The following is a 101,022-nucleotide window of genomic DNA, read 5'->3' as shown; positions in this document are numbered from 1 at the left end:
TAACTGATCGGCATTAACCATAAGGTCTCTTTTTTTGTTAGGCAACTTAAAGTGATGGCCACTCATTTAGAAGCAAATCTTTGCTCGTGTTTCATTCCTTAAAAAAACTGTGGTTATTTAGCAAAACTATGCACTTTTGCGTGTTGAAAACATGACTTTGTGTAATTAAATATGTAATATTACATAGTGACTTTCACTTTGAATCTTTGATTAATAATTAACTTGGTTGAATTCTCATGGCACATAATGACAGCGCAGTTTCAGTAAACACTTCCGAAGAAAATGTTATGCAATCAGGCTCTGTGGTAGAGCAGTTGGCGCAAGCCCAAAAAGAAATTAACGAACTTAAAATGCAGTTGATGTGGATGGAACGCAACTACGAGTGATTATCTAGTTATTAAACTCGGGCTTAAATAGTCCGAGTTTTTTGTTTGTTTGAAATGAAATTGTGAAAGTATACACTTTTACTTTCATTTTTAGGCAGTCTTTACGGGTAAAGCTTCTTTCACTGAGTTTAAATTTATGTGCTAGTGTAGTTAAATAACGTTAGCAATATTTTAGGTACAGGGAAGGGAAGAAAAATGGCTTATCGGTTCAAATTTTTTGCTCAACCAGTAATCACTAATATAAGAACCCTTTGTGAAGCAGCACTTGTAGAATTCACTATCGGTTTGATTTGTGCGGTATTTGCTTACGCAAGTTATGGTATTTTCGTCCATCTTTTCGTCGCATGCATTGTTATCTCCCTCGCGTGCTTCTGCTTGAGCATCTACAACCTTTACTGTCTTTATTCTCACCCTTAAAGTGTTTTAAAAAATTCTGAGCTTCTCTACTAAGCTTTTGATTCTAGATAAACGTAACTACGGGTGCATGCCTAGCGTGTAAAGTTAACCTTGTACTACTTTAAATAGATAATTTTCCACGCAGAAGGCGTTGATAAGTTCACTAGCCAAACCTAGATATGCAGCAAATAGAAAGGGGTATAAAGTACACTGATAAAAGAGGGTAAACACATGATGTGTTTACCCTTTTTAAATGCTTAAAGCACGGCTTTGAGATTTAACTCGTGACGATGCTGGTTATTTAAGTGCTTATGCTTTTAGCTGGTTACCGATAGGTAACTGACGAATACGCTTACCACACGCAGCAAAAATGGCATTACAGAGCGCTGGTGCGTATACCGGCGTTGCTGGTTCACCTACACCGGCTGGCGGCGCATCGCTTTCAATTACTTCAACTTCTACCTCTAGCGGTGAATCGCTCATACGCGGTACACGGTAGTTGTGGAAGTTACTTTGCTGTACACGACCTTTATCAAAGGTAATACCGTCACTGATGGCGGTGGTAATACCGTATACTGAGCCGCCTTGCGTTTGGTTTTTCACCGTGTCTGTATTAACCACAGTACCTGCATCAATGGCTACCCATGATTTAATCACGCTAAGATCGCCAGCGTCAGACACTTCAACTTCAACCACAGTAGCAACGTAAGTTAAGAAGCTACGGTGCGCAGCAATACCCAGTCCGCGGCCTTTTGGCATCTCTCGACCCCAACCAGCCATGTCAGATACTTTCTCAATTACATTGCGAAGACGACCTGTATCCAAAGGATAAACCGACTTATCACCCCAATAGTTTTGATATTCGGCTTTTTGATCCGTCACATCAATAATTCTATCAGGACCAATTACTTCCAATAGGTAATCTTTAGCGTCTTTACCTGCTTTGTGGGCTGCTTCATTAATAAACGACTGTACAGCAAACGCGTGGAAGATGTTCGATACTGAACGCATCCATCCAATACGGGCTTTGGCTGGTGCTTCACCGCGCTCTAGCTTCATATTAGGTGTAAGAATTGGATTGTCTGTAAAGCCCAAATCTAACTCAAAGCTAAAGGGGGCGTTCGCGCCTTCTTGGAACGTAGAGGCAATAGGTGAAAACGCGGTTCTGTGAAGATAAGCATCAATTTTACCGTTTTCATCAAGTGCAGCCTCAACATGTTGAGCAGAAACTGCGTGATAGAAACCGTGCTGAATATCATCTTCACGTGTCCATTGAACGCGAATTGGCTTACCGGTTTTCATTGATAGATATGCCGCTTCCGCTGAAAAGTCAGGCTTAGACTTACGCCCGAAAGCACCACCCAACATGGTAACGTGAACATTGATTTTCTCTTTGTCCATGCCAACCATAGCGCCCACGGTTTCCATATCAGCCTGCGGATTTTGTGTTGCTGCCCATACGTCAACGCGATCTTTATAGTACATGGCAGTAGCACAAGGTGGCTCCATTGGGGCTTGTGCTAAATGCGGCACGTAATAGTCAGCAACCAGCTTGTCGCTGGCTTTTTCTAAAACGCTCAACGCATCGCCTTTTTCTCTAACAAGCGCTTGAGGTGCATTTACTGTGTTAAGCAACTGCTCTTTAAAGTTTGCTGAGTTATAGTCGCCATTTGCGCCATCATCCCAGGTGACGTCTAATGCTTTGCGGCCTTGCCATGCTGCCCATGTGTTGTTAGCTATAATGGCTAGCCCACCTTTTGGCTGGAACTGGGGCGCACCTTTTGGCGCTGGAATTTCAATTACATCAACAACGCCATTAACCGCTTTTGCTTTATCTGCATTAAAGCTTTTCACCTTACCGCCCACTACGGGAGGGCGTTCGATTATTGCAACAAGTGCTTTTGGCTCGCGCACGTCGGCGGCGAAGGTTGCTTTACCGGTAACGATATCTTGAAGGTCGATATGCGCCATACCGGTATTGATGTAACGCCATTCTTTCCTTTCTTTAAGCTTAAGCTTATCTGCTTCTGGCGGCGTAATGGTTAATGCATCGTCTATTAAGTCTTTATACGCAAGCGTTTTACCTGAAGTGTGTGTTACCACATGCTGCTCGGCAACACAGGTACTTGGCTCTACACCCAAACGCTTAGCTGCTGCATGTTGCATCATATAACGCACGCTTGCACCCATTTCTCGAAGACGCTGCATATTGAAGCGGATACTACGCGAGCCATCGGTGTTTTGGTCACCGTATTTGGGATCGCCTTTGCCTTGAATAACAATGACTTTGTCCCACGCCGCTTCCATTTCGTCAGCTACAATTTGCGCAATGGCGGTTCGGATCTGTTGACCCATTTCGCTGCGGTGACACGTTACTTCAACCATGCCGTCAGGGCGAAGTGCAATGAACAAGTTTGCGCGTTTTGCGTTTTCCGCCGGCTTTGCTAATACGCCAGCCATGGCGCGAGGTGCACCACCCATAAAATAGGTACCAAGAACCAGCGCACCCGCCGCGGCTGTCGATTTTAAGAAACTGCGGCGATTCATATCAAAATAGGTATTCTCACTCATGCTTCTTCTCCCGCTTGGGTTGGGTCAAAGTAGCTCACGCCAGCGTTACTGCTTATTGATTTCGACGCAGACTTAATGGCCTTGTGAATGCGAGGGTAGGTGCCGCATCGACAGATGTTGCCCGACATATTCTGAACAATTTCTTCGTCGCTTGGTGTTGGGTTGGTTGATAACAGACTGGCAGCTTGCATGATTTGCCCACATTGGCAGAAACCACATTGTGGTACTTTGTGTTCTACCCACGCTTTTTGGACAGGATGATCGCCATTTTCGCTTAGCCCTTCAATAGTGGTAATTTTTCTGCCTTGAACGGCTGACACAGGCAATACGCAAGAGCGTTGTGCCATGCCATCAATGTGAACAGTACAAGCGCCACATTGCGCCATACCACAGCCAAACTTAGGTCCTGTAAGATTTAATTCGTCACGAAGGTACCACAACACTGGTGTTGATGGGTCACCAGAAAATTCGTGTTTGTTACCATTAACGGTAAACGTGATCATGGTCTTGTCTCCATAGGTAAGCGAAAGATATGACTTGGACCAGATTGTTTAAACCTGGCCTACCCAAGCAGCGCAATGCGGGGTCAACGCATTACACAAAATCATATCGTTACGGTTACATTGCCTGATGATACGAACTATCTAAGATGCTGAGCATGCTCAGATAATTGCCACTATTATTATTAAAGGCTTCGCAATTTATACTTTAGATTACGTTAACACGCATTGTATGATTACGCATTTACATAAGTTTAAATGTAAAGTGGTTGCGACAAAATGAGATAGGAGCGCCAACAGCTTCGCTGTTAAGGAATGTGAAGTTTGACCTTGTCTAGCAGGGGCACATGCCCGCTTGTAAAAAAAGAGAAACTAGCGAAGCTTTCTCATTAAAAGAAATCGGTCTAGTTTGTGCGCACTCAACGTCATCGCCTTTTGGCTAAATTTGAGCCAACCCCTTGCTCGTGGCCAGTCATAACTCAACAGGACTAAGCCAGATACAACCAAAAGTATAGAGCCTGGGAGTAAAGTTAAAACAATTCCGCCAACAAACAAGATTGCTCCTAGCGTGAGCCTTAATATACGCATGCGTCTTAACTCGATAAAAATAGAAAATGTACGCTTAGTCTCACTCAAAAGTCTTTCTTTGCCAATGAAAAAAATGTAAATGTTTGTGCTGTACCTTTCGATATAGATGTGTGCAATAAATACGCTGATATTGTCAAATTATTAATGGATTGAATGCCAATGGGAAACCATTAGCCTTATTGCATAAGCGGCGATCTGCCTACTGACTATACGTCAGTGGACATCGCGAAAGATGCAAAAGACGTGTTGCGTCATTTTGCTATGCACTTGCAAATGAAAGCGGAAAACGTGGTTAACGCAGAGGGCGCTGATGAAAGCTAGAAAGCCTTTAGCGAACTTTTACTTAGTCGAACTGTGAGCTTGTTTACCATGCAAAACACCCCAGATTTTTGGGGCCAATAATAGTCCGGCTTTTTATAACACCTCAAGTCCACAAGGTTAATGAAGCTGCGTAACGTCCGGCAGGGGAAACCGCTCTGCCGGGCATTTCAATCTTTGTCTTGGTACACCGGCATCCATAAAAACCTGACCGTCTGGTGTAAAGCCAATGGACTTATGATATGAAACGCTTTCAAGGTTGCATATCACTTTAATGTTAGGAACGTTATTTCGCTTGGCGACGGTTATTAAAGCTTCAAACAAAGCACGATAAACAGGGAGTGTCCGGTGGCAGCGCTTTACGGCAATTCGACCTAGTTCACCTCGTTGGGTTAATCGCCCGGTAGCAATGGGTTCGTTTTCATCGTTAATAATAAGCACATGACATGCAGAGTGGTCGTGCTCGTCGAACTCGCTCGCTTCAGGCACGCGCCACTCTAAAACAAAAACATGTTCCCTCAGTGCTTTAAGTCGATGTTTATCCTTTTCCCAATCGACGTTTTGTATAGTAAACGCCATACTTACCTGTTAACCCTCGAACCATTCCCAGTAACCATTATTGATAAGTGTAGTTAAGGTTTCTAAAAATGTAAAAGAGGGGGCATCTTGGCAACACGTTGCGTTCAAAATGCTGCCTGATGCCAACACTTCAAACCATTCTTGGTCACGTTTAGAAAAAGCAAATTGACTGCCGTTGACGTAAAGCGCTCGAGGAAGCCCGCGTTTGCCATCACATATTAATGGTCTAACCCCAGGTGCAGGGACAAAGCTTATACCAGCGGCAAACTCATTTGAGATTTGCTCTAAGCTAACCTCATCCTCAAGAGGATACTCGGGTATACCTTGCTCGCTCATTGCTTCAAGTAGCGCGAAGGTAAAATCCTCCCCGTTTATGGCGTCTATTAACTGTTGTTTTAACGCTGCAACATCACTTGAACTAACTAACGCGGGATTAGCCTGACCGGCTCTGGCAGGATCTGTAAAGCGGTAATTGCCTGGGCCTTTATCCAGCATCATTGCTAAGCTTTCAGCCAATTGAAGATTATCGGGGGCGCGATAACCTACTGAATAGGTCAGGCTGTCTTCAATAGTTTGTCCGTCATGAGGCCAACCCGGCGGGACGTAAACTACATCACCAGGTTCAACAATAACGTCTATTACAGGGTCAAAACCCTCTATTTGCCGTAGTTTCGGGTGCGGGAAGATTTCTTTGTAATTTGCAGGCTTACCCACTCGCCAGCGTCTTTTTCCCTTACCCTGAACAAGAAATACATCGTATTGGTCGATATGAGCGCCAACGCCAGCACCGTTTGTGGCAAAACTTACCATCAGGTCATCCAATCTCCAGTTAGGTACAAAAGAGAATGGTTCCAAGATGGGCGCCACGTCTGGCACATATTTATCTACACCCTGAACGAGCAAGGTCCAGTTGCCTTGGCACGCGTTATCAAAATCGTTAATTGGCCCTTGTTCAACATGCCAGCTCCCCTGCACGTGGCTAATAATCCTCGCGTCAACCTCGGGCTCCTGCGCTAGGCCTGCTAGATCATTTTCATCTATTGGGTCGGTGAAGTCTAAAAAGAACTGCTTTATTACAACCGGTTTTTGTTGCCAGTAGTGCTTCAAGAATGTTTCTGCGGTAAAGCCGTTACCGGATTGTGCATCAATAAAATACGTATTGTCGTTATTGCCCATAGCATCTCTTTTTTGTAAGCCAGTTTTATGGTTTTTTTGCTGACCCAAGTGATAAAAAATAGCAGTTTAGCGCGCGTAAGTATTAGTAAATAGGAGCCAATACAGCACGTGAAACAAGTCAGTATTAAAAGCCACTCTGGGTCAAAAGGTAATGGTATCGTAAAAGCGGCATTATCATTTATTGGTAACCTGATTGCTACCTTAGTGCAGTAAAAGCTAACAATGATTTATGTTTGAGATAAGCGTGTAATCCGGTGAGTGATAAATAATATCGTTAACGGTTTAAATTTGCTGCTGCCGCTTTATGCGAATCTAGGTAAAGTGTTTTCGTTGAACCTTGCACGCATTTAGCATATGTACGCGTTTAGACACGTCGATTTGGTATGAATTAGTGTCTTATAAAAACGTAGTGCCTTGATGCAGTGACTTGCAGGGACGGATTCATCGGTTTGCTTATTATCACTAGGCAACGCTTTGATGTTTTGTTGCCAAAAGGTGGCATTACTATGGGTAATTGGGATATCGGATTTACCAGCTGGCGCGACAAACACTCGGTGTGTGTTTTCACATATCGCGATAGTACTCGGCGCAGTAAATTGCTCTAACATTGCCGCTTTATTAACAGTAGTACCCCAGATATCAAACCCTGCGGGTGAACGATTAGATGAGCCCGAAATCAGAGCGCCTGTCGCAATGCCAACGCGAAGTTGACAAGGCATTGATACGAGAAGGCTATTGCGACTTACAAGGTCACGAGCCTTTACAGCAAACTCTACAGCGTTTGTTGCGCAAAGATGAAGGGCTTCGTCAGCCACTTCATTCTTGGTTAGAAATCCCACAACAATGTACTGGTCGCCGTTGGTTTTTAACGGTGTTAGCTGCGAAGATGTTGCAATTTCATCGAAATGAGCGAAAAGCGCTTCCACGACGCTAGCACACATCATGTCCCCGTATTTTTCTGTCAAACGCTGAAAATTCGAAAGATCACAAAAAATGACAACCGCACTAGACACCTTTTGCTTAATGCTGATACTCCCTGGGTCATTGCTGTTTAATGACTCAATAGATGCAGTTGACAAAGTGCTTTTGGTGCCAAAATTAGGGATGCACTGATTATCAAGTTCGAAAAATTTCGTATCTTTCGTATTGTATAAATCCATCTATCCGCTCCCGTTTTATCTGCACTGAATAGTCAGTAGAGATAGGTATAAAAAAACGCGGTACTAATGACCGCGTTTTTTAGTGTAGTGGAAAGCGTAGTGGCTTATAACTGATCTACAAGCCTGATTGCATCACCAATGTATGTAGCAGGCGTTAATGCCTTAAGCTCTGCTTTGGCCGCTTCTGGCATATCTAGGTTATCAATAAACTCAGCAATAACGTCAGCATTTACTTTTTTACCACGGGTCAGCTCTTTTAGCTTCTCGTATGGCTTTTCAATACCGTAACGACGCATAACAGTTTGAATAGGCTCTGCAAGCAGTTCCCAATTGTTGTTTAGCTCGTTAAGTAAGCTTTGCTCATTAACTTCTAACTTACTGATACCTTTCAAAGTAGCCTGATACGCAATAACTGCATAACCTACACCTACGCCAAGGTTACGTAGTACGGTTGAGTCGGTAAGGTCACGCTGCCAGCGAGAGATAGGAAGCTTAGCTGCTAAATGGTCAAAAATAGCGTTCGCCAGACCTAAGTTGCCTTCTGAGTTTTCGAAATCGATAGGATTAACTTTGTGTGGCATGGTAGAAGAGCCGATTTCGCCAGCTACCGTTTTTTGCTTGAAGTGACCCAGTGCAATGTAACCCCAAACGTCACGGTCGAAATCGATAAGAATGGTGTTAAAGCGCGCAATGGCATCAAACATTTCTGCAATATAGTCATGCGGCTCTATTTGCGTAGTGAACGGGTTCCACGTAAGACCAAGTGAGGTAACAAACTTCTCTGAAACGTCGTGCCAATCTACATTTTTATACGCTGACAAGTGTGCGTTGTAGTTGCCCACAGCCCCGTTAATCTTACCAAGTAACTCAACACCTGCGATTTGGCTACGCTGACGCTTCAATCGAATAGCTACGTTTGCCATCTCTTTACCCATAGTAGTAGGCGAGGCAGGCTGACCGTGAGTACGAGCCATCATAGGTACGTTCTGGTAGCGCTTAGCAAGCTCTACTAGCGCTTCAATTAATTTGTCACAGTAAGGAAGAATAACGGTCTCGCGGGCTTCGCGAAGCATTAAACCGTGTGAAAGGTTGTTGATGTCTTCAGACGTACACGCAAAGTGGATAAACTCATTTACCGCTGAAAGCTCACTATTGTCGGCAACCTTCTCTTTAAGAAAGTATTCAACCGCTTTCACATCGTGGTTTGTTGTGCGCTCGATTTCTTTAATGCGCATGGCATCTTCAACACTAAATTCAGCGACTATTTTGTCTAGTAGTGCATTTGACGTGTCTGTAAAAGCAGGAACTTCTTCAATTTGTGGGTTAGTAGACAGCATTTGTAACCAACGTACTTCTACTTCTACACGGTATTTTAATAAGCCGTACTCACTGAAAATACTGCGTAATTCTACGCTTTTGCCAGCATATCGACCATCGACAGGGGAAATTGCAGTTAACTGACTCAGTTCCACCTTAAGCTCCTCACTAGTTTATTAATCGTAGTGCTTTAACAGCACTGTTAAGAATGTGTTTGCGTTTAAATAAAATGTTTCTTCGTTTTCCACCCATCTGACGCCACATTACTGCAGCCCTAACACCTGCAAGCAAAAGCGCGCGCACTTTATGTTGAGTAGCCGGTTGGCTTAAATAATCTGGGTTACCAGCTACCTGAATACGCGGTGCTAGCGGACTGATGATATCGCTGTAAATGCTCGCTAAGGAGGAGACTATTTGTGGGTTTTGGAAATCGATGTGAGCAAGCTGGCGCTGAACATGGGAAATACGTTCGCCCAGTTCCTGCATTGCTTTAGGCTTTCTCGCTAGCTTTCTTTCAAGGCCTAGAATACTAGCAATATAGCGGGTTAATTCCGTATCTTTTGTTGCTTGTTTGTCAGATAACTGTGCTGCGAGTGTGGTGTAACCGGTTTTTAAGTTAGCGAGCTGACCGAAGACCTGTTGAGGTGTTTCTGGGTCAGTAACCAGTATGCTCGATAAGCTGGCCTCTATAGCCTCGTTATCGGCTGAACCTCGTCTGGCAAGCTGCTGAACCAGCGCAGCAGCTTGACATACACCAGCAAGCGCTAGGTTATTTTCTACGTCGGTATCTAACATCAGCGAATATAACTCTCAATAATACCGCCGCCAAGGCAAACTTCGTCACTATAGAACACCGCTGACTGCCCCGGCGTTACCGCCTTCTGCGGCTCATCAAACATCACTTCAATGGTGTCGTCTTGAGCTGGCGTTATTGTACATGGGATATCGGCCTGACGATAACGGGTTTTAACTACCGCGCGCATAGGCTCTGTAATTGTTTTTCTATCCACCCAGTGTAGCTGCTTTGCTACCAATCCTTTAGAGTAAAGGCGAGGGTGGTCGGCACCTTGGCCCACAATAAGCACGTTGCGAGCAACATCTTTATCTACCACATACCAAGGGTCGTCACCGTATTTGGCCAAACCACCAATGTGTAAGCCTTTACGTTGACCTAACGTGTGATACATCAAGCCTTCGTGTTGGCCAATTTCTTCGCCTTCTGCTGTTTCAATAACGCCAGGCTGAGCTGGAAGGTAACGAGCCAAGAAGTCTTTAAATTTGCGTTCACCAATAAAGCAAATCCCGGTTGAGTCTTTCTTATCGTGAGTGATAAGACCTTGCTCCTCGGCGATTTTGCGAACTAATGGCTTTTCGATGTCACCTACAGGAAAGAGCGTTTTTGCAACGTGCTCTTCGCCTAATGTGTAAAGAAAGTAGCTCTGGTCTTTGTTGTTATCAAGGCCGCGTAGCATTTGCCATTTACCGTCTACTTCTCGGCGACGAACATAGTGACCGGTAGCAATGTAGTCTGCGCCTAGATCTTCTGCTGCAAATTCAAGAAACGCTTTAAACTTAATTTCTTTGTTGCACATAATATCTGGGTTTGGCGTACGGCCCGCTTTGTATTCCTCTAAGAAATACTCAAACACGTTATCCCAGTATTCAGCTGCAAAGTTAATGGTGTGTAGTTCAATGCCAAGTTTGTCAGCAACCGCTTGTGCATCTTTTAAATCTTCTGCAGCGGCACAGTATTCATCATTATCATCTTCTTCCCAGTTTTTCATGAAAAGACCTTCAACCTGATAACCCTGCTGTTGGAGTAGGTAGGCTGAAACAGATGAATCGACACCGCCGGACATACCGACGATCACTTTTTTGCTGGCGTTAGATTCAATATCACTCACTATGGATTGCACACTCATTTGATTAATAAAAAAGAAACCGTATTTGTTAAATCAGTCACCAATTAACATGTTGATAAATATGCTTAGGCGCTTACTCACTTAGTGGGCTATACCACTAATCAGCCACTTACAAATCGGCCCGTTTTCGAGGTCGCGGATTTTATCAGATTCCGACAGCTAATTCACATTTAATCCTTATCTGAATAAGTAATTAAATATGTGCCAAGCGGCCGTTGCCCTTTGTTGTAAAAAATTGTCTATATGCAAAGATGAACAGCAACCTTTAACAACGCTAAAAATCCGTAACGTTTCGGTGCCTCTTTTAGTGCGGTCAAGGAAGGTGATTTCAAGTATTAGAAATTGAATTGCCTTTAAAAGTAAACGTAGCTGCCATTATCAATACCATCAATGGTCCAATTACCTACGCGATATCTGATGAGCCTAAGGGTGGGGTAGCCGACGTGCGCCGTCATACGTCGCACTTGTCTGTTTTTACCTTCGGTAATGGTAATTTCTACCCAGCTTGTAGGGATTGATTGCCTAAAGCGTACGGGCGGATTTCGCGGCCACACGCTAGGTGCTTCCATGGCCTTTACTTTAGCGGGGCGAGTCAGTCCATCTTTTAATTCTACACCGTCACGCAGCGCCTGCATCGCTTTTTCGTCCATAATACCTTCAACTTGTACCCAATAGGTTTTGCTGGTTTTAGCTTTTGGGTTAGCAAGTTTATGCTGAAGTTTTCCGTCATTGGTGAGTACGAGAAGACCTTCCGAATCTCTGTCTAGTCGTCCTGCGGCATACACACCGGGAACATCAATGTAGTCCTTAAGGGTTTCTCTACCGTCTGCATCAGTAAATTGAGATAAGACTTGAAAGGGCTTATTAAAAAGCACCACTTTAGCGTTTGAAGACATATTACTTCCGCTTGTATAAATTCAAAATTTCGGTGAGGGATTTTACGACAAATGACGATGCTTCGCATGGGAAAATCAACCGCAAATAGTGGTTTGCTCAATGAAGTTTGTCGATAAATTCGGTGATCTTATGAGTTAAGACAATGGTATGACTTGTAACTCAAACTTTCGACCCTATACTAATGGTCGCTTCCATATTTATAAGAGAGCGCATCTGCATAATTATTAGACAGTTTTAGCAGTGATAAGCGGGCTTGCTTATACATCGTATCTCGAAATTGCGTACGACTAAGTCGTCGAGTGCAAAGCCATGAGATGCATATTGCTAACATAGGGAATTGAATAATATGTAGGGAAGAAAACAGCAAGTGACCTAGTGCTTAATAAAAGCAAAAGGTGGAAAACATCAAATACGTTTCGCAATGACTGTGGGCGTGACATGAACATGTTGCGGGTTGTTGCGACCTAATGGACTAAAAACGACAATACTCTGTCGAAAAAATTGAGGTATATAATGACCAAGTCTAAGATCATCTATACGAAGACTGATGAAGCGCCAATGTTGGCGACATATTCACTTCTTCCAATTATCCAGAAGTTTGCTGCAGCTGCAGATATCGATGTAGAGCTAAGCGATATCTCACTTGCTGCGCGTGTATTGGCAAATTTCCCAGAGTATCTTTCTGAAGAGCAAAGAGTGCCAGACGCATTAGCAGAACTGGGTGAGATGACCCAAGACCCGAATGCTAACATCATCAAGCTTCCAAACATCAGTGCCTCAATTCCACAGCTTCGTGCAACTATCAAAGAATTAAACGCTAAAGGTTTTAACGTACCTGCGTTCCCTGATTCACCGAAAACAGCTGAAGACGAAGAAATTCGCGAGCGTTACGGTAAAGTATTAGGTAGTGCGGTAAACCCTGTGTTACGTGAAGGTAACTCGGACCGTCGTGCACCAACAGCGGTGAAGAACTATGCCCGCAAGCACCCGCATTCAATGGGGGAGTGGTCTCAAGCTTCTCGTTCACACGTTGCACATATGCGCGGTGGCGACTTCTACTCTGGCGAGAAGTCAGTAATAGTAGAGAAAGACGGCTACGTGAGCATTGAGTTCACAGGCAAAGATGGTAGTAAGAAAACCCTTAAGCCTCGTGTAGACCTGCTTGCTGGCGAAGTCATCGACGGCATGTTCATGAGCAAAAAAGCGCTGTGTGAGTTCTTCGAAGAGCAAATTGAAGATGCGAAAAACACAGGCATTCTTTTCTCACTACACGTAAAAGCGACCATGATGAAGGTGTCTCACCCAATCGTGTTCGGTCACTGTGTAAAGGTGTTCTACAAAGATCTATTTAACAAATGGGGTGACCTGTTTGAAGAGCTAGGTGTTAATCCTAACAATGGTCTTGGTAGTGTTTACGACAAAATTGCGAGCTTACCTGAAAGCCAGCGCTCAGAAATTCAAAAAGACATCAATGCATGTTATGCCGACCGCCCACCAATGGCGATGGTAAACTCTGACAAAGGTATCTCGAACCTTCACGTACCAAGTGACGTAATTGTTGATGCATCTATGCCAGCTATGATCCGTAACTCAGGTCAAATGTGGGGACCAGATGGAAAGGCGCACGACACCAAAGCAGTTATCCCTGAAAGTACGTATGCAACTATTTACCAGGAAGTTATCAACTTCTGTAAAACGCATGGTGCATTCGACCCGACAACGATGGGTACGGTACCTAACGTTGGCTTAATGGCACAAAAAGCAGAAGAGTACGGTTCACATGACAAAACGTTTGAGCTAGAAGCAGACGGTACAGTGTCGATTGTTGACCAAGATGGCAATGTTCTTATCTCTCACGATGTTGAAGAAGGTGATATCTGGCGTATGTGTCAGGTGAAAGATGCACCTATTCAAGATTGGGTTAAGCTAGCGGTAACGCGTTCACGTCAATCTGGAATGCCTGCAGTATTCTGGCTAGATGACGAACGTGCTCACGATGCACAACTGATCAAAAAAGTTGAAAAGTACCTTCAGGATCACGACACCAATGGTCTAGACATTCAAATTATGTCTCCTGTACGCGCTATTCGTTACAGCATGGAACGTGCGATTCGCGGTCTAGATACCATCTCAGTAACCGGTAACGTACTTCGTGACTACTTAACTGACTTGTTCCCAATCCTAGAGCTTGGCACCAGTGCGAAAATGCTATCTATCGTGCCACTGATGGCTGGCGGTGGCCTTTACGAGACTGGTGCAGGCGGCAGTGCACCTAAGCACGTTCAACAGTTTGTTGAAGAAGGCCACTTGCGTTGGGATTCATTGGGTGAATTCCTAGCTCTAGCAGTATCGCTAGAAGATGTTGCAATTAAGCACAGCAACACCAAAGCAAAAGTTATTGCTACAGCGCTAGATAAAGCAACGGAAAAGCTGCTTAACAATGGTAAGTCTCCACTTCGTAAAGCAGGCCAGCTGGATAACCGTGGTAGCCATGTTTACCTAGGTCTATACTGGGCTGAAGAAGTAGCGAACCAGACGGAAGATGCTGACCTAGCAGCACAATTTAAGCCAGTGTATGAAGAGCTATCTGCAAAAATCGATGACATCTTGGCTGAGATTGATGCGACTCAAGGTAGCGCGCAAGACATTGGCGGTTACTACTACCCTGACGAAGACAAGCTTTTCGCAACCATGTCTCCAAGTAAGACATTAAAAGCTATCCTTGGTGCATAGTGATTTGCGTACATGCGTTAGGCTTTGAGGTCTAGCGCACAGAATAGTATTCTCAAATCTGACAAGCTATTCAAAACAACGTTTAAAAGCCCTCTCTTCAAACGAGAGGGCTTTTTTATGTAGAACCACTATACCTGCGCTAACACGCCGCGATTACGAACATTTTAAACCTAGCAGAGTAGGCAATGATCTATGCGGACTAAGATAAAGTGTGTCAATCACCAGTATTGTGTAGGGAGGTATACTTTATATTTTGGAAAGAAGTGTACTAACGGAAAATGAAAATACGGGAGCAAAGCTTGTTGGTTAGGCGCTCTGTACCAACACGTTACGTTACGATAACGTAATGCTTTTTTTTGGGGGGTAAAATTAGAGCACAACCAACCACACAGACGCTTTACTGCACCTATATTTTTTGAATGGCAAAAAAAACCAAAAGCCTGACTCAGGGCCAGGCTTTATAAATTCTTTTCTTAACGCTCAGGTTCTTCTTTGAAGCCAATGTTCTCAGCATGCAGGCCTTTAGGGCCTTGCTGTACTTCGAAGGTAACTTCTTGACCTGCTTTTAGCGAACGATAGCCTTCCATTTGAATCGTAGAGTAATGCGCGAAAATATCTTCACCACCGTCCTCAGGTACGATAAATCCAAAACCCTTTGCGTTGTTAAACCATTTAACTTTGCCAACCGCCATACTTCGACTTCCTCTTAATCCTTGAACTCACGAGTATATGCCCCCATTATAGATCCGGAGACACTGGGGAAAGAGTATTGACTACAGTTCCTTTAAAGTCCTGCTTTAAAGTGCTAAACGTGTAATACTCAAAACCACCATACAAAATGTAGATTTTTTAACCATATTATGTCAAGGGCAAATGTGAATAAATTTATACAAAAGTTTGTACACATATGCCGGTAAACCACTATTATTAAGTTATGAGTAAAGACAACGCTATTAGTATCGAAAAGGAAAAACAGAAAGACGCGCAGCGACAGAAGCCGCAGCCGCCTCCCATGTATAAAGTGTTGTTGAACAATGACGACTATACACCGATGGATTTTGTCATTGAGGTACTCATGCAGTTTTTCAATATGGACGCTGAGAAAGCCAACCAACTTATGCTGACCGTTCATTATCAGGGAAAAGCCGTGTGTGGCATTTTCACTGCTGAGATAGCAGAGACAAAAGTGATGCAGGTAAATCAGTACGCACGCAAACATCAGCATCCGTTGATGTGCACGATGGAGCAGGCATAAGGTTTTTTGTAGAGGGCGAGCAATATGTTAAATAAAGAATTAGAACAAACGTTGAATGAAGCGTTTGTATTTGCCAGAGAGCACCGTCACGAGTTTATGACGGTTGAGCACTTGTTGTTGGCATTGCTTGATAACTCAGCTGCTCGTGATGCGCTTAAAGCGTGTGGTGCCGATATCGAGGCGATTAAGAGTGAACTGCTATCGTTCGTTAAAGATACGACGCCACTTATTCTGGATGACCAATTAAACGAACGGGAAACTCAGCCCACGCTCGGTTTTCAGCGCGTGCTTCAGCGGGCGGTTTTTCATGTGCAATCGTCGGGTAAAGACGAAGTTACGGGCGCCAATGTGCTCGTCGCTATCTTCAGTGAGCAAGAGTCGCAGGCGGTTTACATTCTTAAGAAAGCAGACGTAACGCGCTTAGACGTTGTGAACTTTATCAGTCATGGTGTTAGTAAAGCAGATGATGACGAGCCTGTTAACCCTGAAGCATCGGAAGAATCTGAAGCAGGTGAAGAGGGTGGTTCTGCGTTAAGTAAATACGCTACCGACCTTAACCGCCACGCAAAAGACGGCAAAATTGACCCGCTTATTGGGCGCGATTCTGAAGTAGAGCGTACGATCCAAATTTTATGTCGTCGTCGTAAAAATAACCCATTACTAGTGGGTGAAGCGGGCGTAGGTAAAACTGCTATAGCAGAGGGTTTAGCTTACCGAATAGTAAACGAAGACGTGCCTGATGTTATTGCTGAAAGCACGGTATATTCACTTGATTTAGGTGGCCTTCTTGCTGGTACTAAATATCGCGGTGACTTCGAGAAGCGTTTAAAAGCAATCTTGAAAGAGCTAGGCAAAGATAAAAACGCTATTTTGTTTATTGATGAAATCCATACCATTATAGGCGCGGGTGCTGCATCAGGCGGTGTGATGGATGCTTCCAACTTACTTAAGCCTAAGCTGTCAAGCGGTGAACTACGTTGCATTGGCTCAACCACATATCAAGAATACCAAGGTATTTTTGAGAAAGATCGCGCGCTGGCACGTCGTTTCCAAAAAGTTGACGTAACTGAACCTAGCGTGAGCGATACCACAAAGATATTGCTTGGCCTTAAGAGCCGCTACGAAGAGCACCATAACGTGCGCTTTACTCAAAAAGCGATTCAAGCTGCGGCAGAATTGTCAGCGAAATACATCAATGAACGTCACCTTCCAGATAAGGCCATTGATGTAATGGACGAGGCGGGAGCAAGTCAGCGTTTGTTGCCACCTTCCAAGCGTAAAAAGACTATTGGTGTGGGTGACATTGAGCAAATAATTGCGAAAATGGCGCGAATCCCAGAGAAGTCTGTCTCAGCCTCTGATAAAGAAGTACTTAAAAACCTTGGTCGCAACCTTAAGATGGTCGTATTTGGACAGGATAAGGCTATAGAGACGCTTAATGACGCTATATTGCTGTCACGTTCTGGGCTTGGCAATGAAGCAAAACCAATTGGTAGTTTCTTATTCGCCGGTCCAACTGGTGTTGGTAAAACAGAAGTAACTCAACAGCTGGCTAAAATCATGGGTGTTGAGCTTGTACGTTTTGATATGTCTGAGTACATGGAACGTCATGCTGTGAGCCGCCTTATTGGCGCGCCTCCTGGTTACGTTGGCTTCGACCAGGGTGGTCTGTTAACAGATGCGGTGATTAAAAATCCGTATTCGGTAGTCTTGTTAGATGAAATTGAGAAAGCGCATAGCGACATCTACAATATTCTTCTTCAAGTGATGGACCACGGTACGCTGACTGATAACAACGGCCGCAAAGTTGACTTCAGAAACGTGGTGTTGGTGATGACCACTAATGCTGGTGTTCAGGAAACAGTGCGCAAGTCCATTGGTTTTAAGCAACAAGATCACAGTCACGATGCGATGTCTGAAATCAATAAGGTGTTTACACCTGAATTCAGAAACCGCCTAGACGGTATAATTTGGTTCAATCACCTTGACCCTGAAATTATTCTACAAGTGGTCGATAAGTTCATCATTGAGCTTCAGGCACAGCTTGACGTGAAGGGTGTGTCGCTTGAGGTTACCAGTGCAGCTCGCGCTTATATGGCCGAGAAAGGCTATGACAAAGCAATGGGAGCACGTCCTATGGCACGCGTTATTAAAGATGATCTTAAGAAAGAGTTGGCGAACGAGTTATTGTTTGGCGAACTGTCTAAGGGCGGAAACGTTAAAGTGGATTGCGTCGACGACAAACTTACCTTTGAGTACTCAGGTGTAGGAGCGACGTCTGAAGAAGCAGAGCCAAGCTGATAAAGCAAAGCATTTAATACGAAAAAGCCCGATCTTAATCGGGCTTTTTTTATGCGTTACCGCTTAAATGGCTCATTATCTTGCGCGATAAACGATACGACCTTTGGTCAAATCGTAAGGAGTCATCTCAACGGTGACCTTATCGCCAGTAAGAATACGGATATAGTTCTTGCGCATTTTACCAGAGATGTGTGCAGTCACCACGTGACCGTTTTCTAGTTCAACGCGGAACATAGTGTTAGGTAGCGTGTCCAACACAGTACCTTCCATTTCAATACAATCTTCTTTTGCCATGTAAAGCAGTTACCTCAGTAATTCAAAATTTTTGCCGCGCAGACCTTACCCAATCTTGGGTTCAGTGTAAAGCAATTAAGTGGGCATTTTACTATTTTTGGTAAATAGATGCCATTCATTGTCACTAAAATGCTCAAATGGCAAAAATTTATGCTTGTAAGACATTTTTTGGCAGCCCTCTACGTAATAGCCTAAATATACGTATTGAAGCCCTAAATGCTTTGCTTGCTCAATTTGCATGAGTATCATCCAAGTACCTAGCGACACTGAACTATAGTCGGGGTCAAAAAATGTATACAGAGCAGAGAGTGCCCCCATATCCTCGTTGGCATCGACCACATCCGTTACGGCTACTGCGATCAACCTGTCACCGTCGTATGCCTCAAGGTAGTGGGTTGGCATCCAATCACATCGTACAAAGTTATCGAATTGTGTTTTTGATGGCGGGTACATACTGCCGTCAGCATGTCGTTCTGTGATGTAGCGCTCGTATAACGGGTAGTAGGAGTCTTTGGTTTTATCCACCAACTCAACGCGAAACCCATTATTTTTTTTAAGCAGCCTTTTTTGACTGCGAGAAGGCGTAAAAGCATCAACCGGGATCCGTACCGATTTACAAGCCTTACAATCTGAACAGTGTGGACGGTAAATTTGTTCACCGCTTCGTCGAAACCCCACTTGAATAAGTTGCGAGTATCGCCACGCCTGAAAATCATTATTTTCGGCGTATACTAATAATTGCTCTTGCTCATCGGGCAAATAGCTACATGAAAATGATTGGGTTATACCAAACTTCACGGAGTAATCACTCTTGGCTTCCAACGATTAAGGTAGTCTTCTGACAGCCTACCGTCTTCAGTTAAAGTGTGGTTGTTGTTTTCAAGTTTTTCAATAAAGTTTTCACGTGGTAACGTATTCGCACCAAGAGATGCCAAATGATCGGTAGGAAGCTGGCAATCAATAAAGGCCATATCGTGAGACTTCATGTGCTCAACCAAAGCCATCATAGCAAGTTTTGACGTATTACTTTCCCAGTGAAACATCGATTCACCGCAATATACCTTGCCAATTCCAACGCCATATAGTCCACCCACCAATGTTTCGCCGTCCCATACTTCCACTGAGTGCGCTAACCCCAAACCGTTAAGCTGCCGATAGGCTGCAATCATGTCATCAGTTATCCATGTTTCGCTGTTTAATTCCCCTGTATTGTGATTTTTGCGAGGGGTTGATGAACAAGCTTCAATGACACGGTCAAACGCATGATTTAACGTTACTGTGTACTTTCGTTTTCGAGCAAGCTTCTTAAGGCTTTTCGATGCGACAAAATTGTCGAGTTCAATAATGGCTCTGGGGTCGGGTGACCACCACAACAGCGGCTCGTCATCACTAAACCAAGGAAATATGCCCTGAGAGTAAGCTGAAAATAAACGGGCAGGGCTAAGGTCGCCGCCGAATGCTAATAGGCCGTTAGGATCGTCTAGGGCGGTGTCTACAGAAGGGAAGGGGGCGCCCTCTTCAATATAATGTAACGCTATCATAAATAGGCCGGAAAAAAGCCCTGCAAAGATGCAGGGCTTAGGAGGACAGTATTAGCCTTGTTCAGGCATAGTACCGTCTAAGTATTTTTCAGCGTCTAATGCAGCCATACAGCCTGTGCCTGCAGAAGTAATAGCTTGACGATAAATGTGATCGCTCACGTCACCGGCAGCAAATACACCTTCAACGCTAGTTTGCGTTGCGTTTCCGTTAGTGCCACTATTCACCACGATATAGCCGTCTTTCATTTCTAGCTGGCCATCAAAGATATCAGTGTTTGGCTTGTGACCGATAGCAACGAATAGACCCATAACATCAAGCTCTTCTGTCGCTTCGCTGTTCGTATCTTTAATACGGACTTTGGTTACACCCATTTCGTCACCGAGCACTTCATCTAGCGTACGGTTTAAGTGTAATACCACGTTACCGTTTTCTGCTTTATCACGAAGGCGTTGCTCAAGAATTTTTTCACTTCTAAAGCTATCTCTTCTGTGAATAACATGCACTTCTGAAGCGATGTTTGAAAGATAAAGCGCTTCTTCAACGGCTGTATTACCGCCGCCTATCACCGCTACTTTCTGGTTGCGGTAGAAGAAACCGTCACAGGTCGCACAGGCAGAAACACCTTTACCCATAAAGGCTTGCTCAGACTCAAGACCTAAGTATTTAGCAGACGCGCCTGTGGCAATGATTAGTGCGTCACACGTATAAGTGCCGCTGTCGCCATAAAGCGTGAAGGGACGCTTTGAAAAATCAGTTTTGTTGATATGGTCGAAAATGATTTCGGTATCGAACTTCTCTGCATGCTTTTGCATACGAACCATTAGATCTGGGCCAGTTAGGCCTTCAGGATCGCCCGGCCAGTTTTCTACTTCTGTTGTGGTAGTAAGCTGTCCGCCTTGTTGAATACCAGTTAACAGTACAGGTTTAAGGTTTGCACGTGCAGCGTAAACCGCTGCTGAATAACCTGCTGGGCCTGAACCCAAGATAAGTAGACGGACGTGTCTGCTTTCTGCCATTTTCCTCTCCAAATAATTCACCCGCCGTGGGTTACTTATAAAATTCTCTTAGAAGGCTAGGTAGGGGCGAAAATTCGTAAATCAAGCACAACACCTAGTTACTTTTATTATAGTAGTTTGCCAGTGCAGCATCTGAAGGTGTGTCATTAACTCGTTTAATTAAAATAACAACAAAGCCATTCTGCACATTGTTTGGGCTTAAGCGCTATATGATGCCTTTAAGAGAGAAAAATGTCACTTAAAGATAAGTTCAATTTATACCATTTAATTATTAAGCTCGTTTTAACTTTGTAGTACCTTTACGAGCAAGAATGAGTTAAGCAGTTTGTGCCCTAATAGCTGCATCGAAACGCAGAACAAATAGCTACAGATAATATTCGGCTTGCAATTAAAGCGCGCCAAGACTGCAATGAAACTTAATGATCCATTGAGCGGTCTTATTTGATAAAATTGAGTAGCAGTGGTTAGGATGAATAGCACTGCCAATATGCGTGAAAAAAGCGCAATAAAATTGTAATGCCAAAAAAGCCGTTTACAATTTAGAAGTACGTACCTAAAAAAGAAGAGGTGAGCCATGTCTCAATCAGTAATGACAATGTTGAAAAACGGTCAGCAGTACATGAAGACATGGCCTGTCAGAAAAGAGCTCTACGCCTTTTTTCCAGAGTGCCGGGTTGTCGCTGCGACCAAATTTGCGATTAAAACAATGCCGCCTGTCGCGATGGTGTCGTGCGCACTTTTGTATCAAAACCTTGGCACAGATTATCTCCCTCAAACTATTACCATAGGCGCTTTTTTCTTAAGCCTGCCTATGCAGGGCTTGTTATGGCTAGGGCATCGCTCAGACCAATACCTTCCGCCACAACTTAAAAGCTGGTACCAAGAAATCCATTCAAAAATGCGTACGCAAGGCGTTAGTGTGAGTAAAGCAAAGTCTAAACCTAAGTACAAAGAACTCGCGCAGCTTCTTAAAACGGCGTTTAACGACTTAGACAATGCTTTTACCAAGCATTGGTTTAACTAACAAAAGGCCAAGTTTCACCAAGTCGAGCGTTAGACAGGGTAAATGAGGAGTTATTTGGTGAACTGCAAAGCGCTTACGATGCTTTAAGTAGGCTTTGACACTTCCTGCACCTGTATTGAGCTCCTTTTAAAATTTTATTGTGCCTTCGCGTGCTCAACGCATATGTATCGCAATTACATTCATATAGAAAGGTTTTGGCTACCTGCTTTACATCGAATTGATGCGTAGCTGATGGCGAGCGCTTAAAAACACCCAGCATAATCGATCGCCATTCCTTCCCGTGGGGTTGGACCCTACCAAACAAAGTCCATACCAGTAAATGACTGACCTCATGCGGGATCACGTCCTCAAGAAACGCATCGACATTATCTTTGAAAAGAAGAGGGTGAAAGTTAACGCGGTTTTGTTGCAAAAATGCAGTGCCTGCATTTTTACCTGAGCGTCTAAAAGTGATGGTTGGGCGGTCAAAACTACGTTTAAAATATTGCTCAGCCTGCTCATAGCAACAAAAAACAGCGTCGGATATAACGCGACGCTGTTCATTAGTTAGGTCATTTGAAGCGATCTTGCTGCCTCACTATACGTATGATTATGCTTTCTTGTTTTTAATGCATATTACTCAACATCACAAGGTAAACACAAAACATAAGTACCTTTAGGGTCGTTAAGCTTATTGATCAGACTAAACTCTTGGAGCACACGTTTGAATTCGTTAACTAATGCAGAGTCGGCGTTAGCAAACTGCCACTTTCCTACAAACGTCATAGCCTGGCCGAAAAACTCTTTCCAGAAAATTTCTTGTGCACTTAAGGTACGTTGAACATAGAAAGTGTCGTATTTTTCAAGCTCTGCAAATTCTGCCGCGGCAGTAACAGCGTCTTCGAGGGTGCCCAATTGATCAACAAGGCCCAATTCAATTGCGTCTTCACCTATCCAAACGCGACCTTGCGCAACGCTATCAACGTCTTCAACAGACATGTCACGTGCACTAGATACGAGCGACAAGAAATTGCCGTAAGTGTTTTCCACATTGCGCTGTAAAATTTGGCCAAATTCAGGTGCAAGAGGGCGAACAGCTGAGAACCCGGCAAGCTCTGTTGAACCCACCCCGTCGCTATGGATACCAAGGTAGTCGAGTGAGTTTTCGTATGTCATGAACATGCCGAACACGCCAATAGAACCTGTAATAGTGCTTGGGCTGGCAATAATTTTGTCGGTACTTGCTGCAATCCAGTAGCCACCAGACGCCGCGTAAGTACTCATAGAGGCAATAACCGGCTTGCCGGCTTGTTGGAGCTGCAATACTTCTTGACGAATCACTTCAGAAGCAAATGCACTGCCTCCCGGTGAATCAATTTGAAGAACAACAGCTTTTACGTTGTCATCTAAGCGTGCTTTTCTGAGTAAGCGTGCAGTGCTATCTCCACCAATGGTGCCCGCTTTTTGATTGCCATTTAAAATAGTCCCTTTTGCAACAACAATGGCTATCTTATCCATGTCTGATTCGATAACAGGCATGGGTGGGTTCACTACTTTGAGATAAGTGTTGAATGTAGTGAGGTTTACGCCGTGTTCGTTATCACCTTCACCCACTAATTCGGTTAATTCAACTCTCACTTCCTCGCGAGTTTTTAAAGCATCTACCCAGTTGTTTTCAAGGGCATACTGAGCAAAGTCACCACCAGCAGCTTCAAACTTAGCTAATAGACCTTCCAAGGTTTCATCGAAGTTAGACTCGTCAATACCGCGAGCTGACGCAACGTCAGACTTGTATTGCGCCCAGTAGCCGTCTAACCATTGCTTTTCCGCTTCTTTTGCTTCATCAGACATGTCGTTGCGCATGATAGGCTCAACGGCAGATTTATAAGTCCCTACGCGGAATATGTGCGTGGTAACTTTGAGTTTCTCAAGCATGTCTTTAAAGTACATGCCGTAACGTCCGTAACCTTCGAACATCAAGCCACCCATGGGATTTAGATAGATATTGTCAGCATGAGCGGCTAGATAATATTGATCTTGTGAGAAATAATCGCCAATTGCGTAAACGGGTTTTCCTGATTCTTTGAATGTGTCGATAGCGTTGGCCACATTACGCAATTTATCTAAACCGCCGCCTGTTAACCCGTGTAGATCCAGAACAAGGGCTTTTATACGTCGATCTTTTTTGGCATTCTCTAGCACTTTAACTACGTCGCGAACAAGCACTTCTGGGTTTTCGGGCTCGCTACCTAGTGATTCCTGCAAAAATTGCTCAAAAGGATCAATGCTTTCTTTTTCAATAACGAGTTTGCCGTTCAAAGTAAGGAAAAGCGCGCTGTCCTTATTGACCGTTAGCGGGTCGTCATCCTGACCAGCAATGGCGATAATCAATCCAACAAAAATAACAATGAATATCAAATTAAAGAAAAGTTTGCGGGTGAAGTTAAGCACCGTCCACAAGCCAATAAACAAGGATTTAGTCCAATTTCCTTTGGCTGCCATTTTAATCACTACCTTTTTTTGAATTAACTAACCAGAGCAAGATAGATCAGGCATACCTTACTCACGTACTGCATTCTATTATGTTACCTAAATCGAGTAAGATCGCGAACTTAATTGTAATTTTTTGTGAGTGTCTTTGTTTTCGACGACTTACCATGACTTTTATTCTGCGTTCTTTTTTTCGTCTTGTTCCAGCCACTTTTGAATGAGGGAGGCAATACGTTTGTGATTATCCTCGCTCATCGTCATAAGAAATTTTCCATTCTTTGCTTTATAGCCGGTTTTTCCATGACCCTTTTTCATTAGTCGTAAAAACGGTGAGGGCTTATTTTCGCGCGATGAAATTTTTTTCATAAAGTGCCGTTCTTATTTCTTAATCACACAAAGTAGGCAAAACAATGACACACATTTACCAACAAATCGTAGCCCGACTGCAAGTGGCAGATGGCATTCCTTTACTTTTATTGCGCGTGTATTTAGCACCAGTGATGATACAGGCTGGCTGGAATAAAGCATCCAGTTTCGACAGTATTGTAGATTGGTTTGGTAACGATGATTATGGGCTTGGTTTACCAATGCCTTTGGTAATGGCGTTCTTAGCTACAGCTGCAGAACTCGTGGGCGGTGTTCTATTGTTATTGGGTGCATTGACGCGCTTGGTGAGTATTCCGTTAATGGTAACCATGATAGTCGCCATGGTGAGTGTTCACGCTAAGAATGGGTGGCTTGCTATTGCTGATGCGTCTTCATGGCTAGCCGACGGTACAATCTTAACGAATGAAAACATAATGGCTGCGCCAGAAAAGCTGGCGGCGGCTAAATCATTGTTACAAGAGCATGGCCATTATGACTGGCTTACTTCCAGCGGTAACTTTGTGGTACTTAACAACGGCATCGAATTCGCTGCTACCTATTTTATTATGCTTTTAGTTTTGTTTATCTATGGTGGTGGACGCTTCTTTAGTGTCGATTACTATGTGAATAAAGCCATGGGTTCTAAAAGTAACTAGGAACGCTCCATTTGCTGTACAAAAGGCCGGAATTTTCTGGTCTTTTTCGTTTATGAACCGTAGGATCTAGCATTCAGTTTAGGTAAATCATTGTTGTTGGCACGCTTATCTTGATTATGAAAATCGAAGCGTGATAACAGCAACGCGAAAAAAAAAGTAGGGACGTAAATGGACGCATTAACATTGTTACTCAACAGAAGTTCTCAGCCTCGATTGGAAGCGCCAGCACCTAGTGGTGATGCCTTAGAAAATATTATGCAGGCTGCACTACGTGCCCCAGACCATGCTTGTCTTACTCCGTGGCGTTTTATTGTGTGCACAGGAAAAGGGCTGGATAAGCTAGGTGCACTCTATGAGCAATCCGCTATTGAAAATGAAAAGTCGCAGAAAGAAATTGAACGTGCCGTGCAGCTTCCTCACCGCGCACCTATGGTTATCGTAGCCATCGCAAAGTATGTGGAACATGAAAAGGTACCGCGTGTTGAGCAGATAGCGTCAGCAAGCTGTGGCGTAATGGCGATGCAAATGGCAGCAGTAGCACAAGGGTTTAACGGCATGTGGCGCACCGGTGGTTACGCACACTGTGAAACGGTAAGAAACGGATTAGGTTTAAGTGAAGAAGACGAGCTGGTAGGTTTCTTATATTTAGGAACACCAGCGTTTGAGCCTGCACCTAAACCGCAAAGAAATAGTAACGACTACTTTGAATTCTGGCAGTAGTTGATACCTATTCGAATAAACTGCCGCATTAGATAGCTAGCGGCGGGTAACAAGGGTCTTATTTTTATAAGTAAGCTAAAATAAGACCCTAACATTTAACCTAGAAAGATAGGTCTACATTATAACCAGCGAACTTCCTGATATTAATAACGCGATCGCCATCTAGCATCCAGTATTGCCCTTTGATACCTTGCAATACACCAGTAAATGACGGTGTCTTATCTAAGTTTAAAGATTTTATCTTTACCGGATAATCTTCAACAGGGTAATGAATATCATGGATAGGCGTAGTCACTTCTGATACTGCTTGAAGCCCTTTTTCTTGCTTCAGCGCTTCTAACTCACTTTCAATTTTACCCATTAATTCGGTTTTGACCTGTTCTAAATCAACCTCGTCAGGTTTGCCCTTTAACATTGTTCGCCAATTGGTTTTATCTGCAATGTGATCCTTGCATAACGTTTCAACCAAACCACTGGTAAGCCTGTCAGGAACTCGCAGCATTACGGTAGCTTGCGTAGCCCCTTGATCCATCCATCGCGTAGACACGCCTTCAGTGACTTGACGAGTGATGCCCACTTTTACCGTACCTGTGTTAGCCAAATAAACAAAATGCTCGCTAAAACAATGTTCTTCGCCCCACTGAGGCTCTCTGCACGTCCCCTCGTGGTAATGGCACTTTTCTGGCTTAATGATGCAGCTATCGCATTGCGCCAGAGATATCAAACACGGGTAGCAGTATCCCTGGTTGAAGCTTTTTTTGGTTTTGCGGTTGCAGTGAACACAGTTGATTTCACCAGAATAGGTTACCGTTAGTTCCTTGCCGATAAGAGAATTGATATCTACCAACTCATCACCAATTGGAAGCGAGTAGTGCACGGTATTGTTTTCATCAGCGGTGGTACGCATTTTTTTTAGCATACCCGAATATGTTGTTGTCACTTGTTGAAACCTTTTTCTTAAATACTTTATTTGTAACGCTGTTAATCGCTTAATTCGCCACGCAAGTTTTGCGTTAATAGATGGCTTATTTCCTCAAAAGGAAGCCCTTTACTCAATAAGTAGTGCAGTTTCGCGAGGGCAGCCTCGGGCGTCATATCGCTACCCGATAAAACTCCTACTTCTTGCAAACCATGGCCAGTGGCATATCCACCCATGTTTACGCGACCGCGCATACACTGGGTACAGTTCAAAACAGGAATTTCCCTGGCTTTTGCGTATTTTAACTGTGCAATAAGCTCAGGGTTCTGAGGTGCATTGCCCACACCATAGCTCAGTAAAATCAGTGCATTCACCGGCTGCTGTAGCGTGTTTTTAATGACCTCTGGCGCAATACCTGGATACAAACTAACCATGCCGATCGGTTGGGCTTTGACTTTCGATACCGTTAAGGTGTTATTTGGTCTCTTCGCTAATTCACCGGCCTTCAGACGAATGTTAATGCCAGCTTCTAACAGTGGAGGAAAGTTAGGGGAGTCAAAGGCACTGAACCCATCTGCATCTACTTTACGGCTGCGGTTGCCACGAAGTAGTCTGTTGTTGAAGAACAGTCCAACTTCGGCAATGGGAAAGTTCGCGGCAACGTATAACGCGTTTAGAAGGTTGACTTGACCATCTGAGCGAAGCTCTGCCAGTGGAATTTGAGAACCGGTTACAATGACAGGTTTTGACAAATCCTCAAGCATGAAACTCAACGCCGAGGCGGTGTATGCCATGGTGTCTGTACCGTGCAAAATAATGAAGCCATCGTACTTGTCGTAGTTGTCGGCGATATCATCGGCAATACGCTGCCAGTCAGACGGATCCATGTCTGATGAATCGATAAGATTATCGTATTCATGCAGGGTAAAAAGGGGCATTTCAGAGCGGTGAAACTCCGGCATCTTTTTCAGTGTGTCTGACAAGAAGCCTGCAGCGGGTACGTAGCCTTGCTTAGACGGCTTCATACCAATAGTTCCACCTGTATAGGCAATATATATATGTTTGCGCATGAAATGACCTTACCCTTAATTTGGGAATACTTTTCAAAAGGGAATAGCGTAATTGACGGGCATTCTAACAATACCCACGGGTTTGTCACCCTGAAATACGAAGGCACAAAAAAGCGGTGAAGATCACCGCTTTTATTCTGTATCAACTTTTTATCAGCGCTAGGCTGAGCCTTTTGCTTAAGTTCGGTACTACTTGACTTCTTTACCCGCTGCTTGTTGGTCTGCATGGTAGCTAGAGCGCACCATAGGGCCGCATGCTGCATGCGTGAAACCAATTTCTTTTGCATAGTCACCTAGGGCGTCGAATTCCTTAGGGTGTACGTAGCGCTTAACCGGGTAGTGGTGACGGCTTGGCTGAAGGTATTGACCCAGCGTAAGCATGTCCACATTGTGAGCGCGTAGGTCATCAAGTACGCCTTGAATTTCTTCGTTCTCTTCGCCCATGCCCATCATCAGACCAGATTTGGTCATCACGTCAGGGTGTTGCGCTTTAAACTTCTTGAGCAAATCCAACGACCATTGGTAATTCGCGCCAGGGCGACATTCACGGTATAAACGCGGGATCGTCTCTAAGTTGTGGTTGAACACATCAGGCACGCCGTTTTTGAAAATCTCAAGTGCACGATCCATACGTCCACGAAAATCGGGTACTAATACTTCGATTGTCGTTGTTGGACTGTGTTCGCGAATGGCGTTAATACAATCTACGAAATGCTGAGCGCCACCGTCGCGAAGGTCATCGCGGTCAACAGAAGTAATAACCACATAGCGCAAATTCATTTCTGCAATGGTTTTAGCCAGCTTCTCAGGCTCTTCTGCATTAGGAGGAAGGGGTTTACCGTGGGCTACGTCACAGAAAGGACAACGACGGGTACAAATATCACCAAGAATCATAAAGGTGGCTGTACCGTGGTTGAAACACTCGGCAAGGTTAGGACAGCTTGCTTCTTCACAAACAGAGTGAAGGTTGTTTTTGCGAAGTGTCTGTTTGATGTGATCAATTTTCTCGGTAGTACGAGGAAGCTTGATTTTAATCCACTCCGGCTTGCGCAGCATTTCTTCCTTTTCAGTAGGAATAATAGTGACGGGAATGTGTTTTACTTTTTCATCATCACGGAGTTTTACCCCCGCTTGAGGTCGTGCATTACTCATCAAAACCTTCTTTGTATGTTGGCTGTGCAATGGAAAGCGCTTCTAGCAACAAATGCGTTAATTCATTACCAGCGGTTTCAAGCGTAGTCGGACCATTGAGGCGCGCGGTATCGATCATTTCCATACCTGCATAACCGCAAGGATTAATGCGCTGAAACGGTGATAGATCCATATTAACATTTAAAGCTAAGCCATGAAACGAGCAGCCATTACGTATTCTTAAACCTAATGAACAAACTTTCTTCTCATCGACGTATACGCCAGGCGCATCGGGCTTTGGATACGCGGTTACGCCGTATTTTCCAAGTAGTCCGACCACCGCTTCTTCCATAGCAGTGACTAAATGGCGAACACCTAGCTTTCTGCGCTTAATGTTTAGCATCAGATAAATAACTTGTTGGCCTGGACCGTGATAGGTTACTTGGCCGCCTCGGTCAACCTGAACAACAGGAATATCACCAGGCATAAGTATGTGTTCAGCTTTGCCTGCTTGTCCTTGCGTAAAGACAGCATCGTGTTCAACAAGCCAAATTTCATCTTGGGTGTTTTGGTCGCGCTCATCGGTAAAGCGCTTCATTGCCTCGAAGATAGGCTCATACGGCTGACGCCCTAACTGACGCACTATAACGCCGGTCGCGTCAGACGTTATCGACTGCTCATTCACTTAAAGTACAACCCTAACCAGCTCTAATTTGGCAAGTTCAGTGTAAATGGTTTCCATGTGCTCTTTACTGGTTACACGCACACTGATAGAAACCGAGTGGTAAGTACCTTTACTACTTGGTTTTACGTTAGGCGAGTAATCGCCTGGCGCATGTTGCTGAAGGCAGCTCACTACCTGTTGAGGTAGGTCTTCATGAGCAACGCCCATGACTTTAAACGTTTGGTTTGTTGGAAAATCTAGTAATTCGTCGAAACGGGTATCCATGCGATATCCTTGGTACTTAAAATATCATATAAAAAAACGGCCAGATTGTAACAAATCTGGCCGCTTCACAACTAGCTTTTTAACGTATTCAGTAAAGGTGTTTACTCGTCGTCAAATCCTAGCTGAAGCATAATGTAGTCTTTCATGCGATTAAAGAAGCTGCCCTCTTTGACTTCTTGAAGGGTAACTAGGGGATAGCTTGCCACATCTTCACCGTCTAGCTGTAGATAAAGTTTTCCAACAACCTGACCTTTTGCAAGTGGTGCTTCAAGCTTGTCATCAAGTTCGAAGTTAGCTTCTAAATTAGCCGCCTGACCGCGTGGAATAGTAATGGGGGTAGATTGATTAATTCCAAGGTCTACTGTCTCTCTATCACCCATATAGATGCGGTGAGCAACGAAACTATGACCAGCTTGGTATGGCGTAAGTGTCTCGTAAAAACGGAAGCCATACTTAAGTAGCTTTTTGTTTTCAACTTTACGTGCACGTTCGCTATCAGTACCCATAACTACAGAGATGAGACGCATGCCGCCTTGCTCTGCAGAGGTGATTAGGCTGTAGCCCGCATCTGACGTGTGGCCAGTTTTAATGCCATCAACGTTTAAGCTTTTGTCCCACAACAGGCTATTGCGGTTGTATTGCTTGATGCCGTTGTAGGTGAATTCCTTCTCGCTATATATCTTGTACATTTCTGGTGTTTCTGCGATAAGCGCGCGAGACAGAATCGCCATGTCACGAGGGGTAGTATAGTGGTCAGGGTCGTGAAGACCGTGAGCGTTTACCCAGTGTGAGCTTGTCATGCCCAGTGATGCTGAATGAGCATTCATCATGCTGGCGAACGCAGATTCCGAACCTGCTACGTGTTCTGCCATAGCAACACAGGCGTCGTTACCTGACTGCACAACAATGCCACGTAGTAAGTCACGTACTGAAACTTGTGTACCTACTTCAATAAACATTTTTGACGAGTCAGGGAATTTTTTCGCCCATGCATTCTCAGAAATGGTGACTTCATCGTCAAGACTAATGTTGCCTGCTTGAAGTTCTTTACCAATAACATAAATAGTCATTATTTTCGTTAAGCTCGCAGGAGCAAGCTGCATGTCCGCATTTTTAGATGCAATGACATGACCCGTTTCAAAGTCGGTTAGAAGAAAACCTTCTGCGGCAACTGAAGGAGCAGGCGGAGTGACTACGGCAGCATTTGCTGTGTGTAGTAATGTGCCTATCACCAAAAAGGCAAATGAAAGTAATGACGGTTTAGCGCGTTGAATTATTCTGAGCATGGTTCTAATTTCTTTGACCGTTTTATCCGTGTGAGTTAAAGCTTACCCTATTGTTGCGATGACCGCGAAACGATGACCGCAAAATATGGCTACCCAATTTTAGCTTTTGTCCAGTTCGTAACCGAATTCTGTTGTTTCACCTACATATTAGCTGAGGTGACGAGAGATCTTAACGAAAGGCTGCTTATAAGACTAGGTTTTATCAAAAAAGTTTACGCGATTGTAGGTATTAGGCGAAGAAACCGTGATATTGCCTGCTGAATGACACAATGCTGCCACAATGTCGTTGTTTTTATGAGCGTGCGACAACCCAACCAACTACATGGTCTGCGTAATCGCGTAAGCGTTGGGATAGCCATTTTGCTTTAATTGTTCAAGAACCTCCGCGACGACAGCTTCATCGTGGATAGGGCCAAGCTGTAGTTTATAAATGTTATCTGCTACTGGCAGGTGAGCGGGAATTTGATATAACGCCGATAGCACGTTAGAGATAGATTTTGCCTTCTCGGCGTTTGAAAGCGCAGCAACTTGAATATAGATCGCATCACTTACCGCGTTGCTACTTTTCTCACTGCTGCTTGAGTTGGTATCCGCGGTGTTCGAAGAGGGGGCTAATGGCGGGGTGGGTGAAGTTGCTGCCAAGGCCGGTGCGGGTACTACCGCAATACCCAAGTATTCATCGTAAGTAACAGTTGGACTGTTTCCCACCGTTACATTGTTTTGTTCGTCAAAGTGGATAACTTCAAGTTTGACTCGCGCTGTGCCTTTGCTGTGGTAGCCTAGTTTTACTGCGGCTGCATACGACAAATCGATAATTCTATCATCGTGAAAAGGGCCTCGGTCGTTAACGCGGACGATCGCTTGTTTGTTATTTTCCAAGTTAGTAACACGCACGTAAGAGGGCAGTGGCAATGTTTTGTGAGCCGCGCTCATGGCAAACATATTGTAAGTTTCGCCATTTGAGGTTAAGTGACCGTGAAACTTCTGGCCATACCAACTGGCATAGCCGACCTCTTCATAGCCTTTACCACTATCCATTGGCGTGTAGTGCTTGCCCAATACCTTGTAAGGCCTGCTGTTAAACATGCGGTAGGCTTCGTATTTTGGTACAGCATCAAGTGTTTCTGGTTTCTTGGCAACGTGCTTAGGCGCTGAGTCTTGTTTTTGGGTATAGCGACCAGATTGTGTAGGTGCACTTTGGCATCCCACTAATGCCAAAACTATAAAAACGGCTGAGCTATAGCGAAAGAAATGTCCGTTTGCCAGATTCTGGTTAACAAGACCCGCACTAACTAACCCCGCTTTTACAAAATCAAGTACCGAAAAAAGGCGCTGCAACATACAAGTTATCTAGACATTAAACGTTTCTGAGTGGCAATGGCCATAAGAATGCCAAAACCTGCCATTAAAGTCACCATAGATGTTCCTCCAAAGCTCACTAGAGGAAGGGGAACACCCACCACGGGAAGTAATCCGGACACCATGCCCATGTTTACAAACACATAAACAAAAAAGGTAAGCGTAATACTTCCGCCAAGCAATTTTGCATAGGCGTCTTGTGCTCGGCTAGAAATTATAAGGCCGCGCATAATTATAAAAATGTATATTGCCATTAAACACATTACACCGGTAAGACCAAACTCTTCGCTGAATACTGAAAAGATAAAGTCGGTATGACGTTCGGGTAAAAACTCGAGTTGTGATTGCGTGCCTTGCAGCCAGCCTTTGCCGTCTACACCACCCGAACCAATGGCAATTTTAGATTGGATTATGTGGTAGCCAGACCCTAGCGGGTCGCTTTCCGGGTTCAAAAAAGTAAGAACCCGCTGTTTTTGATAATCCTTCATTAAAAAGAACCACATAACAGGTGCAAACGCGCCAACTAACCCGCCTACAACAGAAATAAGCCGCCAGCTCATACCTGCTAGGAATATGGCAAAAATACCTGAACTGGCGATGAGTAACGAGGTCCCTAGATCGGGCTGCTTTGCAATGAGAATGGTGGGCACGACCACCAAACCAAACCCAACGATAATGTGGGTGGTGCGTGGGGGCATAGTGAATTTACTGATATACCATGCAACCATCATAGGCACGGCAAGCTTCATCAATTCAGAGGGCTGAAAACGGATAAAGCCCAGATCTAGCCAGCGCTGTGCGCCTTTGCCCATATCACCAAATAATAATACGGCAATTAGCATTAGCAGGCCTGCACCATAGGCATAGGTTGAGAAAAACCTAAACACGCCCAAAGGGGCTTGGGCTAACCCAAACATAACGATAAAGCTAAATCCCAGCCTGATAAACTGGCGCTCCATTTGCTCCATATCCTGACCTGACGCCGAGTACAGAGTAAATAGCCCAACACAACTTAACACGACTAGCCCGACTAACAGCCAGCCATCGATATGAATGCGCTGAAGAAAAATTATTTTATTAGGGTTTATGGTGGTTCTCTTCACTAGTTCGTCCCTAATTCATTATCACTGTTTGCCGAGTTAGCTTTGGCAGTTTCAAAAACACGGTCTCTGAAATAGAAATCCATGATTTGACGGGCGACGGGTGCTGCGTTCTTACTACCACCGCCTACGTTTTCAAGGACCACGGTTACCGAAATCTCTGGATCATTGAACGGTGCAAAGCCAACATACATGGCATTGTCTCGAAGACGCTCATCAATTTTAGTAGCGTCATATTTTTCATTCTGACCTACGGTAAATAACTGTGCTGTTCCTGTCTTACCCGCAGAGTCGTAAGGAGTATCTGCAAATGCATGACGCGCGCCGCCTTCTTCGCCACTCACAACATCGCGCATGGCGTTTAACACCACATCCAAATTGTTACGGTTCTTAATTTCTATAGGCCGCAGCGACTTAAGTGGGATAAGGTCGACAGAACTATCTGTGTTCATATAACCGCGAATGATTTGTGGAATATAGCGTTCCCCAGCATTGATCAACGTGTTAACCGATGTATTTAACTGTACCGGCGTGGTGGTCCAATAGCTCTGTCCTATACCAACGGGGATGGTGTCGCCGATATACCAGGGTTGATTAAAGCGAGCGCGTTTCCAGCCTCGGCTAGGCATGTTGGCATCTGACTCTTCATAAAGATCGATACCCGTGAAATCTCCGAATCCGAATTCGTACATAGATTCACTGATTTTATCGATACCTAATTTATACGCTAGCTCGTAATAATAAGTATCGCACGACACTTCTATTGCTTTAGCCACATCTACTTTACCGTGGCCCCATCTACGCCAATCGCGCCACACGTGCGACACATTTGGCAATTGATAGCGTCCAGTGTCATTAACCGTATAGTCTTTAGTGATTACTCCTTCTTCTAGCCCCACAAAACCTAAGTGGGGTTTAATGGTTGAAGCGGGAGGGTATTGTCCTTGGGTTGCTCGGTTAATTAACGGGCGGTCTGGCGAATTCAGTAGCGCAGAGTAATTCTTGCTGCTGATACCATGTACAAATAAATTGGGGTCGTAACTAGGGTTAGAGTAAAGTGCCAGTACGCCACCGGTTTTAACATCAGTAACAACTACAGCGCCGCGCATGCCCTCTATTATTCGCTGAGCCTCTAACTGAAGCTCTAAATCTAAGTTAAGTACGATGTCTTTGCCCGGTGTTGGTGGCTCAACACTGAGTACACGAATAATTCGACCTTGGTTGTTTACTTCGACCTGCTGGTAACCCACTTTTCCATGAAGCAGCTCTTCGTGATATTTCTCTATGCCTAGCTTACCGATATCGTGGGTTGCGGCGTAATTATCTTCTTGGCCTGCTTCAACAAGTTTTTGTAAGTCTCGCTTGTTAATGCGTGCAACATAACCCAGTGCATGGGTAAGCGTTTCTTTATAAGGGTAATGACGAGCTAAGCGGGCTTCAATTTGAACACCTGGAAACTTGTGTTTGCTGGCAGAAAATAGCGCGACTTCTTCTTCGCTTAACTGGGTGCGAAGCGCAACGGGTTTGAATCGTCGGGTACCTTTAAGCGCTGATTGGAAGCGCTCAAGTTCGTCATTGGTTATACCCATTAGTTCTGTTAAATCGGCCAGGGTTTGGTCGATATCGTCCACTTGCTCTGGAATAACTTCCAAACTGAAAACAGGGCGGTTTTCGGCTAAAAGCACGCCGTTGCGGTCATAGATAAGACCACGGTTTGGCGCTATCGGCAGAACTTTAATGCGATTACCGTTAGAACGGGTTTGATAATCTTCAAACTGGGTAACCTGCAAAGAATAAAGGTTATTAAGTACAATGCCCAACATGGCAACAACAATAATAAAAGCAATGGTCGCACGGCGTGCAAACAAGTTCGCTTCTGCAGAATGATCGCGAATAGCTTGTCGTTTTCTTGGCATTGATTTCCTTTGCATTAGTCTGGCGACGCCTTATTCACGGTGATATGGGTGGTTTTGCGTCACCGACCACGCGCGGTATAAGCTTTCTGTAAGAATGATCCTAACAAGTGGATGGGGTAGAGTTAAGGCTGATAAGGACCACTTTTGTTCCGACGCAGCAATACATTCTGGTGCTAGCCCTTCTGGACCACCAATAAGCAGACTTACGTCCCGTCCGTCCATTTTCCAATTGTCGAGCTGTTTTGCTAAAGTGGGTGTGTCCCAGGGTTTGCCCGTTACTTCTAACGTAACAATGCGGTTTCCTTTGGGAATAGCGGCTAGCATTTGCTCGCCTTCTTTTTCCAAGATGCGCTTAATATCCGCGTTTTTGCCTCGCTTTCCGGCGGGTATTTCAGTGAATGACACTGGCATGTCGCTAGGAAATCGACGAATAAATTCATCCACACCGGTATTTACCCAGTTTGGCATCTTTGTTCCAACCGCGACGATTTGTATACGCACTTCTTTTACCCTTACCGCAGGAATTAGTATTTCACTTATACAATAAAGGCCATACACATTTGAGTATGGCCTTTATTGACCGTGTTACTGCATGTTTATAGCAAGCGTTTACGCCACTACGACCACAGTTTCTCTAGCTGGTAGAAATCACGGGTTTCATCTTGCATAACGTGCAAAATAACATCACCAAAATCAACCAGAACCCATTCGCCGGTTTCCTTACCTTCCACACTTCCCGGTGCGTGGCCCGCTTTCTTCGCTTCTACCATGACATTTTCTGCAATAGATGAAACGTGGCGCTTTGAGTTACCTGAACAAATGATCATGGTATCTGTAATACTTGATTTGCCGCGAACGTCTAGTTCAATAACATCACGGCCTTTCATATCGTCAATTTTGTCTTTAACAAACTGTTTGAGCTGTTGACTCTCCAAGAGTTTTCCTCACTTACTTAACTTTTATATAACTGATGTTCGTTTATGTAATCTAAAACGTTTTCTTCTAACCACAAGTTAGATAGGTTAGCATTTGAACTGTTTGGCGTACCCGCTTTTTCAGGCGTAGCAGCACTTGCTAGTACGTCACGAATTTCAGTAGATGAAACACTAAAAAGCGGTGTGTTGGTTAACACTACATGGCCTGCAGGCTTTGCGTGAATAACATTTTTATCGTTAGCCACATGACAATCTAACCAAGCTTGTATTGCGGGAGGAGGCAAAAATTTCTCATCGTCTCTGCGCATAACCACTAAGTGACAATAATCGAGCAGGTGTTCCCACTCGTACCATTTGTCCAGATTATACAGTGAATCTGCGCCAATGAAAAAACAGATTGTGTCATCGCTTTTCTCTTTAAGTGCACGCAGGGTTTTAACTGTATAAGAGGGTGACGGAAGCGTCAGTTCAATTAACTCTGGAATAAGTCTGTCATTGTTTTGGGCGCAAAGTTCAATCATTTTTACCCGGTGGCTTTCTGATACACCTACTGACTTATGCGGAGCTAATTTACAAGGCATGAGATGAACGTGGTCTACTCCAATTTCATCTGCCGCTTTTAGTGCCGCACCAATATGGCCTTTATGCGGAGGATTAAACGTACCACCAAGAATGGCTTTCACCGTTGGATTTGCTCGAGAAGCGCCGGAAAGACTCACTTAGAATTGCCCACTATGCTTGCAACAGCGGAATGTCGCGAAGGTCCATACCCATAAACATCATGCACAAGTGACACATTTCAACATAAGGGCGGGCAATCACATTTTGCTTGAATGCATGATCTGCCTGAGTCAGCGCATTTTGGATGTCTTCTAGCTGGGCGACGCTCAGACGATTCAAGGCACTTTGATAAAAACCTTGTCTATTACGCCAAATACCAAACTTTTGCCACTGAATGGGGGCACCGTTTTGCTGCGCTAGTTTTAGTTTCCATAACTGCTCCCACTCTCGAATCAGCGCCCAAATAATGATGTTAGGCTCCAGACCCTCGCTCTCTAATCGGTATAGCATTTTTATGCAGCGGGTACTGTCGCCGCTAAGCATAACGTCAACCAGTTGAAACACGTTGAAACGCGACTGATCGACCATCGCCTTTTCAATTTGTTCGTCTGAAATAGACTGATGGGGATAGAGCAGGGCGAGCTTGTCTATTTCTTGCTTAGCAGCAAGCATGTTGCCTTCGCAGAAATCAGCAATCATTTTAGCACCAGACGCTGATACGGAGAGTTGGTGGGCATTCAACTGTTGGTTTAGCCATGCATTTAGCTGCTTGCCCTCTAGCGGGTAGCACAATACCGACGCGCCCAAATCATCAAGCACTTTAAACCATTTGCCGCGCTGCACGTCTTTGCCAATTTTGGGGCCGTGAACCAGCAACAAAATGTCGGGGTTTAATGACGCCGCGACTTCTTGAAGCATTTTACTGCCTTCAGTGCCCGGCTTTCCCGAAGGTAGCTCTAATTCAATAAACTGCTGGCTTGAGAAAAGCGACATGCTTTGTGTGGCTTCAATCAACTGATTCCAGTTAAAGCCTGTTTCAGCAACAAGAACGGTTCTTTCTTCAAAACCATTCGCTTTTGCTTTAGCGCGAATTTGCTCAATGACATCAAACTTCTGCTGGGGCTCATCTCCAAACACCAGATAGCACGGGCGAAGTGCCTTGGTGATATCTTGGCTAAATTGGTTTGGATAAATCTGCATGAAAAATTCTGATGTTTACTGACTAACGGAAGTCGATGCATTTGGTGCAGCGGCTGCCTGACTGGAAAGGCGTCTGATCATGATATCAGCGGCTTCATCGCGCATTTCACTTAGCATCAATTCAAGTTCGCGAGACTTTGCCAACACTTGGTCAGGGTCGTCTTGATAGTCACGTACTACTTCAAATTGCACCATTACCGCTTCCTTACCAGGAAACTGCACGCGGTAACGCACAACATATATCAGTTCATATTCAGCAACTTGACCCGAAGGGTAAACCGACAGCAGCTGACGTTCTAATTTTTCTGGAAGCAAATAGATGTTTACGTTTTGGTTAGAGCGCGATGTTTTATCTACGCTAACACTGGATAAACCGTAAACGTTTAAGCGTTTATCAAGCGCACGCGCCAAGGGCGCGTGTGCTCGGGCACTTTCAATAGCAACGGTGTTTATGTCGTCAGGTAAGCTAGGGCTACTTCGCAAATGAAAGCCACAGCCAGTAACCAATACGGTTCCCAACACAGCGACTGCGAATTGTAAGTGCTTTTTCATCAGTATCTGACCTAGTTAGCTACAATGTTTACAAGCTTGCCAGGCACAACAATCACTTTTCGAATGGTTTTACCTTCGATGAATTGCTGAACGTTAGGCTGTTCTTTCGCAGATGCTTCAATGCTCTCTTTGCTAGCATCAGCAGCAATTGTCATCTTAGCGCGCACCTTACCGTTAACCTGAACAATGATAAGCTTTTCGTCTTCAACCAATGCGGCTTTATCAGCCTGTGGCCATGGTGCTAAATCGATATCTTCGCTGTGACCCAACACTTTCCATAGCTCGTGAGCGATGTGCGGCGTAATAGGGTTTAGAAGCAACAAGATAGATTCACAAGCTTCGCGCATAATCGCGATGTCCTGCGCGTTTTCTTGTGGCGCTTTTTGAAGGTGGTTTAACAATTCCATCACTGCTGCAACCGCAGTGTTAAAGGTTTGACGACGGCCTAAGTCATCAGACACCTTCTCAATGGTCTTATGTACTTCACGGCGAAGTGCCTGTTGGTCTTTCGACAGTGCCTTAACATCAATCGCTTCTGGAGTGCCTTTTTCAACGTGTTCGGTCACTAATTTCCAGATACGACGTAAGAAACGGTTTGCACCTTCAACACCAGAGTCTACCCACTCAAGGGTTTGCTCCGGTGGCGCAGCAAACATGGTAAATAAACGCACCGTATCGGCACCGTATTGGTCAATAACTTCCTGCGGGTCGATACCGTTATTCTTCGACTTAGACATTTTCGTCATACCGCCGTGAATAACTTCTTCACCATCAGCGGTTAGCCATGCTTTAACAATACGGCCTTTATCGTCCTTTTCAGTGCTTACTTCGGTAGGCGAGAACCAGGTTTTCTTACCCGACGCGTCTTCACGATAGTAAGAGTCGGCTAATACCATGCCTTGACACAACAAACGCTTGAACGGCTCATCAGAGTTTACCAAGCCTTCATCGCGCAGTAATTTGTGGAAGAAACGCGAGTAAAGTAAGTGCAAGATAGCGTGCTCAATACCACCAATGTACTGATCTACTGGTAACCAGTAGTTAGCTGATGTTGGATCAAGCATGGCGTCGTTGTTAGTAGCACAGGCATAGCGCGCGTAGTACCACGATGACTCCATAAAGGTGTCGAAGGTATCCGTTTCACGTAACGCGGCTTCGCCATTGTATGTGGTTTTTGCCCACTCAGGGTCAGCTTTAATTGGCGAGGTAACGCCATTCATTTCTACGTCTTCAGGCAAAACAACCGGTAGTTGGTCAGCAGGAACCGGAACAGATTCACCGTTTTCCAAATTTAGCATTGGAATAGGTGCGCCCCAGTAGCGCTGACGGCTTACGCCCCAGTCACGAAGACGGTAATTTACTTTGCGCTTTCCACAGCCTTTGCTTTCAAGTTCATCAGCAATTCCATTGAATGCGGCATCGAACTCAAGACCGTCGAACTTACCTGAATTGATCAAGCTGCCTTTTTCAGTAAATGCAGAGGCGGTAAGGTCGCACTTATCTTCATCACCTGCGTTAGGCGCAATAACTTGTTGAATAGGTAGGTTGTATTTTGTCGCAAATTCCCAATCGCGCTGGTCGTGGCCAGGAACGGCCATTACCGCGCCTGAACCGTAGTCCATCAACACGAAGTTAGCGACCCAAATTGGAAGCTTTTCACCGGTTAGTGGATGAACAACCTCAAAACCCGTGGCGAAACCTTTCTTCTCCATGGTTGCTAATTCAGCTTCAGCAACTTTGGTGTTTTTACATTCGTCGATAAAGGCCGCTAAATCTGGGTTCGATTTTGCTGCGAATTCGGCAAGAGGGTGCTGCGCAGCCACTGCAACGTAAGTAACGCCGTAGAAGGTATCTGGGCGCGTGGTATATACCGTCAAATCGGTAATGTCGTTAACCGCTGACGCTAAATCGAAGGTAATTTCAACACCTTCAGAGCGGCCAATCCAGTTTGCCTGCATTGCGCGTACTTGGTCTGGCCATTCTTCAAGCTGTTCTAAGTCTTGTAAAAGTTCTTCGGCGTAGTCAGTAATTTTAATAAACCACTGAGGGATCTCTTTTTGCTCAACCAGCGCACCAGAGCGCCATCCGCGACCGTCGATTACCTGCTCGTTTGCCAAAACAGTTTGGTCTACAGGGTCCCAGTTCACAGTAGAGTTTTTCTTGTAAACAAGGCCTTTTTCGTAAAGACGCGTGAAGAACCACTGTTCCCAGCGATAATAATCTGATTTACATGTGGTTACTTCGCGATCCCAGTCGTAACCGAAACCCAACGAGCGAAGTTGGCTTTTCATGTAATCAATATTTGAGTATGTCCATTTCGCAGGTGCAGTGTTGTTGTTAATTGCTGCATTTTCAGCCGGAAGACCAAAAGCATCCCAACCCATAGGCTGCAATACATTTTTACCCTGCATGCGCTGGAAACGGCTGATCACGTCACCAATGGTGTAGTTACGCACGTGGCCCATGTGAAGTCGGCCACTAGGATATGGGAACATAGACAGGCAGTAGAATTTTTCTTTTTCTACATCGTCATTTGCTTTAAACGATTGGTTTTCTTCCCAGTATTGCTGAACGCGTTGTTCAATGTCTTTCGGATTGTACTGATTATCGGCCATGAAACTTAGGCTTCCGCATTAAAAGTTAAAACGTTTATGGGGCGGCATAAGGCGAGTTTGTAGCAACGCCAACTAACCGCACGTGGGATCTACCCACTTAACATACATATAGCCCAATAGAATAACCCAGCGCTAAGCCATGCCTCAATAGCTTAACACTGAACTTGGCGATATTTATTGCTGCTTGCTTGAAAAGTGAGCATTAATGACGCAGTTTACGCCGATTGAACACAAGAACTCGCCCCATTTGCTCATCTTACTTTCTCTTGGCGCTATCTTATCTTGTCGATAAACAGGCCCCGGTGTCACATCTAATTATTGTCACTAAACGCGGTTAGCGCATTTAGTTGTTGCGCCTGCACTTTGTCTACTACTCGAACTAAATTGGCGGCGTCTTCGTTAGATGCTTTTTGGCCATTAAAATGAATATTGCCTGAGGCGTGGTAGGTAAGGGTGACTTTAGTTTTCGGTATGCGGCCGTCTTGTTTGTTTGCATCCGATGATGTGCTCGAATCTATTGTGCTGAACACCCATGTCAATGCACCCGTGACACCCATTTCCTGAAGCGGGCCTAAGCCACCTGTCATCACCACTTTTTTGTTCGGTTCAACATAGCTTACCTGCATATGCGCTGCACTCGCCGTGTCTGTCGTTTCACAGAAACAGCCACCAGCCTGCTCATCTATGCGCAAAGCACCTTTCCACCATGTGTGGTCTTTCGGCCACCACATATCCACATGTTGAATAAAATGAGAGTACACGACTTCAACTGGCGCATAGCTTTCACTCTCATTGGTGATAGAAAACCCTGAGTTATCTGCGTAGTTAACGTCAGCCATACTTATTGAAGGAAATGCCGCACTCAGAACGGTTGCAAGGAAAGAAGTGGTGAGCAGAAGGGATGAGCGAGTTTTCAATTTTTTTGTCATTGTTATTACCCTGTCTTTATTCATTGGTTATTGCGCGCGAAACCTGGTCTCGTCGCCAAAACGAATTTCGGTTTTTGTGTTTTCTAAGGTAATTGAAAGCAGCTTGCGTTGCTACCTACTTTAATGCCTTACTGTTACAGGATTCTTCAGAGCTTTGTCTTGACCAGATTGTCCTTACGACTCTGACCTTGGCGGGCTTCTCTTAACGCAGTGATTTTAATGCTCTGATCCAAATTATGTGGCAGAAATAAATGCAGCGGTTAAATTGAAGTAAGTTCTTTCGTACTTAACGCCGTTTCGGCTTTAATTAAACGCTACACCCTATGTCGCAAGGTATCCGTTCTAATGAAGGCCACAAAAAGCTCGTAGTCCTTGCCAATTCCTTTCTAAAATCATGAAGGTGGTTGTTTGTTGTGCAATTAGCGATGCAAAGCTGCCTTATTCAAGATAAGCGTTTGACACTAATGTTAATTAGGGTTTCACTTAAGTAAAGAAACAAAGATAGACCAGACATGTCTGTAGACAGTAAATTATATGCGTTAGATGTAGACGCGCTTTCACCTACCATAAATCGCCGAGCGATAAACAGTGCCTTAAAAGATGATGAAGCGCTAAATGCGACCTTCATTGGGCAAGAGCGTGCGCGTGAAGCACTTACTTTTGGGTTAGGTATTAACACCAAAGGCTACAATCTTTACGTGATGGGTGAGCCTGCTACGGGGCGCTTCACTCTAGTGAAGGATTACATTGAACGCCAAGTTGCACAGCTACCAGCGCCTGATGATTGTTGTTATATCAACAATTTTGACGAAGAGCGCGAGCCTGTTGCGCTAAAATTTCCTCCCGGTGGTGGAAAAGCATTCCACAAGGACATGGCTGCGCTTATTGACGATGTCTTAGACTCACTGCCCATTGCCTTTGATAACCCGGGATATCAGCGCCGTCGCGCGTCAATTTCCAGAGAGTTCGAGCAAAAGTACGATGCAGCTATCGATGCGGTAGAGCGTTACGCACAAGCGAATGATGTTGCGCTGTACGAAGAGGGTGGCTCTATTACGTTTTCACCTATCGTTAACGGCAAGCCAATAAGTGACACAGAGTTTGCGTCATTAACTGACGCACAACGGGAAGGTTTTTATACTCTTATTGACGAACTAGAAAACAGATTGAGTGAGAGCCTGTTAAGCCTGCCTACGTGGAAACGCGAAAACTCTGAGCGTCTGCGTGAGCTTGACAAAAAGACCGCAGAGCAGGGGATAAAACCGCTGCTAAAAGTGCTTGAGCACAAATACGCGTCTGAGCTAGGGGTAATGAAATACCTCAAACAGCTTAAAACTGCATTGGTCAACGCCATCTTAGTCATTCACAGTGAAGAGCAGAAAGAAGAGAAGAGTGATGACTTTGATAAGAAGATATTTTTAGAAGAGCAATTTCTTCCTAACGTTTTGGTGTCGAATAAACTCGATGACGCTGCCCCTGTTATTTATGAGCCGAACCCTACTTATCAAAATTTGTTTGGCAAAATAGAGTACACCAACATTCACGGCAGCGTGTTTACCAACTATCGCATGATTCAGCCTGGTGCGCTCCATCGTGCAAATGGCGGTTATTTGTTGTTGGATGTCGACCAACTTATTGAACAGCCTTTCGTGTGGGATACCCTTAAGCTTGCCATCAAGTCACAGCGCTTGCGCATGGACTTACCCCAGCAAGATGTGGGTATGGTGAACAACATTACGCTCAATCCACAGCCCATCGACTTAAATGTGAAAATCGTTCTGTTAGGCTCGCGCGATTTATACTACACGCTGCAAGATTACGATGACGAGTTTGATGAACTGTTTAGAGTGTTAGTGGATTTTGATTTGGAAATTCCCGTCACCAGACAGGCGCTTTTTGATTTCGTGGGCAAAGTACGTGCGCACCTTGTTCAGTTAGGACTTAAAGGCATTACCGCTAACGCGATGTGCAGGCTAGTTGAATACTCGTTAAGAATGGCTGAACACAAAGAAAAGCTATCTGCGCACTTCGCTGAAGTTATCGAGCTAGTTAATGAAGCCTATTATTTCTGTCAGAAATCTAATGCCGACACGCTAGAACTTGATCATTTAAAAACAGCATTAAGTGCCAAGAAACGTCGCACCGGCCGCGTCAGTCAAACACTATTAAACGATATTAAAGAAGGGCACGTGCTTATTGCCACTGAAGGAAAAGCGGTAGGCAAAGTAAACGGGTTAACGGTATTGGATATTGGTGACACTGCATTTGGTACGCCTGCACGCATTACGTCTACTGTATTTGCTGGCGCAAGTGGTGTAGTTGATATTGAGCGTGAGGTAGAGCTTGGACAGCCTATTCACTCAAAAGGCGTTATGTTGCTTAATGGGTATTTAGGTAATAAATACGCTCAGCATTTCCCGCTAACGCTTTCTGCAAACATCGCATTGGAACAGTCTTACGGTCATATAGACGGCGATAGTGCATCCCTTGGTGAACTGGTTGCGCTTATCTCTGCGTTGACTGAAATTCCTTGCTTGCAGACCTTGGCCATTACGGGGTCCATAAACCAGTACGGTGAAGTGCAGGCCGTTGGCGGAGTTAACGAAAAAATAGAAGGCTTTTTCGACTTGTGTCAACACCGCGGCCTTACCGGTACGCAGGGCGTGATTATTCCTAAATCGAATGCGATTAATTTGGTATTAGACGCCACCGTTATCGACGCAGTGAAAAAAGGGCTGTTCCATATTTACACTGTAGAGACCGTTGATGATGCGCTATCTATTTTGATGGAACAGGAAGCGGGTAAAATAAGTAGTAAAGGTCGTTACCCTAAAAATTCAATTAATTACCATGCCGTAAACCGTCTATACAATATTGCGCTCATTGTTAATGGTAGCGATGGCGAATAGCTGAGCGAGCTTTATTTTAAACGCTCTATTGTGTTTTGACATAAAATGACCCCCAATAATTGGAATGTCCAACTAATGGGGGTCACTTCAGAAAAGCGTTTTTTTGATTAAAGCATTAATGTACTTAATCACTACTTAGGCGGCATGCGCAGCCCGCCGTCTAAGCGGATTGTTTCACCATTTAGGTAGCTATTGTTCGCCATATGGATAACCAGATTAGCAAATTCTTCTGGTAGCCCAAGGCGCTTAGGAAATTGAACGTTAGCAGAAAGGGCGTCTTGCACCTTTTCTGGCATAGCAAGCAGCATGGGCGTGCCCATTACACCGGGCGCTACGGTATTAACACGAATGCCTAGCGGCGCTAAATCTCGTGCCATTGGTAGAGTAAGACCAATAATGCCACCTTTACTCGCGGCATAAGCGGTTTGCCCTATTTGACCCTCATAGCCAGCAACTGAAGCAGTGTTCACGATAAGACCGCGTTCGCCTTCCTCGTTAATTGGCGATTGTTTTGCCATCGTTGCTGCAACTAAGCGAGAAACATTAAAGCTTCCTACTAAGTTGATGTCGATAGTTTTCTGAAAATCGCCAAGCGGGGCAGGGTTACCTTCTTTATCAAGTAAACGTTTGGCGGGAGCGATGCCTGCACAGTTAACCACTAAAGAAATGGCCCCAAACCTCTCGGTTGTCGCGTCTATAGCCGCTTGAACAGAAGCTTCATCGCGCACATCGACTTTGGTGAAAAGTGTATTGTTGTTGCCTAACTCTGCTACGCGCTGTACGCCAAGCTCTTCATTTAAGTCGAAAAGGCTGACGTTAGCGCCTGCATCTCGAAGTGCGATGGCAGTGGCGTGACCAAGTCCAGAACAACCGCCAGTGACAATGGCAGTAAGATTATTTAGCGTCATATTTTTCCCTTAAAACCCGAGTTTTCACTATTATTAACGTGATGTTAACGAGAAGTAAGAAGAAAAACTATGGTGCCGAGGGGGATCGGCACCTTTTATTCAGTTATTTATTAGCTATTTTGGCAACTGAATTTTACAGTCTTCGCTTTGGCGGTAGATAATTAGTGTGTGACCGATTACCTGTAGCTTAACTGAGTTGGTTTCTCGAACAATGGCGTCCATGATAAGCGCTTTTTCTTCGCGATCATCAGTTGGCACCTTAACTTTAATTAATTCATGGTGACCAAGCGCGTTGTCAATTTCCGCAACCACACCTTCTGTCAGGCCGTTCCCACCTAGCTGCACAACAGGTTTTAACGGGTGTGCTAGGCCTTTTAGGAATTGTTTCTGTTTATTTGAAAGTTTCATCTAGTAATATTTCTTACAATTAATCTGTTAGTTTATGCTTGAAATAACGTATTCTAACGCCATCTTCTCTACAATCCTAATGACATTGTATTGGAATGACAAAAAAGAAACACTCCGCCAGCAGTAAACGCTGGCTACAAGAACACGTTAACGACCATTATGTGCAAAAAGCAAATAAGGAAGGTTGGCGCTCGCGAGCTATCTATAAACTGGAAGAAATTCAGAAAAAAGATAAGCTTATTAAACCAGGAATGACACTTGTAGACCTTGGTGCTGCACCGGGGGGCTGGTCACAGCTAGCCGCACAGCTCGTTGGCGACAATGGTCAAGTTATCGCGTGCGATATTTTGCCCATGGACCCAATTGTGGGCGTAGACTTTTTACAAGGTGATTTTCGAGAGGACGCTGTTCTCGACGCACTATTGAACAGAATCGGTGGGAACACCGTAGATATTGTGTTGTCTGATATGGCACCGAACCTTGCAGGTAACGCGTCGGTTGACCAATCTCGCTCTATGTACCTTTGCGAACTAGCGCTTGATATGTGTCACCAAGTGTTAAAGCCTGGTGGTTCGTTTGTCATAAAGGTGTTCCAAGGTGAGGGGTTTGTTGAGTTCATGAACGCACTTAAACAATCTTTCACAACCATAAAGACGCGTAAGCCTGACTCGTCCAGATCACGTTCGCGAGAGGTGTATTTGGTGGCTTGTGGGTATAAAGTGTAGTACGCTTTGAGATAAGCGGTTTTCGTTGCGAGTTGTGTCGTTTATTCAATAAACAACTTGTTGAATATACAAGCAATTCGGGTTTATAGAGGTTAGTAGCATTGAGCGATATGGCAAAAAATTTAATCTTATGGTTAGTCATCGCCGTTGTTTTAATGTCGGTTTTCCAGAGCTTTTCACCGAGTGAATCGTCTCGTTCGCAAACTGACTACACAACGTTTTTGAGAGAAGCAGAACAGGGAAATATTCGAGAAGTTCGCATCAATAATAGTGGCGAAATTCGAGGTACTAAGCGTTCAGGCGAAACTTTCCAAACATTCGTACCTTACTTCGATGACAAGTTAGTATCTGACTTGGTTAAGAACGACGTAAGAGTGTACGGTGAACCACCAGAAGAGCAGTCTCTTCTGACGTCTATTTTCATCTCATGGTTCCCCATGTTACTGCTTATTGGTGTATGGATTTTCTTCATGCGTCAAATGCAGGGTGGCGGCGGCCGTGGCGCTATGTCATTCGGTAAGAGCAAAGCTCGCCTACTTGGTGAAGACCAAATTAAGACAACATTTGCTGACGTAGCAGGCTGTGACGAAGCGAAAGAAGATGTATCTGAATTGGTAGACTTCCTGCGCGACCCGTCTAAGTTCCAAAAGCTAGGTGGTAAAATTCCGAAGGGCGTACTTATGGTAGGTCCTCCTGGTACAGGTAAAACGTTGCTTGCAAAAGCTATCGCGGGTGAAGCAAAAGTACCATTCTTTACTATTTCAGGTTCTGATTTCGTTGAAATGTTCGTGGGTGTAGGTGCATCTCGTGTTCGTGACATGTTTGAGCAAGCTAAAAAAGCGGCGCCTTGTATCATCTTTATTGATGAAATCGATGCAGTGGGCCGTCAACGTGGCGCAGGTCTAGGTGGTGGTCACGACGAACGTGAGCAAACCCTTAACCAGATGCTTGTTGAAATGGACGGCTTTGAAGGTCATGAAGGTATTATCGTTATTGCGGCAACTAACCGTCCTGACGTACTAGACCCTGCGCTTCTTCGTCCTGGTCGTTTTGACCGTCAAGTAGTGGTTGGTCTTCCTGACATCCGCGGCCGTGAACAAATTCTTAAGGTTCACATTCGCAAAGTACCAGTGGCTGATAACGTAGAACCGTCAGTTATTGCTCGTGGTACACCAGGTTTCTCAGGTGCTGACCTTGCTAACCTAGTAAACGAAGCTGCATTGTTCGCTGCTCGCGGCAACAAGCGCCTTGTTTCTATGGAAGAGTTTGAGAAAGCGAAAGACAAAATCATGATGGGCTCTGAGCGTAAGTCTATGGTGATGTCTGAGCCTGAAAAAGAAATGACTGCGTATCACGAAGCGGGTCACGCTATCGTAGGTCGCTTAGTGCCAGAGCACGATCCGGTATACAAAGTGTCAATCATTCCGCGCGGTCGCGCGCTGGGTGTGACCATGTACTTACCAGAGCAAGACCGAGTGAGCCACTCTAAACAGCACTTAGAAAGTATGATTTCTAGCTTGTTTGGTGGGCGTATTGCTGAAGCCATCATTTATGGTGACGACAAAGTAACCACGGGTGCATCTAACGACATCGAACGCGCAACTGAAATTGCACGTAAGATGGTTACTCAATGGGGCTTGTCGAGCAAAATGGGCCCAATGCTTTATGCTGAAGACGAGGGTGAAGTGTTCCTAGGCAAGTCTATGTCTAAGGCAACAAACATGTCTGATGACACAGCACGTGCCATTGATGCGGAAATTAAGTCACTGATTGACCGCAACTACGAGCGCGCTCAAAAGATCCTTGAAGACAACATCGATATTTTACATTCAATGAAAGACGCACTGATGAAGTACGAAACCATTGATGCAAAGCAAATTGATGATCTGATGAACCGCACTGACGTTCGTCCTCCTGCTGACTGGGATGACAGCAAGCCATCGGGTGGCGACAAGCCAAGTGGTGGTGCACCGGTTCGCGAGGGTGAAATTAAAAATGACGGCGTAGACAAACCGTCGGTAGGTAAGCCGGGCGATATTCCAAGCTAAGCTTCCACACTCATTTAAAAAAACGCCAGTGAAACTGGCGTTTTTTATTAGAGCAGTTTGATTTTAATCTAGATGTTAGTTTACGGGTTTAGGTACGTTTTATTACTAATCCAGCGGGTTAAAATCAGTTTGCTTTATAGCTTCATTTCTCAACATATTTTCTGTCTAAGAAATACGGTAATTTCAAAACAAAGGTAATGCAGGTAATTCATGCAGTTTGGTAAGTACTTCATAGATCTGTCACAGCCTCAGGTAATGGGCATTTTAAATGTTACGCCTGATTCATTTTCTGACGGCGGCAAGCACACAAATGTATCTCAAGCCCTTGACCATGCGCTTCGCATGATTGAAGAAGGGGCAACTTTTATTGATATAGGTGGTGAATCGACAAGGCCAGGCGCGCCCGACGTATCGCTGCAGGAAGAACTTGATCGCACAATACCCGTTATTGAAGCCGTAGCTAAAAATACCTCATGTGTTATTTCTATTGATACCAGCAAGGCTGACGTTATGAGGGAAGCGGTGAAAGCTGGCGCGGGGCTAATCAACGATGTACGCGCTTTACAAGAGCCTGGTGCATTGCAAGTAGCAGCTGAAGCACAAGTACCTGTTTGTTTAATGCATATGCAGGGGCAACCCAGAACCATGCAGCAAAGCCCTGAGTATGATGATGTAGTGAATGATGTGGGTCAGTTTCTACTCGCGCGCAGTAATGCTTGTGAAGAAGCGGGCATTGCTAAAGATAAGATTTTGTTCGACCCTGGCTACGGTTTCGGAAAGTCACTGGAACACAATTATACGCTGGTGAAACACTTGCCATCGCTTATGAAGCTGGGTTACCCGGTGTTAGTAGGCATGTCTCGCAAGTCGATGATCGGCAATTTGCTAAATAGAAAAGTGGATGAGCGCTTGGCGGGAAGCATAAGCCTCGCTACAATTGTCGCCCAAATGGGCGCACAGATAATTCGCGTTCACGACGTGAAAGAAACAGCTGATGCTGTCAATATCGTGAAAATGCTGAATTCAGTAAAATAAGGAATAATAATGACGCAGCGCAAATATTTCGGCACCGACGGTATCCGCGGAAAGGTAGGCGAGAGCAATATTAACCCAGAGTTTGTTACAAAACTCGGGTGGGCAGCAGGTAAGGTCCTTGCCGGACGAGGGACGAACAAAGTACTTATTGGTAAAGACACGCGTATTTCTGGCTACATGCTAGAGTCGTCTTTAGAGGCGGGTTTATCAGCTGCTGGTATCAATATCGGTTTACTAGGCCCCATGCCAACGCCAGCTATTGCTTATCTCACCAAAACATTTCGCTCAGAAGCAGGGATAGTGATTAGTGCGTCACATAACCCGTTTTACGATAACGGCATTAAGTTTTTCTCAGCGCAAGGCTTTAAGCTTGATGATGATATCGAGTTAGCGATTGAAGATATGCTTGAGCGTCCAATGACATGTGTGGCATCTGATAAGCTGGGTAAGGCTACGCGTATAAACGACGCCGCGGGTCGTTATATTGAGTTTTGTAAGGGGACATTCCCATCAGAATTATCGCTGACAGATCTTAAAATTGTTGTGGACTGCGCACATGGCGCAACGTATCACATTGCCCCGAATGTATTGAGAGAGTTAGGTGCTACGGTTATCGAACTTGGTACAGCGCCCAACGGTTTAAACATTAACGACGGTGTGGGCGCAACCTCAATGGATGCGATTGTTGAAAAGGTTAAAGAGACAGGCGCTGATCTTGGCTTTGCCCTAGACGGCGATGGCGATCGCATTATGATGGTAGACCATCTTGGTAATGTGCTTGATGGTGACCAGATTGTTTACATCATTGCCCGCGACGCGCTTAAGAACGGCAAAATGCAGGGTGGTGTCGTTGGCACCTTGATGAGTAATTTAGGCCTGGAAAATGCGTTGTCAAAGCTTGGTGTTCCTTTCGCAAGAAGTAATGTTGGCGACCGTTATGTGATGGAGCTGCTACAGCAAAAAGGCTGGTCAATTGGCGGTGAAAACTCGGGTCATGTACTCAATCTTAATATGAGCTCTACGGGTGACGGTATTGTAGCCGGGCTTCAAGTGCTTGCCGCAATGCTTCGTTCGCACATGGACTTACACGACTTAGCAAGTGGGTTTGAAATGTACCCGCAAACGCTAGTTAACGTGAGGTACGCTAACCAAGAAGTGGATTATTTAGCACACAGCGATGTACAAAATGCTAAGAAAGAGGCTGAGACTGCGTTAGGTAAAACGGGCAGGGTACTTCTACGTAAAAGTGGTACTGAGCCGTTAATTCGTGTGATGGTTGAGTCGAATGACGAAAGCCAATCTCACAAATGGGCAGAGCATATTGCTGAAACTGTTCGTAATCTCGCCAATTAGTTGGCGTAGCAGGAAATTTTGCTTTTTGTGCTTGTATCTTCTCAATTAAATAGTTAATATCACGCCCGCTTTGAAGACAGGGCTAAGGTCTGCGTTGTGAGTATAAATCTTAGAAAGCCATTCGTGGCTGGCAACTGGAAAATGAACGGAAATTTAGCATTAGTTGCTGAATTTAATCAAAAACTGGCGAATGTAAAAGCTGATTCGGAAATCGTAATTTGCGCTCCTTCACTTCTTTTACACGCATTTGAAACCCATTCGTTTGCCATTGGTGCTCAAAACGTAAGTCATCTTAATAACGGCGCTCACACTGGTGAGTTGTCAGTTGAAATGCTTAAAGAAGCAGGTTGCGGTTACGCAATTGTTGGGCATTCAGAAAGACGAGAAGATCAAGGCGAGTCAAGCGAACTTGTTGCATTAAAGGCAAAGCAATGTGTTTCTTCAGGTGTCGTACCCATCATTTGTGTAGGTGAGCCACTTGAAGTGAGAGAAGCAGGTGATGTTGAATCGTTTGTTGGCGAGCAACTAGATGCACTAGTTAGCGCCATGTCGGTAGACGAACTCAGTAAGACTGTTATTGCATACGAGCCGATTTGGGCAATTGGTACTGGTAAAACAGCCAGCCCTGAGCAAGCACAAGAAGTACACGAATTTATTCGCGGCTACTTTAATAAAGTAGACGCACAATTGGCTCAAGGCCTTCGTATTTTGTACGGTGGCAGTGTTAAGCCAGATAATGCTGAAACCCTATTTGCGCAAAAGGACGTAGATGGTGGTTTGATTGGCGGAGCCAGTTTAAAAGCTGAAGATTTTATTTCAATTTGCCAAGCGGCAAACTGACGAGGTATTTATGATTTACGAAGTGCTATTAGTAGCATACCTAATTGTAGCGCTATTGCTTATTGGATTTGTATTGATCCAACAAGGTAAAGGTGCAGATATGGGCGCTTCATTTGGTTCAGGCGGCTCGAACACGGTTTTCGGCTCATCTGGTTCTGGCAACTTTATGACTCGAACAACGGCAATCCTCGCAGGTTTGTTTTTCTTCATCAGTCTTTCTTTAGGTGCTATAACAGCTAACCGCGAAAGCGCAGAGGATGAGTGGAACAACCTAGAAGTTCCTGCTTCGTTAGAAGAGCAAGTAGAGCTTCCAGCCGATCAAGACGTACCAGTGATTGAAGATGCAGCTCAGGGTGATGTTCCAGTAGTTGGAAGCGATGCGACAGACGTTCCTATGTCTGACGATAGCGAAGGTTCAAACTAAAAAGTTTTCGCGGAAGTGGTGGAATTGGTAGACACGCCATCTTGAGGGGGTGGTGAGCATAGCTCGTGCGGGTTCAAGTCCCGCTTTCCGCACCAATTAAAGAAAGAGAAGGCCAGCAAAGTTGCTGGCCTTTTTTCTATTTGACCTTTTGAAAGCAAGAAGACGCAACCAACAAAACAATTGTTGACCTTGTTATAATTGTAACAAAGCGTTAAAAACCAAAAATTACAGGGTGTTATACCTGTTCGTATCTTTATTATTCAGCTATTCTTTTAGCAGTTCATCGTTTTACGCATCTTAAAATTTAGTCTATTCTTCACGGGGCACTAGAGTGCAAAAAACACTAAGTCAGAGTTTATTTCAAACCTTACTGATAGGTATTGTAATAGCATCACTTCTGATTATTGGCGCTGTCTGGCGTTCAGCCAACACCCTAGTAGTTCAAAATATTGATCACGACATTCTCTTGGCTGAAAAAGTATTTGATAAAGTCGTTGCCGACAGGCAAGCCGTTATCAGAAGCGTTTCAAAAGTCCTGTCTCGGTCTTTCGACTTTAGACGCGCTGTGGGCACTGGAAACATACCCTCTATAGAAGCCGCTTTTACAAGCTACGCAGAACGCCTAAATACAAACATCATTGCGTTAGTCAGTTTAGATCACACAGTAGTTGCAACCCATAGCGATTTATTTGAGCCTGGCCAAAACGTAGAAAGTAGCTTATCACTTGTAGCTAAAGGTCAAGATAGTGGCTTTTTTGTTGTTAACAACAACTTGGTGCAGCTAAATCTAATTCGGGTAGAAATTCCAACGCTTAGATATTACATGCTTATTGGTGTTGATTTCGATAGCGATTTATTAAACGAGTTAAAACAACTTGTAGATGCTGAAATTATCATTTCAGAAGCAGGTTCAAATAAGGTTATAAAGGCAACCTTAGATGAAGGAGACGCTCAGCTCATACTTTCATCTGAACGCGACCCGTCTTGGGTAGATGTCACTTTCAAAGACGAGTTGACCTATTTTGCGCGACAGGTAAGTATTGGCTCTGAGCAGGACTTGCCTATGGCGATTACGCTAGCTGTAGATGTAACCTCTTCGTTTAATGCGTTTACTCGCATTCAATTAACCATATTAGCTTTTTGTTTGTTAGCAATACTCGTTGCTATGGGGCTTTCTCTGTTACTAGCACGAAATGTGAGTGAGCCTGTTTCTAAGTTAGTTAAAGCAGTTAATAAGGTGGCTTCAGGGTCCTATGGTGCGACACTTGAAGCGCCATCGAAACTCAAAGAAATTACCGAGCTTGCTAATGCTGTTGATAGTATGCAGGCGAGTATTAAGAGTCGTGAGAAGCATATACGCTATCAAGCAGAACACGATGTGTTAACGGGGCTTTTTAACCGCAACTATGTTGAAGGCTTTTTCGAATCCGAGCTCAAAGAAGGGCGGGCTGTTCAAGTGGTGGCTATTACCGTCATTGGGTTTCGAACTATTAATGACCTGTATGGCTATTCAAATGGCGACAATACGTTAAAAGCGTTAGCTGAGCGTTTACAGCGCTGGCCTGGCACGTCTGCGCGCCTTGCTGGCGGTGAGATTTTATATATATCGCAGGAATCTCTTAATGATGACCAACTGGAAACTTTAAAGCATATACTTGAGCAGCCTGTTGAAAGCAACTTAATTGCTATTCCTGTAAAAGTTGCAATGGCAATTATCGAGTGCCCACAAGATGCTGCATCCTCTGAAGAGCTCTTCAGAAAAATGAATATAGTCACCGATGAAGCCATTCACAGTGACAGTTGGTGTGTTCGCTATCGAACTGATTTGGAAGATAAATATAACCGCCGACTTGCTATTACAACAGAGTTAAAACGTGCTCTTGCCAGTCAGCAGAATGAACTGTCTATGGTCTACCAACCTAAAGTTGATTTAAGGACTATGAAAGTTTGTAGTATGGAAGCGTTAATTCGTTGGAACAACAGTGCACTTGGTTTTGTTCCTCCTGATGAGTTTATCACTATTGCTGAGCAAGCAGGATTGATTGAGCAGGTCACGACTTGGGTTATGCAGCAGACTATTGCCGATTTAGCTTATTTCAGAGCTAAAGGATATGAATTTACTGTGGCAATGAACCTTTCGACTCAAGACATACAAAACAAAGTATTGCTGCGTAAGCTTGTTGCTTTGCTTACGCAAGAGGGGCTTTCCCCTGAGGCGCTGGAACTTGAAATTACTGAAAGTGACTTGGTTGCCGACGCATCGCTCGCCATAGAGAACCTAAATGAGCTAACAGCCCGTGGATTTCACTTTGCGATAGATGATTTCGGCACGGGCTATTCTTCATTGGCGTACTTAAAGAATCTACCAGTCACAACAATCAAGATAGATAAAAGCTTTATTCTTGCTCTAGCAAGCGACGAGAACGATCAACAAATAGTTCACACCGTGCTTAGTTTAGCAAGTGTCTTCAATTTAAAAGTGGTTGCAGAGGGTGTAGAAGATGTTGCGTCGCTAGAAATCTTGAAAGAGTGGGGGTGTGATATCGCACAAGGTTATTTCATCAGTCGTCCTCTTAATCGTTCAGACCTAGAAAATTGGCTGCAAAATACGCCTTTCGGTGAATAGCTTTCTTATTACAAAAAATTTATATTTTTGAAGTCAATGGGATGCTCAATCGTTTATCAACGCTGACATGGCATCTAAAATGCAAACAATTATTATGAAGCGCGAAAATCGCTCCGCAGGCTGAACACTTTCATCAAAGTGTGAGTTTTTTGCCTACTGAGTTGTGAAATTACTTCAAAAACAAGGAATTTACTATGGACATCATTCGTATACTTTTATCAATTTTACTTCCACCGCTAGGCGTATTTTTACAGGTAGGTATTGGCGCGCATTTTTGGATCAATATTCTATTGACTATTCTTGGTTATTTTCCAGGTGTAATTCACGCGGTTTACATCATCGCTAAAAAGTAGCCACCTAAGGGCTTCTGTAAGTCGTTATACGCGCCAGAGCAAAAAATATTAAATATGCAAAAGCCAGCTTTAGTAGCTGGCTTTTTACTTTATGACGCCTTTCGGACTGAACATTATCGCCATGGATACCATGGCTATGTTATGCAGTGAGTTTTTCGGTGTCTAATTCCTGTTTCATCTCTTTTTGATATTCATCAGCAAGTTTTGTTTTCTGGCGGTCATTAAGCACATTACCCGCAACCTGGAAGAACTCTTGTTCTTCGTCAGCAAGGTGATGTTCCACTTTTTCCTGAAGTGCTTTTAAATAACGTAACCATGCAGGTGAACTCATATCGGTGTCATCAAGCTTCGCCAGTAATTCATCAATCTCGTGATGCTCTGCAATACCATGACGGGTCAAATCTGCGGTGGCGTCTTTTTCTAAAAGATGAGAATAAAAGTGGCGCTCCTCAGCAATAGCATGACTTTCAAGCTGTGTCTTAAGCTCTTGATAATATTCACGGCGTGCAGCTGTATCTCCACTTGTTTCAGCTAAAATCTTTAGCAATAAACGTTGCTTCTCATGGTCTTGGCGTAAAGCTTCAAAAATTTTCATGGGTAGTTCCTTATAAATACCTAAAAAATGAATCACACCTGTGGTAATGCTATTTTTATTCCATGAATGAGATATTTGTTACGCGCTGATTTTTAAAAGAAATTTCAAATGAAGTGACATAGAGTCATTGAATTGGGGAAGGGGACAACGCAAATTTTACAAGTTAGTTTCCGATAAATTCACGGCAGTAAGTCCGTGAATTTATCGAAAAAGGGAGATGGGATATGCGCTACACGCCTTGTGCGACCATTGCGTCAGCGAGTCTACGAAATGCTGCTACATTGGCGCCTTTCATATAATCAACGTAGCTGCTTCCAGCATCGCCTTCAGATTTACCCTCATCAACACAGCGCTGATGAATGCTTTCCATAATAGCGTATAACTGGTCATCAAGTATCTTCGCATTGCGCTGATTGAACATGGCGTTTTGGCTCATTTCTAATCCCGACAAGGCGACACCACCCGCATTAGATGCTTTTCCAGGCACATAAACAATTTTGGCATCTAAGAAAAGGGCTTGTGCCTCATTCGTACACGGCATGTTCGCACCCTCTAAAACCATCTTACAGCCGTTATCCAGTAATAACTTGGCATCTGCTTCAAGCAGTTCATTTTGCGTTGCACAAGGTAAAGCAATATCACATTTTATATGCCACGGCTTTTTATCGGCTATCCATTCGCCTATGTTTTTATCTGCCATATCCACAAGAATATTATCTCGGTTAGCGTGGTTGTTAATTGCCCATTTTAATGCCGTATCCGATAACCCTTCTTCAACATGCAGAAGACCCCGGCTATTAGACAGCGAAATAACTTTTCCGCCTTTCTCTACCGCCTTGAGCGCCGCATGCAACGCTACGTTTCCGGCTCCAGATACTGCAATAGTATTGCCTTCAATGTGAGAATTTCGTTGTTTACAAACCGCTTCTAAAAAGTAGATTAAGCCAAAACCTGTGGCTTCAGTGCGCACATAACTTCCACCAAATTCTAACCCCTTGCCTGTCAACACACCTTCGAACCTGTTGTTTAACCTACGGTATTCACCATAGAGATAACCTATTTCTCTAGCGCCTACGTTAATATCACCAGCAGGTACATCTGTGTTCGCGCCTATGTGTCGTTGCAATTCACGCATGAATGCTTGGCAAAACAACATAATATCTCGGTCTGAGCGTCCTTTGGGGTTAAAGTCAGAGCCACCTTTTCCGCCACCCATGGGCAAGCCAGTAAGTGCATTCTTGAAACACTGTTCGAAAGCAAGAAACTTAAGCACCGATAAGTTGACGGTAGGATGAAAGCGCAAGCCACCTTTGTAAGGGCCCATGGCTGAATTGTGCTGTACACGCCAACCTTGATTGACTTCAATATTGCCATCACTGTTCATCCACGACACGGTAAAATAAATAATGCGTTCAGGCATGCAAATGCGTCTTATAATATCGAACGCTTTGTAGTCTTTGTTTGCATTGTAAATAGGAACAATATCTTCTAATACTTCGTGTACCGCCTGTAGGTATTCCGTTTCGTTAGCAAACTTCTCATTAAGAAAGGTATAGATTTCTTCAAAGTTACTTTTCTGAGTCATGTACTGCTTAATCCTTTTCTTCAAAATTGGTGAGAACGTTAAGGCTTCGAGGGCATGTTTTTATCTCAAGCTTTTCGCCTTCGTAGATCTCGCCGTCGACAGCATACGCCGTGGGCTTATCAAATGTTAACGTTATGCTTGATGCGCGTTCGTGCCGTATTGATTCAGATTGCTTCTTTGCTTCAGCTGGACTTAGCACTAGCTCTGCTAACGATGCGAATTGTTTATCAGAGCTGGGCTGAGGTAGTAGCCAGGTCAAATCAAGCTTTCCATCGGTGATGTCGGGCGGCTCAGCGCCCTGAGCAAGTGCTGTGGTCATTGGGGCTGCGTTTGCAATAACAAAGCTCGGCGTTTCTAAGGTTTCAGCTGGCTGGTTGTCTTTTGCTACTTTAAACGTCATGTTTTCGTTATTTGAAATCGCGTTCCATAGCCCTTTTAGGTAGGCAAACTGGCCGCCTACATTCTTTTCTTCGCGATCAGCGGCCGAAATCATTTTTTCCTCGAAGCCAACTGCTGCTACCAAAAGCATAACGTGGTCGTTACAGGTCGCGGTATCTATGGCTAAGGTGTTGCCCTCTATAATGATGTCACATGCTGTACTAATAGGCATGACTTTACTAATGTAGCCATGCAACACTTGGCTCAGTGCGTTTGCTGTACCAAAAGGGATAATCCCCATGGTAACGTCGGTGTTGACCAAAGCCGATGCGACTTCAGTTAACGTTCCATCGCCTCCGCATGCGACAATAATGTGGGCGCCGTCTTGTTTTGCCTTTTCTGCTAGTGCCTTACCATCTACTTCAGGTGTGGTTTCTTTCACGGTCACTTTGAATTTTTCATTTAATCGAGAAAGAACGTCATCTCGGTATTGCTCCCATTTACCGCCACCAGCAACTGGATTAACGATAAGGGTTAGATTCTTTTGTAGTGAAAGTAGGCCACCATCTCTAATCTGCTGCAGCGATGCTAATTGACGTTTGTTGAGCCTTGCTGTTTGGCGTATCTGGTTAATTTCACGTAATGCATCATCTACACTCAACGAAGGGTTTTTGGCCAGTAAATAGGCTGCAACCACCAGAACAGAGCGACCTCGTCCAAGCGCACAATGCACAACAACATTTTTCTTTTCAGAAATTTGCTGATTCAACCAATTTATTGCTAAAACAAGTTGTTCAGGAGTGGGGCTGGTATGGTCGAGTACCGGTACGTTTAAATAGCGGTAATCTTCTTGATATGCCGTCCAATCCAGTCCATCAAATTCAGCGGTTACGTCAAGAATGGCATCAATGTTGTTTTCGTTTAAAAGGCTAACATGTTTTCCCGACATGCGGCACGCAAGGAATAAGTGCGGCTCGATTTTTTGTAGAGGAGGGACTTTATCCGTTCTGCGTGCGTATTCATTGTAAAGCCAAGAGCCCAGTAAAAAAGGTACAAAAATCCAGCGTATGTAGAATGGTATTGAGCCATCCTCACGTTTGCGAAACAGACTTGGATAGTTGAGCAAATAGGCGCTGCTTACGGCAATAAGGGAAAATGCAATCCAACCAAATACCACTTTTAACAATATCACTGGCACGGTCAGCGTTAGTGCTAACGCCACTAATGTACCAAGTACGTAATACTTCACCATTTTCACGATTAACACATCCTTTGTAATTGGAAAGAGCAAACAGTCTATGCATCTATACTTACACTGGAGCGTTTTCGTTTACTTTTGTCGCAATAGGGTTGAACTATCACGTACCGGTAAACGTATGCTTTGGTATTGAAAATATGAGCGTTTCAAATGAAGAATAGTGCGGTACTAAAGGTTGCGAACTTTGTATGGTTCCAAGGAATTTGGTGGCTGGTCATCTTATTCCAGAATAAAGCAGTAATTCCAGTGTTAGGGTTAATCCTTCTATGGATAGTCATTTCGCCCAAGCGAGTGGAAGATATAAAGCTAATGGGCACGGTATTTTTACTGGGCACGGTGGTTGATGCACTTTTAACCCTAAGCGGGCTGTTCATTTTTAACGAGACAGAAACGCTGGTCAGCTTCTGGCCAATTCCAATTTGGCTAAGTCTTTTATGGGCAGCCTTTGCAGGTACGGTCTATCACAGTTTAACTGCCTTTAATGGTCGAATGGCCGTTGCGGCGCTTGCTGGAGCTATCTTCGCGCCGCTCAGTTATATCGCCGGCGCCAAATTCGGCGCGGTTGAATTGGGCGCAAGCGTTGTGCTTTCTTATATTTTTATCGCTCTAGTGTGGAGTGTAATCTTCCCGCTGTGTTTTTATTTATCCAATCGTTTTGAGGCAAAACAAGCCCAAGCGTAAATGCAAGGAGTGTATTGGCAATGACGAAAAACGTATTAGTTACAGGTGGAAACAGAGGTATAGGTCTAGAAATAGTAAAAGGAATGCTGTCTAAAGGCTATAAAGTGCTTATGGGGTGTCGAGACGAAGAGGCCGGCCTTGAAGCCAAGAAAGATATTGTGGGAGGGGATTTGCATATTATTGAGATGCCTCTTGATAACGAAACCGCCATCGTCGATGCGTTTGTTCGAGCTGAGGCCGTGTATGGCCCTATTGATATCCTCATAAACAATGCAGGTATCTTAGACGATACGCCATGGAAAGATGTAAATTCTGAGACGTTGGCTAAATCGATGCAAATTAATGTGAACGCCCCGCTTACACTTATCCAGCAAACGTTACCGCAAATGATTGAGCGAGGTTTTGGACGTATTATCAATGTAAGCTCTAGTTACGGTAGCTTCGCCGAGGGGCTGAAAGGGCCAATGTGCTATGCGATAACAAAGGCTGCTATTAATGCGCTTACGGTTAAGATGGCAGCGGTAGTTGATGAAGCTGCTGACGGTAAGTCTCTTGATGTAACCGTTAATAGCATGACCCCGGGTTGGGTGCATACCAGAATGGGTGGAAGTGATGCGCCCAAAACGCCCGAGGAGGGAGCAGATACGGCTATTTGGTTAGCAACCATGGAAGAGGGCGGCCCCCATGGCCAATTCTTAAAAGATAGAGAGCCTATAGAGTGGTAGCCTTAATTAACTAACCTAATTCATATAGTTTGAAGGCTACCATTTTCACGATGCTTTTTAATCAGCATCTTCTAAAGTGAGAATCGCTCTCGTAGAAAGCGGGCGATTCCATCTTCATCGTGATGCCCAATGACGGAAGTGGCGGCGTCTTTGATATAAGGTTTAGCGTTAGAAGGTGCATAAGCCTCGTCTGCTAGCTTAAACATACTTAAATCATTATCACTGTCGCCAAACACAATAACGTTGCTTGCATTCAACTGTTGGCGCAAAAGCTCTACCGCACTCCCTTTATTCGCAAGATTGTGGTGAACATCCATCCAACGATACTCATTTCCTTCGATAGCGGGGCCTGAGTAAGCAATGAGCTCTTCGTGCATGTTCAGCTGTTTATACATGTCATAAACAAGCGCAGCGTCGCCAATCATACTGATATTAGTAATATGTGCACTAGCAGGTAACGACTCGATTGACGCTAATCTAGCTTTCGTTCGCGAAAAGTATTTTTCGATTAAATCGTGTTCCACCTGATGCTTCGGCGACGAATGGTAAATCACGTGTTCGTGGTCAGCACTATCCATGTTTACCGTGTTAATAAACGGCGTGATATTGTTCTTAACTGCGTGGTCAATAATAAGATTGACTTCACTAGGGGCGAGTAAGTTTTCCAGTGTTAGCGCATTTCCGCTTGGATCCCATATAGCTACGCCATTATTGTAAATATGCGGAAGGACAAAAGATTGACCTTGCAAAACAAATTGCGCAGAGTGCATAGTGCGACCTGTAGCAACGGTGAAGGCAATATCCTTTTCGCTAAGTAAGCCCAACGTTTCTTTTGTAAACGCAGAAATTTCTGAAGACTTATTTAATAATGTCCCATCTAAATCAAAAAATATCAAATCCATACAGTTGGTGCCTAGTTTTAACATAACGCCGACCAAACGCTAAAGGGCAATGCACAGCACATTTGGTATGTTGCCCTTTAGCGCTTTTAAATACGGCTAACTTCATCAATGCGTTATTGTCACTTTATCATATTCTCTGTTTAAGCAGTGTTTCATATCATGTAATTAATCTTACTAGCGAATGGATTCAACCACTTTGTCGGTGTGCTGCTTTAATAACTGCGAAACCTTAGACGATGACTGTGAATTTTTGAGATTGATCACAAGCGCTACCTTACCAAACCTAACCGCATGCCTAACGGTCTGGATAACTTGATTTCTGTCTGGGCGTAGACCAATTAAACCCGCAATAAATAACCCAATGAATATACCTGGGCTGATCAGTGCTATAAAGGTAAATAATGGGTTTTGCTGAGTAAGCGCAGGCCCGAATAGTGTTAATAAAGAAGCTGCGACAAGGCCAACAATAAGACCAACTGACCCTAGCAATAAGTGCGACGACCACATACTTTTGCCAATGGATGCACTATTGCGTTCAAGCTTTTCGCTCATATGCGGGTCGCCCGCTTCAATAATTTCTATTTGAGACGCTTCAACCGACGTTTCTTCTTGTACAATTTCTAATACTTCTTGCACTTTTATTTTTGAAGGGAACACAGCCGCCACTTGCAACTCACCGTTTGATACAACGTTGGCTCTTAAATTCACATGTTCGTTGCCACTGGCGTTATCAGAGTTAGTACTGTTCGGATTTTCAATGGTCATTTTTACATCCTCGACTTCTTACTTGGACTCTATGAATTGATTCGTTTTACTTGCAAGTCATAACGAGTGGCTGGTTATACCAGCACTGAACATACAGGTAACTCGATCGCTAATGTCTTAGATATTCAAGTTGCATTCCGGCGAACAAGTCTCGGTGCTCATACTTTAGTTTGGGCTGTGGCTGTATTGGATTTATGTTGTTGCTTTTAATAAGGATTTTTCAAAAGTTAAATATGATTTAGTTACTGGGAAGGTAATTTAGGAAGGTGCTTTGAACATATCATAAGAGGTTTATGGACCCTCACTGACTGGGACAATTACTTACACTGTGATTATTTTACACAGGGTGTGAAAAATCGTTATAGCCATGGAATCAATATGTTACATAGACATAAGGCTCAGAGGAAAGGCCACCTGTATGTTGTGATCATTTCTCAACGTTCTTCTGTAAGTTTTAGTTATACATTTTGCTTTGGCTATCGTTTTAGTTTTTTTATGGAAAGCGCAGCGAATCTGAGCGGCCTTGGCATAACCTTAACAGAGAGTCTTATTTGAGGTTAAGAAAAGGAGCAAGTATAAATGAAACGGATTAAGGGCTATTGCAACGTCTACTCTGATGATAGCCATCTATCAATAAGGCGCATCGCTTGCGGTGATAAACGGTTTTACTATCGCTATGCAAGTGGAAAAAAAGTCACAGGAGAGCGCGTGCTAAAGCGTATCAAAAAGCTTGTCATTCCTCCAAATTGGCGCGACACTTTTATCAGCCGTGATAGTAAGGCGAGTATTCAAGCCGTCGGCTATGACGAAAAAGGACGTAAACAATATATCTATCACAACAAATGGCACGAGCAGCAGCAAGTAGAAAAATTTGAGCGTTTGGTTGCCTTTGGTAATGCACTTCCTGAGTTCCGTGAGCACTGTCTTTCATTAATTTCACAGCCAACATGGACGCAAGAAAGAGCTTGCGCGCTGGTGTGCCTGTTGCTCGATTACACTGGTGCTAGAGTTGGCAACGCTCAATATAGCAAGGAAAATAATACATATGGGCTAACCACATTGCGGCGCAAGCATGTACAAGCGCAGTGTGACGATAGCGTTGAACTTGCTTACATCGGTAAGCATGGCAAACCAAGAACACTAAAAGTAAATGACCCTGAGCTTGCTACATTAGTTTGTGACTGCGCACAACAACAAGGTTATTGCTTATTTCGTTATCAAGATGCGAACAAACATTGGCATGACGTAACAAGTGAGGACGTCAATGCGTTTATACACTCTGAGTTAAGTAAGCAGTTCAGCTGTAAAGACTTTCGGACGTGGGCTTCTAGCCGGTTTGCATTAACTAACCTTCCGCATGTCTATGAGCAAGTGAACACTTCTAAAACTAAAAAGTGGGAGAGTACCTTAAGTAAAGTTGTAGCAGCAGAGTTGGGTAATACTCCTACTGTATGTCGAAAATATTATATTCATCCGAAACTATTTACTGTGAAAAATGACGAAAAGGCGTGTGAGAAGCTAATTAATCGGGTTCGTTCGCTTCATAGTGAAGATTGTACGCAACTTACCCATTTACTACCTGTAGAAAAGCTTCTTTTGGATGTTATTTCGTCTGAGTACGCGTAACAAAGTATTTTTAATGAAAATGTTTTAGCTGATGGTAAAGTTGCTGTTTTTTGCGACTTTTTAGCTAAAGTTAAATTGTTTCATAAATGACCTGGTGTTTTTAAGTTATTGATAATAAGTAGTTTATTAAATTTTTTTTAGCTTAGTATGCTGTGAAACATGGTTGGTGCTAATTTGAACATAAATGCCTGTTAAATGATGTTGTTTAAAAATTGCACTTGAAATTTTCTATCAGATCCTTATATTGTTAGAGCTCTAATGATTATTGTTCGATTTAATTATTTGCTTTTGAATCTGAATTAGCAAAGGTTGAATGGCGTTTTCATTTACGAGTTTTCGAAGAGCAATAGAGGAAATAACGAACGTTATGCCAATGGAAAGTTACCTATCACTAGCGGTGTATTTTATAGCGATGTTAGGGATAGGGTTGTTTGCTTACCGACAATCTACCAGTGATATATCTGGTTATATTCTGGGGGGGCGACAAGTCAGCCCTCAAGTGACTGCATTGTCAGCAGGTGCATCTGACATGTCTGGCTGGATGCTAATGGGCTTACCAGGTGCAATGTACTTAACCGGTTTCGATGCGGTTTACATTGCAATAGGGCTAGTTGCAGGTGCGTTGGCCAATTATTTACTAGTAGCACCAAAACTTCGCGTTTATACCGAAGTAGCGAACGACTCGCTGACTGTGCCTGAGTTTTTTGCGAAGCGTTTTAATACGCCTAACTCAAGCTTACGTATTGTTTCAGCGGTGATTATCGTATTGTTTTTCACGCTATACACCTCTGCCGGGTTAGTTGCAGGTGGTAAGTTGTTTGAAAGCGCGTTTTCAGTCGACTATCAGCTAGGCCTATTTATTACGCTGGGTGTAGTGGTGTCTTATACGCTACTTGGTGGTTTCTTGGCAGTAAGCCTTACGGACTTTGTACAAGGGTGCATTATGTTCGTTGCGCTTGTGCTGGTTCCAATTGTCGCGTTTACCGAGTTTGATAGCGTGTCGCAAATGACAAGCGCTGCTTATCAATCTGTACCAAATTTTTCTGAATCGTTAGAAACGCTAACGATTGTAGGGTTGCTATCGAGTTTAGGTTGGGGCTTAGGTTACTTTGGACAGCCTCACATTATTGTTCGCTTTATGGCAATTCGTTCTGTTAAAGCCATTGGAACGGCAAGAAACATTGGCATGTCGTGGATGACAGTGACAATTATTGGTGCATTAGCAACTGGTTTTGTGGGTATTGCTTACGCTAACCAGTTTGGTCTTGCAGTTGACGACCCAGAGACGATATTCATTATCTTCTCACAGTTGCTGTTTCACCCACTTATCAGTGGATTTTTAATGGCCGCTATTCTAGCCGCCATAATGAGTACAATTTCGTCGCAGCTATTAGTTAGCGCAAGTTCGTTAACAGAAGATATTTACCGAGTAATGGTAAATAAAAAGTTTTCAGAAAAATCGTTAAGCGAAAAGCAAACGGTAACAATTGGCCGATATGGTGTTGCAGGTGTGGCTGTAGTTGCATTGCTGTTGGCTATGGATGCGTCGAATACAATTTTATCTTTAGTAAGTAACGCTTGGGCCGGTTTTGGCGCAGCATTTGGTCCGTTAGTACTGTTTTGTCTGTATAAAAAAGATTTAACAGCGAAAGCGGCAATGGCGGGCATGATCAGCGGTGCGGTAACCGTACTATTCTGGATTTACGCGCCCGTTTTAGCTGACGGTAAAACGTTAAGCAGCGTTATTTATGAAATTATTCCAGGGTTTGCGGTGAGTACGTTAACGCTTTATTTGGTAAGTCGCTTTAGCGAAAACCCATCGTCAAACGTACAGGCAACATTCGCGCAAGCCAGTGAAGAATTAGCAAATCAACAATCTTAAGGTTAAAAAGTTTATTATGAGTCATCCAAATTGGAAACGCGTAGTCATCAAAGTGGGTAGTGCATTGATATCGCCCAACCAACAAGGTTGTAGCAGTCATTACCTTTTGAGCATTGCGCAATTTATCGTGCGATGCAGAGCCAACGGTACACAAGTTGTACTCGTGTCTTCTGGTTCTGTCGCAGCAGGCGCGCACCTGTTTCCAGAGCAAGAAAAGTCAGACATTGCGGTTAAAAAAGCAATGGCAGCAGCGGGTCAAACCGAAATGATTGCCACGTGGGACAGACTGTTTGATTTTCCGTCTGCTCAGATGCTGTTAACGCATGCTGATTTGCGAGACAGAGAGCGTTACGTAAGTATCCGTGAAACGATATTCAGTTTATTGGATAACAATATCCTGCCTATCGTTAACGAAAACGACACCGTTACCACCGACAAATTGAAAGTGGGTGATAACGATAATTTATCGGCCATGGTGGCGTCGGCGGCTGAAGCAGATGCACTTATCATCTGTTCAGACATTGATGGGTTGTACGATAAAAACCCGCATGAACACGACGACGCACAATTGCTTAAATCAGTTAATACCATTGATCAAAGCATTTATGACATGGCTGGCGGTGCGGTAAAAGGCGGTGTAGGCACCGGTGGTATGCGCACTAAAATTGAAGCGGCCGAAAAAGCCGTTTCGCATGGTATAGATACATATATTATTAACGGCTTTACTGAACTGTCGTTTAATATGCTGCTTGCAGGTGAGAACCCAGGCACGCATTTCGTACCTCATGCCAAGCCAATGCAAGAAAATGTGCATTGGATGCGCCATACGTCAAACGCGCAGGGCGAGGTGATAGTAGAAGGGGACTTCGATGCCTCTTTAGACAGCGACGCAGAGCAACTGACAAGTAGCGAAATTATTGACGTGAAAGGTGAGTTCTCGGTGGGGGACACTATTTTAGTACGTAAAGAAGACGGCACTAAACTGGTAAAAGCCAAGTCGAACTACAGTAGCTGTTTACTGAATTTTATTGCGAATCAGGAAAATGAAGAATTCGCCCACGAGTTTGAGGAAAAAACCGGGCCAATTATTTCTGATCAGCACATAGCAAATCTGGAGAAAGAATGAGTATTATTACAGAGTTAGCACAACAGGCGAAAAAAGCTGCACGTACACTGGCAATTTTAAGTGAAAGCCAGAAAAACGCGGTGTTAACTGATATGGCCGCGGCAATTCGTGCAAATAAAAGCAAAATTATTGAAGTAAACGAAAAGGAAGTAGCGCGCGCTAAAGAAAATAACTTAGACGCAGCGATGGTTGACCGCTTAATCCTAAACGATGAGCGTATTGAAGCCATGGCTGAAGGCATCGAAGTTATTGTTGAACTAGACGATCCTGTGGGCAAAGAGCGTGTTATTGGTACTCGTCCTAACGGAATTGAAATTAAGAAAATGCGTATACCGCTTGGCGTTGTGTGCATGATATACGAAGCACGGCCTAATGTTACTGCCGACGCTGGCGCGCTGTGCTTCAAATCGGGTAACGCTGTGATTTTACGTGGTGGTAAAGAAGCATTGGATACCAGCTTAGCGATTGCTGAGCTTATGCAAGATGTGTTGGAGAAACACAACTTGCCGAAAGCACTGGTTACGGTTGTTCCAAATCCTGACCGAGCATTGATGCAAGAGCTAATGGAGCAGCGTGATTACATTGACGTAATTATTCCTCGTGGTGGTGAAGGTCTTATCAACTATGTTACCGATAATGCCAAGGTGCCGGTAATCCAGCACTTTAAAGGTGTGTGCCACCTTTATGTAGATAAAGATGCTGATTTAGACAAAGCCATGGCCATTCTTCTAAACGGTAAAACACAGCGTACTGGCGTGTGTAATGCGTTGGAAGGTCTGGTTGTACACCAAGCCGTTGCGGGTGATTTCTTACCCAAAGTGGCCGATGCCTTTAAAGAAAAAGGCGTTAAAGTTCACGTTAATGAAAAAGGTAGCCAGTACTTTGATGGCGCAGACGTGATTGCAGAAGACGCATACGGTGAAGAGTACCTAGGTTTAGAAATCGCTATTCGTGTAGTTGACGATTTCGACGCTGCGGTTGACCACATTGCGCAGTTTGGTAGTAACCACACTGAAGTAATTTGTACGGAAGATGCTGAAAAAGGCAAGTTATTCCAACGCGCAGTAGATGCAAGTGTGGTAATGGTTAACGCCTCTTCGCGCTTCTCTGACGGCAGCCAGTTAGGTTTAGGTGCAGAAATTGGTATTGCAACGACTAAGCTACATGCATACGGCCCAATGGGATTAGAGTCGTTGACCTCTGAGAAATATCTAGTGAACGGTGAAGGCCAAATTCGCGACTAACTAATGTTGTTGTAACTGGTCGGCATTGTGCCACGAGTTTACATGCTTCATAATGAAAAGCGCTGACATTCGTCGGCGCTTTTTTATTTTTATTCAAAGATTTACCCTCGCAGCACAGATGGAGCATACATGGAGATCGTGATAGACCCTAAGCAGTTATGGAACCAGCTTATTGCCTTTGCCAGTGAGTATAAACTGCTGACATCACTACTACTTTTAATTGTATTGCACTTCATCAAAAAAGGTATGTTGCTGCTCATCAGGCGTATTAGCTCGCAGCGCGGTGAAGACAGAAGAAACCAGATTAATATTTTAGAGCAATTAGGTAACGCCTTTATCATCATTGTATTAATGATGGTGTGGAGCTCTGAAATACAAACGCTCGCGATATCCATTGCCGCGTTCATGGTTGCCATAGTTCTGGCTACCCGTGAATTTATTCAATGCTTTATGGGCTTTATTTACTACCTAGGCGCAAGGCCGTTCAGGGTAGGGGACTGGATCCAAATGAACAACATCATTGGTGAAGTGGTAGAAATGGACTGGGCAAAGACAGCGCTTTTAGAAGTTGACCCAGAAAGCTTTAACTACACGGGTAAACACGTTTATGTACCTAACAGCCAGCTAGTTACCCAAACCGTGCGTAACCTTAACTTTATGCGCCGCTACCGTTTACACTCTTTTGAAATTGTTAACGAGCCTACCGTAAACGCTTACAGCTTGTTACCCGCTTTTCATGCCCGTGCACAAGCGCACTGTGAATACTTTCGCGATGTAGCAGAGCGTTATAAAGGCTTAATTGAACGCCATTTAGAACAAGAATTTATTCGTATAGACCCAGAGGTTGAAATCAAAACCAATGAGCTTGCAAAAGTGGTGGTGAAGGTTAGCCTTTTCTGCCCGACTGCGGAAGCCCATGAGCTAGAGCACAAAATGTGCTCCGATTGGTTAAGCTTGTGGTTTAGAGCGCAAAAAGAAGAACAGACAATGCTAATGCAGCAGCAAAGCGAGCATAACAACGCCAACCTTCAAGCGTCGGCTACAACAGAACGGCAAACAACAACGAGCACTGGGCTGTAAATTTCTATCAACGAGCGATCTGTTTCTTAAATTACTGGTCGCTCATTGCTATTCATTACACTTCATCCGTCACACTTCATTCGTTACATTTCCATTCCCGCTGGTGGGAAAAATGTCCTTCTAAAAATGCCATCTGGTCAGCCAGTATGCGTCTGTTCATTAAATAAAAACGCTCGTAAACATTGGGCCTAAAGGGCACAGCGAGCAAAGGCATATTCGCTTCTTCGGGTGTTTTCGCTGCTTTAGCATGATTACATCGCTGACAAGCCGTGGCTACGTTCGTCCAACTATCTTTTCCGCCGCGAGAGCGGGGAATGATGTGGTCTCGCGTAAGTTGTTTAGGCGTAAACTTGTTGCCGCAATACATGCACAAATAGCTGTCGCGTCTAAATAAATAGCGGTTTGTAAGGACAACTTTGCCAGATAAATCTGTCACCTTGCCGTCGCAAGCGATAATGCTTGATAGGGTAAGTTCGCTTTGCAGCCCTTCGTGATTCCAGCCTCCTTTGAGTGTTATGGCATCACTGCCTAGCTCGAATAGCACCTTATCTTGACTGTAAAGCTTTGCGGCTTGTTCAACATCTATCCACTCTTGTGGCATGCCTGCTTTATTAAGTCGAAGTACCAACATGGTTATCTCCTTTAGCACACTAATATTAGACGTTCTTGTTGTGAAGAATTCTTATTGCCCGTTTATGGTTCAAAGTACTGTTTACGGGTTGTTTATTTGTTCGCTTTTTGTTCTAGCATACGCTGTTTTGTGTCAGTATGATGAAAATATAGTCAATAATTGAAATTTCACAGATATTTCATATAGTCATGGTGCTATAGGTGATAGCGATTTAGCGCAGATTCACAAAATAAATTCCACGCGGGGCTGTATTTGGCAATGGCATTACAGCTACTTCAAAGCTATACTATGCGCCGCGTTTAAAAGCGATAAAATAAAGATTGAAATTAAAGGACAAATAGTGACTCCTATTACTAAATCATTTCAGTATGGACAGCATACTGTAACTCTAGAGACGGGTGTAATTGCTCGTCAGGCAACAGCTGCGGTTCTTGCGAGCATGGACGACACGTCTGTACTGGTAACAGTAGTTGGTAAAAAAGAAGCCAAAGCAGATCAAGACTTCTTCCCACTTACTGTTAACTACCAAGAAAAAGCGTACGCTGCGGGTAAAATCCCAGGTGGTTTCTTCAAGCGTGAAGGTCGTCCATCTGAAGGTGAAACACTGATTGCACGTCTTATCGACCGTCCAATCCGCCCATTATTCCCAGAAGGTTTTAAAAACGAAGTACAAGTTGTTGTTACTGTAATGTCTGCTAACCCAGATATCCCTACAGACATCATCTCTATGATTGGTACTTCAGCAGCCCTTGCTATCTCTGGTATTCCTTTCAACGGCCCAATCGGTGCGGCTCGTGTTGGTTATAGCAACGGTGAATACATTCTAAATACACGCGCAGAAGAGCAAGCTGAAAGCGAGCTTGACCTTGTTGTTGCGGGTACTGAAGGCGCAGTACTTATGGTTGAATCAGAAGCGAACGTGCTTTCTGAAGACACCATGCTAGGTGCGGTTATGTTCGGTCACGAGCAAATGCAAACTGTAGTTAACGCAGTTAACGAATTTGCTGCTGAAGTTGGCACTGAGAAGTGGGACTGGGCACCAGAAGAAGAAAACACTGCGCTTAAAGACAAAGTTAAAGCACTAGCTGAAGCAGAAATGACTGCGGCTTACCAGATTTCTGACAAGTTAGAGCGTAAAGACGCGGTAACTGCAGCAACTGAAAAAGCGCTTGCAGCCATTATTGCTGAAGACGAAACGCAAGATCAGAAAGAAGTACTAGACCTTCTTCACGAACTTGAGTCTGACGTTGTGCGTTCACGCATTCTATCTGGCGCGCCGCGTATCGATGGTCGTGACCCAGCAATGATCCGTGCACTAGACGTAGCGACAGGTATTCTTCCTCGTACTCACGGTTCTGCACTATTTACTCGTGGTGAAACTCAGGCACTTGTAGCTGCTACGCTTGGTACAGAGCGTGACGCACAGATGATTGACGAGCTTCAAGGTAAGCGCGACAGCCGTTTCATGCTTCACTACAACTTCCCTCCATACTGTGTTGGTGAAACCGGTATGATTGGTTCGCCTAAGCGTCGTGAAATTGGTCACGGTCGTCTAGCGAAGCGTGGTATTCAAGCAGTAATGCCAAGTGAAGAAGAATTCCCGTACGTAGTACGTGTGGTTTCTGAAATCACAGAATCAAACGGTTCATCTTCAATGGCGTCGGTATGTGGTACTTCACTAGCGCTTATGGATGCAGGTGTTCCAATTAAAGCGTCTGTTGCGGGTATCGCAATGGGCCTAGTTAAGAGTGACGACAACTTTGTTGTACTTTCAGACATCCTTGGTGACGAAGATCACCTTGGCGACATGGACTTTAAAGTAGCGGGTACTACCGAAGGTATTACTGCACTTCAAATGGACATTAAGATTGAAGGTATCACTAAAGAAATCATGCAAATTGCGCTTAAACAAGCAAAAGAAGCACGTTTGCACATTCTTAAAGTAATGGACGAAGCGATTGGCGGTCACCGTGAAGAGCTAAGTGAATTTGCTCCACGCATTTACACAATGAAGATTGACCAAGACAAGATTCGTGACGTTATCGGTAAAGGCGGCGCAATGATCCGTCAAATTACTGAAGAGTCTGACACTAACATCGAGATTGAAGACGACGGTACTATCAAAATCTTCGCGACAGAGCGTGCGAAAGCAGACATCGCTATTAGCAAGATTGAGCAAGTAACGGCTGAAATTGAAGTTGGTAAGACTTACAACGGTAAGATTACACGTATTGTAGACTTCGGTGCGTTTGTAGAAGTACTTCCAGGTAAAGAAGGACTTGTTCACATTTCACAAATTGCTCACGAGCGTGTGAACAAAGTAACTGACTACCTGGAAGAAGGCCAAATGGTTGACGTTAAGGTTATGGAAATCGATCGCCAAAACCGTGTACGCCTAAGCATTAAAGAGCTTCTAGAAAAGCCTGCGCCTAAGTCTGACGACGCAGAGTAATGCCGATTAGGTTTTAAACCTAGTTAGCTGTATATAAGTAAAAAGGGAGCTTGGCTCCCTTTTTTCGTTTTAGGTTTTAAAAGAGATAGCGGGTTGGGTTTCATCCGTTAACCCACACATTCAAACCATAACGAAAAACGCTTTTTTAGAGGTATTAGATAATGGATAAGCAAACGCAAACCGAAGTAGAAGCAGCAGTATTTCGCCGCTTAGTAGAACACTTAGACGCGAATAAAGACGTTCAGAACATCGACCTGATGATTTTGGCCGATTTCTGCCGCAACTGCTTGGCAAAATGGTATTCGGCCGCTGCAAGCGAGCAGGGCGCTGATATCGACTACGAAGCCGCACGCGAAGTGGTATACAAAATGCCGTATTCAGAGTGGAAAGAGAAGCATCAGCTTCCTGCTACTGACGAGCAGTTGGAGAAATTGGCTGCTAGGCAGGGGAAGTAGTTTTTAGATAAGACAAAACTTGCTTTTGTGTTTTGAAAGCCAGCTAATGCTGGCTTTTTTGTGCTTGGCTTGTGTGAAGTACACCAAAAGCACCAGCATGTCGATTTGGTTTTTTTTATAAATGAGCGAAAAACGACAGTATGGTTTTTTTCTTTATTTCTCTGGTGGTTGTGGTTTAAAGTAGTGAGTAATAAAATGAACAAATACTCGAAAGTGTTGTGGATTAGCATGACGGTTTGGGTACGAGTAAACTGTTATATTTCTTTCAAACAGCAAGGATGTAAATTTTGGTTCGGAATAGAAACAATAAAGTGACAGTTGCTTACAGTTTTTATTTCAATCAGGCGCATCAGCTAAAAGTGGGTTTAAGGTTATTCAAGAGCGAACAGTCTCCTCAGAATGTTCTATCCGTTATACCAAGGAAGGCTAAGTTATTCTTCGTATCACTAGGCTTGTTGAAAATTCAGAACAAGCTCTATCTGACGTAAAAGAGGAATTGGAATCAGACCTTAAAAGGTATGGAGGCGAGTTTCAGAACTGGAAATATCACGTAATCAGCTCAAACGGATTATTGAAGACTAAGGTCATAACTCACGCTTCTACTTTACTTGCCTGGTTAACCCCTCCTGGAGATGCAAGAAACTATCGCACCTACAAAATGCCTTTTTACTCATTAGTGTTTGTATTAGCACTAGGTTTAATTGTAGTTTTGTGGGTATGAAATATAACAATACGCTATTGTCACTCACCTTTTGTTGGGACGCAAACACGTAGGGCCGCTTCGTTATTATGCCCTACGTGCTTGCGCCCCAAAGCTTAGCGTTAGGTGAGAACTACACAAGGATTATAAATCGTGAATACAGATATTATAAATAGGGTATGTGTAAAGGGTCTCTTTGGTCTCTATTCCTATGACTTACCAAGAGCGTCGATATTTTCAAACGCCACTATTTTATATGGTGATAATGGCGTAGGGAAAAGCACATTGCTTCGTCTAGTGTATCACTTGCTATCGAGTGCAGGCGACAGAGGCCACAGAACGGCACTATGGAAGACTGAGTTTTCTTCTCTAGAAGTTGTACTGTCTACTGGGATTGCTGTCTCAGCAACGCGGCTTTCTGAAGATGGAATAAAATTCATTAGGCTCGATATAACTAAGGAAGGTGAGACAATCGCAAGATGGAATTACATCAACAATAGATCATCTAGAAATTTATTTGATGACGATACGTTTAGAGTCTTTATAGATGAAAATGGCCGTAAGACACGTGTTTCTAGAAAACGTCTTCATGCTTTCGAAAATGAAAATGACGATGGAGTCCCGACTGGTGAGGATCTTTATTTAAAAGTATTGTCCGAATATGCACCTACGATGTTCATGCTGAACGCAGACCGTCGATTAGATAGCGATAGCGTTGCTGACCCAAGTGACGAGGTAGAACTTAGGCGCTTAATGCATTTTGATACCCCGAGCTCAATTAATGAATTAGTTCAAAGATCTAGAGAAATCGGCCTATCTCAAGCGCTAAGTAGCGCATCTAGATGGATCAGTCAAAAGGCCATTATTGGAACAAATCAAGGCTCCACAAATGTACACACAGTGTACACAGATGTTGTAAATAAAATTGTTTCTCCATACTCGACATTTGAAAGCGAGACAAGTGTCGCTAGCTTAGTTGAGCGTCTGAAGAAAATCGAAGTTCGAATCAGTGATCATGCCCATTATGATTTAGCAACGGAGCTATCAACAAAAGATTTTATTGAAGCCTTAGAGCTAGAAAATGAGCAGAAATCTGAGTTAGCTGCAGAATTGCTGAAGCCTTATATACAAAGCTTAGAGAGAAAACTAGAGGCGGTTGATCCAATTTATGAAGTTATTGATAGCTTCGTAAAAGCCATTAACGAGTTTTTAAACGACAAGACTATAAATTATCAACTTGGTAAAGGATTTAGAATACTAAACCCTTTCGAGGTAGAACTTGAGGCATCACAACTATCGTCTGGTGAGCAGCAATTATTGCTCCTTTTTTGTTATGTAATAACAGCTCGTGATAAGCCCAGTGTGTTCATGATAGATGAGCCTGAAATATCGCTGAATATCAAATGGCAAAGACAGTTAATTCAAGCTCTATTGCAGATAACTGAGGGTTCAGATATTCAATTCATATTTGCATCTCATTCAATGGAGTTGTTGGCCCAGCATAGACACAGAGTTGTGAAGCTGGAGAATTGCCAAGATGTTTGATGTAGAAAAGAGAACTGTAGAAGAGCTTATTGCCCGATATGAGTTTGAGCCTGGTTTGCGTGACATATACGTGGAGGGTGAATTTGACTCTGACTTATTGACCGCATCGCAGGCTAAAAATGCCAATGAACAATACATCTACTCTATAGGAACTGTAGATATTCCAGCAGCACTTTTGCAAAGTTATTCTTTAACATCAGGGAATAAGCAGCGAGTGCTAGCATTGGCTAAAGAGCTGAACCGTAATTTAGAAGGAAATTTTCAATACTTATGTCTAACTGATCGCGATCTAGACTTTTGGTTTCAGGGATTGGAAGACATCAGAAACCATAAATGGACAGAGTTTTCATCAATAGAATTGCATTTTTTTAACCCTGATTTTTTGAGGCATTATTTGTTTACTGTCTGCCGAACAAAGATTTCATGTTTTGAAAGTTTTCTCTCTAGCTTTACTGGGATTCTTTCCATGGCATTTGCGCTGAGGTGCGTTGATAGAGAGCTAGGGTTAAATCTTAGTTGGTTGGCGCTAGAAAAATGCCTCCATAAATGCACCAATCAAGTCATCAGATTTGATTTGGAAGATTATATATCTCGTACTCTTAATAAAAACGGAATGCATTCCGAGCTAGATCGATTTAATAAGTCTTATAAAATATGGATAACCAAATTAGTTGGAGACCCACGTCAGCATATAAGAGGGCATGATTTTGTTCATTTGCTATCGTGGACTGTGAAAACTTTTAGCGGTGTTAAAGATGTATCAACAGAAACTGCTGTATATAGGATGTTTATAAACTCAGCTCTGAACGACACTAACATATCTGCTGAAATTGCAGCTTAGAGTACCACCTAACACATATGAGCCCAACTTCCGTCAATAGGTAATAGTAGTTCTCTGGCTGCTTTAGCAGCCAGTCCAAATCTCTGTACTAAACAAGACAGGCATGTTTGCGACTAAATAAGACAGGCATCTTTACTAAACAAGACAGGCATGTTTGTGGATATACGGAATCACCATGATAAGCAAACTCTCACTTGCACAATATGTTAAGAAGCGAAATGGGGTTCCATTAGGGGCAAGTGGCTCCATGACAAACATGCTTTCGCGCTCTTTTGGCGCCGCATCTTTTCCAATTTTTTGGCACTATTGGAATCCGATTTGGGGTTATTACTTATCACGCAATGTCATGCGTCCACTTGCGAGTTTTCTTCCAATATCGTTAGCCACTCTTCTTACGTTTCTCGTTAGCGGCGCGCTTCATGACTTAGCAGTCTCAATCGTCGAGCTGAAAACCATTATCTTCTTCACACCTTGGTTTGGATTAATGGGTTTGATTGTTGTAGTTTCTAAAAGGGCAGGGATCTCATATGGCCATGTAAGTTGGCCTGTTCGTGAAGACTAAACAAGACAGGCATGTTTCTGTAATGTCGTCAGACCACGGCAATTCCGATGGTGGTGGTACCGGAGATATCGGAAGCGACGAGTACTCGCACTATAAAGCCCTGAAATATGTACTAGCTCATCGCTTTACTTTTCTTGAGACTAAATAAGACAGGCATGTTTGTACTAAATAAGACGGTCATTTTTCTTGACCATCACAAGGCTAATCATGACAGATACTAAACAAGACGATACTACTAAACAAGACAGGCATGTTTATGTAATGTCGCCAGACCACGGCAATTCCGATTGTGGTGGTACCGGAGATATCGGAAGCGACTAGACTAAACAAGACAGGCATGTTTATGTCTACCCTCTAATACACATGAAGCGGAATGAACTATAACAAAAAATTAAGCCACTCATTTCGCTCGCAGGGTCGCATACATGCGGGGCGGCTTCGCTATTATGCCCCACTTGTATGCGCCCCTTATTTAAAAGTTAACTCTCTAAGAGCCAAGATCAAATAATGATGAGTGATAAAAAGAAAATACTACTTTTGAGGTTGATGGTGAAAAGACTAAACAAGACAGGCATGTTTATGCAATGTCGTCAAACCACGGAAACTCCGATGGTGGTGGTACCGAAGATATCGGAAGCGACGAGTACTCGCACTATAAAGCCCTGTAATATGTGCTAGCTCATCGCTTTACTTTTCTAGCCACATTGCGCCGTCATATATGCATGGCGGTGTCTAAACTCGAAGGCTATATTCCAGTAATAGCAAAGTCTATTGCACCTATTAGCAATTCGCGGGATTGCGCTAAAGAACCGATGCAGTCCTTTAGCACATCTTCGGGTATGGAACTTAGTTGTTGAGTCAGGAATAGGTATGTCTCGCCTTCGATTTCTATCTCCGGCGTAAGATTTTTCATATAAAGACTATTTTTAGTCTTATTCTTTTCCAGCGGTAGAACTAACCTTGTTGCTAATTGGTCAATTACAGAGTTCTGAACACCTACAAGAAAGGGGTAAGCTTTATTTGTTTTTGAGCTTGGGTTTCTGTAAACATCAAACTGTGCCATTAGAAGTTCCTGTACTCATCACCTATACAGCCGTTCTCAGCAACAAACTCGTTATACGCAGCTATGGCAGCTTTGTTTTCTTTTTTCCACCTTTCTTCTTCAACACTTTTCAACTTGTCTTTAAGTGCCTGTTCTAATGTTGCAGACAGGTTAACTTTTAAGTCTCTAGCTTTTTGCAATAAGTCGCTGTTTAAGCTTAAATTAGTCGCTTTTTTTGGGGCATGAATGTCATATAAATCTTGCATGCTATCACTCCAAATTGTTCTACATATTAAGTATACGCATAGGGATGCGCATTGCAAAAAATAGGTTCTTAACAAGCCCAGAATTGTTATGTAGAAATGTATACATATAGTGCCTGTCTTACTCTCTATTAAACTGCAAAGTTAACCAAGTAATCGCATTGCACTTTGTCGGCCCTGAACCCGTTGCTGATGTTGATTCTGCGCGTATTGCTCTAGGTGAGTTACTTTGCCGGCGGCGTGCTTAAAGCAGGTTTCAAACTGCGTGGTTAAAGTTATCCAATGTTCTTGTTGAATATTGAGGCGCTCTAAAATAGAGGGTAGGTTATGCTCAACCTTTCCGCGCTTGTTTGGGTGAATATATCGGCTGGTTATGTCTACAAGCTGTAAGTAGTCTGGAAGAGTAAAAGGTAAACCGTGTGGCATCTCTAGTCTTGGGTTGCCTGCAAAAGGCATAAGTCGTTTTAGTGTTTTGCCTACCTTAGCGGCGTTAATTCGGTATTTAATACTGGTATGGTCTGATGTTTCAGGTGTTTTGGCCATCTTTGCTCGTACTGGGTTTAAATCAACATATGCCATACAAGCGGCAAGGGCTGACTCATCCAATAGTGCTTGAGATTTAAACCGTCCTTCCCAAAAATGCCCTGTGCAGTCGTCTTCTTTATTAGCCGCCCTAGCAATGTATTCATTCAGTGCACGCATAAACCAGCTGATATCAAATAGCCTTTTACGCCATACTTCAGCCGTTAACTCCACCGCTTTAATTTGAATTTCATGTAAATCTTTACGTGAATCTGGTGACATGTAGCGCTGCGAGAGTAATGTGCCTTTGTACAGTTTATGCCAACGTTGAATCACGTCTTCTGTACTCAGTGCGTCTGCTTTCTCTTTGTTTACGTGTAATACCAGGTGCGTATGATTACTCATTACCGCATAAGCACATACATCAATGGCGAACACCTCACTCAAAACATGAATACGGTCTTCTACCCATTGGCGACGATGTTCGAAGCTTTTACCGTTTTCCTCGCCACACAAGAAAGCACGACGAACACAGCGGGAAATACAGTGATAATAGGGCGTATCCGATAAACTAATTTGTGACTTTCGGGCTTTAGGCATTGTGACTGTCCAACTTTGATTAAATCGATTAGTAGTTTGAATGGGGATTTAGATTAAAGAAAGTGTACGAGGGGACAGTTTGGGATTTTTCTAGTTATGCCTGTCATGTTAAGTTGTTCCTGTTCATTATTTTGGGGCTCGTTTTAGAAGGGGCATTTTGGTTCGGCTTGTTTTCAATTAAAAGACGAAAAGAGGCCTAGCGATACGCACCAGCACTTGTATAGCCATAATTGCTGAGAGTTGGGTTTTCAGCATATAAAAGGAAGATTGATGAAGCTTAAGATGTTTCAGGTTGATGCTTTTGCAAACCATGTTTTTGAAGGTAATCCGGCTGCGGTATGCCCATTAGAAGCTTGGCTTGATGATAGTTTGTTGCAAGCCATTGCTGAAGAAAATAACCTCTCTGAAACCGCATTTTTCGTTCCGATGGGAAACGCCTATGAATTGAGGTGGTTTACACCAGCAGATGAAGTTGATCTTTGTGGGCATGCGACACTTGCTGCGGCTCATGTACTCTACACTCATCTAAACTACGCCAAGCAGGAAGTAGTTTTCCATACCCGCAGTGGGCCACTTACTGTCATGCGAAGTGGCACGGGTTTTAGTATGGATTTTCCGGCTGCATCGCTTATCAACACTGAAGCACCTTCAGCGCTAGTTAATGCGCTCGGCAAAGCCCCGAAGGAAGTACTATCCGGGTTCGACTATCTCGTTGTTTTTGATTCTGAAGAAGAAATAAAATCATTAAAACCGGATTTTGAAAAACTCAAAGAGCTTGGGCTACGGGGTGTGGTTGTAACTGCCCCGGGACAAGAGGTCGATTTTGTTAGCCGCTGTTTCTTTCCTAAGCTTAGAGTGAACGAAGATCCAGTTACAGGGTCTGCCCATTGTGAACTTGCGCCATACTGGGCTAGCCGTCTCGGTCGCAACAAGCTTAGAGCTCGACAGCTGTCTAAGCGGTCGGGCAGCGTGGAATGTGAAGTCAAAGATGATCGAGTATTCCTATCAGGGAACAACGTTGACTACATGACCGCAGAGATTAATATCCCGCAAAACTAACTAAAGAAGACAGGCACTTTATATTCCGAGATTAATATCCCGCAAAACTAACTAAAGAAGATAGACACTTTATATTCTTTTTATATTCCTTATATTACAGCGTTAGGGTTACAGGGAAAGTATGTACAAATCTGGTCAACATGTCCTAAACAAAGGGTTAAGCCCTTTTTCTAGAATATTACTCGGTAGTATTACAGGGTTGTTTGGTGTTGTTATGATTTTAATCGCACCAGAAATGAGTAAGCCAATCGGAATTTATGTGTTTGGTGCTTTCTGCTTAATCATTTTTGTAATGTGTATCACTACTGGGAAGTTACGTAATTACTTAGGTAGGGTAATTGGTTTAACAGCATTTGGGTTATCTATTTGGTATTTACTGGGGCAATTAGGAAGCGGTGAGTTAATATCAAGTAAGAGATCTGAACCATCTATATTCAATGCGATATTATTCTTTTTTGCCTTTGGATTTCCAGGAATTTGGTTTGCAATTAAAGGTAAATTTTCAATTAATAGTGACAGGTAACTACCGAGCGAATGTAACGCTGACGAACATCTGTTAATAAATTAAACAAGACAGGCATGTTTGTGGGAAGTTGACTAATTACCTCAAAGACAACTGATAACCGTATTTTATTAACTAATTTTATCAACTCACAATAAACAAAGAATAAAGGTAGTCTCTAAAAATGAAGTGTCCAAGAACGCAAACACCGCTAAAAAGAGTCACAGTTGGTAAAGTTCCGGTTTATTACAGCACAGCATGTGGCGGTGTCTTACTCGAAAATCAAACATTAAGTGACTTTGAAAACCCGCAAGAAAAAAGAGGGAATGTGTTAGCTAAGCACCTTAGCCAGTTTCATTACGAGCTCGATTCTTTAAATAAACGGATTTCCTGTCCCAAATGCCCTGATACCGTAATGTTGCGCAGGTACTATAACCCGCTACATGCAGTAGAGATAGATGAGTGCCCAGGCTGTGGTGCAATTTGGTTAGACACTGGTGAACTAGAAAAAATACAGTCATTAATGCTGAATGAAAAAGAACGCGCACTGTTAAGAATAGAGCTAATGAAAAAACATGAAAGGATTGAGGTGAAGGGCATGCCTCATACTCATGATAACTGGAACAAACGTGGAGATAAGGTCGATGCTTTTTTTGATTTAGCATCATACATCTCTAACAGTTTGTAGGTTCAACTACTCATAGATACATACTCGTTCGTAAAACGGGAACTCACTTCGGGGCTGGCGTACAATGAAAAGCACACTGTCTCTTGCGCAGTATGTTAAAAAACGAAATGGCGTGCCGTTGGGGGCAAGTGATTCAATGAAGAACATGCTTTCCAGGTCTTTTGGTGCTTCTTCTTTTCCAGCGTTTTGGAATCATTGGAACCCTATCTGGGGTTATTATTTATCGCGTAATGTTCTACGTCCACTTGCGAATTTTTTGCCCATTTATTTAGCTACCTTTACCACATTTCTTTTTAGTGGAGCGCTTCACGATATCGCTGTATCAATCGTTAAGTGGAAAATCATTCTTTTCTTCACGCCGTGGTTTGGGTTAATGGGGTTAATAGTTATTTTTTCTAAATGGGCTGGGATATCGTACGGTCAGGTTAGTTGGCCTGTTCGCGCATTAACTAATGCGTCGTTTATTTTCGTCTCGCTAGGTGTAACGTACTTCTTGGAAACCTTGTATGCTTAGCAACATACATTTAGAAATACATGGAAAGTGAAATGTGGTTTGAAGAGATTGAATTAGAATCTGAGAATATAAAGCTCATTCCGTTAACAATGGCACATGCTGACGCCTTAGTGAATGCAGCGACGGACGGTGAATTGTGGAAGCTATGGTTCACATCAGTACCAAACGCTGAAACTATTAGTGAATATATTGCGACAGCACTAGAGCAGAAAAGCAAAGGGCTATCGTTACCCTTTGTCGTGATACAAAAAGCAAGTGGGAAGATTATTGGCTCAACGCGCTTTTGTAATGCTGACCTGATTAATCAGAGAGTGGAAATTGGCTATACTTGGTACAGTAGGACATACCAAAAAACCTCATGCAACACCGAATGTAAGCTACTTCTGCTTACTCATGCATTTGAAACTCTCAATGCTATCGCGGTAGAGTTTAGGACAAGTTGGCATAATCAAGCGTCACGTGCCGCTATCGCTCGTTTAGGGGCAAAACAAGACGGTGTACTTAGGAATCATCAAAGATTGCCAAATGGTGGTTATAGAGACACCGTTGTGTTTTCAATCATTAATACAGAGTGGATGGCTGTTAAAGAGAACTTAACTTTTAAGCTCTCAATGAAAAGCTAATAAAGCACGTTATTCTGATCAATGGCATGCGTAGCGTGAAACATATGAAAAAGGAGAGCTTACATGCCAATCAAGAAATGGACTTTTCAGTACAGTATTGCTTTTCCCATATTGTCTGCTTTGTTTTCTAGCGTTCAATATTTTAAAGGTCAAACAATTTCTTACTCTGTAACATTTGGACTAACCTGGGCCTTTATTACCATAGCCATATTTGCCACTCGCCGAGCATACAATTTTAAAAAGAACATCGACTGCCAGTTGTGTAACGACTTAAACCCAAAAGACGCGCAGCGAAAATAAGGCTTCTTGTTGTGAAAGGGGGGGCACGAGATAAGCGTTAAAATAGCGCAAGCTTTCCGTCGAATTTTTACTCTGAAAGGTTAAAAGGATATAGGTTTACATATGAACAGTAGAGTCGCTTTGTTAGCGTTTAATACTCTAGGTGGTGCCATACTCTCATTAACTGCTTTCATAGCTGGTAGCGGGTCCGCGTCATCTCTTAATTTATTATATTGGGGCATATTGCCCGGTTTGCCTTTTATAGTACTAGCTGTTTTAGGGGTCTTTAACAATAAACTGACCCAGCGAAGCCTTCTCTTTATGACCTTAGCTGCATTGTTAGTGACATCTGCTAGTTACGGGCAGTTTTTTGTGTATGTTGGTGGTGGCGCTAATATTGGTGCTGGCCTTATGATTTTGTACAGCCCAATCGCTTATATAGCCGCTATATCAATTGGATGGGCAATCGGCGAACTTTTTCATTTTAATCGTGGAAAATAGTGAACCTTGCGCTCGTTCATTTGGAGTTTGAAAGCAATGTGGTAAGTACCTTTTAAGGAAAAGCAATGGAGTCTATTAACAAGTTCTGCCCTAGATCTGGCAAACCAGTAAAACCTGATTCGCTAACCGAATATCGTGGCTATACGGTAGGCTTTTGTAATCCTGGGTGTAGCAGCGATTTTGCTAAAAACTTCCAAGCAAGCCCGAACGATACTCAGTACTTTGATGTGCTAATAAAAGAAAAGTTTGGGAAGTAAAAAGTTTGGATTTGGTTAACGCGTACTACCAGGAATGAATATAAATAATAACATCGAACTCTGCGTATGTTACCGTATCAAGAGCAAGCAGACACGTCGTTCAAGCAGTTCATAATCGCCAGATTAGAGCAAAAAAGGAAGTCGTAAGCTCTACGATTAATAAGGAAATAAGTGAGTAAAATGAAAATATTCATATTAGCGTTTGTGAGTTTTTTTATTAGTAGTGCTTTTGCCGAAAGCATTTTAAATGAAAGCGCATTTGCTCAAAGATATGTGAACGCAGTTATCACCAAAACTGAGGTTGTAAGCGCGGATATAAAAGGTCGTTTAGAGATTGAGATGACTTATAGTGGCGGAGGTACGTCTACCGCTTATCTCGATAACGCTTACATGAATTACCTTTCTGACCCAAAAGAGCTCGACGTAATTATAGATTCGTATATTAGTGCGTTAACGAAAAACACTATTGACGTTAAGGCCAATATGGAGAAAGCTCATATCGTCCCCGTTATTAAAGATACAGGTTATATTAACCATATAACGGAATTAATGAGCAAAAATAAAGAAGGTGAGTTTCCTTTCTTCTATGAAAAGTTAAATGACGTTCTTTATATTCTTTATGCCATTGATACGCCTTCTTCTATTAAGTTTATGCCAAAAGAAGACATTGCTAGTTTAGGTGTAGAGCCAACAGAACTTAGAGAGCTTTCATTGTCAAACTTGATGAATACTGTTGAGTCACTACAAATTAAAGGTGATCCATCGACCATCTCGATGCTTGTGGCCGATGGTACTTACGAAGCGTCTTTTTTAATTTATGACGCGCTATGGTCAAAAGAAAACTTTCCTGTGAAAGGCGATATAGTAGTTTATGTGCCCTCTAGAGACATTGTAATTGTAACGGGTTCAGAGGATGTGGAAAGTTTAGAGACGGTGAGAGAGATCGTGCATAACCCAGATAATCACTGGCCACATCCCGTGTCTAACATTGGGTTTATTCGCAAAGCAGATAAATGGGTTAAGTTTTAGGAGTAGCAGGCTAACGGCGATAGAGTGATCAGTGTTTCTTTACACCTCTTGCTAACAAATTAAGGAAAACACCTTGGCTAAAATTCTAATATTTGGTAATTCCGGTTCTGGTAAATCTACGTTGGCGAGGCGATTGCGTGAAACACACGGTTTAGCACATTTGGATCTCGATACCCTTGCATGGAAACCCACTAGCCCGCCTGAAAGAAAGCCCAATGAAGAGTCGGACCAAGAGATACAGGCTTTTACTGCTTCTAATGAGACTTGGGTAATCGAAGGGTGTTACACAGATCTGCTTGAGCTTGTAGAAGCGCAGTCTACAGAAATAGTATTTATGAATTTACCTATTGAGTTGTGTATTGCAAACGCTAGAGCAAGACCTTGGGAGCCCCATAAGTACAAGACCAAACAAGCGCAAGATGATAATTTACCCATGTTGATAGACTGGATTGGCCAATATACAAAAAGAGACGATACGTTTTCTTATACTGCACACCAGCAGTTTTATGAAAATTATAGTGGTAGTAAAAGAATGATAACGCAAAATATCCCGCATCAAGCCAGTTAAAACGTTATCGTGCTTGAAATAGGGCTTCGAGTAATTATTGTAAGCACCGTACAATCAAGGAGGACATTAATTTGGATAGCTTTTTATCTTTTACAGGGATAGCAGCGTCAATTTGGATAGTACTAGGTATTTACATTGCTTCTCGATTCTATCCAAATTATAGCCATTCGAAGCAGTTTTGTAGTGAACTTGGCGCATTTGGCAGTCCAACGCAGAAACTTTCACCTGCAATTAATAATTACCCGTTAGGCTTATTATTCGCTCTGTTTGGGTATTACGTTATTAACTCACATCCAGGCCATATTCCAACTATTATTATCGGTGCAATGACAATAACACATGGCATCTGTACTTGGGTTTGTGGCCACTTCCCAATGGACGCCGACCCATATACAACAACCCCTTCGAAAAGTTGTAAAATCCATACGTGGTCAGGGCTGATAATGTTAGTTTCGTTTATCGTGGCGCCGGTGATTGTTACTTTCTCTAGTTATTATTCTTGGCCGCTAAGGCTTCTGTCTGCATTAAGCGTTGTTGGCTGCGTTTACTTTTCTTATAAACTAGCAAAGTCTCTTGAACGAAAAACTGTTCCAGGACTTTATCAACGCCTTAGTTACGGCTGCCAAATTCTATGGTTGCTTATCTACTCAATATTCATGATTTTATAGAGCCCAAGGCAAGGTTAACTATGCTATTTTCAACTATCGTTAACGAGCTATCGAAGCTTTGAAACTCAGATTTTACCAATTCAAATAATGCAAAGGACGGCAAAATGATCGTAATCTATGGCATAGACAATCAATTAAACCCAATAAAACGCAAGCTTTCAGATGTTATTCATTCTTGTATGCAATCAGTCTTAGGCTTACCGGAAAATAAAAGAGCGCATCGCTTTGTGCCGCTGTCAAAAGACGACTTCTTTTACCCTGAAGGTAGAACAGAGGCATACACAGTTATCGAAATAAACATGATGAAAGGGCGAGAAATACACACGCAAAAGTCACTGATAAAAGCGTTGTTTAAACAAATTGAGCGAGAGTTTGGAATTTCATCTGTAGATATCGAGATTACGATTAAAGAGCAAGAAAAGTATCAATGGGGTTTCCGCGGAATGACAGGTGATGAAGCCCTTGATTTGAAGTATGAGGTGAACGTGTAGCTCATTAATATGTCCAGTTTAATACTTCCACTATTTACGCATGTACTTCTTTGCACTGTACTTTACGCATTTCTCACTGTAGCTCGCGCACCGGTTATATAGGGTGTGGGGCAGAGCAAAGATGGTTCAAACCCTTTCAGCAATATTCAGCCTAAAATCAGCGCGAACCTAAGCAATCAATTTGAGTGGCCACTATTTTTTTACATTGCCATTGTATTGCTTATCGCAACGGGTGAGCCAATAGACAGTGTGCAAATCTACTTGGCTTGGGTATTTGTAATAGGCAGAGTGTTGCACAGCATTGTTCAAATATTTACCGACAATATCAGATTGCGTGGTATGGTGTTTACCATCAATTTTGCCGCTGTGTTGGCTATGTGGGCCTTGATTCTTATCGGTGAAATTAGCTTATAGTCCCGCCGTTAGAAGAACGAGAATACTGAGGAAAGGGTGTCGTTAGCGACGAAATAAAAAGAAATAAAAAGACAGCCACTGTTTTATAAAAGCACCGTTTAGTAAAAGAAACAAAGAGCATTAAAGTTATGGAAGACGTTTTAGAACCGCTGGGCCGCCTTATACTTCGTATAATCAAGTGGATAGTCGTAGACACTATTATAGAATTCGTTTTAAAAGGTACAGGTCATGTGGTGCTTAAGTTTTTAACCTTTGGCAAATATCCGCGAGCGGGTAGAGACGAAGGAAGAACTTTCGCTGTTGGTTTTGTTAGCTTAGCCGTTGTCTTGGTCTGCCTTGTGCTGATTGCTTAATATTTAAAAAGGATATTTACATGAATATGGAAAAGTGGGCAAAAAAGCGAGAAAAAGGAAAGCAGCATTTCGTCTTAGTCAACGGTGTTTTAGGGTGGGGCGTCACAACGGCTATTCTCTGGTCCGTATTAATGGAGCTAATCGAACCATCACAGAATATTTGGGTACGGCCAATTGTCGCTTTAATCATCTTCCCCATTGCAGGTATCGCTTTTGGTCACTTAATGTGGAACAAATCTGAGAAGGCTTACGAAAAAGAGACGAGGAATACTCTGTAACTTCTCTAGGCTGGCTTTTTACTTATAACCCAGTAAAGTAAATGTTCTAATTTCTACAAGCTAATTCAGAGAAGTACATGGAAGTATCCAAAACAAGTATTCAAAAAGCAGTCGCGAAGAATATCATCTCTGAACAGCAGGGCATCGACCTCTATAGCTTCTTTCAGGCAGAAAGCCAGCATTCTCCCGCTTTCACCTTTACTCATATTCTTTACTATCTGGGCGGCCTTATCGCAATAGGCGCTATGACCTTGTTTATGAATTTGGGGTGGGAACAGTTTGGGGGCCTAGGGATCATCTTCATATCATTGCTCTACGCTGGCGTAGGGTTAAAGCTTGCTAACTCTTTAGCAAATAAAAACCTTATTATTCCGGCCGGTATTTGCGCGACCTTTGTTGTGTGCTTAACGCCACTTGCTATTTATGGATTCCAACAGTGGCTTGGGCTTTGGCCTGATGATAATACGGTCTACCGTCAGTTCCATACGCGGATTAAATGGCTGTGGCTGTACATGGAGCTTGGCACCTTGGTGACTGGCTTAATAATAGCTTGGCGCTATAAATATCCATTCTTGATAATGCCAATTGCAGTAACACTCTGGTATATCAGTATGGATGCTGTCATGCTTCTCATCGACCAAGACGATATGTGGAATTCCTACACGTGGGAATTTCGCGCAAAAGTATCTATGTACTTTGGCATACTCATGACCGCATTGGCATTTTGGGTTGATTTACGGTCAAGGCGCACTGCCGACTACGCATTTTGGTTATATTTATTCGGCGTTATTGCGTTTTGGGGTGGGCTTACCAGCCAAAACTCGGACAGTGAACTTTCAAAGTTTTTCTATTTTTGTATAAACCTTGTCATGGTTGGGCTAGGCGCATTATTGGTTCGAAAAGTATTTGTGATATTTGGTGCGTTGGGTAGTTGTTTCTATCTAGGTCATTTAGCTTCAAATGTGTTTAAGGACAGTTGGTTTTTCCCTATTGCGTTAACGGCTATTGGTTTAGGCGTCGTTTATGTAGGAATATGGTGGCAAAAAAATGAGGCTAACATTACGCATAAAGCTCGTAATGTTTTGCCAAAGTCATTGCAAGAATTGTTAGAGAATACGCTTAGGTAAAAAGCCTAATTAAAAACTAGGTAGTAATTAAGCGAACTTTGGTAGAGATAAAAGTAGATATTGAATAATAGGCATAAACATTAGCCTCGATAAAAGCAGAAAAATAAGCTTGGTAAAGTGGCAAAGACGCAAGGCAGTAAATAGAAATGTCAGATAAAAAAGAAGAATTTAAAGACCCTAGAAACATTATGGCGTGGATTAAGTACTTGCTCGTGGTGCAAGTGGTTCTGGCATTTGTTGCTATCGGCTCGAACTTAATGGAGTACCAACTTTTAACAGACTTTCAGAACGGCGTTTACTTTAGCCAAGAAATGGCAGTAGCTGATGCTGAGGCTAATGACAAAAGGCAGCAGGTGATTGCATTTTCTTATCTAGCAGTGTTTATCATTTCTGGTATTTTGATCTTAAGATGGATATACCAATCAAACCAAAATGCGCGTCAGTTAGGTGCAAAAGATATGGCGTTTTCGCCAGGCTGGTCGATTGGCTTTTACTTCATTCCAATAGTATCGCTTTGGAAGCCTTATCAAGCGATGAAAGAAATCTGGCAGGCAAGCCAAAACCCCACTAATTGGCCAGTAGAAAAAGTAAGCTCAGTATTAGGTATCTGGTGGTTTTTCTGGATTGCGAACAGCATAGTGGGACAGGTGGTATTTCGAATGTCCAGACGGGCAGAAGAAATTTCTGAAATTATGAATGTGAACTTGGTCTCACAGGCCTCAGAAGTCATTTCAATTCCTTTAGCGTTAGTCACATGGTTAATGATTAAAAAGGTTTCTAGTGCGCAGTTAGCATTAAAAGAAAGCGAGGTCTCGCGACTAGAAAGCGGAGATGAAACAGAAATACCAGCTGCAGACGCACTCATTAAAAAACTAAATCGGCAAACTTGATGATCTATTAAATTTACTTTATCAAATAAATGGTAAGGTTAACTCACACAAATGTGATTAGGGAATGATATGGACTTTCTGTTTAACGTATTGATTTGGGTAGGCGTGGTTATCTTCGCCATATTTATTATCGGTTTTATGGCGGCAGCGAAGCTAAATAAGCGCCAAGATGAAAACAATGATTAGATGTCTGGTTGGCCTGCTATAGATGCTGCAAGGCCAATTGTAATAAAACGATGATTGTTCAAACTTTCTTCGAACAATAGGGTGAACTAAAAACGTAAAACATTTTCACCCCTTTTCTTAAATTCCTCCGTTTAGTGAAAAAAAGGGGGAACATTATGCAAGCAACCATTTTACCAAGCGCTAATCCAAAGCTTCTGCCACAACACAGTGTGCTACCTTTTGCAAAAGCGCCTTTTTACAAACGCGCTATTAACGTCGCCACTATTGCTCTTGCTGGTGGTGTGGTAACGGGTGGGCTTTTCGTCTTAATGGCAGAGCTAATTAAGCAAGATAAGGTAAACATAAACGAGGCACCGCCTGTGTTTTTTGAACCTATCATCTACCAGCCTGAAGATGAACGAACTATTACCAAAAAGCCCATAGCACCAATTGAGCAGGTCATCAAAACGCCACCGCAAAAAGTGGTCGAGATTGACCCCGAACCAAACGACGGCCCGGGTAATTTCGAAATAAACACACACGTTCTCAACACAGCATTAGATTTATCAATAAATCTGAATAGTGCACAAGGAGATATGCAGGCTACGCCTCAATTCAGAGTTGATCCTGCGTACCCGCCAGAGGCCAGTCGAGACGGTGTTGAAGGCTGGGTAAAGCTTGGGTTTACGGTAAGTGCTAGTGGCTCAGTGTCTGATATTACAGTACTAGATTCAGAGCCCAAGCGCGTGTTCGATAGAGCTGCACGCAGAGCGCTTAAAAAATGGAAGTACAAGCCCAAGCTGGACGGCGGTAAACCTGTTAGTCAACCAGGTATGGTTGTAGTATTAGATTTCAAACTAGAACAATAAGGATAGCCTATGAGTATAGGCGCAAGCTTGCAAAACCTGTTTCAAGGTAAGCGCGAAAAAGCGCTGGGAGTGAGTGAAAGGTTAATGCTGCAATACAGCGCAAAAGGTGATGAGGCATCGTTAGCCGCGCTGTTTGACTTACACAGCCATAAGCTATTTTATTTTTTGAAGGTGTTAAGTGATAGCACTGTTGCAGAAGATATGTGTCAGCGCACTTGGGTTAAGGTTATCGAAAATCGTCACTTATTTAAAAGCGGCGATAATTTTCAGGCTTGGCTTTTCACCATTGGTAGGCGAACGCTTATTGATGAATTCAGAAAAAACGCCAAGCTTGAATATAACAACGAGGCAGTTGAGTCGTTTTCGTTAAGTGAGTTACTTAAAAATGCACAGTTTTCGGTAGAGGACGATGTAGCAAAAGGAATAGAAAAAGACGTGTTTAAGGCATGTATTCAGCAGTTACCCTACAAGCAAAAAGAGGCGCTTTCGCTACAGTTTGAAGGTTTTTCGTTAGTGGAAATCGCCACTATTTGCAGTGCTGAAAAAGAAACGATTAAAACCCGGATACGTTATGCCAAAGACAGCCTTAAAACAATGCTGGAGAAACTGTAATCATGTCTATATCAGATAAAGAGCTACAAGATGCGTTTAAACGCAGCCAGCAGGTACAAAAGCAAAATGATGGAATGAGCGAAAAGGCTAATGCTCGTATTCGTGAAAGGGTTCTTGCTTACAACAAGGCAATTGAAAGTGATAGTGGAATTAAACGGGTATTTGCTGCGACGGCCGCTACTATTCAAGCGTACATCGCTTCTTCAACCCTGCGTTTCACGGCTGTGGCATTTGCTATTGTCGCCATGTTGGGCGTATACAACATAGGAACATTTCAACGTAACCATTCGTCGCCATTACAGACGGCAGCACACCGAGTAGACATTGTGCAATATCACGGATTTGAGGGAGAAGATAAGCTGCTAGCTGGTAAAGCCGGAACTGATTATAAAGCGCGATTTAATACCTATACTCAACAATATATTGAAAGCAATTTAGTCGCTAAAGCAGTTACGTTAGAGCCAGCTACGCTTACAGCGCAAAATGGGTATTGGCTCTTGGTGAGCTGCAAAAATCAGCAAGTTGTAGTTTCTGAAAACCTTATCGCATCACTAAATATTAACGGTCGAATAGATGGGGATATCAATATTGGCACGCATGTGGCGCTTGCCTTTGATGCACAAGGAAGAATACTTTCAATTAAACAGTCGAGTAAGCCGTTGATGTGCTGATTTATAGGGCGTTTAGCTGGAGACGTTCGTAAACGAGGTAAGGGCGGTGAAACTCGCTCGAACCTCGATTACAAAAAGTATTTTAGGTATGACTTATTTGTCTAGGTCGTGCGCCCTAAAGGCATTTGGAAGTAACTCACCAATGGTGGTTTCGAATGTCTCGCCGTTTTGACTTACCATGGTTACGGGAGTTTCATCTGGGGCGAATTCAGCAATTTTCTGTCTGCATCCTCCGCACGGAAAGCAAAACTCGTCGTTCGGGCTCGCAATAACGATATGCGAAATACGTTTTTGTCCCTGTGTGACCATATTGCCAATAGCGGTGGCTTCAGCGCATTGTCCTAATGGAAATGCAGCACTTTCTACATTACAACCAGAGAAGGTTTCGCCACTTGGAGTAAGCACTGCAGCACCAACTTTAAAGTTGGAATAAGGTGAGTGTGAGTTTTTCTGTGCGTCAAAAGCAAGTTGTGATAGTTGTTCTAAATTATTTTTCTTCATAGCTACCTGTGTTAACCACCCAATACGCTTTACTTTTATCATCAAATGCGAGAAGGTTGGCGGCATTAGCGCCGCAACAAGCGTATACTTAATACTCAGGCGGTTTTTTCTTTTTTTATAGAATGCTTTTTTACCATGTGCAGAAACGTTAGTCTCATCTTTTTTTCTCTATTCGCTGCTATTTTAACCGGTTGTGCGCAAACACCGCCTGTTTCAGAAAAGCCACAAATGGGAAACCTGCTTTTAGCTGAACCTGCGCCCATTAATCCTCGTTCTGAAATGGCTATTGCTCGATATAATCAGGTGCTTAGCAGCCCGGCACTTTCGGATGAAGACAAAGCCGAACTGCACTTTCAACGAGGCATGCTATATGACAGTGTGGGTCTTGCTGGCTTAGCGCAGTTTGACTACACCCAGGCAATCAACTTAAAGCCAGATCTGGCAGAAGCCTATAACTCTATGGGCATTCACTATATACAGCAGAGTGATTTTATTCAGGCTTACGATGCCTTTGACTCTACACTGGAAATTAATCCAGAGTACGATTTTGCGTTTTTAAATCGTGGTATTGCGCTTTATTACGGCGGTCGCGCAGAGCTTGCTACTAACGATCTAAACCGCTTTTTCGAGAAAGACGACAGCGACCCATTTCGTGCATTGTGGGCTTACTTTGCTCATCATGACGTGTCCGAACTCGAAGGGCAGAGATATTTAGCTTCTATTCGACCAACGCTGGATAACCAGCACTGGGCGACGGCGCTGGTAGATTTGTTTCTAGGCACCGTTAATGAAAACGATGTACTTAACTCGTTGTTAGACGGTGTGAAAAGCCAAAAAGCGTTAACAGATAGGTTGTGTGAAGCGTATTTTTACTTAGGTAAATTTCATAGCCAGCGCGGCAACAGCGGTATTGCATCAAACTACTTCAAGCTTGCATTAAGCACCAATGTATTCGATTACGTTGAACACCGCTACGCACGAATGGAACTTAACCGTTTGCGTGAACTAGCTAGCAGCGAACCGGTTAGCGAAGAGTAAGCAGCAAGCGTTATGCGAGGCTTATTTTTAGCAGTGTTCGCACTGCTCATTGTCGCGGGCGATAGCGGACGCTATGTACCGCAGCTAATTGCTAATGCAAGCAAGGTGCTTACGCCGGCAAGCCGAGTGTCAGGTAGCGACCCAACTGAAAAGGCGAGCTCTGCTTCAGAAGATACTGCTGACGGCATGGCACAGGTTAGCGGACAGGACAGCACAGAATCTTCTCCCGACGCTCAAACTTCGGATAATACCGAACGGTTCAATAATTCTGACTATCACCTTAAGCAAGATGCGCTGGCGCTACTTTGGTTAGCTGCAAAGCAGGGCAGTGAAAATGCACAGACACGCTTGCTCGGTGAATTTGAACGGGCGTATAACACAGGCTTCATTGCCACTGACTATATTGATGAAGCCACTGCAACCTATTTTCTAGAGAAGCTAGTGAATCTTGAAAATGCAGACGCTGCATGGCTGCTGTACCAAATATTAGGTGAAGAAGGTGCGTCACAGCGCTTTATGCGCTTAGCGGCGCTCGGCGAGGTTGCAGAAGCTCAGCTTGCGTTTGCAATGTCTACCGATTCGCCAGAAAAACGTGAGAAGTGGCTAGTACGCGCGGCTTCACAAAACTACGTACCCGCGCAGGCTGCATTGGCCGATTGGTATCTTCTACACGGGCAACAACAATTAGCGAAACCGCTGCTCGCAGCAACAGCGACCTTAGACATGCAAAGCGCATTTAAGTATGCTCGCCTTCTGTGGGACGAAGGTGAATTTTCTGAGGCTAAGCAGCATTTTAGCTTTGCCGCGAAGAAAGGGCATCTTCAAGCGGAAAAAGCCTTAGAGGCCATCAATCTCTACAAGCCGTATTCTGTAGAACAAGCATTAAAGCAGTCTCCTTCATTTGACTGGGAGAGTGAAGGGAATTGCCTTCAGCGTATACAGCCTTTCGCTACTAGTTTGGCTACAATCATGCGCGCTCACAGTCTTCATAACTCATTCAATAATGACAAGCGTCTGCAGAATCTTTCTATTTGCCTGGCCCCGCCCATTTGGCTTAAACCCGATGTAGTAAGTTGCGATCCTGATTATAAAAATGCTGGGATCTTAGGCTGTAGTATTACTCCTTTAGCGAGCATTGCGAAAAAGCAAAAATTCAGTCATGCAGTAGTAGTGGCAGAGCAGGGGAAAGCAAATGTTCAAAACGGCGTAATGTATTTAGACATTAGTGACGCTTATTCAGTGTTTGTTCACGAGCTAGCGCACTTCGCAGGCTTCGCTGACGAATATCCTATTGGCAAGGGCATGGCGAATAGGCTGTGCGATGAAGATGGAATAATTGATTTTGCACCACCAAATTTAATCGTAGACTCTGAGTATTGGTATGCTCCTCACGAAACGGTAAAAAATTGGCTAGAGATAGATCCCGCAACCATCATTGCTCGCGCTAAAACGTGCACCGTATTGGGGGAAAACAGCTATAAGCCCAGCCGCAGAATTACCTTTATGGAACATCACGATAGCGGCGTGATCCCGCCGTTATATTTGGTACTTTGGCAGCAGCAGCTGAAAAAACAAAATGCCCAGCGGCCCATTTCAATGAATTTCTTCCAGGCGTTCCACAATAGCGGCAACCAAAAAGAGGCCGCACACTGGTTAGCCGAATACGAAGCCTTTACTGGTGGCAAGTAACCGTAGTTTTCATCATTAAAACTATTCACTCGCCACTATTTGGCGAGTGTATCTTTAAGCTCTCTTACCCACATAGACGTTGCACCACAAATTGCTACTGGCATAACGATAAAGTTAACCACAGGAATAAGTGAGAATACATTCACCATCATACCGAAGGTCATTGCTTTCCCTTTGTGTTCGCCAAGGTGCAGGCGCATACGCGTAAAATCTATTTTGTGGTTGTCGTATGGGTAATCGCAGTACTGAATTGCCATCATCCAGGCATTAAATAAGAACCACAATATTTGCCCAATAATGGGCAGGAAAAAGAACAATAACAAAAAACCAATAGCGCGAGGTAAATACCAAACTAACTTGGTGAGTTCGCGGCCTACAGTTCTAGGAATGTCTTTAACTAAAGACATCACGCCTTCGTCACCTAAGTCTTGACCCGTTAAATGACGCTCAACCTTTTCTGATAGAACGCCATTAAACGGCGCTGCAATCCAGTTTGCGAGTGTACCAAAGATGAGTGCGAAAATGAGCAATACGCTGATGACTGCTAGGGGCCACAAGAAAAAGCTGATCGCTGTTTTGATCCAGCCTAACCATTCAGGTACAAGGTCAATCACATAAGCGATGCCCATTTCTATTTGGCCAAATAAGAAGTAAAAAGCCACAGAAAAAAGCACTAAGTTTATTGTTAGGGGTACAAAAACAAAACGCTTTAATCCTTTGGTTTTTATAAGCGAAAAGCCTTCAAAGAAATAATGTACACCGCCTGAACTCATTCGTACTCCTTCGCGTTTGAAACGCTGTGTTTGTTAACTATCTGTTCTATCATACGCGCTTGGCGTATTCTCTGCCTAACTCAGTGAAATGGTAATTGTTACAAGCTGTTAGATTTGGTAGAGTCGAAGCATAATAACAAAAGAATCTTCCGTGTGATTGCATCATTTCTACATCAACTGCTATTTCAGCCGACGGTTAGCTGGTTTCTGGCTAATATCAAGGCGATACCGCGTGCAGCTTTGTGTTTAAGAGGGATGATGTGTGAGGCTTAAAAAGATTAAGCTCGCGGGTTTCAAGTCCTTTGTTGAGCCAACTACTATTCCATTCCCAGGCGAAATGACCGCCATTGTAGGTCCTAACGGCTGCGGCAAGTCGAATGTCATTGATGCTGTACGTTGGGTTTTAGGTGAAAGTTCTGCCAAAAACTTACGCGGCGATGCAATGACCGACGTGATTTTTAATGGCTCTTCGTCTCGTAAGCCAGTGGGGCAATGTAGCGTTGAACTTGTTTTCGACAACAGTGCAGGGCGGATAGCAGGTGAATTTGCCAACTACAATGAGCTATCTGTTAAACGCTTAGTTACACGGGACGCCACTTCTACCTATTTTCTAAACGGCACTAAATGTCGCCGGCGTGATGTCACCGATCTGTTTTTAGGAACAGGGCTAGGCCCCCGGTCTTACGCCATCATTGAGCAAGGTATGATCTCGCGGCTTATTGAATCTAAGCCACAGGATTTGCGTGTATTCATAGAAGAAGCCGCGGGTATCTCAAAGTACAAAGAGCGCCGCAGAGAGACAGAAAACCGTATAAGGCACACGCAAGATAACCTTGAACGCTTGAATGATGTGCGCGATGAATTGGGCAAGCAGCTCGAAAAATTACAGCGTCAGGCTGCTGCGGCTACTCGATACAAAACGCTACGTGCACAAGCCAGAGAGCTAAAAGGCCAGTTAGCAGCCCTTCGTTTTCTGAAAAATAGTGAACATATTGAAGCGCTGCAAAAACAGCAGCAAGCACTCCAGTTAGAAGTTGACGACTTAGTGGCTCGACTACAGGGCGATGAAGCGGGGCTTGAGTCGTACAAAACCAAGCAGCTGGAAACAAAACAAACCATAGATGATCTTCAGCAGCAGCTGTTTACTACCAGTAACGCAATAACACGACTAGAGCAAAATGCGCTGCACGCAAAACAACGCAAAGGGCAGGTAGAGCAAGAGTTAGCACGAATTAGCGAGCAACACGGATTGCTTAACCACTCTATTGATGAGGCACAGGAAGCGCTTGCGGTATCAAACGAGGCGCTTGAAAACATTGAGCCTGAATTTGCCCTTAAGGAAGCAGAGTTAGAGCATGCCAAAGAGCGTTTTGAAGACGCTGAACAAGTGCTAAGAGAATTTAACGCACAAGCGCGAGCGCAAGAACAAACCTACAATCAACTTCGTCAGAATGTTCAGCAATGCCATAGCCAAATTCAGTCAACGATGAGCATGCAGTTACGCACTTCTCAGCGTATCAGCGAACTACAAGACGAGCTAAAACAGCTAGATGAAGAAGATTTTGCCAGTCAGATAACACTTTTAGAAGAGCAATGTAGCGAACTCGATTTTGACATTGATGAAGCTAAGCAATTACTTCAAGAGTCCAATCAAAAGGTGTCGCAGCAACAAGGCGAAGTCAACGCTATAGAAGCGAAGCGCCGTGATACCCAGGGCCAGTTACAAACTGCACTGTCCACAAAAGCTGCGCTAGAAGCGCTTCAACAAGATGCCTCAAATAATGAAGACGTAACGTTAGACGGAATAGAAAAGCTGTGGCAGCAGTTTAGCTCTAACCAAACTCTTGCACCTTGCGTAGAGGCGATTTTACAACAAGCAAAAGACCCCGTTGTTGCCAAAAGCCATGACATACAGGCACTGCTTCAAAACCACGCTTATTTGCCAAGTGGCATTAAAGTGTTTACCGATAAAGCGTTTGTAAGCACTGCCAGAGTTGGTTCATTAGCCCACGCTCTATTAACTGAATCTAGCACTAATGAATCGTCAACACAGCGTGTTCCCGCATTTTTTAATGACATTTACCTTTGTAGCAACGATGACGAACTTGCGGCAACGATTGAAAGGGCTTTTAACAAAGAAGATGAACCTGAACCTGAAGCTATAGCCAAGGAGTTTACTAGCGTAGTTTCGCCTTCAGGGTTGTGGGCAAGTTCACAGTGGGTAGTGAAACCTGGCGAAGTAAGCGACGGTGCTTTGCAGCGGGCGAATAAAATTAAGGCGCTGGTAGACAGCATTGAAGAAACTGAAAGCCTTATAGATGAAATTGAGCATTCATTAGAGCGAGCCAAACAGGCACTTGAACAGAGCGAAGCGCAAAAACAGGATATTCAGAGCGCCTTGGGTGAAAAAGAAAACCAGCGCGCACAGATTAAAAATCAACTTTCTTTGCTTGAAATGCAGCAAGAGCAGCAGTCTACACGTACTGCCAAACTTAATGACGAATTAGCAAAGCAAGAGTTAATGTTAGCGAAAGAAGAAGAGCAACTAGCCCAACTTTCGGAAAAATTAGAGCTTCAAGAGGCACAAATTCTTGAACACGAAGTACACATTGACGATGTGAACGCTAAGCGTGATGCAAATGAGCGAACTGCGTCAGAATTGCGCGCGTTAGTTGATACATTAACATCGCAAAATCATGAGCTTGCACTTAAGAAGCAACAACTAGAGAACCATCAGAATTTATATAGCCAACAGGTTACACGTAACCTTCAGCAGCGTGAAGAGTACATAAAAAACAAAGAAAGATTACAAGAAGAACTTACACAGCTTACGTCTCCTGAAGAAATTCAAGAAGCAGAGCTTCAGTCGTTGTTAGAAAATAAAGCGGAATTAGAACAGCTGAAAAGTGCTAAGCAAAGTAGTCTTGAAGATATAGAGCAGTGGTTGCGAGAAGCCGAAAAAGGTCATCAAGCTTTAGGTAAAGACATTCAAACGCGACAAACAAACATCGATAAACTTAATATCGATATTGAAGGCTACCGGGTACGTGCGAATACGATTTTAGAACAGCTTGATGAAACGCAACAGTCGCTGAAGAGCATTCTAGAAACCTTACCTGAAGATGCCGAAGAAAAACGCTGGCAAGAAGACCTTGAAAAAACGCAGGCTAATTTGCAGCGTTTAGGGGCTGTGAACTTAGCTGCGGTTGAAGAATATGAAACCCAGTCGGAAAGAAAGTCACATTTAGATACACAGCACAATGACCTTACTGAAGCCTTGGAAACGCTACAATCGGCCATTCGGAAAATTGATAAAGAAACCCGCTCGCGCTTTTCTACCACCTTTGAACAGGTTAATGAAGACCTTAAAACGTTATTTCCTAAAGTGTTTGGGGGCGGCACGGCTTACCTAGCGCTTACCGATGACGATTTGTTAGAGACAGGGGTGACGATAATGGCTCGCCCCCCCGGTAAGAAAAATAGTACGATTCACCTCTTAAGCGGTGGAGAAAAAGCATTAACCGCTTTATCATTGGTGTTTGCTATTTTTAGATTAAATCCGGCACCGTTTTGTTTGCTGGATGAAGTAGATGCACCATTGGATGATGCAAATGTAGGGCGCTTTTGTAACTTAGTGTCAGAAATGTCACAAACAGTGCAGTTTATTTATATCACCCACAATAAAATAGCGATGGAAATGGCCAGTCACCTAACCGGTGTTACCATGGCGGAACCGGGAGTTTCGCGCATGGTGGCGGTAGATGTGGACGAGGCTGTAGCCTTCGCAGAAGCATAACAAAGGGCGAAAGAAATTAAATGGAAGATCAATTACGTCTATTTTTACTCCTTGGAGGCACGGTTTTTATCATCGCAGTGCTTGCCCATGGTATTTGGAAAATTCGTAAAAACAGTAAGCCTTCAGAAAAAGAGCGCTTAGAGCCCCGTCAGTGGCAAGATGATGACAACGATTTCGAGTCCGACGAGCAAGAAGGGTTTGACGAGCTGGGCATTGGTGCGGTGCGCGTGGTTAGCAAATCACAAAACCAAGAGCGTGAGGCTGCAAGCAACGTATCGACGAATACGGCAAAAAGCCCTGCGCATCACGATATCAATGAAAAACATGCTTACAGCAGCGAAGAAGCTGATGACGACGATAGCTTGTCTCAACATGCCACGTCAAAAGAGCACGGTGATGGAAAAGAGGGCGCACACGGTGAGCATGCGGGTAAACGCTCAAGCAGCGTTGGTAATTCCGCTATGCCGTCTGACGGGAAAGAAGAAGCTGAGAAAGCACCAAAGCTCTATGGCTCTGTGGTTACGAATCCGAAGCCACACATGAAAGGGCAAACTCGTCCCGATGGCGCATCAACAAAAGGTGCCAACAGAGGTGACGAAAACCTTGCCGCGTTCCCTGAGCCTCCAGGCTTCTTACTTCGTGAAGGCGAAGAGCAAGAGGAAGCGTCTTTAGCGTCGCATGCTCAGCGTGAAGAAAGCGAACAACCAAATTCTCCAAGTGATCAAGAGAGAGCGGATAACGCGCAATCGCATGACCCAATTCAGAGTCAGGCGGGCGGTCATCAAGAAAGAGGGCGTGCAGAGTCAGTTCGTCCTGCACAGAAGTTTTATATCGACCCAACGCTGGAGGAAGAGCCTGAAACAGTGCAGC

101 protein-coding genes and 1 tRNA gene (1 of these 102 running past the window's edge) are annotated in these 101,022 nt (G+C 43.6%); 55 read left to right on the top strand and 47 right to left on the bottom strand.

Annotation, left to right across the window (positions count from 1 at the left end; all coding sequences use genetic code 11):
- Positions 1–236: 236 nt before the first annotated feature.
- On the top strand, positions 237–386 hold the full coding sequence (locus tag RJ41_RS19085; RefSeq protein WP_156964778.1) for a hypothetical protein: 150 nt from the start codon (positions 237–239) through the stop codon (positions 384–386).
- A gap of 705 nt (positions 387–1,091) precedes the next feature.
- On the opposite strand, the gene RJ41_RS11365 is transcribed toward RJ41_RS19085, so the two are convergent.
- The 3 genes from RJ41_RS11365 to RJ41_RS18920 form a co-directional block, all read right to left on the bottom strand.
- Entirely contained in the window at positions 1,092–3,353 is a 2,262-nt protein-coding gene (locus tag RJ41_RS11365) for a molybdopterin cofactor-binding domain-containing protein (RefSeq protein ID WP_039220676.1), read from the bottom strand.
- The gene (locus RJ41_RS11360; protein ID WP_014976393.1) at positions 3,350–3,856 is read right to left on the bottom strand and encodes a (2Fe-2S)-binding protein; all 507 of its coding nucleotides are present in this window, start codon (positions 3,854–3,856) and stop codon (positions 3,350–3,352) included. The genes RJ41_RS11365 and RJ41_RS11360 overlap by 4 nt, the downstream gene beginning before the upstream one ends.
- Positions 3,857–4,225: 369 nt before the next feature.
- Positions 4,226–4,441, bottom strand: coding sequence for a PGPGW domain-containing protein (locus RJ41_RS18920; protein WP_084081857.1), 216 nt, complete (start codon positions 4,439–4,441; stop codon positions 4,226–4,228).
- Between the two features lie 183 nt (positions 4,442–4,624).
- Here RJ41_RS18920 and RJ41_RS19375 point away from each other — a divergent pair, with 183 nt between their 5' ends.
- Complete coding sequence (locus RJ41_RS19375; RefSeq protein WP_276203239.1) at positions 4,625–4,762, top strand: DUF4826 family protein; 138 nt, start codon at positions 4,625–4,627, stop codon at positions 4,760–4,762.
- A gap of 117 nt (positions 4,763–4,879) precedes the next feature.
- Here RJ41_RS19375 and RJ41_RS11350 read toward each other — a convergent pair whose 3' ends face one another.
- The 7 genes from RJ41_RS11350 to RJ41_RS11320 form a co-directional block, all read right to left on the bottom strand.
- Positions 4,880–5,338: a GNAT family N-acetyltransferase gene (locus RJ41_RS11350; protein ID WP_039220671.1), complete on the bottom strand. Its 459-nt coding sequence runs from the start codon at positions 5,336–5,338 to the stop codon at positions 4,880–4,882.
- A gap of 9 nt (positions 5,339–5,347) precedes the next feature.
- Positions 5,348–6,514 (bottom strand): cupin domain-containing protein, encoded by a 1,167-nt coding sequence (locus RJ41_RS11345; RefSeq protein WP_039220670.1) that lies wholly within the window; start codon positions 6,512–6,514, stop codon positions 5,348–5,350.
- A 347-nt stretch (positions 6,515–6,861) separates the two neighbouring features.
- A complete protein-coding gene (locus RJ41_RS11340) occupies positions 6,862–7,674 on the bottom strand; it encodes an adenylate/guanylate cyclase domain-containing protein (RefSeq protein ID WP_052235457.1) in 813 nt (270 codons plus the stop codon).
- A 104-nt stretch (positions 7,675–7,778) separates the two neighbouring features.
- The gene (gene purB, locus RJ41_RS11335) at positions 7,779–9,146 is read right to left on the bottom strand and encodes an adenylosuccinate lyase (protein ID WP_039220668.1); all 1,368 of its coding nucleotides are present in this window, start codon (positions 9,144–9,146) and stop codon (positions 7,779–7,781) included.
- A 13-nt stretch (positions 9,147–9,159) separates the two neighbouring features.
- Entirely contained in the window at positions 9,160–9,786 is a 627-nt protein-coding gene (hflD, locus tag RJ41_RS11330) for a high frequency lysogenization protein HflD (RefSeq protein WP_039220666.1), read from the bottom strand.
- Positions 9,786–10,913, bottom strand: coding sequence for a tRNA 2-thiouridine(34) synthase MnmA (gene mnmA / locus RJ41_RS11325; RefSeq protein WP_084081850.1), 1,128 nt, complete (start codon positions 10,911–10,913; stop codon positions 9,786–9,788). The genes hflD and mnmA overlap by 1 nt, the downstream gene beginning before the upstream one ends.
- A gap of 353 nt (positions 10,914–11,266) precedes the next feature.
- Positions 11,267–11,809, bottom strand: coding sequence for an rRNA large subunit pseudouridine synthase E (locus RJ41_RS11320; RefSeq protein ID WP_039220660.1), 543 nt, complete (start codon positions 11,807–11,809; stop codon positions 11,267–11,269).
- Between the two features lie 514 nt (positions 11,810–12,323).
- Between RJ41_RS11320 and RJ41_RS11315 the strand changes: the two genes are divergently transcribed.
- Positions 12,324–14,543, top strand: coding sequence for an NADP-dependent isocitrate dehydrogenase (locus tag RJ41_RS11315; RefSeq protein WP_039220658.1), 2,220 nt, complete (start codon positions 12,324–12,326; stop codon positions 14,541–14,543).
- A gap of 473 nt (positions 14,544–15,016) precedes the next feature.
- Here RJ41_RS11315 and cspD read toward each other — a convergent pair whose 3' ends face one another.
- Entirely contained in the window at positions 15,017–15,235 is a 219-nt protein-coding gene (cspD, locus tag RJ41_RS11310) for a cold shock domain-containing protein CspD (protein ID WP_014949330.1), read from the bottom strand.
- A 242-nt stretch (positions 15,236–15,477) separates the two neighbouring features.
- On the opposite strand from cspD, the gene clpS reads away from it, so the two are divergent.
- Both clpS and clpA read left to right on the top strand, forming a co-directional pair.
- Positions 15,478–15,798, top strand: a complete 321-nt coding sequence (clpS, locus tag RJ41_RS11305) for an ATP-dependent Clp protease adapter ClpS (protein ID WP_014949331.1) — start codon at positions 15,478–15,480, stop codon at positions 15,796–15,798.
- Between the two features lie 24 nt (positions 15,799–15,822).
- Positions 15,823–18,099: an ATP-dependent Clp protease ATP-binding subunit ClpA gene (clpA, locus tag RJ41_RS11300; protein WP_039220644.1), complete on the top strand. Its 2,277-nt coding sequence runs from the start codon at positions 15,823–15,825 to the stop codon at positions 18,097–18,099.
- Positions 18,100–18,174: 75 nt separating this feature from the next.
- On the opposite strand, the gene infA is transcribed toward clpA, so the two are convergent.
- The 4 genes from infA to trxB form a co-directional block, all read right to left on the bottom strand.
- A complete protein-coding gene (gene infA, locus RJ41_RS11295) occupies positions 18,175–18,393 on the bottom strand; it encodes a translation initiation factor IF-1 (protein WP_014949333.1) in 219 nt (72 codons plus the stop codon).
- 75 nt (positions 18,394–18,468) lie between these two features.
- The gene (locus tag RJ41_RS11290; protein WP_039220641.1) at positions 18,469–19,191 is read right to left on the bottom strand and encodes an arginyltransferase; all 723 of its coding nucleotides are present in this window, start codon (positions 19,189–19,191) and stop codon (positions 18,469–18,471) included.
- Entirely contained in the window at positions 19,188–19,934 is a 747-nt protein-coding gene (gene aat / locus RJ41_RS11285) for a leucyl/phenylalanyl-tRNA--protein transferase (protein ID WP_039220638.1), read from the bottom strand. The genes RJ41_RS11290 and aat overlap by 4 nt, the downstream gene beginning before the upstream one ends.
- A 51-nt stretch (positions 19,935–19,985) precedes the next feature.
- Positions 19,986–20,951, bottom strand: coding sequence for a thioredoxin-disulfide reductase (gene trxB, locus RJ41_RS11280; protein ID WP_039220635.1), 966 nt, complete (start codon positions 20,949–20,951; stop codon positions 19,986–19,988).
- A 574-nt stretch (positions 20,952–21,525) separates the two neighbouring features.
- On the opposite strand from trxB, the gene yfbV reads away from it, so the two are divergent.
- A complete protein-coding gene (gene yfbV, locus RJ41_RS11275; protein ID WP_039220633.1) occupies positions 21,526–21,975 on the top strand; it encodes a terminus macrodomain insulation protein YfbV in 450 nt (149 codons plus the stop codon).
- 73 nt (positions 21,976–22,048) lie between these two features.
- Here yfbV and RJ41_RS11270 read toward each other — a convergent pair whose 3' ends face one another.
- From RJ41_RS11270 to RJ41_RS11260, 3 genes are all read right to left on the bottom strand, one after another.
- Positions 22,049–22,501 (bottom strand): SprT family zinc-dependent metalloprotease, encoded by a 453-nt coding sequence (locus RJ41_RS11270; RefSeq protein ID WP_039220630.1) that lies wholly within the window; start codon positions 22,499–22,501, stop codon positions 22,049–22,051.
- Positions 22,502–22,590: 89 nt separating this feature from the next.
- Positions 22,591–24,456: a signal peptide peptidase SppA gene (sppA, locus tag RJ41_RS11265; RefSeq protein ID WP_039220628.1), complete on the bottom strand. Its 1,866-nt coding sequence runs from the start codon at positions 24,454–24,456 to the stop codon at positions 22,591–22,593.
- A gap of 162 nt (positions 24,457–24,618) precedes the next feature.
- Positions 24,619–24,810, bottom strand: coding sequence for a hypothetical protein (locus RJ41_RS11260; protein ID WP_039220626.1), 192 nt, complete (start codon positions 24,808–24,810; stop codon positions 24,619–24,621).
- 44 nt (positions 24,811–24,854) lie between these two features.
- Here RJ41_RS11260 and RJ41_RS11255 point away from each other — a divergent pair, with 44 nt between their 5' ends.
- Both RJ41_RS11255 and RJ41_RS11250 read left to right on the top strand, forming a co-directional pair.
- The gene (locus tag RJ41_RS11255) at positions 24,855–25,466 is read left to right on the top strand and encodes an HvfX family Cu-binding RiPP maturation protein (protein ID WP_039220624.1); all 612 of its coding nucleotides are present in this window, start codon (positions 24,855–24,857) and stop codon (positions 25,464–25,466) included.
- Positions 25,467–25,634: 168 nt separating this feature from the next.
- Positions 25,635–26,186, top strand: a complete 552-nt coding sequence (locus RJ41_RS11250) for an NAD(P)H nitroreductase (protein ID WP_039220622.1) — start codon at positions 25,635–25,637, stop codon at positions 26,184–26,186.
- A gap of 100 nt (positions 26,187–26,286) precedes the next feature.
- Here the strand turns inward: RJ41_RS11250 and RJ41_RS11245 are convergent, their stop codons facing one another.
- The 16 genes from RJ41_RS11245 to RJ41_RS11170 all read right to left on the bottom strand — a co-directional run bounded on the left by RJ41_RS11245 (position 26,287) and on the right by RJ41_RS11170 (position 42,708).
- Positions 26,287–27,126 (bottom strand): DUF2797 domain-containing protein, encoded by an 840-nt coding sequence (locus tag RJ41_RS11245; protein ID WP_084081848.1) that lies wholly within the window; start codon positions 27,124–27,126, stop codon positions 26,287–26,289.
- 41 nt (positions 27,127–27,167) lie between these two features.
- The gene (gene ansA / locus RJ41_RS11240; protein ID WP_039220616.1) at positions 27,168–28,175 is read right to left on the bottom strand and encodes an asparaginase; all 1,008 of its coding nucleotides are present in this window, start codon (positions 28,173–28,175) and stop codon (positions 27,168–27,170) included.
- Between the two features lie 189 nt (positions 28,176–28,364).
- Positions 28,365–29,327 carry a lipoyl synthase gene (gene lipA / locus RJ41_RS11235; protein ID WP_039220613.1) on the bottom strand — a complete coding sequence of 321 codons (963 nt, stop codon included), beginning with the start codon at positions 29,325–29,327 and terminating at the stop codon, positions 28,365–28,367.
- Positions 29,320–29,991, bottom strand: a complete 672-nt coding sequence (lipB, locus tag RJ41_RS11230; protein WP_039220610.1) for a lipoyl(octanoyl) transferase LipB — start codon at positions 29,989–29,991, stop codon at positions 29,320–29,322. The genes lipA and lipB overlap by 8 nt, the downstream gene beginning before the upstream one ends.
- Positions 29,992–30,255 carry a DUF493 family protein YbeD gene (gene ybeD, locus RJ41_RS11225; RefSeq protein WP_014949347.1) on the bottom strand — a complete coding sequence of 88 codons (264 nt, stop codon included), beginning with the start codon at positions 30,253–30,255 and terminating at the stop codon, positions 29,992–29,994.
- A 101-nt stretch (positions 30,256–30,356) separates the two neighbouring features.
- Positions 30,357–31,541, bottom strand: a complete 1,185-nt coding sequence (locus tag RJ41_RS11220) for a D-alanyl-D-alanine carboxypeptidase family protein (RefSeq protein WP_084081846.1) — start codon at positions 31,539–31,541, stop codon at positions 30,357–30,359.
- Positions 31,542–31,859: 318 nt separating this feature from the next.
- Positions 31,860–32,882, bottom strand: a complete 1,023-nt coding sequence (locus tag RJ41_RS11215) for a septal ring lytic transglycosylase RlpA family protein (protein ID WP_039220605.1) — start codon at positions 32,880–32,882, stop codon at positions 31,860–31,862.
- A gap of 5 nt (positions 32,883–32,887) precedes the next feature.
- A complete protein-coding gene (gene rodA, locus RJ41_RS11210) occupies positions 32,888–34,003 on the bottom strand; it encodes a rod shape-determining protein RodA (protein WP_039220602.1) in 1,116 nt (371 codons plus the stop codon).
- Positions 34,003–35,916, bottom strand: a complete 1,914-nt coding sequence (gene mrdA / locus RJ41_RS11205) for a penicillin-binding protein 2 (protein ID WP_084081844.1) — start codon at positions 35,914–35,916, stop codon at positions 34,003–34,005. Before mrdA ends, rodA begins: the two co-directional genes overlap by 1 nt.
- A 30-nt stretch (positions 35,917–35,946) precedes the next feature.
- Positions 35,947–36,417, bottom strand: a complete 471-nt coding sequence (rlmH, locus tag RJ41_RS11200; protein ID WP_039220720.1) for a 23S rRNA (pseudouridine(1915)-N(3))-methyltransferase RlmH — start codon at positions 36,415–36,417, stop codon at positions 35,947–35,949.
- Between the two features lie 116 nt (positions 36,418–36,533).
- Positions 36,534–36,851 carry a ribosome silencing factor gene (gene rsfS / locus RJ41_RS11195; protein ID WP_014949353.1) on the bottom strand — a complete coding sequence of 106 codons (318 nt, stop codon included), beginning with the start codon at positions 36,849–36,851 and terminating at the stop codon, positions 36,534–36,536.
- Positions 36,852–36,868: 17 nt separating this feature from the next.
- A complete protein-coding gene (gene nadD, locus RJ41_RS11190) occupies positions 36,869–37,570 on the bottom strand; it encodes a nicotinate (nicotinamide) nucleotide adenylyltransferase (protein WP_039220600.1) in 702 nt (233 codons plus the stop codon).
- 13 nt (positions 37,571–37,583) lie between these two features.
- Positions 37,584–38,612 carry a DNA polymerase III subunit delta gene (gene holA, locus RJ41_RS11185; protein WP_039220596.1) on the bottom strand — a complete coding sequence of 343 codons (1,029 nt, stop codon included), beginning with the start codon at positions 38,610–38,612 and terminating at the stop codon, positions 37,584–37,586.
- Positions 38,613–38,627: 15 nt separating this feature from the next.
- Positions 38,628–39,164, bottom strand: a complete 537-nt coding sequence (locus RJ41_RS11180) for an LPS-assembly lipoprotein LptE (protein ID WP_014976413.1) — start codon at positions 39,162–39,164, stop codon at positions 38,628–38,630.
- An 11-nt stretch (positions 39,165–39,175) separates the two neighbouring features.
- Positions 39,176–41,779 carry a leucine--tRNA ligase gene (gene leuS, locus RJ41_RS11175; RefSeq protein ID WP_039220593.1) on the bottom strand — a complete coding sequence of 868 codons (2,604 nt, stop codon included), beginning with the start codon at positions 41,777–41,779 and terminating at the stop codon, positions 39,176–39,178.
- Between the two features lie 311 nt (positions 41,780–42,090).
- The gene (locus RJ41_RS11170) at positions 42,091–42,708 is read right to left on the bottom strand and encodes a hypothetical protein (RefSeq protein ID WP_039220590.1); all 618 of its coding nucleotides are present in this window, start codon (positions 42,706–42,708) and stop codon (positions 42,091–42,093) included.
- Positions 42,709–43,220: 512 nt separating this feature from the next.
- On the opposite strand from RJ41_RS11170, the gene RJ41_RS11165 reads away from it, so the two are divergent.
- Positions 43,221–45,617, top strand: a complete 2,397-nt coding sequence (locus RJ41_RS11165; RefSeq protein ID WP_039220587.1) for a Lon protease family protein — start codon at positions 43,221–43,223, stop codon at positions 45,615–45,617.
- 131 nt (positions 45,618–45,748) lie between these two features.
- Here RJ41_RS11165 and RJ41_RS11160 read toward each other — a convergent pair whose 3' ends face one another.
- Both RJ41_RS11160 and yhbY read right to left on the bottom strand, forming a co-directional pair.
- The gene (locus RJ41_RS11160) at positions 45,749–46,525 is read right to left on the bottom strand and encodes a 3-hydroxyacyl-CoA dehydrogenase (protein WP_039220585.1); all 777 of its coding nucleotides are present in this window, start codon (positions 46,523–46,525) and stop codon (positions 45,749–45,751) included.
- Between the two features lie 114 nt (positions 46,526–46,639).
- Complete coding sequence (gene yhbY / locus RJ41_RS11155; protein ID WP_039220582.1) at positions 46,640–46,933, bottom strand: ribosome assembly RNA-binding protein YhbY; 294 nt, start codon at positions 46,931–46,933, stop codon at positions 46,640–46,642.
- Positions 46,934–47,028: 95 nt separating this feature from the next.
- Here yhbY and rlmE point away from each other — a divergent pair, with 95 nt between their 5' ends.
- The 9 genes from rlmE to RJ41_RS18915 all read left to right on the top strand — a co-directional run bounded on the left by rlmE (position 47,029) and on the right by RJ41_RS18915 (position 56,337).
- Positions 47,029–47,658 carry a 23S rRNA (uridine(2552)-2'-O)-methyltransferase RlmE gene (gene rlmE / locus RJ41_RS11150; protein ID WP_014949364.1) on the top strand — a complete coding sequence of 210 codons (630 nt, stop codon included), beginning with the start codon at positions 47,029–47,031 and terminating at the stop codon, positions 47,656–47,658.
- A 101-nt stretch (positions 47,659–47,759) separates the two neighbouring features.
- Positions 47,760–49,706, top strand: coding sequence for an ATP-dependent zinc metalloprotease FtsH (ftsH, locus tag RJ41_RS11145; protein WP_014949365.1), 1,947 nt, complete (start codon positions 47,760–47,762; stop codon positions 49,704–49,706).
- Positions 49,707–49,916: 210 nt separating this feature from the next.
- Positions 49,917–50,741, top strand: a complete 825-nt coding sequence (folP, locus tag RJ41_RS11140) for a dihydropteroate synthase (protein WP_039220578.1) — start codon at positions 49,917–49,919, stop codon at positions 50,739–50,741.
- Positions 50,742–50,750: 9 nt separating this feature from the next.
- The gene (gene glmM, locus RJ41_RS11135) at positions 50,751–52,094 is read left to right on the top strand and encodes a phosphoglucosamine mutase (protein WP_039220574.1); all 1,344 of its coding nucleotides are present in this window, start codon (positions 50,751–50,753) and stop codon (positions 52,092–52,094) included.
- A 96-nt stretch (positions 52,095–52,190) separates the two neighbouring features.
- Positions 52,191–52,934, top strand: coding sequence for a triose-phosphate isomerase (gene tpiA, locus RJ41_RS11130; RefSeq protein ID WP_039220571.1), 744 nt, complete (start codon positions 52,191–52,193; stop codon positions 52,932–52,934).
- A gap of 10 nt (positions 52,935–52,944) precedes the next feature.
- The gene (gene secG / locus RJ41_RS11125) at positions 52,945–53,358 is read left to right on the top strand and encodes a preprotein translocase subunit SecG (protein ID WP_039220570.1); all 414 of its coding nucleotides are present in this window, start codon (positions 52,945–52,947) and stop codon (positions 53,356–53,358) included.
- Between the two features lie 9 nt (positions 53,359–53,367).
- Positions 53,368–53,453, top strand: a tRNA-Leu gene (locus tag RJ41_RS11120).
- 236 nt (positions 53,454–53,689) lie between these two features.
- The gene (locus RJ41_RS11115) at positions 53,690–55,984 is read left to right on the top strand and encodes a GGDEF domain-containing phosphodiesterase (RefSeq protein WP_039220568.1); all 2,295 of its coding nucleotides are present in this window, start codon (positions 53,690–53,692) and stop codon (positions 55,982–55,984) included.
- A gap of 194 nt (positions 55,985–56,178) precedes the next feature.
- A complete protein-coding gene (locus RJ41_RS18915; protein ID WP_014949371.1) occupies positions 56,179–56,337 on the top strand; it encodes a YqaE/Pmp3 family membrane protein in 159 nt (52 codons plus the stop codon).
- Positions 56,338–56,476: 139 nt separating this feature from the next.
- Here RJ41_RS18915 and RJ41_RS11105 read toward each other — a convergent pair whose 3' ends face one another.
- The 3 genes from RJ41_RS11105 to RJ41_RS11095 form a co-directional block, all read right to left on the bottom strand.
- Entirely contained in the window at positions 56,477–56,932 is a 456-nt protein-coding gene (locus tag RJ41_RS11105; protein ID WP_039220565.1) for a hemerythrin domain-containing protein, read from the bottom strand.
- Between the two features lie 229 nt (positions 56,933–57,161).
- Positions 57,162–58,517, bottom strand: a complete 1,356-nt coding sequence (gene gdhA / locus RJ41_RS11100) for an NADP-specific glutamate dehydrogenase (protein ID WP_052235454.1) — start codon at positions 58,515–58,517, stop codon at positions 57,162–57,164.
- Positions 58,518–58,524: 7 nt separating this feature from the next.
- A complete protein-coding gene (locus tag RJ41_RS11095; RefSeq protein ID WP_039220562.1) occupies positions 58,525–60,153 on the bottom strand; it encodes a diacylglycerol kinase family protein in 1,629 nt (542 codons plus the stop codon).
- Positions 60,154–60,303: 150 nt separating this feature from the next.
- Here RJ41_RS11095 and RJ41_RS11090 point away from each other — a divergent pair, with 150 nt between their 5' ends.
- Positions 60,304–60,834, top strand: a complete 531-nt coding sequence (locus RJ41_RS11090; protein WP_039220560.1) for a DUF2878 domain-containing protein — start codon at positions 60,304–60,306, stop codon at positions 60,832–60,834.
- A 20-nt stretch (positions 60,835–60,854) separates the two neighbouring features.
- On the top strand, positions 60,855–61,559 hold the full coding sequence (locus RJ41_RS11085) for an SDR family NAD(P)-dependent oxidoreductase (protein WP_014979228.1): 705 nt from the start codon (positions 60,855–60,857) through the stop codon (positions 61,557–61,559).
- Between the two features lie 71 nt (positions 61,560–61,630).
- On the opposite strand, the gene RJ41_RS11080 is transcribed toward RJ41_RS11085, so the two are convergent.
- Together RJ41_RS11080 and RJ41_RS11075 are read right to left on the bottom strand one after the other, a co-directional pair.
- Complete coding sequence (locus RJ41_RS11080; protein ID WP_039220557.1) at positions 61,631–62,461, bottom strand: HAD family hydrolase; 831 nt, start codon at positions 62,459–62,461, stop codon at positions 61,631–61,633.
- Positions 62,462–62,635: 174 nt separating this feature from the next.
- The gene (locus tag RJ41_RS11075; protein ID WP_039220554.1) at positions 62,636–63,226 is read right to left on the bottom strand and encodes a hypothetical protein; all 591 of its coding nucleotides are present in this window, start codon (positions 63,224–63,226) and stop codon (positions 62,636–62,638) included.
- A 579-nt stretch (positions 63,227–63,805) separates the two neighbouring features.
- On the opposite strand from RJ41_RS11075, the gene RJ41_RS11070 reads away from it, so the two are divergent.
- The 5 genes from RJ41_RS11070 (at position 63,806) to RJ41_RS11050 (ending at position 70,184) form a co-directional block, all read left to right on the top strand.
- Positions 63,806–64,852 carry a DNA topoisomerase IB gene (locus tag RJ41_RS11070; protein WP_039220552.1) on the top strand — a complete coding sequence of 349 codons (1,047 nt, stop codon included), beginning with the start codon at positions 63,806–63,808 and terminating at the stop codon, positions 64,850–64,852.
- A gap of 367 nt (positions 64,853–65,219) precedes the next feature.
- Positions 65,220–66,734 carry a sodium/proline symporter PutP gene (gene putP, locus RJ41_RS11065; protein ID WP_039220550.1) on the top strand — a complete coding sequence of 505 codons (1,515 nt, stop codon included), beginning with the start codon at positions 65,220–65,222 and terminating at the stop codon, positions 66,732–66,734.
- 16 nt (positions 66,735–66,750) lie between these two features.
- Positions 66,751–67,860, top strand: coding sequence for a glutamate 5-kinase (proB, locus tag RJ41_RS11060; protein ID WP_039220547.1), 1,110 nt, complete (start codon positions 66,751–66,753; stop codon positions 67,858–67,860).
- Entirely contained in the window at positions 67,857–69,104 is a 1,248-nt protein-coding gene (locus RJ41_RS11055; RefSeq protein ID WP_039220545.1) for a glutamate-5-semialdehyde dehydrogenase, read from the top strand. The genes proB and RJ41_RS11055 overlap by 4 nt, the downstream gene beginning before the upstream one ends.
- A 129-nt stretch (positions 69,105–69,233) precedes the next feature.
- Entirely contained in the window at positions 69,234–70,184 is a 951-nt protein-coding gene (locus tag RJ41_RS11050) for a mechanosensitive ion channel family protein (RefSeq protein ID WP_039220542.1), read from the top strand.
- 76 nt (positions 70,185–70,260) lie between these two features.
- Here the strand turns inward: RJ41_RS11050 and RJ41_RS11045 are convergent, their stop codons facing one another.
- Positions 70,261–70,815: an HNH endonuclease gene (locus tag RJ41_RS11045; protein WP_039220539.1), complete on the bottom strand. Its 555-nt coding sequence runs from the start codon at positions 70,813–70,815 to the stop codon at positions 70,261–70,263.
- Positions 70,816–71,155: 340 nt separating this feature from the next.
- On the opposite strand from RJ41_RS11045, the gene pnp reads away from it, so the two are divergent.
- The 6 genes from pnp (at position 71,156) to RJ41_RS19080 (ending at position 77,518) form a co-directional block, all read left to right on the top strand.
- Positions 71,156–73,267 carry a polyribonucleotide nucleotidyltransferase gene (gene pnp / locus RJ41_RS11040; protein WP_039220536.1) on the top strand — a complete coding sequence of 704 codons (2,112 nt, stop codon included), beginning with the start codon at positions 71,156–71,158 and terminating at the stop codon, positions 73,265–73,267.
- A 161-nt stretch (positions 73,268–73,428) separates the two neighbouring features.
- On the top strand, positions 73,429–73,722 hold the full coding sequence (locus RJ41_RS11035; RefSeq protein WP_012518312.1) for a DUF1244 domain-containing protein: 294 nt from the start codon (positions 73,429–73,431) through the stop codon (positions 73,720–73,722).
- Positions 73,723–74,575: 853 nt separating this feature from the next.
- On the top strand, positions 74,576–75,967 hold the full coding sequence (locus RJ41_RS11030) for an ATP-binding protein (protein ID WP_039220525.1): 1,392 nt from the start codon (positions 74,576–74,578) through the stop codon (positions 75,965–75,967).
- A complete protein-coding gene (locus RJ41_RS11025) occupies positions 75,960–76,808 on the top strand; it encodes a hypothetical protein (RefSeq protein WP_039220521.1) in 849 nt (282 codons plus the stop codon). Before RJ41_RS11030 ends, RJ41_RS11025 begins: the two co-directional genes overlap by 8 nt.
- A 175-nt stretch (positions 76,809–76,983) precedes the next feature.
- On the top strand, positions 76,984–77,370 hold the full coding sequence (locus tag RJ41_RS11020) for an MBOAT family O-acyltransferase (RefSeq protein WP_084081842.1): 387 nt from the start codon (positions 76,984–76,986) through the stop codon (positions 77,368–77,370).
- Entirely contained in the window at positions 77,360–77,518 is a 159-nt protein-coding gene (locus RJ41_RS19080; RefSeq protein ID WP_156964777.1) for a hypothetical protein, read from the top strand. The genes RJ41_RS11020 and RJ41_RS19080 overlap by 11 nt, the downstream gene beginning before the upstream one ends.
- A 597-nt stretch (positions 77,519–78,115) precedes the next feature.
- On the opposite strand, the gene RJ41_RS11015 is transcribed toward RJ41_RS19080, so the two are convergent.
- The 3 genes from RJ41_RS11015 to RJ41_RS11005 all read right to left on the bottom strand — a co-directional run bounded on the left by RJ41_RS11015 (position 78,116) and on the right by RJ41_RS11005 (position 79,797).
- Positions 78,116–78,433: a CcdB family protein gene (locus RJ41_RS11015; protein WP_039220518.1), complete on the bottom strand. Its 318-nt coding sequence runs from the start codon at positions 78,431–78,433 to the stop codon at positions 78,116–78,118.
- Positions 78,433–78,678, bottom strand: a complete 246-nt coding sequence (locus RJ41_RS11010; protein ID WP_039220515.1) for a type II toxin-antitoxin system CcdA family antitoxin — start codon at positions 78,676–78,678, stop codon at positions 78,433–78,435. The genes RJ41_RS11015 and RJ41_RS11010 overlap by 1 nt, the downstream gene beginning before the upstream one ends.
- Before the next feature lie 141 nt (positions 78,679–78,819).
- Entirely contained in the window at positions 78,820–79,797 is a 978-nt protein-coding gene (locus RJ41_RS11005) for a transposase (protein WP_039220513.1), read from the bottom strand.
- A gap of 270 nt (positions 79,798–80,067) precedes the next feature.
- Here RJ41_RS11005 and RJ41_RS11000 point away from each other — a divergent pair, with 270 nt between their 5' ends.
- The 20 genes from RJ41_RS11000 (at position 80,068) to RJ41_RS10905 (ending at position 92,355) form a co-directional block, all read left to right on the top strand.
- On the top strand, positions 80,068–80,856 hold the full coding sequence (locus RJ41_RS11000; protein ID WP_039220510.1) for a PhzF family phenazine biosynthesis protein: 789 nt from the start codon (positions 80,068–80,070) through the stop codon (positions 80,854–80,856).
- A 121-nt stretch (positions 80,857–80,977) separates the two neighbouring features.
- Entirely contained in the window at positions 80,978–81,379 is a 402-nt protein-coding gene (locus tag RJ41_RS10995; RefSeq protein ID WP_039220505.1) for a hypothetical protein, read from the top strand.
- A gap of 163 nt (positions 81,380–81,542) precedes the next feature.
- A complete protein-coding gene (locus tag RJ41_RS10990) occupies positions 81,543–82,046 on the top strand; it encodes a zf-TFIIB domain-containing protein (RefSeq protein ID WP_039220502.1) in 504 nt (167 codons plus the stop codon).
- A gap of 64 nt (positions 82,047–82,110) precedes the next feature.
- Positions 82,111–82,560, top strand: coding sequence for an acyltransferase (locus RJ41_RS10985; RefSeq protein WP_039220498.1), 450 nt, complete (start codon positions 82,111–82,113; stop codon positions 82,558–82,560).
- 20 nt (positions 82,561–82,580) lie between these two features.
- A complete protein-coding gene (locus RJ41_RS10980) occupies positions 82,581–83,183 on the top strand; it encodes a GNAT family N-acetyltransferase (protein WP_205622713.1) in 603 nt (200 codons plus the stop codon).
- Positions 83,184–83,246: 63 nt separating this feature from the next.
- On the top strand, positions 83,247–83,483 hold the full coding sequence (locus tag RJ41_RS10975) for a hypothetical protein (protein WP_039220493.1): 237 nt from the start codon (positions 83,247–83,249) through the stop codon (positions 83,481–83,483).
- 102 nt (positions 83,484–83,585) lie between these two features.
- Positions 83,586–83,963 (top strand): hypothetical protein, encoded by a 378-nt coding sequence (locus tag RJ41_RS10970; RefSeq protein WP_039220490.1) that lies wholly within the window; start codon positions 83,586–83,588, stop codon positions 83,961–83,963.
- Positions 83,964–84,028: 65 nt separating this feature from the next.
- Positions 84,029–84,220: a hypothetical protein gene (locus RJ41_RS10965; RefSeq protein ID WP_039220487.1), complete on the top strand. Its 192-nt coding sequence runs from the start codon at positions 84,029–84,031 to the stop codon at positions 84,218–84,220.
- 180 nt (positions 84,221–84,400) lie between these two features.
- Positions 84,401–85,249, top strand: coding sequence for a DUF1444 family protein (locus RJ41_RS10960; protein ID WP_039220484.1), 849 nt, complete (start codon positions 84,401–84,403; stop codon positions 85,247–85,249).
- A gap of 73 nt (positions 85,250–85,322) precedes the next feature.
- Entirely contained in the window at positions 85,323–85,817 is a 495-nt protein-coding gene (locus tag RJ41_RS10955) for an AAA family ATPase (protein ID WP_039220480.1), read from the top strand.
- Positions 85,818–85,888: 71 nt separating this feature from the next.
- Complete coding sequence (locus tag RJ41_RS10950) at positions 85,889–86,485, top strand: DUF998 domain-containing protein (RefSeq protein WP_039220477.1); 597 nt, start codon at positions 85,889–85,891, stop codon at positions 86,483–86,485.
- A gap of 104 nt (positions 86,486–86,589) precedes the next feature.
- Entirely contained in the window at positions 86,590–86,976 is a 387-nt protein-coding gene (locus RJ41_RS10945) for a tautomerase family protein (RefSeq protein ID WP_039220476.1), read from the top strand.
- Positions 86,977–87,081: 105 nt separating this feature from the next.
- Positions 87,082–87,390, top strand: a complete 309-nt coding sequence (locus tag RJ41_RS18715) for an MAPEG family protein (protein ID WP_240485784.1) — start codon at positions 87,082–87,084, stop codon at positions 87,388–87,390.
- Positions 87,391–87,518: 128 nt separating this feature from the next.
- The gene (locus RJ41_RS10935) at positions 87,519–87,743 is read left to right on the top strand and encodes a hypothetical protein (protein WP_039220473.1); all 225 of its coding nucleotides are present in this window, start codon (positions 87,519–87,521) and stop codon (positions 87,741–87,743) included.
- Positions 87,744–87,763: 20 nt separating this feature from the next.
- Entirely contained in the window at positions 87,764–88,021 is a 258-nt protein-coding gene (locus tag RJ41_RS10930; RefSeq protein ID WP_039220470.1) for a hypothetical protein, read from the top strand.
- A gap of 77 nt (positions 88,022–88,098) precedes the next feature.
- On the top strand, positions 88,099–89,148 hold the full coding sequence (locus RJ41_RS10925) for a hypothetical protein (protein WP_039220467.1): 1,050 nt from the start codon (positions 88,099–88,101) through the stop codon (positions 89,146–89,148).
- 146 nt (positions 89,149–89,294) lie between these two features.
- On the top strand, positions 89,295–90,038 hold the full coding sequence (locus RJ41_RS10920) for a DUF4328 domain-containing protein (RefSeq protein ID WP_240485783.1): 744 nt from the start codon (positions 89,295–89,297) through the stop codon (positions 90,036–90,038).
- 341 nt (positions 90,039–90,379) lie between these two features.
- Entirely contained in the window at positions 90,380–91,072 is a 693-nt protein-coding gene (locus tag RJ41_RS10915) for an energy transducer TonB (protein ID WP_052235452.1), read from the top strand.
- A 9-nt stretch (positions 91,073–91,081) separates the two neighbouring features.
- Positions 91,082–91,684 (top strand): RNA polymerase sigma factor, encoded by a 603-nt coding sequence (locus RJ41_RS10910; protein WP_039220465.1) that lies wholly within the window; start codon positions 91,082–91,084, stop codon positions 91,682–91,684.
- Between the two features lie 2 nt (positions 91,685–91,686).
- Positions 91,687–92,355 carry a hypothetical protein gene (locus RJ41_RS10905; protein WP_039220463.1) on the top strand — a complete coding sequence of 223 codons (669 nt, stop codon included), beginning with the start codon at positions 91,687–91,689 and terminating at the stop codon, positions 92,353–92,355.
- 93 nt (positions 92,356–92,448) lie between these two features.
- On the opposite strand, the gene cdd is transcribed toward RJ41_RS10905, so the two are convergent.
- The gene (gene cdd / locus RJ41_RS10900) at positions 92,449–92,856 is read right to left on the bottom strand and encodes a cytidine deaminase (RefSeq protein ID WP_039220705.1); all 408 of its coding nucleotides are present in this window, start codon (positions 92,854–92,856) and stop codon (positions 92,449–92,451) included.
- Positions 92,857–92,991: 135 nt separating this feature from the next.
- Between cdd and nlpI the strand changes: the two genes are divergently transcribed.
- Positions 92,992–93,894: a lipoprotein NlpI gene (nlpI, locus tag RJ41_RS10895; protein WP_039220461.1), complete on the top strand. Its 903-nt coding sequence runs from the start codon at positions 92,992–92,994 to the stop codon at positions 93,892–93,894.
- A gap of 12 nt (positions 93,895–93,906) precedes the next feature.
- The gene (locus tag RJ41_RS10890; RefSeq protein ID WP_039220455.1) at positions 93,907–95,583 is read left to right on the top strand and encodes an SEL1-like repeat protein; all 1,677 of its coding nucleotides are present in this window, start codon (positions 93,907–93,909) and stop codon (positions 95,581–95,583) included.
- A gap of 35 nt (positions 95,584–95,618) precedes the next feature.
- Here RJ41_RS10890 and cysZ read toward each other — a convergent pair whose 3' ends face one another.
- Entirely contained in the window at positions 95,619–96,356 is a 738-nt protein-coding gene (gene cysZ, locus RJ41_RS10885) for a sulfate transporter CysZ (protein ID WP_039220453.1), read from the bottom strand.
- A gap of 262 nt (positions 96,357–96,618) precedes the next feature.
- Here cysZ and smc point away from each other — a divergent pair, with 262 nt between their 5' ends.
- Both smc and zipA read left to right on the top strand, forming a co-directional pair.
- Positions 96,619–100,152 (top strand): chromosome segregation protein SMC, encoded by a 3,534-nt coding sequence (gene smc / locus RJ41_RS10880; protein ID WP_039220451.1) that lies wholly within the window; start codon positions 96,619–96,621, stop codon positions 100,150–100,152.
- A 20-nt stretch (positions 100,153–100,172) separates the two neighbouring features.
- A protein-coding gene (zipA, locus tag RJ41_RS10875; protein WP_039220450.1) for a cell division protein ZipA crosses the window boundary here: on the top strand, positions 100,173–101,022 show its 5' portion. 728 nt of this gene lie beyond the right edge of the window; only the first 850 of its 1,578 coding nucleotides appear in the window; the start codon lies at positions 100,173–100,175; its stop codon lies off the right edge, out of view.

The organism is Alteromonas marina, assembly GCF_000808575.1.
Lineage (GTDB): Bacteria > Pseudomonadota > Gammaproteobacteria > Enterobacterales > Alteromonadaceae > Alteromonas > Alteromonas marina_A.
The sequence above is the reverse complement of the archived record's forward strand: the minus strand, read 5'-3'. Positions and strand labels throughout refer to the sequence as shown.

Coding starts and splice junctions, on each gene's coding strand:
- RJ41_RS19085 (WP_156964778.1), top strand. CDS start 237: ATGGCACATAATGACAGCGCAGTTTCAGTAAACACTTCCGAAGAAAAT.
- RJ41_RS11365 (WP_039220676.1), bottom strand. CDS start 3,353: ATGAGTGAGAATACCTATTTTGATATGAATCGCCGCAGTTTCTTAAAA.
- RJ41_RS11360 (WP_014976393.1), bottom strand. CDS start 3,856: ATGATCACGTTTACCGTTAATGGTAACAAACACGAATTTTCTGGTGAC.
- RJ41_RS18920 (WP_084081857.1), bottom strand. CDS start 4,441: ATGCGTATATTAAGGCTCACGCTAGGAGCAATCTTGTTTGTTGGCGGA.
- RJ41_RS11350 (WP_039220671.1), bottom strand. CDS start 5,338: ATGGCGTTTACTATACAAAACGTCGATTGGGAAAAGGATAAACATCGA.
- RJ41_RS11345 (WP_039220670.1), bottom strand. CDS start 6,514: ATGGGCAATAACGACAATACGTATTTTATTGATGCACAATCCGGTAAC.
- RJ41_RS11340 (WP_052235457.1), bottom strand. CDS start 7,674: ATGGATTTATACAATACGAAAGATACGAAATTTTTCGAACTTGATAAT.
- hflD (WP_039220666.1), bottom strand. CDS start 9,786: ATGTTAGATACCGACGTAGAAAATAACCTAGCGCTTGCTGGTGTATGT.
- mnmA (WP_084081850.1), bottom strand. CDS start 10,913: ATGAGTGTGCAATCCATAGTGAGTGATATTGAATCTAACGCCAGCAAA.
- RJ41_RS11320 (WP_039220660.1), bottom strand. CDS start 11,809: ATGTCTTCAAACGCTAAAGTGGTGCTTTTTAATAAGCCCTTTCAAGTC.
- RJ41_RS11315 (WP_039220658.1), top strand. CDS start 12,324: ATGACCAAGTCTAAGATCATCTATACGAAGACTGATGAAGCGCCAATG.
- cspD (WP_014949330.1), bottom strand. CDS start 15,235: ATGGCGGTTGGCAAAGTTAAATGGTTTAACAACGCAAAGGGTTTTGGA.
- clpS (WP_014949331.1), top strand. CDS start 15,478: ATGAGTAAAGACAACGCTATTAGTATCGAAAAGGAAAAACAGAAAGAC.
- clpA (WP_039220644.1), top strand. CDS start 15,823: ATGTTAAATAAAGAATTAGAACAAACGTTGAATGAAGCGTTTGTATTT.
- infA (WP_014949333.1), bottom strand. CDS start 18,393: ATGGCAAAAGAAGATTGTATTGAAATGGAAGGTACTGTGTTGGACACG.
- aat (WP_039220638.1), bottom strand. CDS start 19,934: ATGATAGCGTTACATTATATTGAAGAGGGCGCCCCCTTCCCTTCTGTA.
- trxB (WP_039220635.1), bottom strand. CDS start 20,951: ATGGCAGAAAGCAGACACGTCCGTCTACTTATCTTGGGTTCAGGCCCA.
- yfbV (WP_039220633.1), top strand. CDS start 21,526: ATGTCTCAATCAGTAATGACAATGTTGAAAAACGGTCAGCAGTACATG.
- sppA (WP_039220628.1), bottom strand. CDS start 24,456: ATGGCAGCCAAAGGAAATTGGACTAAATCCTTGTTTATTGGCTTGTGG.
- RJ41_RS11260 (WP_039220626.1), bottom strand. CDS start 24,810: ATGAAAAAAATTTCATCGCGCGAAAATAAGCCCTCACCGTTTTTACGA.
- RJ41_RS11255 (WP_039220624.1), top strand. CDS start 24,855: ATGACACACATTTACCAACAAATCGTAGCCCGACTGCAAGTGGCAGAT.
- RJ41_RS11250 (WP_039220622.1), top strand. CDS start 25,635: ATGGACGCATTAACATTGTTACTCAACAGAAGTTCTCAGCCTCGATTG.
- ansA (WP_039220616.1), bottom strand. CDS start 28,175: ATGCGCAAACATATATATATTGCCTATACAGGTGGAACTATTGGTATG.
- lipA (WP_039220613.1), bottom strand. CDS start 29,327: ATGAGTAATGCACGACCTCAAGCGGGGGTAAAACTCCGTGATGATGAA.
- ybeD (WP_014949347.1), bottom strand. CDS start 30,255: ATGGATACCCGTTTCGACGAATTACTAGATTTTCCAACAAACCAAACG.
- RJ41_RS11220 (WP_084081846.1), bottom strand. CDS start 31,541: ATGCTCAGAATAATTCAACGCGCTAAACCGTCATTACTTTCATTTGCC.
- RJ41_RS11215 (WP_039220605.1), bottom strand. CDS start 32,882: ATGTTGCAGCGCCTTTTTTCGGTACTTGATTTTGTAAAAGCGGGGTTA.
- mrdA (WP_084081844.1), bottom strand. CDS start 35,916: ATGCCAAGAAAACGACAAGCTATTCGCGATCATTCTGCAGAAGCGAAC.
- holA (WP_039220596.1), bottom strand. CDS start 38,612: ATGCAGATTTATCCAAACCAATTTAGCCAAGATATCACCAAGGCACTT.
- RJ41_RS11180 (WP_014976413.1), bottom strand. CDS start 39,164: ATGAAAAAGCACTTACAATTCGCAGTCGCTGTGTTGGGAACCGTATTG.
- leuS (WP_039220593.1), bottom strand. CDS start 41,779: ATGGCCGATAATCAGTACAATCCGAAAGACATTGAACAACGCGTTCAG.
- RJ41_RS11170 (WP_039220590.1), bottom strand. CDS start 42,708: ATGACAAAAAAATTGAAAACTCGCTCATCCCTTCTGCTCACCACTTCT.
- RJ41_RS11165 (WP_039220587.1), top strand. CDS start 43,221: ATGTCTGTAGACAGTAAATTATATGCGTTAGATGTAGACGCGCTTTCA.
- RJ41_RS11160 (WP_039220585.1), bottom strand. CDS start 46,525: ATGACGCTAAATAATCTTACTGCCATTGTCACTGGCGGTTGTTCTGGA.
- yhbY (WP_039220582.1), bottom strand. CDS start 46,933: ATGAAACTTTCAAATAAACAGAAACAATTCCTAAAAGGCCTAGCACAC.
- rlmE (WP_014949364.1), top strand. CDS start 47,029: ATGACAAAAAAGAAACACTCCGCCAGCAGTAAACGCTGGCTACAAGAA.
- folP (WP_039220578.1), top strand. CDS start 49,917: ATGCAGTTTGGTAAGTACTTCATAGATCTGTCACAGCCTCAGGTAATG.
- glmM (WP_039220574.1), top strand. CDS start 50,751: ATGACGCAGCGCAAATATTTCGGCACCGACGGTATCCGCGGAAAGGTA.
- secG (WP_039220570.1), top strand. CDS start 52,945: ATGATTTACGAAGTGCTATTAGTAGCATACCTAATTGTAGCGCTATTG.
- RJ41_RS18915 (WP_014949371.1), top strand. CDS start 56,179: ATGGACATCATTCGTATACTTTTATCAATTTTACTTCCACCGCTAGGC.
- RJ41_RS11105 (WP_039220565.1), bottom strand. CDS start 56,932: ATGAAAATTTTTGAAGCTTTACGCCAAGACCATGAGAAGCAACGTTTA.
- gdhA (WP_052235454.1), bottom strand. CDS start 58,517: ATGACTCAGAAAAGTAACTTTGAAGAAATCTATACCTTTCTTAATGAG.
- RJ41_RS11090 (WP_039220560.1), top strand. CDS start 60,304: ATGAAGAATAGTGCGGTACTAAAGGTTGCGAACTTTGTATGGTTCCAA.
- RJ41_RS11085 (WP_014979228.1), top strand. CDS start 60,855: ATGACGAAAAACGTATTAGTTACAGGTGGAAACAGAGGTATAGGTCTA.
- RJ41_RS11080 (WP_039220557.1), bottom strand. CDS start 62,461: ATGGATTTGATATTTTTTGATTTAGATGGGACATTATTAAATAAGTCT.
- RJ41_RS11075 (WP_039220554.1), bottom strand. CDS start 63,226: ATGACCATTGAAAATCCGAACAGTACTAACTCTGATAACGCCAGTGGC.
- RJ41_RS11070 (WP_039220552.1), top strand. CDS start 63,806: ATGAAACGGATTAAGGGCTATTGCAACGTCTACTCTGATGATAGCCAT.
- putP (WP_039220550.1), top strand. CDS start 65,220: ATGCCAATGGAAAGTTACCTATCACTAGCGGTGTATTTTATAGCGATG.
- proB (WP_039220547.1), top strand. CDS start 66,751: ATGAGTCATCCAAATTGGAAACGCGTAGTCATCAAAGTGGGTAGTGCA.
- RJ41_RS11055 (WP_039220545.1), top strand. CDS start 67,857: ATGAGTATTATTACAGAGTTAGCACAACAGGCGAAAAAAGCTGCACGT.
- RJ41_RS11050 (WP_039220542.1), top strand. CDS start 69,234: ATGGAGATCGTGATAGACCCTAAGCAGTTATGGAACCAGCTTATTGCC.
- RJ41_RS11045 (WP_039220539.1), bottom strand. CDS start 70,815: ATGTTGGTACTTCGACTTAATAAAGCAGGCATGCCACAAGAGTGGATA.
- RJ41_RS11035 (WP_012518312.1), top strand. CDS start 73,429: ATGGATAAGCAAACGCAAACCGAAGTAGAAGCAGCAGTATTTCGCCGC.
- RJ41_RS11025 (WP_039220521.1), top strand. CDS start 75,960: ATGTTTGATGTAGAAAAGAGAACTGTAGAAGAGCTTATTGCCCGATAT.
- RJ41_RS11020 (WP_084081842.1), top strand. CDS start 76,984: ATGATAAGCAAACTCTCACTTGCACAATATGTTAAGAAGCGAAATGGG.
- RJ41_RS11015 (WP_039220518.1), bottom strand. CDS start 78,433: ATGGCACAGTTTGATGTTTACAGAAACCCAAGCTCAAAAACAAATAAA.
- RJ41_RS11010 (WP_039220515.1), bottom strand. CDS start 78,678: ATGCAAGATTTATATGACATTCATGCCCCAAAAAAAGCGACTAATTTA.
- RJ41_RS11005 (WP_039220513.1), bottom strand. CDS start 79,797: ATGCCTAAAGCCCGAAAGTCACAAATTAGTTTATCGGATACGCCCTAT.
- RJ41_RS11000 (WP_039220510.1), top strand. CDS start 80,068: ATGAAGCTTAAGATGTTTCAGGTTGATGCTTTTGCAAACCATGTTTTT.
- RJ41_RS10995 (WP_039220505.1), top strand. CDS start 80,978: ATGTACAAATCTGGTCAACATGTCCTAAACAAAGGGTTAAGCCCTTTT.
- RJ41_RS10990 (WP_039220502.1), top strand. CDS start 81,543: ATGAAGTGTCCAAGAACGCAAACACCGCTAAAAAGAGTCACAGTTGGT.
- RJ41_RS10985 (WP_039220498.1), top strand. CDS start 82,111: ATGAAAAGCACACTGTCTCTTGCGCAGTATGTTAAAAAACGAAATGGC.
- RJ41_RS10980 (WP_205622713.1), top strand. CDS start 82,581: ATGGAAAGTGAAATGTGGTTTGAAGAGATTGAATTAGAATCTGAGAAT.
- RJ41_RS10975 (WP_039220493.1), top strand. CDS start 83,247: ATGCCAATCAAGAAATGGACTTTTCAGTACAGTATTGCTTTTCCCATA.
- RJ41_RS10970 (WP_039220490.1), top strand. CDS start 83,586: ATGAACAGTAGAGTCGCTTTGTTAGCGTTTAATACTCTAGGTGGTGCC.
- RJ41_RS10965 (WP_039220487.1), top strand. CDS start 84,029: ATGGAGTCTATTAACAAGTTCTGCCCTAGATCTGGCAAACCAGTAAAA.
- RJ41_RS10960 (WP_039220484.1), top strand. CDS start 84,401: ATGAAAATATTCATATTAGCGTTTGTGAGTTTTTTTATTAGTAGTGCT.
- RJ41_RS10945 (WP_039220476.1), top strand. CDS start 86,590: ATGATCGTAATCTATGGCATAGACAATCAATTAAACCCAATAAAACGC.
- RJ41_RS10935 (WP_039220473.1), top strand. CDS start 87,519: ATGGAAGACGTTTTAGAACCGCTGGGCCGCCTTATACTTCGTATAATC.
- RJ41_RS10930 (WP_039220470.1), top strand. CDS start 87,764: ATGAATATGGAAAAGTGGGCAAAAAAGCGAGAAAAAGGAAAGCAGCAT.
- RJ41_RS10925 (WP_039220467.1), top strand. CDS start 88,099: ATGGAAGTATCCAAAACAAGTATTCAAAAAGCAGTCGCGAAGAATATC.
- RJ41_RS10920 (WP_240485783.1), top strand. CDS start 89,295: ATGTCAGATAAAAAAGAAGAATTTAAAGACCCTAGAAACATTATGGCG.
- RJ41_RS10915 (WP_052235452.1), top strand. CDS start 90,380: ATGCAAGCAACCATTTTACCAAGCGCTAATCCAAAGCTTCTGCCACAA.
- RJ41_RS10910 (WP_039220465.1), top strand. CDS start 91,082: ATGAGTATAGGCGCAAGCTTGCAAAACCTGTTTCAAGGTAAGCGCGAA.
- RJ41_RS10905 (WP_039220463.1), top strand. CDS start 91,687: ATGTCTATATCAGATAAAGAGCTACAAGATGCGTTTAAACGCAGCCAG.
- cdd (WP_039220705.1), bottom strand. CDS start 92,856: ATGAAGAAAAATAATTTAGAACAACTATCACAACTTGCTTTTGACGCA.
- nlpI (WP_039220461.1), top strand. CDS start 92,992: ATGTGCAGAAACGTTAGTCTCATCTTTTTTTCTCTATTCGCTGCTATT.
- RJ41_RS10890 (WP_039220455.1), top strand. CDS start 93,907: ATGCGAGGCTTATTTTTAGCAGTGTTCGCACTGCTCATTGTCGCGGGC.
- cysZ (WP_039220453.1), bottom strand. CDS start 96,356: ATGAGTTCAGGCGGTGTACATTATTTCTTTGAAGGCTTTTCGCTTATA.